Raw genomic sequence first — 114047 nt, 5'->3', positions numbered from 1 at the left:
GGCTAAATTTGTAGGATTTGAGTAGGACGCTTCTTGAAGTGTGTAGCTGATTTCCCAAATTGATTTCCCCGTATTGTTCCTCCTTGAAACTCCCTTCACTCTTGCGTCGCATTCTTGTTTATGGAAGACCGGGAGAATAAAAACGTGTTGCAAACCGTATCTGAAGCACAAGGGATTCTCGGAAGGCTCAAGTACCAGGCGGACCAGTTTCTGACCGACGCTGCACAATGCAGACCAGCCGCCCGACTCGGGCTCATGACCACGTTGTATTTCAAGCAAGGCCACACGCCGAAGACCCGGCAACGGGTCGAAGAATGTTTCACGCATTTTTACGATACGTTTCGGTCCGTACTTGATTGGCAGTCCTACCAGCGGCTTCGAAAACTGTCGCCCAGCAGTTTCTCCATTTGTCGGAGGCAGGTGCTCGATAGCTCGCCGGACGAGCCGCTGCTGTGGTCGATTTCCAGCGCCAGACCGGTGGAGGCTGCAACTCACTGCATGTCGGTGATGGCGCCGCCCGAGAGTCAGGCGGCGACCGATCATTCTTGCCTGAAAATGCTGCTGCCGTGGTCCTTATTGATGGACCGGGACGGTGCCAGGGTTTATGAGGGCTGGGTCAAATACCTGTGCAATCAGATCGAGGCCGAGCATGGTTACGGCGGGCTGGTGTGTGTTCTGCCCGGTGATGGTCTCAGGTACCTGCCATTGGAATACCGGTTGGCGCAGGACTACATCGGCCTGATGGTCGACGCCGGGCCGCACATGGAAAGCCTGCGCTTGCTGGATCGTATCAAGGGCGTCAGTTGGTACAGCATTCTGGGAAACCGTTTTGTTAGTCAGTTGGGAGGTAGCGACCGGTTGCGCAGGGTACTCAGTGCTCACAGTGATGTCGTTTTTCAAACCTATGAAAGCGGCCTGATGATTCGCGCCGGTGTTCTACCGGCGTTGGGTGGCAAGGGCGAGGGCCCTTCGAATGCCTACATGGTGGTCAATAAAGTGCTCAAGCCAATCCGGGTGCAGGACACAGGTTGCCTTCATCCATGCCCGGGTCGCGGCATCGGTTTTACCGAGCAATCTACCGCGCAGTGGTATGCACGCTTCGACGAAAAACCCATGGCCTCGGTGCGCGCAGGTCAGCCTTGCCCGCAGACTGGGCACTGGTTCAGCAGCGCCATGGCGCGCTCCCGGCGTTTTTTCAACAAAGGTGACGTCATGCCTGCTTTCGAGCACCTTAAAGCCGAACGGACGCAGTGGTTCTGGACTGATGTCAGCGGCTAGCGAGATGGCGCTGACGACCCCTTTCTCATGAATGATTCTGCATTAGCAGGCGCTTGACTAAGCTTTGCGCAGACCTATAAAAAGAAGGGGCCAGTCATGCAGTTTTCGCCACGCGGTATCGGTGTTGTCCTGGGGTTTCTATGTTCTGCCTGGCTTGGTCAGGCAGGGGCTGGCGTCGAAAGCCCTGAGCAGGGGCCAGCTGCCAGAGCGCTGCTGGAGAAGGCTGTGACCCGCTATCAGGAGGCCGGTGACAAGGCATTTGCCGAATTCAGTCGGCAGGGCGAGTTTGTTGATGGCGAGCGCTATGTGTTCGTCGTCGACACCCACGGCGTCATGCTTGCCAGCGGTGGGCCTTCAGTGGTTCTGATTGGCCGTGATGTCTCCCAGGTGCTTGAGCCCGATCTGCAAAAAGCATTCAAGGATGTGTTGCACACCCCTGAGAGCAAAGGTATCCAGCAAGCCGAGTATCGTTGGCAAAACTGGGCTGACGGCAAGGTTGAGCGCAAGAGGGTTTACTTCCAGCGGATTGGCGAGCGCATCCTTGCGGTGGGTTATTACGTGCCTCGAGCATCGCCTGAACAAGCCAGAGCGTTGCTGGATAAGGCGGTGAGCGAACTCGGTCGTGACCAGAAGGGCACTCTCACCGCAATCAACAGCCTGCGAGGAGGATTTCTGCAGGATGACCTGTACGTGTTTGTCGTCGATCTGCACAGCAAGCGTTATGTGGCGCATGGCACCAATCTGCGGCTGATCAATACCGACTTTCGCAAGGTAAAAGACCCTGAGGGCAAACCCGTTGGCGAACCGATGCTCGCGCTGATTGAAAAGCAGGACGCCGCCGAATACGAATACCGCTGGCGAAACCCGGTAACCGGCAAGGTGGAAAACAAGCATGCGTATGCGCGCAGGGTTGGGGATTACCTGGTGGCGGTGGGGTATTACAGCCAATAAGCGCCTGAGCTCTCGTGTGTGCAAGCCTGAATGCTCGCGGCTAAAGCCGCTCCTGCGATGACCGTAGGACCGGCTTTAGCCGGGAGAGCTCCAGCTCAGTCGCTGCATCATCTTGAAGTAAGAGCCTGTCTCAGAACCAAGCTATTACTCCCTCCCTCGCAGCAGGTTATCCGGCATCGCCAGCGCGGCAGCCAGGCCCAGCAGTGAGATTGCAGCGCTGACGGTCATCAGGTGGCGGAATGTTATCGACAGTTGATCGCGCAGGATTTGCAGAGCCGGGCCGCTGGCGGCGTTGAGACTGTCCATCAGCACATTGCCGGATGCGCCTTCACCACCAATTGAACCCGTACCTGCCAGCCCCACACCACCGAATTCGTTGCCTTGCAGCATCGCCAACAACAGTGCCGACATCAGTGCTACGCCTACCGCGCCACCCAGGGAGCGGAACAGGTTAGTGGTGCTGGTCGCCACGCCCATGTCGTGCTTGGCCACCGAGTTTTGCGTCCCCACCAGTGATGTCGGGAACTGCATGCCGCTGGCGATTCCCGTCAACACCATGAACAGGCTGGTCAGCAGCAACGATTGCGGGTCGGTAAACGCCATGCCGAGAATCGCCATCGGCATCAACATCGCGCCGGTGAGGATCATGGGCTTGTAGCGCCCGGTCAACGAAGTCCGACGGCCTGCAAAGAAAGCGCCCATGGGCATGCCAATCGCCAGTGGTAAAAGGTGCAGCGCGGCGCTGTCGGCACCGCCGCCGGTGACCGTCTGATAACGCAGCGGCACCAGCACGATCAGTGAAATCGCCTGGAAGCTGGTGAAGAAAATCGTGCACCAGCAGAGCACTGCGCTGCGGTTGGCGAACAGATGCATCGGCAGCAACGGTTCGACTGCACGGCGCTCGTACCAGGCGAAACAGATCAGCGCCAGCAATGCGACACCCAGCAGTGTCAGCACCTGCTGATCCCGCCAGCTGTGACCCTGGCCTATTTCAGTGATACCCAGCAACAGCGCAGTCAGGCCGACAATCATCAGCACCGTGCCCAGGTAATCGATGATGGGTTTGCGTTGCGGGACAGGCAGGCCGAGCAAGGTGCGTTTGGCAAACCACCACGCGATCAACCCCATTGGCAGATTGATCAGGAACACCCAGCGCCAGGACAGATACTGGGTCATGACCCCACCCAGTACCGGTCCGGCCACACTGGCCAGCGCATACATGCCGCTGAAATAGCCCTGATAGCGGCCTCGCTCCCGGGGCGGTACCAGGTCACCAATGATTGCCTGACTGACTGAAACCATGCCGCCTGCGCCAATCCCTTGGATGACCCGCGCAAGCACCAATTGCTCCATGCTTTGCGCCATGCCGCAGAACAACGACGCCAGAGTAAAAAGGCCCAGCCCGAAGAGCATCAGTTTGCGTCGGCCATACAAATCGCCCAGCTTGCCGTAGATAGGCACGGCCACGGTCAGGGCCACCATGTAGGCGGAAATCACCCAGGCCAACAGGTCGAAATCATTGAATTGGGTTGAAATGGCAGGGATCGAGACGGCAACAATCGTCTGATCCAGCGCGCTGAGGAATACGGCCATCATCAATGCGTATAGGACGCTACGGATTGAAGGCGTGGTGTGGGGAAGACTGGTCAAGGCAGAACCTGATCGACAGTGATGTCCGCCGAATGCCGACGGGGAGTGCAATCAGTCTAAGCCGATAGCTCCCTAATCGATAGCTGCCTTATGCATTTCTGGTGACTTAAACGCTTCAGCGTTACCTCATCGCAATGCGCTGAATGTCGCATTGCTGGGGACGCAATGACCGAAGCTGCAAGTCGCGACTTGTGGCGTTTGACGAGCCAGTTCGTTGCGATAGACACCCGCTGCATACACCGCGATGACGGCACTGATACTCAAGACTGTGACGCATTTTTTTATTTTTATGTTCATGTCGCTTTCCTCGTTCCAACTACTTGGCAGTTCAGGAAGGATTAAAGCGAGTGTAGGGCAGGGGCGCTGGAGTCGTAGGACAGAATTGATCTATTGGATATGGCGTATTGCCTTAAAAGTTATAGCGTCTTTAACCATCAACCACTTTCCCCTGTAGAAGTCGTTCCGGTGTCTCTTACCCCTCGCTGTCGCTAAGCAAATGGATGACCCGGTAGGAGCCAACTTGTTGGCGAGACGTCGGGCCTGCATCGTGAGAAATGCCGTTTCGCCAACAAGTTGGCTCCTACAGGGTCTGCGTTTCAAATCCATTATTGAAGTGATGTTTGATGGGCGCGGACGAGTGTGTAGCGAGCAGCACTAAACAGTTGCCCGCAACCTCGCCAGATCCCGAAGCGGCGGGGCGCCGAACAGGCGGCTGTATTCACGGCTGAATTGCGATGGGCTTTCGTAGCCTACCTTGTAGCCCGCCGCCGACGCGTCGAGCCCATCTGCCAGCATCAAGCGTCGTGCCTCCTGAAGCCGCAACTGCTTCTGGTACTGCAACGGACTCATTGCCGTTACGGCCTTGAAGCGATGGTGCAGGGTTGAAACGCTGAGGTTCACCTCCCTGGCCAGTTCTTCAATGCGCAAGGGCTCGGTGAAATTCTGGTTGAGCCACCGAATCGCCTGGGTCACGCGATGAGTCTGGCAACTGGTGATGGCGATTTCGTAAAGACGGTGACCCTGGGGGCTGCGCAAAAGGCGATAAAGGATTTCGCGTTTGATCAGCGGCGCAAGCATCGCGATGTCTTTCGGGCTGTCGAGCAAACGTGACAGACGTAGCACTGCATCCAGCAGTTGGGTGTCGATTCTTTCTATATAAAGGCCGCGTCCGCTAGGTCGGGTCGGAACACTCATCGGCCCGGCTTCTGCGATCAGCGCATTGATATCCGCGGGGTCGATGTCCAGTCGCAAGGCCAGATTCGGATTTTCTGGCGTCGCGTGAAGGATTCTGCCGCTCAGTGGCAACGCCACGGACAGCACCAGATAATTCAGGGGATCGTACGTGTAGGTCTCATCGCCGAGGCGCACTTCCTTGCTGCCGTGGGCGAACAGGCACAGTGCGGGCTGGACCAGGCTGGGCAGCGATTGCGCCGGGCTTTCATAGCGCACCATGTGCAGCGGCGAAATAGCCGTCTGGAACGAGCCTTCGGTAGGGGCGAACCGGCGAACCAGATCAGCCAGCTCGATTCGCTGCTTCTCCAGGTCCTCGCTGAGCGGTTCTTTGAGTGGCTGGAGTGGCTGCATGGGCGAGTCCTTTAATCCTTTATTGATGTGCTCAGCTTATTTTTGTGCAAGCCAAAGCACTACCCGATTCCTGCGAGATGATTGCCTGATCCTGCCAAGGTGCGTATTCCGGGCTGCTAAAGCGGATCCAGGATTGCCTGGTGCTGCGTGGGAATTCTCTTTGCTGATCATCTTGCTTCTGAGGGGTTTTTCACAGCGCTGCAGGATCAGGCAAGAAGCCAACAGTAACTGACTAACGACCATTGCGCTAAGCCTCTAATCTCGGTTCCTGTCGCCGCACCCCTGATAATCATCCTGCAGACAAAGGAGCCATGACCATGCCTCAGTCATCACCCGTGAGCCATCTGGTTTTCGCCCGCGCCAGGACTGGTCAGAGCGAACAACTGGGCGAGCGCCTGCGCTGCCTGATCGAGCCTTCACGCACGGCCGACGGTTGCTTGAGCTTCGCGTTAAAGAACTCGCAGAAGGACCCTGATCTGTGGCTGATTTCCGGCTACTGGACCAGTGAGGATGCAATGAACCGCTGGCTGACCACCCCCGAGTTGCAAGTGTTCTCCGATGTCATGCAGACCTATATGGTCAGCAGCCTGGATTTCCATACTTTCGCTACGCAGGCTGAAGCCGAGCAGCTGATGCAAGCGGTTTAAGCGCTGTCGGTTTAGAATCCCCTGCTTTAAGTCACAGGCAGGATCTGCAACCATGGCACGTAAAGAACTCAATGGCTTCGAAGCCGTTTCTGCAGTTGTTCCGGGCGAGGGTGGCTACAGCGCCGCCATTGCAGTAAAAGGCCTGGGGGCCGGTGGTGCGCCGGTATTCAACCGGGTGCTGCCAGAGCAGAAATTCAAGACCGCCCATGAAGCCGACGTTGCAGCCAGTGCCGAGCTGAACCGCTTGATCGACATCGATGCTGAGGGCGGCCTTTCATTTCAGGCTCATTGATCAGGCTTTGGGACGGTGCATCTTGAACAGCGCTTCAGGGCCTAGCTGGAAGTAATCCGCCGGGCCGCCGCCACGCAGAATCGGTTCGCCCGCTGCGGTGTCGTAAATCCCGTCCTTCAGCAGCGATTTAGCGATATGCACCGCTACTACCTCGCCAAGAATCAACCAGCTGGGCACGACTTCCTTGTCGGCACGCTGTAACTGGATGATCTGGGTCACCTTGCATTCGAACGAAACTGGCGTCTCCTTCACGCGCGGCACCGCCACGATTTGCGAGGCCAGTGGCGTCAGGTTCGCCAGTTCGAATTCGCTGACATCCGCAGCAACCGGCGCGCAGCTCTGATTCATGGCTTCGGCCAGCGAGCGCGTGGCCAGATTCCAGACAAACTCGCCGGTCTGCTCGATGTTATTAAGGCTGTCTTTGCGGCCAACGCTGCAAAAGCCAATGATCGGCGGGATGTAGTTGAAGGCGTTGAAAAAGCTGTACGGCGCCAGGTTCAGCTTGCCGTCAGCATCCTGGGAAGAAATCCAGCCGATAGGGCGGGGGCCCACGATGGCGTTGAACGGGTCATGAGGCAGGCCGTGGCCGAGAGAAGGTTCGTAAGAGTAGATATCGTCTGACATGGGCTAATCCTGTTGGCCTGCGCGGCGCATGAAAAGATGCGTCTATAGTGCCTGACAATTTATAGCGCCTGACAGTTTCGCGTGGTTCAAAAACGATTAAGCCCGGCACTGGGCCGGGCTAAAGGGAACACGTCGAGCTGTTATACCCGACGGTTTGCACCTACGCGGTCTGCGCCATCAGCGGCCAGACGATTAGCACCCACATGGTCAGCGCCGTCGGAGGTCAGACGATTTGCACCAACACGGTCAGCACCGTCTTCAGCCAGACGATTAGCACCTACATGGTCTGCGCCATCAGCGGCTTGGCGATTAGGACCTACGCGATCAGCACCGTCTTCAGCCAAACGATCTGCGCCGATCTGGTCAGTGTTGACGGCGGCCTGACGGATGCTGCCAACGTTAGTGTGTACGGAACCGCCTTCAGCAACTGTCAGCGTCGAAGACTGCTCGATTGCATTAGTGTGATCGTTGCCTGGCAGGCTAGGCATTTGTGGTGAAGCGAAAGCGCTCGAAGCCAGAACAGAGAAGGCAAGACCAAAAATCAGTGTGTTGGTTTTCATGATTGTTACTCCAGTAATCGAATGGGTTGTCAGTTCGGTATGGAGTGAATGCTACGCGCCTCAAATTTATTCAGAAGTGAATAGCAGTGCTAACGACCATCGCTATAAATGATAGTAGGCGGGAGAGCGCGATTTTCGGGCTTTGCAGGTCTGCTTGCCTCGGAGTGGTGCAATTCTCTGAAAAACTTTGTAATAAACCCACTTGACAAAATTATATCGTCATTATTATTGCCATTTTCGCGGGGTTTTTAATCAGGAATTGCACTGATATCGCCAGTGTTAGTTGCGAGTCGCTCTCATTAAAAAGGGCAGACACACTGAATGTGGCTGCCCTTCATCATTACCGCTGATATGAATCTCAGTCAGTTTCAATCCGCGAGTGCTTGCGGGTGTCCTTCATGAACACATAAACCAGCAGCGAACAGGCGATACAGGCGGTGACGTACCAGTAGTAACCGGTTTCCATGCCAATACTCTTGAACCACAGCGCGATGTATTCAGCGGTGCCGCCAAAGATCGAGACGGTCAGTGCGTAGGGCAAACCTACACCCAGGGCGCGAATCTCGGTCGGGAACAGCTCGGCTTTTACCACTGCGTTAATCGAGGTGTAGCCACTGACGATGATCAGCGCCGCCATGATCAGGAAGAACGCACCCCACCAGGACTGGATCGTGTGCAAGGTGGTCAGGATCGGCACCGTGCACAACGTACCCATCACACCGAAGGCGATCAGGATTGGCCGACGACCGATCTTATCGGATAGAGCCCCCACCAGCGGTTGAATCACCATGAACAGAAACAACGTGGCAGCCGAGATAGTGGTCGAGTCGCTGATGCTCATGCCGACCGTGTTCACCAGATACTTCTGCATGTACGTGGTGTAGGTGTAGAAAGCCAGTGTACCGCCCATGGTCAGGCCGACCACGGTCATCAGCTCCTTGGGGTGGCGCATCAAGGTGCGCATCAGGCTTTCTTTTGGCTTTTCCTTCTTGGCGCGGGTGAACGATTCAGTCTCTTCCATGCCACGACGCAGGAACAGCGCAACCACCGCACAGAGTGCGCCGATCACGAACGGCACGCGCCAGCCCCACGAGTACAGTTGCTCGGTGGTCAGCGTCTGTTGCAGCACGATCAGCACGGCCAGTGCGATGAGCTGGCCGGAAATCAGCGTCACATACTGAAAGCTGGAGAAGAAGCCCCGGCGTTCCTTGGTTGCCATTTCACTGAGGTAGGTCGCCGAAGTGCCGTACTCACCACCGACTGAAAGACCCTGCAGCAAGCGGGCAAATACCAGAAGGATTGGAGCCCCGACGCCGATGACTTCATAGCCCGGGGTCAATGCGATGATCAGGGAGCCAAAACACATCAGCAGCACCGAAGCCATCAGCGCTGCCTTACGGCCCTTACGGTCGGCGTACAGACCCATCAGCCAGCCGCCAATCGGTCGCATCAGGAAGCCTACGGCGAAGATGGCAGCGGTGTTGAGCAGTTGTGCGGTGGTGTCGCCCTTGGGGAAAAAGGACTTGGCAAAGTACAGGGAGAAAGCAGCGTAGACGTACCAGTCATACCACTCGACCATGTTGCCGACCGAGCCGCTGAAAATGGATTTGAGACGGGTGGAGGTGGTTTTTTCGGCCGCTGGAGCGTTGGCCGACCCTTTGGAAGCAGAGTTGGGAATGTCCATCATATTCCTTGTTATTCATTGTTTTTGGAATGGCACGTCAATGCGCGCCTTGATATGGCTATAGCAGGAGCTGTGCCATATGAGGAAAGGCCGGTCTAGAGGGGGTCAGAGACGAGCTATGAGCGGAAATCCGCTTATTGATGGTGTTGGCGTAGGCGGAAAATTGCCGATGATTTCATCGCTAGCGCAAATCTCTGTAGGAGCTGCCGAAGGCTGCGATGGCGGTGTGTCAGGAAAAATGCTTCGCAGCCTTCGGCAGCTCCTACAGGGACGGTGTTTTCAGATCGATCAGGAATGCCCTGGCGGTGGATCTACTCGACAAACATCTCGCGCAATAACCCATGCCGTTGCATCTTCTCATTCAAGGTCCGGCGTGGCAGTTGCAGTTCTTCGAGCACGGCTTTGATATCCCCTTTGTGACGGGCCAGAGCGGCACGCAGGCATTGCGCTTCAAAGGCTTCCTGTTGAGCTGCGAGGGATTGTCCCGGATCGGTCTGCACTGTTGGCGACGACGTCAGGCCGAGAATCTGCCGTTCGGCTGCGTTGGCCAGCTCGCGAACGTTGCCGGGCCAGTCATGACTCAGCAACTGGCCCAACTGTGCGCCACTGAGCTCAGGGGCACTTCGGCCCAGACGTTGCGCGGCTGCACTGGCGAAATGCGCGAACAGCAGGGGAATGTCTTCACGACGCTCGCGCAGTGGCGGCAGGCGCAACTCAGCCACCGTCAGCCGATAAGCCAGGTCTTCGCGAAAGCGTCCGGCACGGGCTTCTTCCAGCAAGTCGGGTTTAGTGGCCGCGACGATACGCAGGTCGACGTCAATGGCCTTGTTCGAACCCAACCGCTCGAGCTTCTTGTCCTGCAGTACGCGCAGTAATTTGACCTGTTGAGCCAGCGGCATGCTTTCGATTTCGTCCAGAAACAGCGTGCCGCCATCCGCGTACTCAAGCTTGCCGATGCGTTTGCCCTGGGCTCCGGTAAACGCGCCGCTCTCGTGGCCGAACAGTTCGGCCTCAAATAACTGCTCCGGAATTGCCGCACAGTTGAGCGCCACAAAAGGCTTGTTTGCCCGAGGGCCAAAGTCATGCAGGCACCGGGCAACCATTTCCTTGCCGCTGCCGGTTTCACCGCGAATGACCACGTTGACGGGCAGTTGTGACAAGTCCAGCACCTGACGCCGCAAGGTTTGCAGGCCGGGGGAAACGCCCAGCAGCGTGGCCTCCAGTTGAGTCCGGGTATCGGCCTGTTCGTGCAGGCGGCGGTTTTCCAGGATCAGTTCGCGTTTCTCCAGCGCGCGGCGCAGATTGCGCAGCAGTACTTCGGGGCTGAAGGGCTTTTCGAGAAAGTCATAGGCACCTTCGCGCATGGCATCCACTGCCATAGGTACATCGCCGTGGCCGGTCAGCAGAATCACCGGCAGGTCGGCATCGATTGCCTGCAAGCGGCTCAACAGCTCCATACCGTTCATGCCCGGCATGCGTACATCGCTGAGGATCACGCCGGGGAAATGCTCGGGCAAATTCGCCAGGCAGTCTTCGGCGCGGCTATAGACCTGAACCTTGAAACTGGACAGGCTCAGCCATTGCTCCACGGCTTCACGAATCGGGGCTTCGTCGTCGACCACAATTACTGAGTTCAACATGCGGGATCAGGCTCCAGATAGTCATTGGGCAGGCTGAACCAGAACCGCGCGCCATCGTTCTGATTTTCGGCGCTCAACCGTCCACCCAATTCGTGGACGATGGCATAGGACACGGCAAGCCCCAATCCCAAACCATCGCCAACAGGTTTGGTGGTGAAAAATGGATCGAAAATGTTTGCCAGATGCTCCTCGGCAATGCCGCCGCCGCTGTCCGTCACGCTGATTAGCCAACGTGTCTGCTCTGAATGAATACGGACTTCGAGGCGTTTGACGGGCTTGTCGCGGATGGCGTCCAACGCGTTGCGCAGTAGATTGATCAGCACCTGCTCAAGCCGAATGGCATCGCCGCGCACCCAGGCCGGTCTGGTCAGGTTCAGGACGCACTCAACATGCTCGTCGCGCAGTCGCGAGTCCAGCAGCAACAAGGCTTGATCAACCACCGCCGCCAGATCCAGTCTTTCGCGCAAGCCTCCCGGGCTTTTGCGGGCGAAGGTTTTCAGGTGGCCGGTCAGCGCCTTCATCCGTATCAACTGTTGATCCAGCGGCTCCAGCGCTTTGTAGGCATCGTCAATTCGCCCGTGATCCAGCAGCAGGCGCAGCGTAGCCAATTGCATGCTTTGTGCGGTGAGGGGCTGATTGATTTCGTGGGCCAGTGCCGCAGACATCTGCCCCAGCGCGGCAAGCTTGGTCGATTGCACCAGACCTTCCTGCGCAGTGCGCAGATCCCGGGTGCGCTCCTGCACCTGACGTTCCAGTTCGTCACGGCTGTTTTCACGCAGGCGTGCCAGACGCCAGCGTTGATAGAGAAACAATCCGAGAAACACCAGCGTTAGCCAGGTGCCCGCGGCGGCCAGCGCTGCGTTTCGGGCGTCCTCACTGGCCAGTTGCGGTTTGCGCAACAGGTGCAGGGTCCAGTCTTCGGCGGGTAACGGCATGGACTGCCACAGATAATCGGCCTCGCCCTCCGGACCTTGCACGCGAGTCAGGTGGCTTTGCTTGTTGAATTCGCGCAGCTCAGTGCGTTGTAACGGGGAAAGTGGTTGCTTGTCGTATTGGCGCGTCGCGGACAGTTCTGCGCGATCTTGCGCGGCGATGGGCAACAGTTCGCGATAACGCCAGTGCGGCTGGCTGGCGATAAAGACGATGCCCTTGGCGTCGCTGACCAGCAGCAGATCGTCGCCCTTGGCCCATTCGTGCTCAAGGTCGGGAAACTCCAGCTTCACCACCATCGCGCCCATGAATTCTCCCGTATCGCCTGTCACCGCGTGGGACAGGAAATAACCGGGGATGCCGCTGGTCACGCCCACCGCGTAAAAGCGTCCAACGCCTGTGGCTTTGGTTTGCTGGAAATACGGGCGAAAGGCGTAGTTGTGGCCGACGTAACTGGTGGGCAGCCGCCAGTTGCTGGCGCCGATGGCCAGGCCATTGCGGTCCATCAATTCCAGGGTCGAAGATTGTGCCGCGCCGTTGATCTTCTCCAGTTTGCGGTTCAGGGCATCCTGGGCAACGGCAGTGATCGGGCCATTCAAGGCGGCGCGCAGTTCCGGGTCGAGAGCGAGAACCGCAGGCAATGCCCGGTAGCGCTCAATCAGGGTATGCAGGGTGTTGGCGTAAAGTGAAAGCTGATCCTGTGCCCGCGCAGCGTCTTGCTCTACGCCGTGACGCTGCGCCTGACGCATGGCCAAACCCGCCGACACAGCAGCGCCCGCCAGGATCAGCAGGACATACAGGGTTATGCGCAGCGAGCGAGAGGTGGAGGGCATGAGCGGGGCAGCCAGGATTGCGCATTAGCTGGTTTGGAATGCTAACTCCTGTGGGAGCGAGGCTTGCCCGCGATGAGGCTGGACGCGATATACCTGATATCTGCGGCGTCTTTATCGCGGGCAAGCCTCGCTCCCACAAGGGGAAGGCCGCGGTGATTACAACAAATTAAAGCTCGTCTCTTTAACCGTCGCAGAATCCAGGCCAATCATGAGCTTGAACTCACCCGCTTCGGCAGCGTATTTCAACTGCGGGTTAAAGAACTTCAGGTCTTCTTCTGTGAGGGTGAAGGTCACGACTTTCTCTTCGCCCGCGTTCAGCATGATTTTCTCGAAGCCTTTGAGCTCTTTGACCGGGCGGCTGATAGACGCTGCAACATCACGCAGGTACAGCTGAACCACGGTTTCGCCCGCGACCTTGCCTGTATTCTTCACGGTCACGCTGGCGGTCAGCTTGCCTTTGCGTGGCAGGTCTTTGGCAGACAGGGTGATATCGGACACATCGAACTGTGTGTAGCTCAGGCCAAAACCAAACGGGAACAGCGGGCCGTTGGTTTCTTCGAAGTAATGCGACGTGTAGTTGCCAGGTTTTTCCGTCGAGTACGGACGACCGGTGTTCAGGTGCGCGTAGTAGACCGGCAGTTGACCTATCGAGCGCGGGAACGACATCGCCAGCTTGCCGGACGGGTTGTAGTCGCCAAACAGCACGTCAGCCACGGCGTTGCCGCCTTCCGTGCCCGGGAACCAGGTTTCCAGGATCGCGTCGGCTTGCTCGACTTCGTCGACCAGTACCAGCGGACGGCCATTCATCAACACCAGTACCAGCGGTTTTCCGGTGGCTTTCAGTGCCTTGATCAATGCCTGCTGTGTGGCAGGGATATTCAGGCTGCTGCGACTGGCGGATTCGTGTGACATTCCGCGAGATTCGCCCACGACTGCGACGATGACGTCGGCCTGTTCAGCCGTCTTCACCGCTTCGTCGAGCATTTCCTGCGCCGGACGTGGATCTACTTCAACTTCGTGCTCAATGAAGTTCAGGTAGTTGAGGATGTGTTCGTTATCGCTGATGTTGGAACCACGGGCGTAAAGCAGTTTTGCCTTGTCGCCGACAGCATTGGCCAGACCGTCGTACACGGTGACCGACTGATTTGGGCGACCCGCGGCAGACCAGCTGCCGAGCATGTCCAGCTGACTCTTGGCCAGGCTGCCTATTACGGCGATGGTGCCTTGTTTCTTCAGTGGCAACGTTTCGTTCTGGTTTTTCAGCAATACCAGCGTCTTGCGGGCAACGTCACGCGCTTCTGTGCGGTGCAGGCGGTCTTCAGAGTAGGTGTCAGCCGGGTCTTGAGCGGCATCGCCGATACGCAGGTACGGGTTGGCGAACAGGCCCATGTCGTATTTGGCACCCAGCACTTCGCGGACCGCGCTGTCGATTTCCTTCACGGACACTTCGCCGCTCTTGACCAGACCTGGCAGCTCTTCGCCGTAAGCCTTGTCGTTCATGCTCAGATCAACGCCGGCCTTGATAGCCAGCTTCGCGGCTTCGCGGTAGTCTTTGGCGACGCCATGATCGATCAGTTCCTTGATCGCCCCGTGGTCGCTGATAGTCACGCCCTTGAAGCCCCAATCCTTGCGCAACAGGTCTTGCAGCAGCCACTTGTTGGAAGTGGCCGGTACGCCATTGATCGAGTTGAGTGCGATCATCACCCCACCAGCCCCTGCATCAATACCGGCGCGATACGGCGGCAGGTAATCCTGATACATGCGGGTCGGACTCATGTCCACGGTGTTGTAGTCCCGGCCGCCTTCCACTGCGCCATACAGGGCGAAGTGTTTGACGGCGGCCATGATGCTGTCGGCAGACGCGACATTTGCGCCCTGGAACGACTTGACCATTTCTTTCGAGATGCGCGAAACCAGATACGTATCTTCGCCGAAACCTTCGGAGCTACGACCCCAGCGTGGGTCGCGGGAGATATCCACCATCGGGGCGAACGTCATGTCCAGACCGTCGGCGCTGGCTTCGATAGCCGAAATGCGGCCGGTCTCGGCTATGGCGGCCATGTCCCAACTGGCGGCCATGCCAAGGCTGATCGGGAAAATAGTCCGATGGCCGTGGATGACGTCATAAGCAAAGAACATTGGAATCTTCAGACGGCTTTTGGCGACAGCAGCTTCCTGAAGCGGGCGGTTTTCCGAGCGGGTAATGGAGTTGAACGTTCCGCCAATGCGGCCCGCAGCAATTTCCTTGAGAATCATCGGCTGCGGCATGTCCTGGGCGATGCTGATCAAGCGCAACTGACCGATCTTTTCGTCGAGGGTCATTTGCTTCATCAAGTTTGCGATGAAGGCGTTTTTTGCTTGCAGCGTGGCCTGGCTATTGGCAGCCGGGGCGTTGACATTGTTCGCAGCCAACGCTGGCTGACTGGCCAGACCGACCAGAAGACCGAGTAAACACAGCTTATTCATGAATGATTTCTCAAGGCTTGCCCGCAACTCGCATTAAATAACAGGCAGCCATATTTTATGGGTTTAGACCTTTGGTAGTTCTTATCGGCCAGGACTGCAGATTGTCACAGTAATTATCAGCGCACTTATGTATCTGTGAGCGCATGTTTCGATAGCCCGACGCAGGCCACGGATTATGCAGGGGAACTTCCGTTTTGGCTAAAGCCACGTCATCGATTCGGAATCAAAAAGTAACAAACAGTCTGTGGCTCGACAATCCGGGCTCACTCTTGCAAAGCGGCGTTTCATCAATTAATCCAACCTCCGACGCCTTAACCACCTAAAATAGCCGCCTTTGCTATCAGTTCGTCCCGAGGCGTTTTTAGATGTCAGTCACCGCTACTTCCACCCAGCCCGCGCAGGATCATCGTGCGCAGTTTTTGAGTCTGCTGGAAAACAGTCTTTCCCAGAACTCGTTCATCAAGCTGGTGCTGGCCAAATACGTAGGCGACGAAGCCGAGTTGCAGCGGGTGATCATCAAGGCGTTGACGGTCAAGGATCAGCCTTGCCTGTCTTTCGTTTATCGCTACAAGACCCGGGACATCACCAAGAACTTCCCGTTGGTTGAGGCGGTGCAGGTCATCGCGCAACTGTTGCCCGAGTCTTTCAAGAACGCGCACTTGCTGTCGTTGAGCGATGAGGTCCAGCTGGAGTTCGGCAAAAAAGGCAAGAGCACGCTGTTCAAGAGCAAGGCCCAGCAGGAGCGCGAAGCACCGGCTGCGGGCCATGACCGTGAGAAGAAACGTTACCTGGAGTTGTCCCGCCCGTTTTTGACTGATTTGGGCGTGACCAACAAGCAGCATGAACTGATCCCGTCCATGTCCCGCAAGTGGAAACAGATCAACAAGTTTATCGAGGTGTTTTCCCACGCCCTGACGTCCTCACCGCTCAAGCTGGATCAGCCGATCAACGTAGCGGATTTCGGCTCAGGCAAGGGGTATCTGACGTTCGCGATTCACGATTACCTGCGCAACACCTTGCAGGCGGAAGGGCAGGTGACAGGTGTCGAGCTGCGCGAGGACATGGTGACGCTGTGCAACAACGCTGCGGCACGTCTTGAGCATCCCGGCCTGAAGTTCGAATGTGGAGACGTGCGCAGTGTCGCGCCCAGCGCACTGGACGTGATGATCGCCCTGCATGCCTGCGACATTGCCACGGATTACGCGATTCACATGGGCATCCGTTCCGGTGCGTCAATCATCATGTGCTCACCGTGCTGCCATAAGCAGATTCGCCTGCAGATCCAGAGCCCGACATTGCTGCGGCCGATGCTGCAATACGGCCTGCACATGGGGCAACAAGCTGAAATGGTCACCGACAGCCTGCGTGCGCTGCTGCTGGAAGCCTGTGGTTACGAAACCAAAGTGTTCGAATTCATCTCGTTGGAGCACACCAACAAGAACAAGATGATCCTGGCCGTCAAACGCGCCGAGCCGCTCAAGTCCACCGAGATACTGGCGAAAATCCAGGAACTGAAAGAGTTCTACGGTATCCAGGAGCAGTGCCTGGAAACGTTGCTGCAGGCGGATGGGTTTATCAGCTAAGACTCAGTATTTGTAGGAGCTGACGAGCAGCGCGAGGCTGCGATAGCGGTGTATCAGACAGATCGCTATCGCAGCCTCGCGCTGCTCGTCAGCTCCTACAGAGGTCGTGCTGCTTTTCAATTCATTGAGCCAGATCAATTCCCCCTTCCTCGGCGCGCGCATGCTGTAAGCATTCCCCACGCGCAGGCGATCACGCCGAGGTTCCATCATGAGCAGCACCTTTTTCATTCCCGCCGTGAACATCATGGGCCTTGGCTGTCTCGACGAAGCCATGCAGGCGATCCGTAAATACGGTTTTCTCAAAGCACTGATTGTCACCGACGCAGGTCTGGCCAAGGCAGGCCTGGCGACTCAGATCGCCGGGCTGCTGGTCGAGCAGGGCATTGACTCAGTGGTGTTCGATGGTGCCAAACCTAACCCGACCGTAAGCAACGTCGAAAGCGGTCTGGCCATGCTGCGTGAGCGCCAATGCGATTTCGTGATCTCACTGGGTGGCGGCTCGCCCCACGACTGCGCCAAAGGCATTGCCTTATGCGCCACCAACGGTGGGCATATCAGTGATTACGAAGGCGTGGACCGTTCGAAGAACCCGCAATTGCCGCTTATCGCCATCAATACCACTGCGGGCACGGCCAGTGAGATGACCCGTTTTTGCATCATCACTGATGAAGTGCGCCACGTAAAAATGGCCATCGTTGATCGCAACGTCACACCGCTATTGTCCGTCAATGACCCGGCAATGATGGCGAAGATGCCCAAGTCGCTGACCGCTGCTACCGGTATGGATGCGCTGACTCATGCCATCGAGGCGTATGTGTCGACCGCCGCCACGCCGATCACCGATGCCTGCGCCCTGAAGGCTATGTCACTGATCGCCGGTTATCTGCGCCGTGCAGTGGACGATGGCTCAGACATGGAGGCGAGAGAAAACATGGCGTATGCGCAGTTCCTTGCAGGCATGGCTTTCAACAATGCGTCCCTGGGCTTTGTGCATGCCATGGCCCACCAGCTCGGCAGTTTCTATGACTTGCCCCATGGCGTTTGCAATGCCGTATTGCTGCCCCATGTGCAGAGTTTCAATGCCGCGGTCTGCCCAGCGCGCCTGACGGATGTGGCGCATGCCATGGGGGCCGACATTCGCGGTCTGGCGCCGGAGGAGGGCGCCCGTGCGGCGATTGCTGCGATTCGCACGTTGGCGGGTTCCATCGACATTCCGCCGGGGCTGACTGCCTTGGGCGTCAAGGAAGAAGACTTCCCGGTCCTGGCAGCCAACGCACTGAAAGACGCTTGTGGTCTGACCAATCCGCGTCCTGCTGATCAGGCGCAAATAGAAGATATCTTCCGCCGCGCACTGTGATTTTCGTCTGCGCATTGGCGAGCCGTTGCAGGTTTACATGCGACGGCTGGATTTACCGGAGATAGTGGTGGAGCAGTAGGGAAGGTGGGGGGGCACAGAGGCTTGATTTGAAATGCTGTTTTTGTGGGAGCAGGGCTTGCCCGCGATAAGGCTGGACACGGTTCACTTTGGATCGCAGTGTCCTTATCGCGGGCAAGCCCTGCTCCCACAGGGGAATGCATTCCTGCTACTGGAACAGGCATGCTTGCTACAGAAAATCACCCTCACATCTTGAAGCGTAGCGCCAACTGATTCAGCCCCACCGCCAGTTGCGACAGCTCGCTGCTGGCCGCCGAGGTCTGGTTGGCTCCGGCCGAGGTCTGCAGGGACAGGTCGCGGATGCTGGTCAGGTTGCGGTCAACTTCCCGGGCGACTTGCGCCTGCTCTTCGGTGGCCGAGGCAATGCTCATATTGCGTTCGTTGATCTGCACAATAGCGGCAGTGATTTCCTTCAGCGCCAGGCCAGCCGCTTCGGCAACATCAAGGCTGGCGCGTGCGCGCTCACTGCTATGGCCCATGGCGCTGACCGCTTTACCGGCACCGTCCTGAATCGAGGCGATCATTTTTTCGATTTCGGCAGTGGACTGCTGAGTACGGTGGGCCAGTGCCCGAACCTCGTCGGCCACCACCGCAAAGCCACGACCGGCTTCGCCCGCTCGTGCCGCTTCGATAGCTGCGTTAAGAGCGAGTAGATTGGTCTGGTCGGCGATGCCACGAATCACATCCAGCACGCCGCTGATGCCCTGCACTTGTACCGCCAGCCCGTCGATTTCAACCGCGGTGACGCCGACTGCCTGATGCAGCTCATTGATCACGCTCACGGTTTCGCCAACTCGCTTGCTGCCATTTTCTGCAGACTGACTCGAATCGCGTGCGGCTGTGGAGGCCAGCGATGCATTGCGTGCGACTTCTTCAACGGCCGCGCTCATCTGGTTGATGGCCGTGGCAGCCTGATTGATTTCATCGTTCTGACGCTGTACGCCGCGCAATGAATCTTCAGTGACAGCGGTCATTTCTTCGGAAGTCGACGCCAGTTGCGATGATGAATCGCTCAGTTCACCCAGTGTGCGACGCAGGTTTTGTTGCATCACCGACAGCGCTTGCAGCAATCGGCCCGGTTCATCCTTGCCGTCTACATCGATTGGCTTGCTAAGGTCGTTGGCAGCAATTTGCTGAGCAACGGCCAATGCCTTGGCAATGGGGGCAACCAGACTGCGGGTGAACAGTGCAGCCAGGCCGAGGGTTGCAATAAGTGCCACGATGATAGCGATGATGGTGACGTTGCGAGATTGAGAATAGGTCTGGTCGGCAATGGCATCGGACTCGGCCATCTTGAGGTCGGCCAGGCGCGAAACTTCGGTGATGTCCTTGCTCAACTGTTCCGCAGCCTGAGTCATCTCACCCGTGGCGTTGGTCATTGCGTTGATGAGGTCTTCACGCTTCTGGGCGACCGCGTCCAGAAAGCGCGCATGCACGGCAAGGTATGCCATCAGGTTGCGCTCCATGCTGCTGAACGCTTTCTGGCCAGCCTCCGTGATCAACAGAGGTTTCAGCTTGCGCACGTCTGTTTCCAGGCCGGTACGTGCCTGGCTGATGCGATCAAGCTGGCGCTTGGCTCCTTCTGCATCTGATGCTGCTCGCAAGCCGGTGTTGCCCAAACGGATGGTCACCAGATCGGTCTTGATCTGCTCAATGGTCTGAACGGTCGGCAATACGTTGTCCTGCAGTGCCTCTCGTGATTCTTTCAGGCCAACTGACTGCTGTAATGAGAACAGGCCCAGAGCGGTGATCAGTAAGGCAAAAAAGCCAAAACAGAGCAGCGATCGGGGGGCAATGTTGAGATTTCTCAGATTCATGCGAATAGCCTGTCGAGAGAGGAAACGTTAGTAACCTATCGACGTTTAACGTTTCAGCTTTAGGCTTCTTAGCTGATTATTTTGAAATATCCAGTAATGAGCAGAAAAAAGTCTTAAATATCAGCAGTATTGGTTAAGAGTATTGATTTAGACATGTCGTGATAGCTGATCGCCTGCATCACTTTTGCTGGAAACGCAGATGTGGGTCTCCAGTCTTTGCTCTGCAAGAATGAAATCAATGCCGCTGTCGGACAGCGGCATTCGCAAGGGTCATGCAGCCTGTAATTGATCTTGAGCATCCAGATAGTCCGCGAGATTGTGCAGGTACACCACTGGCTGTCCTTTGCTGGAACCGCCCAGCCGTGTGACTTTCAGGGCAATTGCGCCACTGCTGATCTTGCGCATCAGATACCGGTCGCTCGATATGTGGGAGAAATATCGCTCTCGAACGGCGCTCAGAGTCGGGCAGGGCGTGGCAAATTCGGACCGCAGTTGATTGAGTGTCTGGCTCATGCCGCGTCGCCTCCCCAAGGGGTGAATTCATATGCACTTGCTGGTTTGCACGACTCACGTCGTTTTTTTGGGGTGATGATCAGAAGCAGGCCGACTTGCCGTTGGATAGCCCGAACCGCCTCCGGACTCGAAGCTGCTGCCGGATGCAGGTACACCTGGCAGCGAGGGTGGTGTTTTGAAATTTTCATGACTCGTACTCGGTAATGAATGGGTACGAGATTAAATTAGCAATGGCTAAATATTTATACAATAGCATTTGCTAAATATTTCTATTCCTCTGAAGGGATTGCTCAATCTTGAGCCGGTACGTCCCAGAACACGCGGACGGATCCGTCTTCCTGAACGTTTGCATAGACACCGTCGGTCTCGGTGATGGCATCAATGATCTGATCCCAGTCTTGCTGGGACTCATCCGGGGCCTTGTAGACCAGCGCTGCGTGCTCCTTGCGAGCGGCGGGGGAGGTGATGACTTTCTGAAGGCGTGCCCCAAGCAGTTCAAGCGACGTAGGGGGGGCAAGGGCTCTGGTTTGGGTCTTGGACATGTGATCCTCCTTGGTGTTATGTATATACATACAGTAAATATCGATGAGCTGAACGGCAAGAGAAAAAGAGTACGCGTGTACTCTTTTTTGGCTCGCCCATAAAAAAACCCGCATCGGCGGGCGCATTCATCGGCCTGGTTCAAAGGCTCAGAGGCTCAAAGCTTCCTGGCATTCCACACGAGCAACACTCGCGCCTGAATATGGATTTTCTCCAGATCAGCGCCGTCGATCATGATCGGGGGGTAAACAGGATTGTCCGAGATCATCCGCAGCGCGCCTCCGGTCATTCGCTGCAGGCGCTTGATGAATAAATCACCGTCCAGAGTAAACACGTACACCGCATCAGTGCGGATTTCGGTAATTCCCCGGTCTACCAGCAACGAGTCGCCATCGCGAAAGGTGCCCTCCATGCTGTCGCCATCACCGGTGATGATCGCCAGATTTTCAAGGCTGGAATACGGCACTCCCTGGGTTTTCAGCCAGTCGAGGTGGACCGTCATCTCGCGAATGACTTCGACCTGATTTTCCGGCACCAGACCGTGGCCCATCGAAGCGGCGACGTTGAGGTGCGGGATGGTGATGAACCCCAAGGACTCCATGACTCTTTTGGTGTCCACGGGAGCCACTGTTTTAGGTGCTGCCCCCTCGAGCAGATCATTGGTATCTGGAGAAACCAGCGTGCCTGCGGGCAGATCAATCTTGCCCTCTAGGGTGGCGGCAGCCTTTTCCCCCAGCTTTCGATGGCCGTTCAGCAATTGCGATAAATAAGACGCGTCCAGACCGAACTGGTTGGCGAAGTCTTTTTGAGTGAGGCCAGCCATAGCATGGCGAAGGGCTCTAAGGCGTTGTTCGTAAATATCCATGGCTTAATCATCGCTATGCGTTAGCAGACAGTAAATTACATTTTGCTATTGATGTAAATATTAGCGATTGCTAATCTTTTTGCTCATCCCACAGGTTGCGACGGTTTGCCTGACTTCGGTCAGGTCGGCGGGTTGCGCTTCGGGTTTTTTCACAATGCCTGCTGTGGCGGACATTGAGTTGAATGGCGAGGGAACAAAATGATCAAGGAAATCGAAAAGTTGATGGTGCATTGGGGTGAGCAAACCCGCGAGCGAGGTCTGGGTGGCGGTTTAGGCAGCCAGTTGGGCGCATTGATTGAATGGGGCGGGGCACCACCGCGCAGCACGCCGGGGTCTCGCATCCTGGATAGCGGCGGCACGGGCATGGACACCATCGCCACCGCAATAGATCGCGCCGTCGCGCAATTGCAGCGCACACCGGGTCAGGCGGCTTTGGCCAGACTGGCAACGCAACGTTACTGCGAACTTGTTCCGGTCCGCGAACAGATGCGCACCGCAGGGATTGCCGAGGGGGCAGATCGAACTTACCGCAACTGGGTGCAGCGGTTGCATGAGCAGGTGATGTCGATTGTGATGGCGAGTACGAGTAAGCGCGATGTTCTTTCCGGCAGATGAAGGCACTCCATGCAATCCCTGCTTTGAAATGCATTTTCTGTAGGAGGCCCCGCCCCGTCTTTGGCGCCGCGCTGTCGCAAAGCAAATACCAGATCTGTTGGAGCGAGGCTTGCCCGCGAACCATTCGATTCGGTAGGCCAGACCCACCGCGTTATCGTTCTTCGCGGGCAAGCCTCGCTCCAACAGATCTGGTATTTGCTTCGGCGTAACCGTTTTTTCAGGAAAGGACGCTTCTTCAGATATTCAGAAAAACGAGCTCTTCAAACGACGACCTGGCAACCATTCGTCGAGCGACTTTGTCGTGTTGTGGTCACATCCCTGTCGCGTTCCAGTCGCATCTGAACCACCCCAAAATCGCCTCTTCCCATGCTTTCCGGCGGCAGGTACAAAGGCGGCACGATCTGAGATTTACGCCTGAGGCAGCAGCGGCAGGCAGGTTTTTCAGCCACGTCATCAGGCCTTTTACAGGCAGTCACCCACCCCGCTTCGGCGGGGTTTCTTTTTCCCTTCGGGAATAGCAATGGAGTATGAGCATGGCCGAGCCAGCGAGCACGGCCGCATCTGTCGTGGTCGCTGGTGCGGCCGGTGCGGGTTTCGCAGGATTGTTGACAGGCATCGATACGCTCGCCGCCATCGGCGCATTTGCGGGGGCATTGGTGTTCTTTACCACCACAGAAGAAATGCCGGTCTGGAAGCGGATGGTTTTTCTGATGGTGTCATTTGTAATGGGTTATTTGTTCGCCCCCGCTTTAGTGGACTTCGAATTCTGGGGGATTCGCCCTTTCAAGTATTCAGGGCCCGCCGCATTCGGGGCCTCCGTGCTGGTGGTCACTGTGGCGCTGGCAGCCATCAAACGGCGCGGCAGATTAGAGACCGGGCAGCCTGGAGGTCATGATGGATAAGCCTCTGATTAGCGCACTACTCACCCAGGTGACGTTCTGGTTATGCATGGGCCTGTTCGTACGGCTCTTCACATTTCGCCGCAAGGGCGCACGGTTTCGCCGCAACATGAGCTGTCTGGCCTGGCTGGTGATGGTCAGCGCTGGCACGGTGATGGTTTACATCTGCAAAGGCATGCTGGTCATGCCGGTTCAGGCCTGGCCGCTGGTCATGATCCTGGCGGTATTTGTCGGCTCTGTTTACCAGAGCAACGGCAATCTGGCGCAAGTCTGGAAGATCGGAGAGTGAGCTTGATGCCTGCACGCCAATAGCTTCTGAGAGCCCGCATTCGGCGGGTTTTTGAGCCACTTTTTATCAGCACTGCAAAGCCCCGTTCCCGGGGCTTTGTCGTGTCTGGAGTTCTGAAACAGGAGTTCTGAAATGAACGTAACAACTTTGATTGCACAGATAAGCGAGCGCTGCCCCGGTTTTCAGGGCCGGGTCGCCGGTGGTCTGCAGTGGGACAGCGCCCGCACCGACGACCAGCTTGCGATGCCCGCGGCTTATGTCCTGACGGCGGGCGATACCGCACAGGAATCCACCACCAACGTGGTCCGGCACATCGTTCGTGAGCAATACCTGATCAACGTTGCGCTGGCTAACCGTGATCAATACGGCCAGGCCGCGACTCAGGAACTTCACAGCATTCGCGTTCAGCTATGGGCTGCTCTGGTGGGTTTTCAGCCTGAGGATGAAGACGATCCGTTGCAGTACAGCGGTAGCTCGATGTTGCTGATCGACGATAACCGTGTGGTTTACCAGTTCCGCTTTTTCACCGAGTTCATGCTGGGTCGCAGTGACCCGGCCGGGGCTGCAGAAACGTGGCAGGAGCAGGTCAACGATGGCCTGCCACTGCTTGAGGGAGTCGATATGGACATCGACTTCATTGACCCGATGGTCGACCGAAACCTGACAGAGCGCGGCCCGGATGGCCGCTTCGAATTTCAAACCCGTGAGGATATACCCCAGTGAAACGAGTGCATGTGAAACCTGCCGAAGGCCGGGCTGTTCCGGATCCGGCCCGGGGCGGCGAACTGCTGTCCGTCGAGGGCTACGAAGTACCGCTGACTGCCTACTGGCAGCGACGGATCAATGATGCTGACGTAATTGTGGGTACGGCTTCAGCCCTGCCCAAAGCAAAGGGGAGTGCCGCCAAATGACTGTAGGTTTCAGCCAGATTCCATCCGATCTTCGTGTACCTCTGTTCTACGCCGAGCTTGATAACTCAATGGCCAACAGCGGTGCTTCCAGTCTGCGACGCCTGATCATCGGTCAGGTCAACGACGATGCAACCAGTGGAGACATCGGCCGCCTGGTGCTGATCTCGCGCAGCACCGAAGCGCGTGCCATTGGCGGCGCTGGTTCGATGTTGTGGGCCATGCATGCAGCGCATCGCAAGATCGATGTTGCGGGCGAGGTCTGGTGCCTGCCACTCAAGATCGAGTCCGGCACCAATGCGCAAGGCAAGGTCACGCTGACCGGTACCGCCACCGCGGCCGGCCTGCTGAGCCTTTATGTGGGCGGCGTTCGGGTGCGAGCCATCGTGCCTGAACTGGCCACGGCCGCTGAAGCAGCTGCTGCGTTGCTGAGCGCTATCAATGCGGCCACCGATCTGCCGGTGACGGCTACCGCCGAAGCGGGCGTCGTCACGCTGGTCAGCAAGTTCAAAGGCGAGCTGGGCAACGATATCCAGTTGAGCTTCAACCGACTGGGTGCTGCCAATGGTGAGCAACTGCCAGCCGGTCTGGAAGTCGTTGTGGCCGCGATGGCCGGTGGTGTCGGTACGCCGGAAATGGCCGCCACACTGGCTGCTCTGGGCGACGAACCGTTCGAGTTCATCAGCCAGCCATGGACTGACGCCGCAACGCTGGATTACTGGAAATCCACCATGGACTTCACCTCGGGTCGCTGGTCCTGGGCGAAGCAGATCTACGGTCGGGTCTACAGTGCCAAACGCGGTACGTTGGGTGCCCTGGTGGCTGCGGGCAAGTTGCGCAATGACCCTTCGGTGTCTATCGGCGCCGTGGAAAAAAGCATTCCGCAACCAGTATGGGAAGTCGCCGCACAGTTCAGCGCACGCACTGCGGTGTTCATCAGCGCCGACCCTGCATGCCCGACGCAATCGGGTGAGTTGGGGGCCATCGAGCCAGCGGCAGTCAGCGACCGTTTCATGCTGGATGAATACCAGTCGTTGCTGGGCAGCGGCATCGCCACGTTCGAATATTCGGGCAGCGCAATGCGTATCCAGCGCGCGATCACTACGTATCAGCGTAACGCGTACAACCAGCCGGATGACTCGTACCTGGACAGCGAGCCGCTGCACCAGTCGGCGTATGTACTGCGTTTCCTGCGTACCCGCATCACCAGCAAATACGGTCGCCATAAACTGGCGAACGACGGCACCAAGTTCGGCCCCGGCCAGCGCATGGTGACCCCGAAGGTGATCCGCGGTGAGCTGATCGCAGCTTATGGTGAATTGGTGCGCCTGGGGATCGTCGAGAACATCGACGCCTTCAAGGACAACCTGATCGTTGAGCGCGACGCGACCAATCCGAATCGCCTGAACGTGCTGTATCCACCGGATCTGGTCAATCAACTGCGCGTGTTCGCGCTGTTGTATCAGTTCCGTCTGCAGTATTCCGATGCGGCCTGAGCCGCTTAATCAAACGTCATTCCAAGCCCGCCCTGTGCGGGCTTTTTCGTGGAGATTCACATGGGTCAGAAAGTTGCGGGTACTTGCTACATCAAGGTCGACGGCGAACAGCTGGTTATCACGGGCGCGGTAGAAGTACCGATGTCCCGGGTCAAGCGCGAAACCGTCGTGGTCGGCTACTTCAAGGAAAACGAAGTGACGCCGTTCATCAAAGTTGACGCGATTCGTACCGTCGATTTCCCTCGGGCAAAAATCGAAACCGGCACCAACATGACGATCACCGCCGAGTTCAACGACGGCACCACTTACGTGCTCAGCGGCGCGTACGCGGTAGATGACATGACCAGTACCAGTGAGGACGGCAAGGTCAGCCTCAAATTCGAAGGCATCTCGGGGGACTGGCAGTGATGAGCAAAGAGACCTTTACCCTGGCCGTCGCCATCAAGGCGCACGGTCAGGAACTCACGGAGCTGCACCTGCGTCGCCCGACGGCTGAGGAGTGTCGGGCGATCAAAGTGCTGCCTTACACCCTTTCCGACTCGTCGATGCCGGTTGCGGATATCGAAGCAGCCTGCAAATACATCGCGGTGTGCGCAGCCATTCCGGCGGGATCAGTCAACCAACTGGACCTGGCGGACCTGAACAGCCTGGTGTGGAAAATCATCGGTTTTTTCCTGCAGAGCGCTTCGGTGGCGTCGCCGACCTGATCGGCATGGTGTACGACCTCGCTTACTTCTGGAGGTCGGACCCTGAGGTGCTCATGGGAAGACCTTTGGATGTAATTCTGGAAAGCGAGTGGCATGCCTTTCGAATACTCGAAGAGCAACGGGGGAATAATGGCTAATAACATTCAAGTCATGGTGGTCATGACCGGCGTCGACAAGCTGTCGCCCCAGCTCAAAAACGCGCAGAAAGAAATCTCGACCTTGAGTAAATCCTTGAGCGCCTTGGGCAATATTCCCTTCATGGATACTTTGACCGGCAAGGAGGGGCTGATGAAGCCCTTCGTTGATGGCGCGAAAGCCGCTATTGCCTTTGAAAGCTCTATGGCCAGGGTCAGGCGGGTGGTTGATTTTCAGACGCCTGAGCAATTCAAGGCGATGAGCAAGGATGTGCTCGACCTGTCGGAAAAGCTGCCGGTGTCCGCTGCGGGCATCGCGCAAGTGTTTGCGCTGGGCGGACAATCGGGCGTTGCCCGTGAAGAACTGAAAACGTTTGCCGAAGATGCTTTGAAGATGGGCATTGCTTTCGATCAGACCGGGGAACAGTCCGGCGCGATGATGGCGCGGTGGCGGACAGACTTCAAACTGAACCAGACTGAAGTGGTGGCGCTGGCAGATCAGATCACTCAACTGGGCCGGGCCGGTGGTGTAGACACGGGGAAAGTTTCCCGCATCGTCACTGCCGCAGGCACGTCCGGGTTAAGTGCGGGGCAGACCGCCGCGATGGGCGCTGTTTTCGCTCGAAGCGGCATGTCTGAAGAGGCTGCGGCGACCAGCATGCGCAACTTCACGCAAACGCTTACAGCGGGCGTCCTCGCTACCGAGGGCCAGCAGCAAGCGTTCAAGGCTTTGGGACTGGATGCGCAGGCGGTATCCCAAGGCATGTCCGCAGACGCGGAGGGTACGATCAGTAATGTGCTGACCAAGCTGAATGCGCTGGAGAAGGGCAAGCAGGGCGCGATGCTGTCGCAGTTGTTCGGTGACTCATCCGCTGCTCCGCTGGTGACCGGTCTCGATGCGCTGTCCCGTAACTTTCAACTGGTTGGCAACAGCCAGAAATATGCCGGCTCCATGCAGGAGGTTTATGCAGCACGCGCGTCGACAACCGAGAGTGCGCTGCAGTTGATGAATAACCAGACGACGCGATTGGGCGTAGCGATTGGCACGGCACTGCTGCCGCCGGTCAATGATTTCCTCGGTACGATCGGGCCTTTGATCAGCAAGGTCTCGGCGTTTACCGAGGCCAATCCCGGCTTGGTCAGAAGCATCGCCGGAGCAGCGGCGGGGTTTACGTTCTTGCGTTTGGCGGTGGTGGCGGCGACGGTCGCCAGTGCTGTCATGAACACGGTTATCGGCGCCAATCCTGTGGGGCTCGTCGTGCGTGGGATTGCCCTCGCAGCAGGCTTGTTGATTGCCAACTGGTCATCTGTGTCGGGCTTCTTTCAGGAGGTCTGGACGACGATTCAAACGTCAGTAATGGCGGCTTGGGAGGGAATCACCGAGGTTCTTTCCTGGTCCCCGCTGACGAGCGTCAAAGCTAACTGGGAGCCGATCATTGGTTTGTTCAAATCGATCTGGACGACAATTGAACCCATTATTTCTTCGATCATGGCGTTCTTCGGTGGCAGTGACGCAGTCAAGGTCAGCACGAACATCGGCGGGGGCACAGGTCAGTTCGTCATGGCCAATGCCGCCCAGCTCGTCCGCGACGAACAGGCACAGCGCAACCTCACTCAAGGCGGCGCATCAGTCGATTCACTTTTGCGCTCAACTGAAGCCGGTGCGCCCGGCAGCCTGATCATGGCCGGCTCGCTCAATCAGCAGGCGGCGGCCAACAACCGCATGAACCTGCAAGGCGCGTTGACCGTGCACTTCCAGAACGCGCCACCGGGCACCACCGTTGGCGAGGCTCAAACCAATCAGCCGGGCTTCTCGATATCGCAAAGGGGCGTTCGCAGCCTCTCGCAGCAGTAGCCTCTCGAAATAAAGGACAGCGACATGAGCAAGACTTGGCGGGATGACCTGCAGTCGGCCTCGTTCCGTGGTGTAGGCTTTTGGGTCGACAGTGACACTACGGTAGTGGGGCGGCGTACGCAGTTGCATGAATATCCCCAGCGTGATCGGCCTTTGGTCGAAGACATGGGGCGCAAAACCCGGGCGATAACCTTCGAGGCGTTTGTCATTGGAGACGATTGCTTCGTACAGCGCGACAACCTGTTGCACGCACTCGATCAACCCGGCTCAGGGGAGTTGGTTCACCCCTGGTTCGGGCGCATGACCGTGACTGCAACTGAGGGTTGTCAGGTCAAGCAGGCGCGGGCCGATGGGGGAATCGCGAGATTTTCCCTGTCGTTCGTGGAAGCGGGTGAAAAAGGTTACCCCGTCGGGGTGGCCAACACCGCCAGGCTGCTCGAAATGGAAAACCGGAGTTTTCTGGATTCGGCATTGACCCGATACAAGAACGCGATGGCTTTGGTCAACAAAGCGCGGATCAGCATGACCGCCCTGCAGAACGGCATTGCCGGAGTGCAGTTGGCGATTCAGCACGAGTTCAGTCAGTTGACCGGCTTTGTCAGTTCGGCGGCTTCGCTGGCGGACACACTGGCCAATTTTCCGGAGAACCTGTCAACGATGCTGGGCGCGCAATTCTCCAGCATGACCGGCGAGTTTGATCGCTTCAAAACCTCGCAACGCCAGGCCATGACCAAGGTGGAAACGGTGCTCGGGCTGGTGAGTCCGGCAACTGCTGCGGGAGGCGCGGCCACGGTCGCAGCCGTTACTGCTACACGTGAGTTGGTTCGCGATGTGGTGCTGGCCGATGCTCTCCGTCTGGCCTCGGCCATGCCAGTGGTTGCGGCGTCTTCGGCATTGCCGGGAGTGCCCAGCCTTGAGCAGCAGGTTGCCACCCCGGTGGCACGGCCCGAAGTACCGGTTGCAGCCGACATCACGCAATTGCGTGACGCTCTCAGTGATGTGCTTTGGCAAGCGGCGCTGCTGGCTGATCACGAGCACTTCGAGCGCATCGAAGCGGTTCGCAAACGTATGAGGGAACACCTGACCGCTGTTGCGCGTTCAGGAGTCAATCTTGTCGACGTGTCGCCCAAAGAATCAGTGCCTGCTGTGGTGCTGGCGTTCCGGCAGTTTGCGGACGCCACACGCGGTGATGAAATCGTCGCGCGCAACAGCATTCCTCATCCAGGCTTTTTGCCGGCAGCGATCCTTCAAGTCGCTCAGGAGTAACCCATGGACTTGCAAAACGTCGTCACGCTCAGCGTCGACGGCAGGGATTACCGTGGCTGGAAAACAGTCAGTATCACCGCCGGTATCGAGCAACAGGCGCGGACTTTTACTTTGGGCGTCTCTTGGCGCTGGCCGGGCGAGGACATGGAAGTTCCGGTCAAGCAAGGCGCTCCCTGCGAAATTCGGATTGGTGCGGACCTTGTGCTGACGGGGCACGTTTATTCGACCCCGATCAGCTATGACGCCAACAGCGTGACGCGTTCCGTAGCCGGGCGTTCGCTTACTGCGGATCTGGTCGACTGCGCCGCAACGGGCTCCTCCAGTCAATGGAAAAAACAGAGTGTGCAGGTCATCGTTCAGGCGTTGGCCGCGCCCTATGGCGTCGAGGTTCTCAGCGAGGTCGCCAAGACGTTCCCGGTAAAGGAACACGTTATTACGCCGGGCGAAACCGTGTTCGAGTCCATCGACAAGTTACTCACGCTTTCCCGTTTGTTTTCCACAGATGACGGTAAGGGGCATTTAGTGATTGTTGCTCCCGGTAGCAGCGGTCGGGCTGTTGACCGTCTGGAACTCGGAAAGAATATTCTCAGCGGCTCTGCGCAAAAGGACTATTCCGCCGTGTTCTCTGAATACCTGGTGACCGGACAGCGCAAGCGCGAGGATGGAGAACCGGCCGACAAAGCGGCGCAGGTCAAGGCCACGGCCTTGGACGACATTCGACCTCGCAAGCGGCTCAAGCACATTCATGAGCAGAACCAGCTGACCCAGGAACTCGCTCAATCTCGTGCCGACTGGGAACGCGCCAGCCGCAAGGGCAAGGCGCTGACCCGCACCTACAAGATTCAGGGCTGGCGGCAATCGAATGGCGATCTTTGGCGGGAAAACATGATCGTGCGCATCGTCGATCGGTTGCTGGGCGATGACCGGGACATGCTGATCAGCCAGATCCAGTACAACCTGGGGGAAAGCGGCACCACCGCAGACCTCACGGTCGCGCCCATCGAAGCGTTTCTACCTGAGCCCAAAAAGCTTGAGTAACGCCACGTAAACCATCGCTCACCCACTTTTATTACCTACTGGAAGCCTTCGACATGAGAGAGCTGCTGAACACGCTCGTCCGCGGAGTCGTCAATCTGGTCAACCCTGCCGGGGCGATTCAGTCCCTGCAAATGACTTTGACCGCCGACGAGGTAAAGGACGGTCTCGAACACTTCGAGCCGTATGGCTACACCTCCAACCCCCATCCTGGCGCTGAGGGCCTGACCGCTTTTATCGGCGGTGATCGGTCACACGGCGTGGTGATCTGTGTTTCAGATCGCCGCTTTCGTTTGACCGGTCTGAAGAACGGCGAAGTGGCGCTGCACACCGATGAGGGGGATTTCATCCACTTCAAACGCAATCGCGTCATCGAATTGCAGACCCTGACCTTACAGATCAATGCCACTGATTCTGTGGATCTGAACACCACAAACTTCAGCGTCAAGGCAAGCGGCGGAGTGACGTTCGACACACCGCTGATCAGCACCACCGGGCGCATCGAGTCGTCGGGCGATCAGGTCGCTGATGGCGTCAGCCTGGTCACGCACGTGCATGAAGGCTCGGACAAAAAACCAGTGCCGGGAGGCTAGCCATGAGCTTGATCAATGAAGCAACCACCGAGCTGGCCTGGCGTCGCGCGGCAATCATCAGCCTGCTGACATGGCGGCGGGCCGGGGTGGACGACAAGCTGGACGACCCGGAGCGCTACGGCTGGTGGGGCGACAGTTTTCCCACGGTCACCGATGACCAGATCGGCTCGCGGCTGTACCTGCTGCGCCGCCGCACGCTCACCGCTCAGACCGAACGCGATGCCCAGGATTACGCCCGTGAAGCACTGCAATGGATGCTCGATGACGGCCGGGTTTCGGCCGTCCTGATCGACATCACACGCGGTGCCGAACGGCTCGACATGCGGGTGAGGCTGGCCTTGACGGGCGGCGCCACAGTGGAAATTTATCTCGATAATTTATGGCTGGTGATCAATGCCGTTTAAAACTCCCTCTCTACCCGAACTGATCAGTCGCGCCCGGAGCGATCTGGCCGGTTCGAGCGCACTGCTGCGCTCTGACGCCGAGGTGCTGGCGCGCATCAATGGTGCCGCTTCCTATGGTCGCTACGGGCATCAACACTACATCGCCGCGCAAATCCTGCCCGACACCGCCGATGAAGAAAACCTGCTGCGCATGGCCCGGCTGCGGCTCAGGCGCAGCTATCTGCCCGCAGTGAGTTCAGCGGGCACTGCCAGTTTCACCGGTGTGGCGGGCGCGGTGCTGGATGCCGGGACATTGCTGCAACGCGAAGGCGATGGTGCGCTGTTCAAAGTTTCGCTGTCGGTCACGCTCACGGCGTTGAGCGGTTCGGTAAAACTGGAAGCCGTGGTGCCAGGCATTCTGGGCAATACGTCGGCGGCGACTCGCTTGACCACCGTTTCGCCGGTGGCCGGTGTCGCCGATACCTTCGTGGTACTTGAGCCCGGTCTGACCGGCGGCACCGAGCAGGAAAGCCTCGAGGCATTACGGGCCAAGGTCATGCGTTCCTACGCGGTAGTGCCCCATGGCGGCAATCAAAGTGACTACGTGACCTGGGCGCTGGAAGTGCCCGGCGTGACGCGGGCCTGGGTGCGCAGGCACTGGATGGGACCGGGCACGGTTGGCGTGTTCGTTGTGCGCGACGGCGATATCGATCCGATCCCCAACGCCGAGCAACTGCAACGCGTTTACGACTACATCGAATCGATGCGCCCGGTGACTGCGGAAGTACGAGTGTTCGCGCCGGTCGAGCTGCCGATCCAGTACGAAATCAAATTGACTCCGGACAGCGGCGCCATTCGTGCTGCCGTGGAAGACGCACTGATTGACCTGCACAGCCGCGAAGCCGACCTCGGCGTTGTCCTGCTCGCCAGCCACATCGCCGAAGCCATCAGCGGCGCGGCAGGCGAAAAGGATCACACCCTGTTCGCCCCACTCGGCAACGTACAGCCAGGTGCCAATGAGCTGCCCACCTTTGGAGGCATCTTATGGCGATAAGAACCGCCGCTGCGTACTACGCGCAGCTCAAGGCACTGCTGCCTCCCGGTCCCGCATGGGATGCAGAGCGGGTGCCGGAAATTCATCAACTGCTCGAAGCCGGATCACTCGAACTGGCCCGCGAAGACTTGCGTCTTTCTGACTTGCTGGGTGAAAGCGATCCAGACCGGGTACGCGAACTGGTCCCTGACTGGGAGCACGTCATGGGGCTGCCCGATCCATGCCTGGGCGTGAACCCCACCTTCGAAGACCGGCAACTGGCCGTCCGCCGTCGCCTGACAGAAGTGGGCGGGCAGTCACCCGCGTTCTTCGTACAACTGGCGATTTCGGTGGGGTATCTGCAAGCGACCGTCACCGAATATCGCACGCCGCGCTTCGGTAATGCTCGCTTCGGTAAAGCTCGTTTTGGCACTTGGTCAGCACAGTACATGTGGACCCTCAACACCGGCCCGCGCCTGAGGTTGGGCCGTCGTTTCAACACCAGTCATTGGGGCGAGCGTTTCGGCGTTAACCCCAGCAGCGCTTTCGAATGCGTCATCCGCCGCGCAGTGCCTGCACACGCGCACGAGTTCATAAATTACGGGGTAAATGAATAATGGATTTTCCAAAAAGCGTGCCCAATGTCGGGCTGGTAGATGGCCGTTTTGTCGATGAAAGCAATGTCACCGGCCAGGTTGGATCATTGATCACGGCGGACTGGGGCAACGCCATGACGTCGGAGATTATCAACGTTATTGAGGCGGCGGAGTTGGTGCCTGAGGAGGGTAACGACGCGCAGTTACTGGACGCTCTTAACAGAATAGTCATTCGCACCATACCGGACGCAATGCCCATCGCAACTGAGACGGACTTAGGCGCCGTCAAGCTTGCCAGTGTGGAAGAGACCAAGACCGGAACCAACAAACAAAAGGCCGTCACCCCGCTTGGAGTGCATCAAGCCATTGATAAAAAGGCGGTCACGGGGTCGGTATTTCGCAAAGTCATCTCCTCCAAAACGTTGCTGTCTTCCGACCTTGGGTTGGTGGTAGTTGATGCGACCGAAGGGGTTACAAGTGTCACGCTACCGGCTGCTACGCCCGTGCTGGGTGTTCGGGATGTCATCGTGCGCCGTATGGATAACACTGATAATCGTCTCATTGTGGTCGCTGGTGGCGATGACAGAATCAAGATGCATACTCACCTCAATGCAGCTGGTTATCCATTTTTGGTATTGATGGGGGCTGGCGACTGGTGGCATCTGCGCAGTGATGGTGCCGGTAGTTGGTGGCCAGTGGGGCGTAGCGACTCCACTCCATTAGGCAGAATTGCGTTCGACAGCACTACCGTGATCCCCTCGGGCGGTTATGGCCCTGTCTCCGGCTCCGTATTCATCCGCGCGGAATGGCCTTGGTTGTGGGATCACGCTCAGCAGTCTGGAATGCTGACTACTGAGGCCGGCCGTGTTGGCATGGAGGGTGGCTGGACTAGTGGAGATGGTGTCGCAACTTTCCGTGGTCCTGAGGCGAGAGGAGAGTTCTTTAGGGTTCTCGACGATACTCGTGCTGTCGATATTTCCCGTGTAGCTGGGTCGTCCCAAGCTGCGAGTGAAATCCTTAGTGGCGGAGCCGAAGGACGTTCTGCCGATGTCAGGAACTACGATAAACGTACTGCCGTCTCGGACTCTCGCTTAACTGGAAGTAGCACCTCTGCCGCACACCATTGGGATGCAATCAGGCCGCGAAATATTGCTTATCCTGGGCGCATAAAACTAATCTAAGTATTTTACGCGTGATTAATTTTGGTATTCGCGTCGCTAATATTATTTAAGTCTTATAGCTCTTCTAGTTGTCAGGCTTTCGTTTAGTGTTCCTGTAGTAATTATTGGGTAAAGAATAATGGATTTTCCAAAAAGTATGCCAGATATTGGGCTGATCAATGGTCGGTTTGTGGATGAGGATGTTACGAATGGGCAAGTGGGAAGTTATATTCCTAGCTCTTGGGGGAATGCGGTAACTCACGAAGTTCTCAATGTTATTGAGGCGGCTGGGTTGAAGCCTGATGAAGGCGACAATACGCAGTTGATGGTAGCTGTAAACAAAATTTCGTCCCGTTATGCGCCTGTACTGCGTTATGTGTCTGAGTCAAAAACTTTATTGTCTTCTGATTTGGGGCTGGTGTTGATAGACGCAAGTTTGGAGACTTTAACCCTTACTCTACCCAGTTCGCTTCCAGAGCTAGGTGTTAGAGATGTGATCGTGCACCGTGTAGACAGCGCCGGAAATAGGCTAAAGGTACTTGCTGCTGGTAGTGACAAAATCAAACTGCATACGCACCTGAATGCGGCGGGCTATCCATTTTTGATTCTTATGGGGGCGGGCGACTGGTGGCACCTGCGTAGCGACGGCGCCGGTAATTGGTGGCCCGTAGGACGCAGCGACGCTACTCCTCTAGGCCGGGTCGTGTTTGACACGTCTAAGGGCTTTCCTCCTGGCGGGTACGGAGCTGTTTCCGGTTCGATATTCGTCCGTTCCGAATGGCCTTGGCTTTGGGATTATGCCCAGCAGTCGGGAATGCTGACGACGGATGCCCAACGCTCTGCGCTTTATGGCTGCTGGACTACGGGAGATGGGACGTTGACTTTTCGTGGGCCTGAAATGCGCGGCGAATTCTTGCGTGTATTTGACGAGTCGCGCGGTCTTGACGCATCCCGTATCGCTGGCAGTCATCAAGACGACGCTTTCCGAAGTCACACCCACGTCAACTTCATTGCGGGGCAGAAAAGCGGAGCGAGTTCTCCTGGCGCTGACAGTGCCGTCTATGGTGGCGGATATGTAACCGGAGCTACAGGGGGAACTGAAACTCGCCCACATAACATCGCCTATCCCGGCCGCATCAAACTCATCTGAGGTTTATATGACTGCAATTTATCTGATTGATCCCACCGGAGTTCTGGCGGGTCCTGTAGTTCTGCCTATTGTTCCTGGCATCGGAGTACAGCTTCCGAGTAATGCAATTGAGCTAGCAGATGAACTGGTCGTTCCTGATGTCGGTCATGTTTTGGCAATGGTAGACGGTAAAGTGGAAACCGTGGTTGATCACCGTGGCATGATTTTTCTTACTGTCAATGGTGCGCAAACGGAATGGACAGCACTCGGTGAGTTGCCGGAAGGTTATACAACTGAACCAAGACCCGATTCCTTTCATGTTTGGCGTGACGGTGGATGGCATTTGGATGAGGAGGCACTAACAGCGTCTAAAGTGGCTGAAATGCTTACCTCGCGCGATGATAAGTTGAGGCTATCTACCTTGCGTATTGCACCTCTTCAGGATGCTCATGATCTGGGTGAGTCAACCGAAACCGAGGAGTCTTTGCTCATTAGCTGGAAGCGCTATCGCATTGCTCTGAATCGCATTGAGCAACAACCGGGTTACCCGGCTGATGTTGATTGGCCGATGCCACCCGATGCCCTCGATTCTGAATAAGCCCCGCATTGCCGGGGCTTTTTTGTGTGCACTTAAAGCTTCAAACAGATACCCGCTCCGGCGGGTTTTTTTCGCCCGGAGAAAACCATGGCAACAACAGGAACAGATCACGACACCCTCGCCCGCACACTCTGGGGCGAGGCGCGTGGTGAAGGCCAGGCGGGAATGATTGCCGTCGGCTGGGCCATCCGTAATCGGGTGGAAATGGATTTGCACAATGACGGTAAACCGGACTGGTGGGGGGAGGGCTATGAGGGGGTATGCCGGGCGCCTTATCAGTTCAGTTGCTGGAACCGTAATGATCCGAACTATCCCTTTTTGAGCGGCAGGAAACCTATTCCTGTCGCGCAGTTCGCGCTGGCTTCGCAGGCTGCTTCGGCGGTCATCGCAGGCGAGCACTCTGATCCCACTGGCGGCGCGACTCATTACTACGCCACTACCCTGCTCAAGGCTCCGGCGTGGGCGTCGATGGCCAGGCGGACACTCAAACTGGGGCGTCATATTTTCTTCAGGGATGTGCCATGAGTGCGCTCTTCAAATGGATCCCCTTATGGGGCTGGATAGCCCTCGCGCTGCTGATATCCAGTACTTATCTGGCTTTTAGGTTGGCCACTGTAACGGCCGACCGCGACGTCGTTTCACTGGAACGTGATGCCGAGCGAGAGAAGGTTCGCCAGCTCACCGCCGCCAATGAATCACGCAAGAAAACCCAGAAGCTGCTGCTTGATCTGGATACCCGACATACTCAGGAGCAGGTCCTCGCCGATGAAAAAAATGATGCCATGCTTGCTGCTGTTGCTACTGGTGCTCGGCGGGTGTACGTCAACGCCCGCTGCCCCGCAGTGCGAACCGCCACCCGCGCCACCAGCCAGCCTGATGAAGAAAATCGAGCCCAACTTGACCCGGCGGTTGCAGAAAGAATTCTCCATACCGGCGTCGACGGGGATGACGCCATCCGTCAATTGAGTGCGTTGCAGGAGTATGTTGAGACGGTGTGTTTGGGGCGTGCCGGTTAATTGATCCTTGTGTTTTTTGTGCGTGCTTCACAGAGCCCGATTCGCGCTTAACGCCGGCTCAGTGTTCGCAACGCAATTCTTTAAGTGCCGCAGCCGCCAGAAACCCAGAGCGTGATGCATAGCGGTGATCGTTTTTCACGCGATCATCAATGCGCATCAACAAGTTCTCTGGGAGTGTTGCGTTGAATCGCACGGCTTTGCCGAAATAGGGCGTCACGTCAAACTCAACCACTGCCCAGATCCCGCCTGCGTAATCCGGATTTGCGATATGAACATCGATGGCCTTAGGCGACGGCAATGGATGGCCATCTTCGACGAGACCTTCGAAGTGAAGTGAAAGCGCCTCCTGGACGTTATCCAGTGCCTCGATCACGGAGCTTCCGGCTGAGAAGCAACCAGGCACATCCGGGACTGTCACTCCGTAGTCAGAATCGGCATCTTTATGCAGGACGACTGTGAATTTCATATGTTCGTACCTATCTCGCGAATCATTTCAGGCCCGACTGTTTCAGGATGCTATTGATCGTTTTGATCGGGATATCTGAATCGGGATGCTTAATGGTGACCCTGCCGGGTTTGGTTGCATGTTTGTACTGCCTATGGCTTCCCTTCGTAGCGACCAGATACCACCCGTCATCCTCGATTGCTTTGATCATCTCTCTGCTGCGCATCGGCTCATCCCTTAGCTTAGTCGCGGTGTGTATTGTACACACTATTTTTTTTGAGTCCGTGAAGTATGCTGATAGCGCGGTTTATCCAATTAAATGATGGGCAAAGAACCTACCGGAAAAGATGCTCATCTTTCGTTTATGGCTGAGGAATTTCGCTGTTTTTGTGCGTCTGAATATGAGCGCGTTCCGCCTCACATGGCAGCAGGATCTGGACGATGAGTGAGCTTGCTGCGCTGAAAAAGCAGGCTTGAATTCGGGAGGCGAGGGAGCCAGAAAGAGCGCATGACGCTGGATAGGGTAGGAGCGAACTTGTTCGCGAGGGGGCGGTACATCCGCACACTGTGTATCACCTGACATACAGCCCTCCCGAATGAATTCGGTCCTACCGAGGCTGGTCAGAAAGAGCGCATGACGCTGGACGGGGTAGGAGCGAACTTGTTCGCGAGGGGGCGGTACATCCGCAAGCTGAGTATCGCCAGACATAATGCCTTCCCGAATGAATTCGGTCCTACCGAGGCCGGTCAGAAAGAGCGCATGACCTGGATGGGGTAGGAGCGAACTTGTTCGCGAAGGGCATACATCCGCACCCTGTGTATAGCCTGAAATACAGCCAGGCATTTCACCCTGTAGGTGCTCACCTCGTAACCTCGGTGAGCTCCTACAGGATTGGGTTTAACTCAAGAACCATCAGCCCTTGATAAACGCCAACAGATCTTCGTTGATGACTTCCGGGTGGGTCGTGCACATACCGTGCGGGTAGCCTTTGTAGACTTTCAGCGTGCCGTTTTTCACCAGCTTGATGGCTAACTCCGCCGAGTCGGCAATCGGCACGATCTGGTCATCATCGCCGTGCATGATCAGCACCGGTACGGTGATTTTTTTCAGGTCTTCGGTGAAGTCGGTTTCCGAGAAGGCCTTGATGCAGTCGTAATGGGCTTTGGCGCCGCCCATCATGCCCTGGCGCCACCAGTTGTCTTTGGCGCCTTCGGATACCTTGGCTCCGTCGCGGTTGTAGCCGTAGAACGGGATCGGCACTTCTTTGTAGAACTGGGCACGATTGGCTGCCAGCGCTGCGCGGAAGCCGTCGAATACGTCAATCGGCAGACCGCCCGGATTCTTTTCGGACTTGACCATGATCGGTGGCACTGCGCCGATCAATACCGCTTTGGCCACGCGGCCAGCGCCGTGTTGCGCAACATAGCGAGCGACTTCACCGCCGCCTGTGGAGTGGCCGATATGCACGGCATCTTTGAGTTTCAGGTGAGTCACCAGCGCTGATACGTCGGCAGCGTAGGTGTCCATTTCGTTGCCGTGAGCTGTCTGGGTCGAGCGACCATGACCACGGCGGTCGTGAGCGATCACGCGATAGCCCTTGGACAGGAAGAACAGCATCTGCGCATCCCAGTCATCGGAACTGAGCGGCCAGCCGTGGTGGAAAACGATGGGCTGACCGGTGCCCCAGTCCTTGTAGAAAATTTCAGTGCCGTCGCTGGTCGTGAAACTTGTCATGTCGTTATGTCCTTTTCCAGTGGGGGCTGAAGTGGCCGCTTGAGCGGCGCTGTTGCTGCCCAGCGCCATTGCCGAGAGTGAGCCTACGGCCAGCGCTGTGGCGCTAACTTTGAGCACTTGCCTGCGTGAACTCGTTGGAGAATCGGTTTGGGTGTTGTGAGTATCTGACACAGAACCTCCAGCTCTCGGCATTGCACGAGAGTCAGCTAAAGACGTTAGCTCAACTTATGAGCGTTAATAGAGTCAGTTACGAATGCCTGGAAGATCCCATGGCTCACATGGCATTCGCAGTTGCCTCATTGATGTGTACCGCTGGTTTCGGATGGGGCCCATGCCCTCCATATGAAGCCTCTTTATGGAGGCTGGGCTCATTCCGTCGCCATGATCGGGTAGTAGTGGAGTTGAGCGCGTATTGCGAAATACCGATGTAACGTATGTGCTGTTGTCTACTGCAGCGGTAAGCCTGCAACGTAGCGTTACCTTGCGGAACGGGAGTAAAGCTTTACCGCCCAGGTTTCCTCCGCAGTTGACCCCGCAACCTTCTTTTGTTTGCGCGTTCCAAGCGTTTCAGGGGCACTGAGTGGATTTTGTGCTTCGCCTCACTGGTCCCGGACCAAATAGCGATCCCCATCCAAAGGAGTGCACATGAATTTCTTCAAGAAACTGTTCGGCTCAATGAAAAAGTCAGAGCCAGAAAGCACTCAGCCCGCCAGGCAGCCCGTAAAGCCAACTGAACCTGAGATTTTCGACGAGCCCATTCAAACCGAGGCCGACCAGACTGAAGCCGACGCTGCGAATATGGCTGCTCGTTCAGCGAGCGAAGAGTGCCTTGATCGTCACTGGGCATCGGTCGGTATCGTCGAAAAAGATGTCATTGCCCACATCATCAGCCCCAGTTTCACAGGCGGACCGTATTGGCCTTCAACTCGTCAGGCTTATCGAATAGTCCGACGTGGCAATTCCATCATTCTTGCCACGGAAGGTCTGTCAGATCCGTTTGATGACCCTGAAGGAATGGGCAATGGGTTCGAGATGGAGCTGTTTCTGGAGACATCTGATATTCCCGAGCATGCATATGGCGCGCCGGGAGACGTTGACCCTTTCACACGCAGTTGGGTCTTTGAAGTGATCCAGACTGTTGCGGCAACAGTCGCCAATGCCGGCGGCGTTACTCATCAGTTGGACCAGTACGGTGTGCTCTCGCTGGAGTTGCCCGGGGTCAGCCTTTCGCATCACATCGGTGATCAGGTGCCCAAGCATTTTGTGACCGAAGACGATGCGGTCGGTGTTCTGCTGGGCGCCCCAGAACCGGATTTCAATACTCGTCTTGAAGACATGCCACTGTCCCCGGTGCGTTTGGTGCCGGTGGTTTTAATCACGGCTTCGGAGCTTGCCTACGTGCGTTCAGGCGGCGGCGGAGCACGTCTGGATCTTGTCGGCCGGTTGAATGCGGCAGGTATCGGGCATAAGAGCAGTCTTAATCGGGAAAGCGTGGTGTGAAGCTGCGTGACGATGCTGATCGCGTCTGTCAAAAACACACAACTAACTGATTTGTAGTGTTTTTCCTGTAGGGGGCGCACTGTCTACGACACCGCTCTGTCTCGCGGCAAACATGTACCCTGTAGGAGTGAGCTTGCTCGCGACAATGGTAGGCCTGTTGAAAAATTATCGTCTGGTCCGACGCTATCGCGAGCAAGCTCACTCCTACAGAAAAAGGATTCCAAATCAGATGAGTGCATTTATTGATAAGCGCCGTGCTTCTGTTTACGGGCTCTAACCGAGCCGTGCTCGGCATCACTGCGGCCACTGCTCCAGCAGCATGGCGACGAATTTTTCTGCTGCTGGAGACAGCGAGGCACCGCGCCGCGATACCAGGCCCAGTGTTCTGTCGACCACTGGATCAACCAGAGGCACGCTGACCAACGTCGGGTGACCTTCGGCCGGCATCGCCAGACTTGGCATGGCTGAAATGCCCAAACCAGCTTCGACCATCCCCAGTGAGGTCGACAAATGCTGCACCTCATAAAACCATTTGGGCCGCCAGCTCAAACCCGCCAGCGCATGGTCAAGAATCATCCGGTTGCCGCTCAGTCTTCCCACACCAATAAGGCGATATTCGCTGAGTTCGATCCAGGACACAGACTCGCGTTTTGCCAGTTCATGGTCGCGTCGGCAAGCGAGAACGAAGGGCTCTTTGACTAGCGGTACGAACTCGATATCCGGATGCTGTCCGCTCATCATGTTGATGCCGAAATCTGCTTCCCCACGCAGCACTGCTTCCAGGCCTTCATTGGCGCTGAGGTCCAGTAAGCGGATGCGGATTTTTGGATAGCGTTCGTTGTACAGGCGAATCACCGAAGGCAAAAAGTAGAACGCAGCGGTAGGAATGCAGGCGAGGGTTACCTGGCCGATTTGTCGTTCTGCCAGCTCGCGGATGTTCAGAATCGAATCTTCAAAATCATCCAGTAGACGTCGCGCCTTGGGGAAAAAATCGCGACCCACACTGGTCAGGCTGACCCGCCTGGTGGTGCGATCCAGCAACGACGTCCCCAATCCCTGTTCGAGCTTCTTTATGCGCCGGGTCAACGCCGGTTGAGAAATGTGCAGCACTTCGGCAGCTTCATGGAAACTACCCAGTTCGGCGATTTTCACGAACGATCGGATATCTTGCAGCTCATATTCCACTTTTATTCTCCTGTCAGTGGTTAGCGATGGGCAGTTTGATAGGTTAGGTTATTATTTACCAAAGTGGAATAATCGCTACGATCTTTGCATTGGATAAGGCAAAACATCCGTGGGACTCTTGCTTTCAACACATCAATTACCCCAATTGATCAACAAGAGTCTGCAAATATGCAACCGATTCCCTGCGTCCTGATGCGCGGCGGCACCTCCAAGGGGCCGGTTTTTCTTGCCAGTGATTTGCCTGTTTCGACTGCTGAGCGTGATGAGCTTCTGTTGGCACTGATGGGCTCCGGCCATGAGCTGGAGATCGACGGTATTGGCGGCGGCAGCCCACAAACCAGCAAGGTGGCGATTGTCAGCCCTTCGCCCCACGAAGACGCGGATGTCGATTACCTGTTCGTGCAAGTCATGGTTTCGCAGCGTCGCGTTGATACCGCGCCCAACTGCGGCAACATGCTCTGTGCTGTCGGCCCGTTCGCGGTTGAGCAGGGGTTGGTCAACGCGAGCGGTGACGTGACTCAGGTGCGGATTCGTAACCTCAATACCGGCACGTTCGTTTGCGCTGACGTCAACACCCCAGGCGGTCAGGTCAGCTACGAAGGCCAGACCAGTATCGATGGCGTGCCAGGTTCGGCAGCCCCCGTACAACTGACGTTCCTTGATGCAGCGGGTAGCAAGACCGGCAAACTGTTCCCAACGGGTCAACAGACTGACATCCTTGATGGCGTGCCGGTGACCTGCATCGACATGGCAATGCCGATGGTCATCATCGAAGCCTCGCTGCTGGGTAAACGTGGTGACGAAACGCCAGCGGAGCTGGACGCTGACAAGGAGTTCCTGCGCAAACTCGAAGCCCTGCGTCTGCGCGCAGGTATGGCGATGGGGTTGGGCGATGTCAGCGATAAAGTGATTCCCAAGCCAGTACTGGTTTCGAAGCCCGATGCGGGCGGGACCCTCAAGGTTCGTTACTTCATGCCGCATAACTGCCATAAGGCTTTGGCCATTACCGGTTCGATCGGCTTGGCCACTGCTTGCGTCAGTGACGGCACCGTGGTCGCGAAGTTGATCGGAATTGGCAGCGAGTCACCGCGCTTGCAGCAGGTCCGGATCGAACACCCGAGCGGCTCGATTCAGGTCGCGCTGGCTTACGTAGGGGAAAACGGGCAAACGATTCGTGCCTCGGTTGTGCGCACCGCACGTCGTCTGTTTTCCGGTGAGGTTTATGCGCCTGCCGCGCAACGCCTGGCGGGTTGAAGTTTAGTTTCAGTAACACCGTGCTCTGCCTGATATGACATGAAATTCAGTACCGCATCAGAACAACACCAATAATGGGTGATGCATCATGAAAATCGCAAAATCGCTCTACTTTCAGATTATCTGCGCCGTGGTTCTCGGTGTCCTGGTTGGACATTTCTGGGGTCAACAAGCCGTAGCGCTCAAGCCTCTGGGTGACGCGTTCATCAAACTGATCAAGATGATGATCGCGCCGGTGGTGTTCTGCACCATCGTCACCGGTATTGCCGGGATGAGTGACAAGCGGTCGCTCGGGCGATTGATGAGCAAGACCATGCTGTTGTTTCTGGTCCTTACCGTGATCAGCCTGTTCATCGGCCTGGTCGCGGTCTACGTGCTCAAGCCGGGCGTAGGCATGAACATCGATCCAAGCAAGCTGAGTACGGCAGGATTGAGCCAGTACACCGAGTCCGCCGCGAAACTGGGCGTCGTCGATTTTTTCATGCACATCATTCCTGACACTTTCATCGGTGCGTTCAACAAGGGTGAAGTGTTACCGGTGTTGTTCATCGCGGTGCTGTCCGGATTCGCCTTGTCGTCACTGGGCGAGCGCGGCAAGCCGGTACTCAACGTGCTTGAGTCGGCTTCGCACATGGTGTTCAAGATTTTCTCGTACCTGATGCGCTTTGCCCCGATCGGTGCTTTTGGTGCACTGGCCTTCACCGTTGGCCAGTACGGCATTACGTCGCTGGGCTCGCTGGCCAAGCTGATCATGACGCTGTACATCGCCTGCGGGTTCTTTGTCTTTATCGTGCTGGGCGGTATCTGCCGCGCCAACGGCTTCAGCCTGTGGAAGCTGCTGCGTTATTTCCGCGAAGAGTTTCTGGTGGTACTGGGCACCTCGTCCACTGAGCCGGTCATGCCGCGCATGCTCGAAAAACTTCAGGCACTGGGCTGCAAGAAAGGCGTGGTGGGTCTGGTACTTCCAACCGGGTACTCGTTCAACCTGGACGGCACGGCGATTTACCTGTCACTGGCTGCCGTTTTCATCGCTCAGGCCTGCAACATCGAGCTGAGCATGACCCAGACCCTGACCATGCTGGCGATCATGTTGCTGTCATCCAAAGGTGCGGCGGGCGTGACCGGCAGTGGTTTTGTCGCACTGGCCTCGACCCTGACCGTTATTCACGACATTCCCCTGGCGGGCCTGGCGCTGCTGATCGGCATCGACCGCTTCATGTCCGAAGCGCGTGCACTGACCAGCCTGGCCAGCAACGCGGTCGCCACCGTGGTGATTTCCCTCTCGGAGAACGCCTGTGACCGTCAGGTCCTGATGCAAAGGCTCAATGGAAAAGCCGCGATGCCCAGCCCCGATGTTGCTCCATGGGAGAGCGCTGCGCCGGTGGCTGAACGCACCTGATCACCCCTTAATTCAATCGATAGTTATACGAGCGGGTCGAGTACCGTTTACACGGTGCCCGGCCAGCCCGGCGGCGTTCGTTTGTCCATAAATAACAACAAGAGAATAACCCTATGCTTGCCTTCCTTGGCCTCGCCATGGTCGTGGTGTTCACCTACCTGATCATGTCCAAACGTTTGTCGCCCATCGTGGCGTTGACGATCGTTCCGATCGTGTTTGCAGTCATTGGCGGCTTTGGCGGCACCACCGGCAAGATGATGCTCGATGGCCTGAAAATGGTCGCGCCGTCCGCAGCATTGCTGCTGTTTGCGATCCTGTTTTTTGGCTTGATGATCGATTCCGGACTGTTCGATCCACTGATTCGCAAGATCCTCAAACGCGTGAACGGCGACCCGATGAAGATCGCGGTGGGCACTGCGTTGTTGTCGCTGACCGTGGCCCTCGATGGCGATGGCACCACTACTTACATGATCACCTGCGCCGCGATGCTGCCACTGTACAAACGTATTGGTATGAACCCCATGATCCTGGGCATCGTGGCGATGCTGTCGTTGAGCATCATGAGCGGCATGACCCCTTGGGGCGGCCCAGCAACGCGAGCCATTGCTGCGCTGGGGCTGGATGCCGGTGAGTACTTCATCCCGTTGCTGCCGACCATGATCGGCGGCGCGGCATGGGTCGTTTTTACAGCCTTTTGGCTGGGGCGCGCCGAGCGTAAACGTATCGGCAACGTCGACCTGCAAAGTGGCGGCGGAAACTGCTACATCGAAGCAATTCTCGGTGATACCCCGCACAAGCGTCCCAAGCTGGCCTACGTCAATCTGGCGCTGGTTGTTGCCGTGATGATCGCCTTGGTCATGGGCCTGATGCACTCGGCGGTTCTGTTCCTGATCGGTTTTGTGCTGGCGCTGATGATCAATTATCCGCAACTGGATATTCAGAAAGAACGCATCCTGGCTCACTCCGGCAATGCCATGACCGTGGTGCTGCTGGTTTTCGCGGCCGGTATTTTCGCCGGGATTTTCTCGGGCACCAAAATGGTCGACGCGCTGGCGCAAACCCTGGTGGCGTGGATTCCGCCGGAGTGGGGCCATCTGTTCCCGCTGGTGGTCGCACTGACCAGCATGCCGATGACCTTTGTCCTGTCCAACGATGCTTACTACTTCGGCGTGGTGCCGATCCTCGCCAATGCTGCAGCGGCGTATGGCATCAGCCCGCTGGAGATCGCCAGGGCGTCGATTCTGGGGCAGCCGGTGCATCTGATGAGTCCGCTGGTGGCTTCGACGCTGCTGCTGATGGGCATGATCGACCGCGATATCGGCGACTTTCAGAAAGCCACGGTGAAGTGGGCGGTGCTGACCTCTTTGGTGGTCACGGCCTTGGCGCTGTTGACCGGTGCGCTGACCTTGTTTGTTTGATAGTCAGACGGCGCTTGACCCTGACACTGCGCCGTCGCCAAGCAAACGGAGCTCCGTAGGACCGGCTTCAGCCGGGAGGACATTATTTGTAGCGAAGGATATGTAACAAATGTACGGGCCTCCTCCCGGCTAAAGCCGGTCCTACATGCACAGTGCCGTGCCATGCCATGGATAACTGAGCACCGTGGTTTTTAGTCACCTGTTACTGAACCAACCACACGCCCCTGACAGGGCGTGCGGATCACTGCATCTCCAATAACAACAATGAGTATTAAGCATGAGTATGTTTTCCAAGCGTGGAACTACAACTTTTATAAAGAGCGCGCCGCTGTTGACCCTGTTGCCGTGGGCGGGTGTGGAAGCCGCAGGGTTTATCGAAGACAGCAAGCTGAAACTGCAACTGCGCAATGTCTACTTCAACGAGAACTTCCGTGATGAAAACGGCCTTAGTGCTCGTGCTGCCAGAACTGCCAAAAGTGAACGCACCGAGTGGGCGCAGGGTTTTCTGCTCGACTACCAGTCCGGTTTTACTCAAGGCACATTGGGCTTTGGCATCGACGCGCTGGGCCTGTGGGGCGTCAAGCTCGATTCAGGCAAGGGCCGCAGCGGCACTGGGTTGCTGCCCGTGCATGACGACGGCCGTGCGGCCGATGAGTTCGCCAGCCTCGGCGCTGCGGCCAAAGTGCGTCTGGCCAAGACCACACTGAAATACGGCACGCTGTTGCCCAAGACGCCGGTGCTTATTTACAACGATGCGCGGCTGCTACCTCAGACGTATCAGGGCACTCAATTCACCAGCACCGACATCGACAACCTGACGCTTACGGGCGGGCACCTGGATCAATTCAAACTGCGCGATTCGTCAGACAGCCGCTCCATCATTCCCGACGGATTCACCGGCCGAGGCTCAGACTTCTCGTATGTGGGCGGCGATTACAAACTCGGAAAAAACATCAGACTCAGCTACTTCTACGGCGAACTGGAAAACTTCTACCGGCAGCAATTTGCATCGATCCAGCATGATTTGCCTTTGGGATCCGGGGTGCTGACCAGCGACCTGCGTTACTTCAACAGCGTCGATGCCGGAACGGGGCGCGGCGGCAAAATCGATAACGATATGCTCAGCGGGCAATTGACTTATGCATTGGCCGGGCACAGTTTTGGCGGCGGTTATCAGACCTTGAGCGGCGACGCGGGCTTGCCCTATATCAGTGGCGCTACTGTGTATTCGTTCAGCAACGTCGGGATCGGCAAGTTCATCGAGGAAGATGAAAAGACCTGGATGCTCAGCTATGGCTATGACTTCGCACGAGTCGGTGTGCCGGGTCTGACATTCTCGACGCGCTACCTGAGTGGCGACAACGGCAAGTCGGGCGCTGCGCAATTGAAAGAGTGGGAACGCGATGCAGAGCTGGCTTACGTGCTGCAAGGTGGGACGTTGAAAGGACTTGGTGTGAAACTGCGTAACTACGTGTACCGCTCGGACTTTGCCCGAGGCCGTGATAGCAACCGGATCTACATCACCTATGACATAGCGCTTTGGTGAACGGCCCCATTTATCGAAACAAAATTCGAATCATGGTATGGAGACGGTTTTAGGTGGGGGATTCTATGTTGGTCTGCAAGCGCTAATACCTGTGGGAGCGAATTCATTCGCGAAGGGGCCGGTACATTCGCAGCTTATGTATCGCTTTAACACCGCCTTCCCGAATGAATTCGGTCCCACCTGGAATCGTATTTGCCGCGAGACAGCGCCGTGTCAGAGGCACGGGGTGATCTTCAATCGAACACAATGCAATCCCCGTAGGAGCAACCGGGGTGGCGCTCCTACAGGTTTCCGGTTTACCGGGTTGTCACCGGCTTCAAACCGCTGTCTTCAATGGCTTTAGCGCCTTCCTTGGAGGCCATGTATTTCAGCAGTGCCTGAGCTTCTTTTGCGTGTTCAGTGGACCGAGTAACGGCACCCGAATAAAGCGTCATCTGCTGCGCTTGATCCGGGATCAGGCCAACAATGTCTATGCCTTCAACAGGCTTGAGTTCACTGAGCTGCTGAAAGCCAAGTTGCGCTTCCTTGCGGGCGACAACGGCACCCACGGGTTCGGCAGGAATCATCCGCGCCTTGGCAGTGAAGTCAGCGCCAAGGGTCATTTTCGGGAACAGAATGCGCGAGAGGTAAACGCCGCTGGCGCTATCGGAGTAAGCGATGGACTTGCTGTCGAGCAGCGCCTTGCGAAACGCGTCCATGGTGGAAATGTCAGGCTTGGTCTCGCCCTTGCGCACGGCCATGGCGATGTAGGATTTGCCCAGATCGACGCGGCTGGCTTTATCGACCTGGTCCTGCGCGACAAGTTTATCCAGAGCAGAACCGACCATCAGCACAACGTCTGCCGGTTCCTTTCGATCCAGCCGGTTAGGGATGGCCTGAGGTGTTTTCCCCATGGAAGGCGACGCTTCAATGTTCAGCTTCACGCCCGTGGCTTTCTCGTAGTCCGGCGCGATCCCCTGAACGGCACCCATGATGCCGCCGGAGCTCAGAACAGTCAGAGTGGTCGGCGTGGGCACTGGCGCTGCATGGGCCGCGAAGGCTGTAAGCAGTGCACATGAAAGGGCGAGGGGCGTGAGCAAGCGTGGCATGGCAGGGGACTCGTTGAAGAAAAACGCGACACTAAACCCCACACCCACGCTGAAAAAGTTACCCTGCGTTAATAAATATTTAGTTTACCCACCGTGACCAACTCCCTAGGCTCGCGGTTCTTTAACGCCGCATGCGCGGACTGTCAGCGGGGAAAATCATGAATCAGGCGCTGGTCATCGAAGATGATGAGGTGACCGCACAATCCATCGCCACCGAGCTGCAGGCTCATGGTTTTGACGTGCAACGAGCCAGCACCGGGCGTGACGGGCTGGCCATGGCAATCGCGGGCAGCTATGACGCGATTACTCTGGACCGAATGCTGCCGGACTTCGATGGTCTGACTATCGTCACCACATTGCGCAGCCTCGGCATTCGCACACCGGTATTGATGATCAGCGCGTTATCCGACGTTGACGAGCGCGTCAGAGGGTTACGCTGCGGTGGGGATGACTACCTGACCAAACCGTTCTCGATGGTCGAAATGGTTGCGCGCCTGGAAGTGTTGTTGCGACGCCCGACAGCCGACTCGCAGATCCATCAGCTTACCGTCGGCAACCTGACCCTCGACCTGATCGAGAACAGCGTGTCGCGCTCCGGCGAGCGCATCACCTTGCTCCCCACCGAATTCAAATTGCTCACCTACCTGATGCGCCATGCCGGGCAACAAGTGACGCGCACCATGCTGTTTGAAGAGGTCTGGGGTTATCACTTCGACCCCGGCACCAACATCATTGATGTGCACATGGGCCGCTTGCGCAAAAAGATCGAAGGGCCGGGCTCGCCGTTGATCCACACCATTCGCGGGTCGGGGTACGTGCTTGGCACCCAGGACTGAGCGCTGGCGCTCAAGCAACAGTCGTCTGATCGGCCTCTACGCACTGTTCTTTGTGGCGTGGGGCGCGGTGTTCACCGGCGTTCTGTACTGGAAGATCTCCGATTACCTCGGCACTGTGGCCGAGCGCACGTTGATGCAGCGTGCGCACTATTACCAGAAAATCGATGACGCCAGCCTGCTTGATGAATTGCAGGGCAGTGAGGCGTATTCCATTCCCGGCATTGATGCCTATGGGTTGTTTGAAGGCAACGGGCAGTACATCGCCGGCAACCTGTTGAAGCTGCGGTCCAGCTTGCCGGACGATGGTCGTGTGCATTACCTGAAACGCGGTTTGCGAATCGCGGACACGGTGAGCGAAACGCGCAGCAGTCACGCCTTTCTGCAGCGTCGCAATGACGGCCGGATACTGGTGCTGGCCCGTGACGGCGGTTCCATCTCGGCGGTCGCAGGGATCATTGGTCAGGCACTTTTTTGGGGACTGTCTCTGACGTTGATACCCGGTTTGATCGGTTGGCAATTACTCAGACGCAGGCCATTGCGCCGGGTCGAAAGGCTGCAGCGCAGTACCGAGCGGATCGTCTCCGGCAACCTGTCAGAGCGGCTGCCTCTGTCGCACGCACGGGATGAACTGGATATGCTGGCCAGCGCCGTCAACACCATGCTCGAACATATCGAGCGGTTGCTGCACGAGGTCAAAAGCGTCTGCGATGGCATCGCCCATGACCTGCGCACACCGTTGACGCGTCTGCGTGCGCGGCTTTATCAATTGCAGCAATTGCCCATGACGGATGCTCATGCATCAAGCCTCAGCCTGGCCCTGGAAGAGAGCGAAGCGATCATGTTCCGTTTTCAGGGGTTGCTGAGGATTTCCGAGCTGGAAGACACCCGACGGCGATTGGCCTTTGCGTCATTCCAGCCCGACGCATTGTTGCGCCAGGCCCACGAGTTTTACGAACCCATGGCGCAGGAAAAAGGTCAGGTGCTTGCGCTTGAACTAGGCGCTGATTTACCCCTCATGAAAGGTGATCAGGCGCTGCTGTTTGAGGCGCTGACGAATCTGCTGGATAACGCGATCAAGTTCACCGCGCCGGGCGGGCGCCTTTGTCTGCGGGCCAATATGGTGGGCGACATTCTGCGCATCGAAGTCATTGACGACGGTCCGGGGATCCCCGAAGCCGAACGGGAAAGTGTGTTGCGCCGGTTGTATCGCGGCGATGCCAGCCGTCAGCAACCGGGTTACGGGCTCGGTCTTTCGCTAGTGGCTGCGGTCGTGCGCCTGCACGCGTCTACCCTGCAGATTCAAGCTTCTGAATCGGGTGGTACACGGGTCCTGATCGACTGCCCGCTAACCTGACTAACGTATTGGTGCGCTTAAACTTTTCTTAACTTTGCTTAATTTGAGACAGGGCAGGTCATCACCTACTTTGGCGGACCTTCTGCCAATCTGGACCCGCTTCCTGTGAAACCACTGTTATTGCGGATCAGCCTGATCTCCGTTTGTGCCCTGTGGGCGAACGTCGGCATGGCCGCTCCCACGCCGGGCGCCATGATTCCTTCCCCGCCCCAGTTGTCAGCGAGCGCCTGGGTGTTGATGGACGCCAGTACTGGCCATGTCATCGTTGAACATGACGCAGACGAGCGTCTTCCTCCCGCCAGCCTGACGAAGCTGATGACGGTTTACGTGGCCACCCGGGATATTCAGGCCGGGCAATTGAAACCGGACGAACTGGTCACTGTCAGCGAAAACGCCTGGCGCACCGAAGGCTCCAGAATGTTCCTGGATCCGGGCAGCACTGTCAGTGTCCATGACTTGCTGCAAGGCATCGTCATCGACTCTGGCAACGACGCCAGCGTCGCGCTGGCTGAACACATCGCTGGCAGCACCGACAGCTTCGCTAGTTTGATGAACAAAACAGCGCAAAGCCTCGGATTGAGCAACACGCACTTCGACAACCCGACAGGTTTGCCAGAGCCTGATCATTACTCGTCTGCCCACGACATGGCGATGCTGGCCCAGTCCATCATCAACGACGAGTCGGCGTACTACCCGCTGTACAAGAAAAAGCACTTCACCTGGAACGGCATTCGGCAACCCAATCGCAACTTGCTGCTCTGGCGTGACAAAACCGTTGACGGCCTCAAGACCGGGCACACCGAGGCAGCGGGTTACTGCATGGTCACATCTGCCGTGCGGGATGGTCGGCGCCTGATCACCGCGGTGTTTGGCTCAAGTTCAACGCTGGCCCGTGCGACGGATACCGAGAAACTCCTGACCTATGGTTTCCGCTTTTACGAGAACCAGACCTTCGAGAAAGCGCTTCAGCCGTTGAGCCATCCGAGAGTCTGGAAGGGCACAGAAAACACCCTTGCCGTGGGCGTTCTAGACGACATTACGCTGACGACCCCCAGGGGCTCGCACAAACCTGAAACCCGCGTCCACATTGATGCCCCGCTGATTGCCCCTGTGGATAAAGGTGCAGTGGTCGGCAGCATTGACGTATTTGATGGCGAGCAGAAACTGGCAACCCGGCCGTTGATCGCTTTGGAAGGTGTTGAGGCAGGAAGCTGGTGGACCCGCTGGACGGATGCGGTGCGTTTGCTGTTTCACGGGTGGTTTGCGGGGTTCGCAGAGGATTGAAGTCTATTTTTGTAGGAGGCAATTTGTTGGCGAGGCGGCATACCTGACGATCCGCCTCGCTAGCAACATGCAAACTACTGGGTTGAAATGCATTTTCTGTAGGAGCTGCCGAAGGCTGCGAAACATTTATCCTGACACACCGCGATCGCAGCCTTCGGCAGCTCCTACAGAAAACGGTGCAGTCAGGTGTTTACGATGCGCCTAACGGTTCGCTGGTGTAACGTTTAGCGTCTTAACCTCGCACCTCATGCAAAACCCTGAGCGCTGCCGAAGCCAAAAAGCCCGAGCGGCTTTTCTCTTCCGGATGATGCTTCACGTATTCATCAATCCGGGTCAGCAAGTGTGCTGGAAGGGTGATGTTGAGCTTCTCGGACTTGCCCATGTATTTGGTGATATCAATGTCCACCAACGCCCATGTGCAGCCTTTGTATTCCGGATTTTGCGCGTGTACGGTTACTTTCTGAGCGGTCGGAATGGCCGAACCATGCTCAGCCAGAATCTCCAGATGACCCTCAATGGCTTCGCGAGCCATCGCCATGGCGTCGTCCAGGTCGTCACCGGCAGAGAAGCAGCCGGGAATATCCGGAACCTCAACACCCCACGCATGCAGCTCATCACCGGGAAGAATTGCGATGGGATAAAGCACTGTTTAGTCCTCCCTGGGACTGGATGGAACCTCGCTCACCAAAGCGAGGCTTGCTTCAATATGCTGCTTGCTGTCTTGGTCAATCCAGGCATTGGTTGAATGCTTGAAATGGTGGTGACTATAACCACTAAATCGAATTTAGGGATGCGCGTTGCTCATTGGCATCGAGTTCTGCTACTTGTCCCCAATGGACACTGCTGGTTCGATCGCCAGGTTTTTACATTTCTTGTCTTGCCTGACCAAACGCCGCGCCGTACCCTCCGCCGCTGCTGAATAACTCAGCACTGGATTTGGCGATCCGGCTAGCAATGATGTATAGCGTGTACCATTCGGAAGCGGGCAGATATTGTCCGCGATCCGCTATGGCGGTTGTACGTGGGAGACTTTCGGGTCTGCCGGTTCTTTGCTCCGGTTCGCCAACCTGCGTACAACTGCCACCCTATTCGTTTGGCGACGGTAGCTGGCAGTCTAACCAGCAAAGAGAAATAGACTGATGCCGACAACTGAAATGACGCCTTTCATCCCAACCCTATTCACCCGCCAAACCCTTCCGCTCCACGCGCTCATGCTGGAAAACCAGGCCTGGTTCTGTGCCCGCGATCTGGGCCGTTTGATGGGCCTGTTCATCGACGAACGCAAAACCCGCAAGCTCGGACGTGATGAGTGTCGCACTTTGCCGCTGCACTGCTATGGCTCGACTCAGGACACCTTGATGGTCAACGAGTCCGGCGCATACGCATTACTGATTTATCACCCCTCCGCGCAAAATCGTGAACTGCGCGAATGGCTGACGCTGCAGGTCGTGCCTGTGCTGCGTGACGTGCAGAATCCCGGCCGCACCGAACGTCCGATCCTCGGTGTGCTGGATTGGGACGGTGCCTCGATGAACCTGCTGCACTGGCAGGACGAGTCGTGGATTCGCCTGCGAGACATGCCCAACATCCTGCTCCACGAAACCCGCGAGAAACGCCCGTGGTGGAGAAGGGCGACTCGGTTTTTGTCGATGTAAGCGGCCGAAACCAATCGGAACCCCTGTCCCCGACAACGCACAGTTTCAGACTTGCCGCTTTCAAGGTAGGAGGCAACTTGTTGGCGAGAAGGGCTGACGCGGTGATTCAGGTAAACCGCCTCGCGAACAAGTTCGCTCCTACCGGGCAGTGCCGTGTCAGGCTGTTCAGGTAGGAGGCAACTTGTTGGCGAGAAGGGCTGACGCGGTGATTCAGGTAAACCGCCTCGCGAACAAGTTCGCTCCTACCGGGCAGTGCCGTGTCAGGCTGTTCAGGTAGGAGGCAACTTGTTGGCGAGAAGGGCTGACGCGGTGATTCAGGTAAACCGCCTCGCGAACAAGTTCGCTCCTACCGGGCTGCGCCGTGTCAGGCTGTTCGGGTAGGAGGCAACTTGTTGGCGAGAAGGGCTGACGCGGTGATTCAGGCACACCGCCTCGCGAACAAGTTCGCTCCTACCGGGCAGCGCTGTGTCAGGCTGTTCAGGCAGGAGGCAACTTGTTGGCGAGAGGGCCTGGCGCGGATATAACTGGCGCATGACTGACGTGGAAATTCACCGAGCGCGCGATGAAGCATTTCTCATGAGCTGTCTGGTGCAGGGCGTGAGCGCCTTCGATATCGGAGCCCGGAGCAAGAGTGACCTTCGGCTTCAATACAACCGAGGTGAACTGACCCGCGCCGTTACTTTCCTCGACCATTGTGCCTTCTGCTTTGTCCTCATACTCAAGCACCACAATCCCGGCCCCGGCACAAAGCCCGAGGTACCAGAGTTTATGGCAGGCCGATAAAGAGGCGAGAAGCAATTCCTCCGGATTCCAGCGTTTTGGGTCGCCCCGAAAGCTCGGATCGGAAGAGCCTTCAATAGATGGCTTCCCTTCAGCCTGAATGACATGTGACCGGCTGTAACCGCGATAGGACGATGTTCCTGTGCCTTCGTTGCCAGTCCAGGTTATCTGGACTTCGTAGCGGTGTGTCTTGTCTGCCATTGAATACTCCCTGGGATGAGGCGTGCGGGAGAGATGTTAACTCGAAGGCTCATCGTTGCTGCACACTTTGAATCTGAACGCATTCATTGTAGGAGCTGCCGAAGGCTGCGAAGCATTTAACCTGACACACCGCTATCGCAGCCTTCGGCAGCTCCTACAGGGAACAGCGCAGTAAGGTATTTACGCGATTTTTGGGCGAGCGCAGCCGAAGCGATAACAATCAGGAAGGTATGGAGGTGACGCAAGAAAGGCCCAAAAGCCTTGAAAGATATGGAGCGGGTGGAGGGAATCGAACCCTCAACTAAAGCTTGGGAAGCTTTCGTTTTACCACTAAACTACACCCGCTCTGAAGCGGCTGACTTTGTACCAGAACGGCACGCTGAATTGAAGCGCTAATTTCTCTCCCCCCTGTTTTAATCCCTTGAAAACCAATCCTGAACGGAGCCCATCCGCGCTTGTCTGTGCGTGCTGCACGGGCGGATGGGGTCCCTTGTTCGGTCGTGCGTCAGGTTCAGAGGGCGAAGGCATGTACGGTTTGGGCCTGTCGGTAGTGGTAGGTTGATCGGCTACTGGACTCGGGTTTTGGTGTAAGGAAGTCCATCAGGGCGTCACGCGAATCCCGGCATGCGGATTTGTGTTCCATGTCCAGAAAGTGCCCGGTGCTCTGAATGGTGCTGAAGGTGCTGTGCTGGACTGCCTGGGCGAACAAGCGGGCGTCGGTGGCGGCGGTGTACTCGTCCCACTCGCCGTTAAGAAACAACACGGGCACGTTGATGTTCTGCGCGACTGTCAGGTAGTTCGCGGTATCCAGGGCCAGTACGTCGTTGATGTGAAAGTGCATCTGGTCGTATTCGTGGGTGTCCAGGTTACTCACGTGCCGATGATTAAAGCGCTTGAACAGCGGCGGCAGGTGTTTGCCGATGGTGCTGTTGACCAGGTTGCCGACTTCGTAGCGGTCATGGACGCTGAGGTGCGTGATGCCGCGCTCCAGGTAATCACGCATGTGGACGTTGATCACGGGGGAGAATGAGCTGATGACGGCCTTTTCGATGCGCTTGGGGCGGTGGGACAGAGCAACCAGCGTGGCCGCGCCACCCCACGAGAACGACATGACGTGTTCAGCGTTGAAATGGTCAATCAGCTCCAGCAGGATTTGACCTTCCAGCTCTTTGCTCAACGGCCTTTCATTCAGGTTGTGGGGTTTGGATTTGCCGGCGTAGGGCTGATCGTAGAGCACCACGTTGAATTGTGGGTGCAGGTTGCGCACGGTCTGGGCGAACGATGCCGTTGTGGCCAGTGAGCCGTTGACCATGATGATGGTCTTTTCGGCAGCTTCTGCCCGATAGAACTCCGTGTAAACCCGAAACTGTCCCTGTATATCAAGCACAGCGATTTCTGGCCTCATAGGTGTGTCTCCTGACGTAAACAAGATGTGCGCGCAAACAACGTTGCACGAATTTCGTGACAGGTAGGCATTGCCTTGCAAAGGGGCCCTTGTCGATCCGAAACGATCTTGCCGACAGGTTTTATTATTGGCGGGCGATTTGCCGTGAGCGTTGGCTCGGGGCGGCAAAAGGTTTCTTGGAATGCGTAGATGACTCGCCAGTCACATGTGGACTGACGATTGGATTCAAGCAGTGGATCCGCTAACCCGCAAGTGCCGTTCGTAGTTTGTTTCGCCGGACTGCCCAGCGGTAGGGAAAGACTTATACGCCCTGAATTTCCGAAGGCTCTAGCACACGGTATTGGCCTGGCTTCAGTTCCGGGTCGAGGCTCAGGTGGGCCATGCTTTCGCGATGCAGGCGCAGGACTTTGTTGTCGAAATGGCCGAACATGCGTTTGATCTGATGATAGCGGCCCTCAACGATGCTCAATCTTGCGCAACGCGGGCCGAGTACCGTCAGCTGTGCGGGTTGGGTGGTGAGGTCTTCGAAGGCGAAGTACAGGCCTTGGGCAAAAGTCTGTACATAGCGCTCGTCGATGACTTGTTCGGTTTCGACGTAGTAAACCTTCGGCAGCTTGGTCTGGGGTTGGGTTAGACGTCGTGACCACTGGCCGTCGTTGGTGAGCAGCATCAGCCCGGTGGTATTGAAATCCAGTCGTCCGGCGATGTGCAGTTGGTGCTTGTCGGGCTCGTGCAGCAAGTCCAGCACGGTGGGGTGTTGCGGATCGGTGGTGGCGCTGACGCGGCCCTGAGGTTTGTGCAACATGAAGTAGCGCGCAGGCTTGCCGACTTGCAGGACCTCATCGTCGAACTCCACCCGGCTGAACTCGCGCACCGCGTGATGCGGATCGCTGACCCGTTGCCCGTCCACTTTGACCCGTCCGCCGATCAACGCCAGACGTACGTCCTTGCGATTGAAGCGCGGCAGGTTGCTGAGGAAGCGGTCGAGGCGCATGGCGATTTTGGTGTGATGGCGAGGAGGGCAGGTATGTTACCTGTTCCCGCGCAAGATCCATTAGCTCAAGCGAATACTGGCGCTGATTTGGGACAATTTTTGTAGGAGCTGCCGAAGGCTGCGAAGGCGTTTTTTCTGACACTCCGCAATTCGCAGCCTTCGTCAGCTCCTACAGATTTAGCACCAGCCATCGCGAATGAAATTTCCCACAGTTCTGCGAGATTCGTAGGACCGGCTTTAGCCGGGAGGAGGGCAGGACATTCGCCAAATTTTCTTTGTAAGAAATGCCGTCCTCCCGGCTAAAGCCAGTCCTACAACGTCAAAGCATCTTCCAAAGGCTTCAGTCGGGGCTCGGATCAGTCTTGTCCGAAAGCGCATCACTGATCCCCGCACAACGCGGGCACAGGCAGGCTTTGTTGCGCAGTTCTTCCGGCAGGGCCCGGATCACCGAGGGGTCAATGCTCACCGAAAAACACCAGCACGCCTGATCCGCCGTGCGCGGGTCGGCCAGGGTGCAAGCGTTGCTTGCGCCGCAGGCCGGGCAGATTTGTGGAGTACTGGCTGAGGTGTTCATGGTGCGCTTGGCGCCTCCGTGCAGATCTGGTTGCGACCGTTCTGCTTGGCGCGATACAGCGCGCTGTCTGCGCGGGCGATCAGGCTTTGCAGCGTATCGTCGGGCTGCAACCGGCTCAAGCCGATGCTGACCGTCACATACAGCACTTCGCCGGAGAACGTGTAACGGTGCTGTTCGGCCAGCAGCCGAATTTTTTCCGCGACATCATGGGCATCAACGGTATCGGTGCCCTTGAGCAGGATGATGAACTCTTCGCCGCCCCAACGACAAATGATGTCTGACTGACGCAAGCAGCTTTTCAGGTCGTCAGCAAAACCAGCCAGCACTTCGTCTCCGGCCAGATGCCCGTGGGTGTCGTTAAGTCGCTTGAAGTGGTCCAGGTCCAGCAGCATGGCTGTGAGTGGGCGAGCATCGCGCTGAGCATCCTTGAGGGTCTTGACCGCCCACAGATTGAAACCGCGACGGTTCGGCAGGCCGGTCAGGCTATCGAGGGTCGCCTGGGCTTCAATTCGGTACTGGAAGCGGTTGACCACCAGATTCAGCAGGTAAACCACTATGAGCGTGATCACCAGACAGATAAGCAGGTTCAGGTACAGCGAGTGGCGTATGTCACTCAGTGCAGATTCCTCTTCCTTGTCGACGAACAGGTACCAATTCAGTTCCGGTATGTAACGTACGTTGAGGAAGTGTTCCTTGCCGTTGACCCTGTGCTCGTAAGTGCCGCTGAGCGGTTTGGGCATTTTGCTCAGCAAGTCGGCCATGCTCGGCAACTGACTGAGTGACTCGCCAATTGCTGCGCCCTGTGGGCCTCCGCTTTCGCCGGTCAATACGATGCGGCCGAAGGCATCGACAAAGTAAACGCTGCGCTCATAGCGCTGTTGGTAGCGGTCGATCAGTTTGATGACGGCATCCACGGTCAGCCCGACGCCGGTGGCACCAATGAATTTGTTGTTGTAGTCGAAGACTTTGTAGTTGATGAAAAACGTCAGGTTGTCCTTGTTGGCCATGTCCGGATCGACGTTGATCTCGTACGGAGCTTCCATGTCCCGGACGCGGTAATACCAGACGTCTCGCGGCTCCCGGGCGTCGATTTTCTTCAGGATGCCTTTGGCCTGGTAATACGTCAGGCTGCTGTCGGACACGAAAAACGTGGTGAACGCCCCGTAGTGGTCCATCACTTCTTTGAGATAACGGGTGATCTGCTGAGTATTGCGCTCGCCTTCCACAACCCAGTCACGCATGAACGTGTCGCGGGCCATCATCGAAGAGATCAATACGGGGCGAACCAGATCTTTCTGGATTTCCGAATACACGGTATCGGACGTCAGCGGCAGCTCGGTATTGATGATGTTGTCGCGAATGGACTCGCGCGACGAGTAATAGCTGAGCAGCGAGGTTGCCAGGAAACCACAGCCCAGCACGATCACCAGCGTAAACAGAAGTGAGCGTTGTGAAGGGCGAGCAGTGCGAAAAGCCATAACGTGTCCGATTGTTTTGCCTGTCCGTTGACGCAGGCATGCTAGCCCGCCGGTATTCTTTACGCTATGGCGAAGTTGAATGTTTTTCGGCGATGTTGAACTCATGCTTACCGAACATCTGTCATTCCCTACTCAGGGGACTCTGTACACAGGTGCGATGCCAAGCAGTGACTTGAACGCTGAGCAGCGACAATGCAGCAGCAGAATCCTGTCGTAATGAATACCGGCTTCAGACAATGCGTTGAACATTTGCTCCAGAGCAGGGGGCGTCATGCCGAAGCGGTTTCTGACCGTCAGTACGTCCATGGGAGTGGGTGATGGCAGCGTATTTCTGAACGGCGACTGATTGGAGTTGCGCACGACATGGCTAATGTCCTGATAACTTTCGCCGTAAGGGCTCTGGAATTTTGAAAGGGTGTAGTTCTTTATCATTCCCGGCCGGGCAGTGCCTGCCAGCAGTTTGTCGGTCAGCTCATAGGCCTGACTCAGGGAACTTGCGGGAGCTGTTTGCTGCGTATCGAGGAGAGCGAAAGGGCTCGCTTGCTTGCTGACTACCCGATGGAGTCTGGGGTCGACCAACTCGTATCCATGCGGCGCGTAGACTTGCAGCTCCGTGCCGTTGGGGATGGCTGCATTTTTGCTCCAGGGCAGGTAATAACCGTGGCTGCTGACCACCAGAGTTCGCGCTTGTCGGGTTTCGGCAGTCCACAACAGAAACTGGCGTTTCAGCTTCCAGGCTTTGACCGCCAGCGTGGAAAACGCAGGGTGACCAGGAATGTTCCAGGCTTTTAGTACTGCATCCGTATGGAAGAACTGCTCAAAGCGGGTTTTCCGGTCAGGCATCGAACGGTTGAGCCAGATACCGAAGCTTTTAGTACTGGATGCCGATGCAAGCGCAGGACGTAAAACGGGCTTGACCGGCGTCGCCAGCTTGCGCAGAGCATGGGTCAGTCGAGGCATGGAGGGCGGCAGTTGCAGTAGTCCCAGTGACAGAGCACTGAGCAACGCCTGTTGTTTCTCGGCATAACGTGCACCTGGCAAGTTCGCCGAGCCGATATTCAAAGCTGCGATACCGAGTTCGGTTGCCAGAGAAGCAATCAACGCGGGCGTCAGCAGTACCGACATAGGCGCTATCAGAAACTGCAACTGTTGAAGCAGGCGTGTCCAGTAGCGAAGTGATACTTCCCGGGAGGTGACAACGGTGTCATCCGCGTTCCAGAGCGCGTTCTGCCTGAGCATATGCGCGATATGGGCAAACGGTGACCCCGTGATGCGCTGCTCCTTCAGTTCCTGCGCCAGCGCTTTGCGTGTGTCGTGATTGAGCAAGACGTCAGTCCAGGGACGCAACAAGGACACCGGCTCGCTGGGTGCCTGCTCTCCTGCCCAGACTTTCAGGATGTACGTGAGCCGCTCATGGTGGCGCACGGGGACGTAATGACGAACGCTATCTCGCCACGTCTGGCTATGTGCTGCATGGCGTAAATAGCGGTTAAGTTCGTCCTCGCTAGCGAATTCGATAAACGCTTTGAGCATGCCCGCCTGATAAAGCACCCGTTGCGCTCTGCCGGGAAGGCTTAGTACCAGAAGGCTCGGGCAGTATTGTTCGGTCGGCCCGTCAAACAGGGAGTGCTGTAGATAGACACCGGGTATGGCCCATTCGACCCGCGCGCCCCGGGTTCTGATGTTCAGTTGCTCAAGCGCTTTGACGATCAGATCGAACCCCTCACGCTGCAAGGTGCCGTGCTTGAGGCACCGCAATGCCTGGTTCACGAACTGACTTTGCAAGGTCGCTTCAATGGCTGCCTTGTGCTGCGCCTGGAACTCATCGATTTCCTGGTGCATCACGTTCAGAAAATTGATCTCGCGAATCACCATTTCAATGGCCTGAACGTCCATGGGCAGCTCCTGGCGGGCGTCCCATTTGCCTGTGCCTGTGACGTCGAGATAGACCGCGTTACGGCCTCCGTTATCGATATAACCGGCTGGCGATGCGACGCGGTAATTGCTCACCAGTGCTTCGCTCAGGCTGATGGGCTTTTCATCCGGGACCTGAATGTCGATGGGAGGATGCCGGGCGTCGCCAAGCGGGGTGGTGGAGTGGCCCCGCAGGTAACGAATGAACACCTGATCGGGGTTGACTACCCACTGATGTTTTTCCCGGAGCGCCTTGGCCATGATTCTGGCGGCAGTGGTCAAGGGAACCGGAATCTGTTGCAGAACATCGGGGTGCGACTGCCATATATCCACCGCGCCGAGCAGGCTCAGGCTACGCTCTATGCTTTTGAAGGGATGAGGTTGAGCGCTGATGCCGACCTGCGTCTCGATATACTCCAGAGAGCGTGTTTCCTGAGCCGCGGTAATGGCTGAAAAAATATCTCCGTCGATTTCCGAAAGGCTGGCTGGCCCGGAGTAGTCATGCAAGCCGGGGAGGGTCTTCAGGGCTTCAACGAACTTTCTACCCATGTGCGTTGGCTTATTGCTGATGTACTCCACTGGCGCATTTCGACCTCCCGGCATGTGGATAAAGCAATGCGATGTGTTGTTGGACCGTATCTGAAAAGCGTCGGGTAGATCCTGTTCGTTGATCGACAGCAGGTGCGCAGTAGCGCGCGACCCTCGGGCGGGGATTTCCAGGCAAGCTGCCGAGTCCGGAAACGCCTCTAGACCCAAGGCCTCCAGGGCGAGTTCATAGCCTTCGCGAGTAATCTGCTTACGAGCGTATTGCCGAGCCAGTTTGTCCAGAAAAGACAGCTTGGCCAGTGCCCGGTAAGTATCCCGGTGCCTGGCCCAGAAACTTTCCATCAGTGCGGAGTAGTCGAAGAACCAGCGGCTATTGATGATCAGGTTGAGCGCAGCCTGTGCGGTAAGGGCAGGGGTTGATTCATCCAGCGGCTTGTCTGTGAAGGTGTGCTGCAGAAGTACGCGCATCATCTCGCCATTAAAGGACAGCACGCCGATGTCGGTGAGCGTCATGCGCCGCGAGTATCGCTCGCGGCCCTGGTTGTCGACCTCGGGATTGGTTTCAGTGCGAAAGTTGATGCTGAGCTTGTCGGGGGACAGGGCTTTGCCGGTGGTCTGTTGCAGCAGGTGCCGCAACTGCTCGCGTATGTAAGCGCGGAGGGTAGGAGGGTAATCCATGTCCAGCTGGGTGGCTTTGAGCAGCAGCGTCGAGTGGGCGATGAGTTTGAAGCCGGGACTTTGCCTCAGGTTTTCCAGACGCTGGCGATGAGGGTCTGTGTGGGGTGTTTGATCGTTCATAAAAAAGCCGACTTGATGAGTTGAAGGCTCACTATGTCGGCTGGTTTTTTGTGATTGGGCTAATTATGTATGGGACTAATCACAAGACTTGTAATTCATTCGCGAATGCGTTTTTCCTGCAAATATATCTGTGTCTGACACACTGCCTTCGCGAATAAATTCGCTCCTACCGGGATGTGCGTTCAATGCGTAAATACCTGTTTTTCGTGGGAGCGAATTCATTCGCGAATGCGTTTTTCCTGTAAAAAAATCTGCGTCTAACACACCGCTTTCGCGAATAAATTCGCTCCCACCGGGGTTGTGTTCCAAACCTGTTTAGCTCTATTTATCAGCCTGCAGATAAGCCCTCCAGCCGCCAAGATGGCTGATGTTTTTTGCGCCCTCCAGCCCATAAGCTTCGCAGATAAACCCGCACTCCCAGCGGCCATCAGCCAATTGCACTTTGCCTAAACCCAGTGGCGCCGGAATACCGGTGAGGAATGAGCCCAGTTCGCGGCTTGGCAGTTCCCAGACTTCCACTTCGATGGCGACTCCACCTTGACCGACCCGACCCATGCCCGGCCGGAACGGCGGGCCGCCTGCGAGTGCATACAGCTGGTAGTCCGGCGAACTGTGTGTGGTTTCAACCAGGCAAGCACCGCGCTGTTTGAGTTGCCAGTTCAACGCCAGGCCATCCAGATGCGCGCCGCATACCACTACGCGGGCCATGTCGTTGCGTGCGATGGCGGCGGGCTTGTTCAACTGCGTGTTCAGGTTGGCAATCAATGGCAGTTCGGTGTGACGTTGCAGAGCGTCGGCTACACTCAGCAAATACTGATCAGTAAACACCCGGCCGAACAGCGTCACGCCCCAAGGCAGTCCGTTGTTCATGAACGCGCTCGGTACGGCAATGGCGGCGTAGTCCAGCAGGTTGACGAAGTTGGTGTAGTAGCCCAGGTCCGAATTGCGCAATACGGGTTCGGCTTGCAGCTCGGCGTTGGTCACCGGACGGGGAATGCTTGGCGTTACGACGAAGTCCAGATCTTCCATGGCCTTGTCGCAGATCGCCTTGAGCGCTTGCAGACGGTACTGGGCGCGGAATGTTTCCACACCACTGACCGCAGGGGCCTTGGCCAGCACTGCTTTTATCACTGGCAACACTGCGTCGGGGTTGGTCTCCATCAGTTCGCCCGCAACGCTGTAGCGCTCGGCGACCCACGGCCCTTCGTACAGCAGACGCGCGGCCTCAAGGAACGGTGACAGGTCCAGAGTGACGGCTTGGCCACCCAGCGCCGTCAGGTGGTCAACGGCGTCGCTAAACAGCTGCGGACCCTCCGTGCAGCCGAAGAACTCCAGGTCCTCTTCGCGTGGAACGCCGAACCGGAAGGGACGTGGCGCACCGAATGCCGAAGCGTCGTTCCACAGCGGATTGCTGCGGCTGTATTCGTCATGCGCATCGAGCCTGGCGGTCAGGCTCAGCAACAGACTGGCTTCGCGAGCGGTGGCGGTGAAAGTCGTCACGCAATCCAGCGTGCGGCAGGCCGGTACGACGCCTGCGGTGGAGATCAGGCCTTTACTGGCCTTCATGCCCACCAGATTGTTTAGCGCAGCGGGTACCCGGCCCGAGCCTGCTGTGTCGGTGCCCAGCGAGAAACTACTGACGCCCAGCGCGACGGCGAGTGACGAACCCGAGCTGGAGCCGCCCGAGGGATATTCTTTGAGCACGCTGTTCGGGCAGGCGCCAAAGGGCGAGCGGCTGCCGTTCAAACCCGTGGCGAACTGATCCAGATTGGTTTTGCCCATGGGGATCGCCCCCAGCGCTAAAAGCTGTTCGACGATCGTCGCCGAACGTTCCGGCGTGTATGTATACGCCACGCAAGCCGCTGTGGTGGGAATGCCCGCCAGATCAATGTTGTCCTTAATCGCGAAAGGGATGCCGTAAAGCGGAAGGTCCTTGATATCACGACCCTCCAGTGCGGCGAGGTAGGGCTCCAGTTCGTTCGGAGTCAGCAGGTGAATGAACAGGTGATATTCAGGGTTCAACGCAGCGGCTTTTTCCCGCAGGGCAAGGATCAATTGACGGGGTGTCAGGTTGCCGGATTCATAGGCCGCACGGACTGAATCAAGGCGCAGGTCGTGCAACGTTACTTCAAGGCTCATAGAAGAATTCCATCAAAAAGTAAAAGGATCAGTCGGCTTGCAGCACGACGACACGCTGACCTGCACGCACTGCCGAACCGGGCTGGACGCGCACCTCGCGGACCACGCCGGAGGTCGGTGCCAGCAGCGGAATTTCCATCTTCATCGACTCCAGAATCACCAAGGTCTCACCTGCCTCGACACGCTGGCCGACCTCGACCTGCACCTGCCAGAGGTTACCGGCGATATGGCTGTCGACGCTGTGCTCTCCAGCCTCGAGTGGCGCTTCTTCGGTCAACGGCGCGACGGCTTCTTCGCTTTCGAAGTTGGCCTGACCGCTGGCGATCCAGCGTTCACGTTCAGCGTTGAATGCCGCTTGTTGCTGGCTGCGGAAGGTGGCGATGCCCTCGGCTTCGCGATTCAGGAACGCCTGGTAATCGGCCAGGTTCAGAGTGCTGTGTTCAATCTCCAGGTCGTAACGGCCCAGTGGGAAATCACGACGGATGCGCAGCAGTTCTTCAGCGCTGACCGGGTAGAAGCGGATCTGATCGAAGAAGCGCAGCAGCCATGGTTTGCCGTCGAACGCGGCGACTTCGCGGTAGCGATTCCACATCTGCAGGGTGCGCCCCACAAACTGATAACCGCCGGGGCCTTCCATGCCGTACACGCACATGTACGCACCGCCGATGCCTACCGAGTTTTCGGCGGTCCAGGTGCGAGCCGGGTTGTATTTGGTGGTGACCAGTCGATGGCGCGGATCCAGTGGCGTGGCGACCGGTGCGCCGAGGTACACATCGCCCAGGCCCATGACCAGATAGCTGGCATCGAACACGGTGCGCTGTACTTCATCGAGGTTGGGCAGGTCGTTTATGCGCCTGATGAACTCCAGATTGCTCGGGCACCAAGGGGCGTCTTTGCGCACGGTAGTCATGTATTTTTCGATGGCGAGCTGACAGGCCGGATCATCCCAGGACAACGGCAGATGGACGATGCGCGAAGGGACTTGCAGGTCTTTGGCCGCGCAGACGGCGTCCCATTCGCCAGCGACGATATCGAGCAGGTGCGCCAGCGGTAGTCGTTCCGGCTGGTAATGCACTTGCAGTGAGCGAATGCCCGGCGTCAGGTCGATCACGCCTTGCAGATGCTTGGCTTCCAGCGCCTGCATCAAGGCATGGCCGCGGAAGCGCAAGACCAGATCCAGCTCAGGCGCGCCGATTTCCAGCAGCAGGTGCGTGTCGCCGGAGAGGCGGGCGACCAGGCGCGTGTCGTCTGCGCCAATATCCAGAACGATGGGTGACGTCAATTCTGCTGGAGCGAGGCTCGCTTCCAAAGGTGTCAGATCAGGCACCGCGTCGCCTGCTTCGCGAATGAATTCGCTCCCACCGGACTGTGCTGCGCCGCCGTCCCCCTGTAGGAGCGCGCTTGCCCGCGATGAAGGCATTCCAGACGCAGAAGATGCATCGGATGCAACGGCCTCATCGCGAATGAATTCGCTCCCACCGGACTGCGCTGCGCCGCCGTCCCCCGGTAGGAGCGAACTTGTTCGCGAGGAGGTCGGTACATTCGATGCGTCATTTGCGTGTGGGAAACTGGTCTCGCGAACAAGTTCGCTCCTACCGATAAATCTGCGTGCCTGTTCAAGGCTCACCGCATGAAACATCACCTTGTCCCCAGCCTTGAGCTGGCCCAGTTGCCAAAGGTCGGCTTCAATGATCGTCACCGGGCAAACAAAGCCGCCCAGGCTTGGGCCATCAGGACCTAGAATCACCGGCATATCACCGGTGAAATCCACTGCGCCAATCGCATACGGGTTGTCATGAATGTTCGACGGATGCAGTCCCGCCTCTCCGCCATCGGCCCGGACCCATTCCGGCTTCGGCCCGATCAGGCGCACGCCGGTTCGGCTGGAGTTGAAGTGCACTTCCCACTGCGTGGCGAAGAACGTCTGCATGTAATTTTCAGTGAAATATTCCGGTGCCCCATGCGGGCCATAGATCACACGGATATGGCGTACGCTCGGCAAGTCTTCCAGTTGTTCTGAAGGGACTTTCTGCCCGGCGCTGCGATCAATCAGCGGCGAAACATGCAGCACGTCGCCCGCCCGCAAAGCGCGCCCGCCGTGCCCACCAAACTGGCCCAGGGTGAACGTGCTTTTACTGCCCAGGTAATCCGGCACATCCAGCCCGCCACGTACACACAGATAACTGCGCGCACCGGCCCCGGCAATCGTGCCCAGCGCCAGTTGTGAACCGGCGGGCACGAACACTGCTGTGTTCATTGGCTGCGGCTGACCGTCCAGCGTCAGTGGAATAACGGCGCCAGTCACCGCGATCACCGCGTCGGTATTGAAGCGCAGCAACGGGCCGCTCATGGTGATTTCCAGCGCAGCGCAACCTTCGGCATTGCCCAATAAACTGTTGCCCAAACGCAAAGCACGGCTGTCCATCGGACCGGAAGGCGGCACGCCTACCGCCCAGTAACCCAGGCGCCCCGGATAATCCTGGACGCTGGTTTGGGTACCGCCACTGAGCACTTCAAAGGTATCGGCCTGATAGACCAGACCTTCCAGGCAGCGAGTCCATGGCTGGCCACTGGCGAACGGTACGTCGGCGATAATCTGCCGCAGGTAATCGCGATTGGTCTCCACGCCATACAGGCGGGTTTCGCTCAAGGCTTTGGCCAGTCCATCGCTGGCCAACTGGCGATTGGGGGCCCAACTGATCACCTTGGCGATCATCGGGTCGAAGAACGGCGGAATCTCGCAGCCGGCTTCTACCCAGGTATCGATGCGCAAGCTTTTGCCATCCACAGCCGGGAAGTTCACCGCCGTCAGTAAGCCAGGGCAGGGCTGAAAATCCCGCCCCGGATCTTCCGCATACAGACGCGCCTGGGTGGCGTGGCCGCTGGGCTTGAGTGCGGCTTGCAGTTCCGACAACGGCGGTAGGTCACCGGCCGCCAGTTGCACCATCCAGCTGACCAGATCGACACCCCAGACTTGCTCGGTGACGCCGTGCTCGACCTGAAGGCGGGTGTTCACTTCGAGGAAGTAAAAACGCTGGTCGTCGCTGTCGAAAACAAACTCCACAGTTCCTGCGCTGCGATAGTTAACGGCTTTGGCAAGTTTGATCGCCGCCATGCACAGCGCTTCACCCATGCCGTCGGGCAAGTTTGGCGCAGGGGTTTCTTCGAGGACTTTCTGGTTACGCCGCTGTACGGAACAGTCGCGTACGCCAAGGGCCAGCACTTCGCCGCAACCGTCGCCGAAGACCTGCACTTCAAGGTGCCGGGCGCGCTGGATGTACTTCTCGATGAATACGCCGGAGTCGCTGAAATTGTTCTGCCCGAGGCGTTTAACGGCTTCGAAGGATTCGCTCAGTTCTGCGGCACTGCGGCAGACGCGCATGCCAATCCCGCCACCGCCTGCGGTGCTTTTCAGCATCACCGGGTAGCCGATGACTTCAGCCGCGCTCAGGGCAGCTTCGACGCTGTCGAGTAGCTCGGTGCCTTCGAGCATTGGTACGCCGTGCTTCTTCGCCAGCGCGCGGGCGGTGTGCTTGAGGCCGAAGACGCGCAGTTGCTCGGGCGTTGGCCCTACGAAGGCGATCCCTGCGTCTTCACAGGCCTGAGCAAAGGCCGCGTTTTCCGAAAGAAAACCGTAACCGGGATGGATGGCTTTAGCGCCACTGGTTTTGGCAATGGCGAGGATTTTGTCCACCGCCAGATAGGTTCCGGCTGAGCCGCCTTCACCCAGGCTGTGGGCTTCGTCGGCTTCCAGCAGGTGCAGGCTGGCAGCGTCCGCTTCGGAATACACTGCGACGCCTTTGACGTGCAGTGCACGCAAGGTTCGCAGGATGCGGCAGGCAATGGCGCCGCGGTTGGCAATCAGCAGTTTGTCGAACATGGCTTGAACCCCGGAAGTCGATCAGCTCGACCTCAAACTGGGAAGCGGGCCGTCCCGCTATTGATGTGTCTGCACGAGGGTCGTCCGTCGTGGTGTGTTCAGATTTTTCGCTGGCTCGCGGCTAAAGCCGCTCCTACGACGTGCGCATAACCGTAGGAGCGGCTTTAGCCGCGAGGGCTCAATTCCAGACGTGCAGTTCAGCGGGTGTCGGGTTGTAGCCGTTGCACGGGTTATTCAACTGCGGGCAGTTGGAGATCAGCACGATCACGTCCATTTCAGCGCGCAGTTCCACGTACTTGCCGGGGGCGGAAATACCGTCCTCAAAGGTCAGCCCGCCATCAGCGGTGACCGGCACGTTCATGAAGAAGTTGATGTTTGGCCCGATGTCGCCTTTGCCCAGGCGACCATCGTGGGCACAGGCGCGCAGGTAGTTATCGCGGCAGCTGTGCATGTGGCGTTTTTCCAGGGCGTAACGCACGGTGTTGCTCTCTTGCGCGCAGGCACCGCCGAGGGTGTCGTGGCGACCACAGGTGTCATCGACGATGGTCAGCATCGGCTTGCCGAGATTGGAATACAGCACGCTGCCCGTGGTCAGATAAACGCTGCCTTGACGGCGCAATGTGCGCTGTACGTCATAGCGCTCACGAGGGTTGGCAAGGCTGAAGAACAGCGTATCGATTGCCTGGTTGCCCTCCAGATCGAGGATGCGCAGGGTTTGCCCGGCCTTGAGTTCGGTCAGCGACGGCTCGCCTGCCGGGATGTGAGTAGTGGTGGTCGGGATGTTGGAATGCAGACTCATGACAATGCTCCTCAGGCGAACAGGCGGTCGGTGTTGATGAAACCGCGCTCGTTTTCCGGGCGGGACGTACGGCAGTGTTCGGCGACGCTGGCGTCGGCTTTCATCCAGCTCAACTGGACCGGTTGTGGCGCGTATTCCGGGTTCGGGTCCATGGGGTGTTGCAGCGCGGTGAGCACCACCAGCGTGTCCATCGGTGCGTACAGCTCGATGTAGTCACCCGCTTTGGAGTTGTTCGGCACGAAGTGCAGTTTGCCTGCGTCGTCAACGCTGACGCGGCTGAACAGGTTCAGTGTCATCAGCAGATCGGACAGCCCCAGGCCCCACTTGCCCAGCTCGACCAGCAGGTTATCGACGCCGTTGCGGAAGAAGCCATTGCGCAGTTCCTGATAGCGGCCCTGGCCGTACTTTTCCGCAACTTCATCGGCGCAGAGCACGCCGCCGATGCTGTCGCTCCAGCCGCAGGTGTCAGCCGTAATCGCTGTCAATACGCGGCCCATGTCCGAATACAGGCAGTGGCCGCTGGTGAGTTTGGCGGTGTGTTGGCACTTGAGGCTGTCGGGCAGATTCAACCGCTCGGTTTTTTCGTTTGCGTTTAGCATCGTCAGGCTGACGTTTGCATTGCCATTCAAATCGGTCAGGCGCAGCAGCTCACCGCGCTTGAGGATGAAGGAACGATGGCCGCCACCGGGCAGCAGTTCTTCGGTAAAGACCGGGAATAACGTGTTTGTGGTCATGAGCAATGTCCTTTAAGCCTGTTGCAGCGAATCAAGCGCGGCGCGTGCGGCGCGGCGGTCGCTGTTCAGGGGGATGTCGTAAGTGATGCGCGCGCCATAAGCGCCGGGTGCGTGAGGGTCGATGCGCACTTTGTCGAAAACCAACAGACGAGTGCCGAGGTTGAAGCCTTCGGACAGGTCGTGAGTGACCATGAACACGGTCAGTTGGGTCTCGCGCCACAGCTCCAGCAACAAGGCGTGCATGTCTTTGCGAATGCCAGGGTCGAGCGCGCCGAACGGTTCGTCGAGCAGCAGCACCCTGGGTTTCATGATCAGCGCTTGAGCAATGGCCAGCCGTTGTTGCATGCCGCCGGAAAGCTGCGCGGGGTATTTATCCAGCGCGTGACCAAGGCCGACTTTGTGCAGCAGTTGCGCGGCCTGTTCCCGTGCTTCGCGCTTGGCCGTGCCAAACAACCGGCCAAGGAATGCCGAACGAGGGAGCTCAAGACCCAGCGCGACGTTGTCCAGCACCGAAAGATGCGGGAACACCGAATAGCGCTGGAACACCACGCCGCGACTGGCATCAGGTTCGCTCGCCAGTGCCTTGCCGTCCAGGGTGATGCTGCCTTTGCTGGCGACTTCCTGGCCCAGCAACAGGCGCAGAAAGGTCGACTTGCCGCAGCCCGAAGCGCCCACCAGTGTGCAGAACTCGCCTTCGGCGACGCTCAGATTCAGGCCTTCCAGCACCACCAGGTCGTCGTATTGCTGCCAGACGTTATTGACTGAAATGAAGCTCATCCGCGTACCCCCTCATACCAGGGAAAGGCTTTACGGGTCAGCGCCTTGAGACCCCAATCCATGAGCCAGGCCAGCAGGGTTATCCAGACCACATAGGGAAGAATCACGTCCATGGCCAGATAACGCCTAACCAGAAAGATCCGATACCCAAGGCCATCGGTGGACGCGATGGCTTCAGCGGCGATCAGGAACAACCAGGCCGAGCCCAGCACCAGTCGCAGAGCGATCAGCAAGCGTGGCAGCAATTGCGGCAGGATCACCCGCAGGATCAACGTCCAGGTTGATGCGCCCAATGTCTGCGCCTTGATCAGCAACTCGACGGGAATTTCCCGGGCGCGCTGCTCAAGGTCGCGGGCCAGAATCGGCGTGATACCAATCACGATCAGCATCACTTTCGACAGCTCGCCCAACCCGAAGACAATGAACAGGATCGGCAGAATCGCCAGCGGTGGCACCATCGACAGCACCGTCAGTAAGGGCGACAACGGTGCGCCGAACAACGGCAGAATCCCCGAGGCAATGCCCAGGCACAGGCCCAGCAACGCGCTGATACCCAAGCCGATCCCCAAACGTTGCAGACTGGAACCGGTGTCCTGCCACAGCAGATAGCCGCCGCTGCGTTGGTCTTCGGTGAAGGCCATGCGTTTTACCGCGTCGGCCATCTGAACCGCGCTGGGCAACAGCTTGTCGTTGGGATTTTCCGTCAGCCGTGTTGCCGAGCCCATGAAATAGGCGAACAGCAGCAAAGCGAACGGCAGGAGCACCAGGATCAGGCGACTGGCGCGATCCGGGCGGCGATTTATCAAGCGCATGGCAATGACCTTTCAGCGGGACCCGGATTACAACTTGCCGTCGGCAGCCATCTGCACGTAACTCGGATCGAAGTGCAGCTTCTGGTTGGCCTTGTCACCAGAGGTCACGCCATTGGCGAAGGTCATGCCCACCGCGCTGGAGTCTTTGGCACCTTCACCGAGCAGGCCATGCTCGAAGGAGAAGTTGGCGACTTTGCGCATGGTGTCCGGCAGTTGTTTGCTGGTGGCGAACTCAAGCGCTTCCTTGGGAGTGGCGAACAGTTTGGTGGTGTCCAGTTGCGCCTGGAAACCGGCCAGATCGGTGCCGGAAGCTTTGGCCATGTGCTCAAGAGCGGCTTTGCTCTGGGCGTTTTTCGCGTTCATCAGTGCGACCACTTCAAACCATGCGCCGGTAAGGGCTTTGCCCAGTGCCGGGTTGTCTTTCAGGGTCTGGGTGTTGACAACCATCATGTCCATGATCTCGCCAGGAATCTGGCTGGAGTTGAACACTTCAGTCACGCCGGGCTTGGCTTTTATGTCGGCCAGCATCGGGTTCCAGGTGGTGACGGCTTGCACGTCGTCAGTGTTGAAAGCCGCAGAGATATCCGCATCGGACGTGTTGACCACTTTCAGGTCTTTTTCTGCAAGATCCACGCTGTCCAGCGCGCGGGCCAGCAGGTAGTGGGAAACGGAAAGCTCTACCAGGTTGACGTCCATGCCTTTGAGGTCGGCAACTTTCTTGCCGGTGCCCTTGATCACAATGCCATCGTTGCCGTTGGAGAAGTCGCTGACTACCAGCGCGGTGCTTTCTACGCCGCCCGCAGCCGGGATGGTCAGCGCGTCCATGTTGGTCATGGTGCAGCCATCGAACTGGCCAGCGGTGTATTGGTTGATGGATTCGACGTAGTCGTTGAGCTGGGTGACATCGATTTTGATGTCGTACTTTTTCGCCCATTTATCGACGATGCCTTGGGTGCCTGCGTATTCCCATGGCATCCAGCCGGCATAAATCGTCCAGCAAACATTGAATTCTTTTTTAACGGCGGCGTGTGCCTGGGAGAGGATCGATGCAGCGATGAGGCCTGCGGTGAGCAGACCTAATAGACGGGACTTTTGCATGTGTACCTCCAGTAGCGAAAGAAAGGCGATCAGGAGCAACGCGACACCACTGGTGTCCTGTCTCCCGGGCTTTTATCCCGCCGTGTAACCTCTACTGGAGGTCGCCAACTCTCGGACCAGCCACTCGCCAAAGGCGAGCCGGAACCCTAGTCAGCTATTGCAAATTGTGGTGCCGCGAACCTGAGTTGACTCCTGCACACGGTTTGTTAAGCGAGAGTTGTGCCAAGTCATGGAAAGGCCCGCACGCCGTGGCTGACAGCGATTCTGATGATGACTACGCTGATGCGTTTTGCTGTGACATGGTGCGCGAGCGCACTGCGATGGGGCGGCAGCTCGTCAGGTCACAGGCGGATCAGGGCACTGGAGGGTCTTTTTAATGTCTTATTTTCGTCTGTTGCAGTTTGATAGACGCCGACCAGCGTCGCTGGTGCGTGCACTACCGCGGTCCAGGAGGCCGCCATGTATCGACGAACCTTGCTCATCGTTTTGCTGGCCCTGAGTCTCGCAGGTTGTTACACCGACTCAGGCTACTATTCCTCCCGGGTGACGGAGTTGCCGACCACTTACGGAACCAGTGTTTACTCTTACGACAATGGCTACAGCTCTAATTACTATCAGGAGCAGCGCATCTATGTAGCGCCTCAGCCTCGCTACTATTCAGTGCCACAGGTGCGTTATTACTCACCTCCGCCTGTGCGCTACTACGCACCGCCTCCGGTGCCGCGTTATTACCAGCCAGGCCGTCCACCCGGTTACGGTTGGGGCGACAACCGTTATCGCGGCAACCCCGGTTATCGCCATCCGCGTAATGACTATCGCGGCAATTCAGGACGGCCGGGCCCTTCGTGGGGCGATGGTCATGGTGATGGAAGAGGCCACGGCGGTCCCGGCAGGGGCGGTGGACGAGGTGACGGTCGAGGCGGTCGCGGTGGCGATGGTCGAGGCGGGCATCGGTAGGTGAATCAAAAACGGCGCTCCATTGGGGCGCCGTTTTTCTGTCTGATATGTACCTTCGGACTATCGGCTCATCACGTTTATCAACCTGCAGCTTTATAGTCACGCATGGTGACTCAGATATTCTCGAAGCGCTTTACGTGTCAGGTCATTAAGTGAAATTTTATCGCGGGACGCGGCAACGCTGGCTGCCAAATGCAGGTCATGCCCGACCCTGACATTGAACGAGCCTTTGCAGGGCAATTCCGGGTCTTGCCCGAGAGTTGAGCAAGTATCCAGATAGTCATCTACCGCGTTACGAAAGGATTGAGATAGCTCCGCCACGGTTTCGCCTTCATAGTTCACCAGTGCGCGTATGAACTGAAGTTTTCCGAACAGGCAGTTATCTTCAGGGCTGGCTTCAATTGAACCGTAATAGCCCCGGTGCTGTAACAGCGTACTCATGAAATCAGACCTCCCGCTTTCAGATGCTCGATAACCTGTCGTTTAACGTATGCCTTTATCTCATTGCCTGGATGGGGGCGATGCAGGTTTATCATCGCTTGAGCATTGCCGTTATCAAATTTGACGCGGCTGCCATCACCCTCGATTTGCTTGTAGCCGAAACCTTTCAACAGCGCGACCAGTTCTGGCCAGCTAAATCCCGATTGCCTGTTCAGTAGCTTGGCGAGCAGCTTTTCTTGCTTGGACATCCAGCCTCCATTCCGTGCGACTGATTCTAGTTGCGCGCGGAAAAGAGGTCAAACGGAGCTTGGCCCGGTGATGTCGAGCAAAAAATTCAATACCCCGACAAATCCGCCAACGGATGACGTCCTTCCCACGCCTTGCTGAAGTGCGCATCGATTACCGCCAGCGGAATCGTCGCGACGTCCTGCCAATGCCAGTGGGGTGTGTTGTCCTTGTCGATGAGCCGCGCACGCACGCCCTCGCTGAACTCCGGATGGAGGCAGCAATTGAGGCTGATGGCGTATTCCATTTGCAGCACTTCAGCCAGCGACATGTGGCGGGCGCGCTGGATTTGTTCCCAGACGAGGTGTGCAGTGAGCGGGCAGCCGTGGGTCAGGTTTTTTGCGGCGCGGGCCAGTAGTGCGTCATCGCTGTGCTGCAAGTGGCTGATCGCATTCCACGCGCAGGGCAGGTTGCCGACGTCGAGCAATTCGTCGATCTGCCCTCGGCGTGGCAACCATTGCGCCTCTGGCAATTGACCAAGGGCTTCGTGTTGCAGGGCCTTGAGCAGGCTATTGAGCTGGATCGAGGTTTGCTCCTGCCAGTTCAATTGCTGCAAGCCTTCGATCAAATCCTCCTGTTGCTCATCAAGCATGAAGCGATCAGCCAGATCCAGATCCAGAGCGTCATGCGCATTGATGTGAGCGCCAGTCAGTCCCAGGAACAGGCCGAGCTTGCCGGGTAGACGTGACAGGAACCAACTGGCGCCAACGTCCGGAAACAGCCCTATGCTGATTTCCGGCATGGCCAGCCGACTGCTCGGCGTCACAATCCGCGTGCTTGCGCCTTGCAACAGACCCATGCCGCCACCGAGCACGTAGCCGTGGCCCCAGCAGATCAGCGGTTTGGGATAAGTGTGCAGGCTGTAGTCGAGTCGATACTCGGCGGCGAAGAAGCTGGCGGCCAAGGGCGGTACTTCGCCGGGATGTTCACGACACTGATCAACCAGCGAGCGGACGTCGCCACCGGCACAGAACGCCTTCGCGCCATTGCCGCGCAGCAGGACACAGACGATTTTCTCATCGCTGGCCCAGGCATCGAGCCGTTCTTGAAGGGCGAGGATCATGGGCAATGACAACGCGTTCAACGATTGTTCGGCGTCCAGAGTGGCAATGCCGATGCGTGCGCCATCCTGAGCCGGGAATTCTTCAAATTGCAGATTCATCGTGACCTCTCGGGGGCAATGCATGTATCCAACACAGGTGTGATAGTCCTGCGTCGGGTTAAGTTGCATGAGGTTCAGTGTAGGAAAAGGTTGGGTGCGACGAGCTGATTTGACATTGGCGGCCAGCTTTCCTAGTGTCCGCGCATTGATTTCAGGGTGTGACCATGACAAGCGACGACCGCATCAAACTTGACCCCAGCTGGAAGCAGGCACTGCGTGAGGAGTTCGAAAAGCCTTACATGGGCCAGTTGCGTGAGTTCCTGCGCCAGGAACATGCAGCAGGCAAGGAAATCTACCCGCCGGGCCCGCTGATTTTCAGCGCGCTGAATTCGACCCCGCTGGATAAGGTCAAGGTGGTGATTCTTGGGCAGGACCCGTACCACGGTCCGGGGCAGGCACACGGATTGTGTTTTTCGGTTCAACCGGGGGTGCCTGCGCCACCCTCGCTGGTGAACATTTATAAAGAGCTGAAGCGCGATCTGAATATTGATATCCCTCGCCACGGTCACTTGCAGTCCTGGGCCGATCAAGGCGTCTTGATGCTCAATACCACGCTGACCGTAGAGCGCGCCAACGCTGCGTCCCACGCCGGCAAAGGCTGGCAGCATTTCACCGATAAGGTCATCGAGACGGTCAGCGCCCAGCAGCCGCATCTGGTGTTCATGTTGTGGGGCGCCCATGCGCAGAGCAAACAGAAACTGGTCGATGCCACCAAACACCTTGTGCTGACGTCGGTGCATCCTTCGCCGCTGTCGGCCTATAAAGGCTTTCTGGGGTGTGGGCATTTCAGCAGGGCGAACAAGTATCTTGAGCAGAACGGTATGACGCCGATTGAGTGGCGATTGCCGCAGGATTGAGGTGCTGCTGCGTTACTCTGGAAATCGCGTTGTCTCGCGGCAAACACGATCCCTGTAGGAGTGAGCTTGCTCGCGATTCGGTTTCTTGGTCGGCGAATTTATCGACTGAACTCATGCTATCGCGAGCAAGGTGGAGCGCCACCCCGGTCATTCCTACGGAAAATCTCATGCGCCGGGTCGTTTGTTCCAATACCGAAAAATCGGCTCGGCCAAAAACAGTACAAACAACAATCTCATTACCTGCATCGCAGTCACCAAGGGTACTGATAGCTGCAGGACTTCGGCTGTCAGGCTCATTTCCGCAATGCCGCCAGGCATCATTCCCAGGGTCAACGAGCGCAAGTCGAGATGAGTCGCGGTGCTCAGGGCGAAAGCGGCGAGGGCTGCGATAAACATGGTCAGGGCAGTGCCGAGCAGTGTCCGGGCTATAAATGACGGTGCGCGGCGAAAGAACTGACGATTGAAGTGGCAACCCAGTCCGCTGCCGATCAACCACTGACCGGTCTGGCTGCTGCCGTCCGGCAGGCCAATATGCAGATCGAAGCTGACGCTGATGGCCGCACTGACCAGTAATGGCCCGAACAACCAGGGATTGGGCTGCTTCAACCGTTGCCAGAGCCAGGCCACCGCCGCACCCAGCGGGAACAATACCGCCAGCCACAGCCAGTTGACGCTTCCAGCGTGAACAATCGGCGTGCCTTCACCCATCAGGTATTTGAAGATGGCCGGGACGCAAAGCACCACCATCAATACCCGCAGGCTTTGCCCGGCGGCGACGCTACTGAGGATGGCGCCATTGCGTGAACCGAGGTTGACCATTTCCCCCGAGCCACCGGGCATGCTTGAAAAGAACGCCGTTGCGCGGTCCTCTCCGGTACGAAGCATGAGCCACACGCCCACCACACTGGAAATACTGGTGATCAGTGCCGCGAGAAAAATAAGACCGAAGTGCGCCAGGACTTGCTCGATCACGATAGGGGTGAAGTGCAAGCCAATACCAATGCCGACAATCCATTGGCCGCATTTGCGGCCGCCGGGAATTTCGGCCAGTTGCCAGGGCGTCAGGCACCGAACGAGGATGATCGCCAACAGCGAGCCGACCATCCAGGGAAGAGGCCAGCCGACCAGGCTGGCGAGGTAACCGCCAGCCAGGCCGACCAGCGGTGTTGCCCACCAGCTTTTGAAAGGTCGATCAGACACTGGTCGCTGCACTGCGTTGGGCATTGCGCTTGCGCCAGATACGGATAACCGGGAACAGCAGCATGACGATGGTCAGCGCCCAGACGCCCATGGTGATCGGGCTGGACCACAGAATCTCCATTGCACCGTTGGAAATGGACAGTGCGCGACGCAGGTTCTGCTCCATCAAACCGCCCAGGATGAAGCCCAGCAGGATTGGCGACAGCGGGAAATCCAGCTTGCGCAGGATGTAACCGAAGATGCCGATGCCGACCATCAGGAACAGGTCGAAGGTGGTGGCATGCACAGCATAGACGCCGATCCCGGTGATGATTGCAATCACAGGCACCAGTGCCCAGTTCGGCACATTGAGGATGCGCGTGAAGATGCGGATCATCGGAATGTTGAGGATCACCAGCATGATGTTGGCGATGAACAACGAAGCGATAAGGCCCCAGACGATGTCCGGTTGCTGTTGGAACAGCATGGGCCCCGGTGTGATGTTGTACAGCGACAATGCGCCGATCATCACCGCTGTGGTGCCCGAACCTGGAACCCCCAGTGTCAGCATGGGCACCAGAGCGCCGCACGCTGAAGCACCAATAGCCGTTTCAGGGGCGGCCAGACCGCGCATGTCGCCTTGGCCGAACTTGCCACTGGCACCAGCAATACGCTTCTCGGTCATGTACGCCACTGCGCTGGCCAGTGTTGCACCGGCACCCGGCAGTACGCCCATGATGAAACCCAGCAAGCCGCAGCGAATGTTCACCACGAACACCGAGCCCGCTTCCTTGAGGTTGAACATCATGCGGCCGGTGGCTTTTACCGCTTCCTGACCACGGTGGGTTTTTTCCAGCAGCAAGAGAATTTCGCTGATGGAAAACAGACCCAGTACCAACACCACAAACTGGATACCGTCAGTCAGGTGGATGTTGTCACCGGTGAAGCGGTATACGCCGCTGTTGGCATCGATCCCGACGGCCGACAGGAACAGACCGATCAAGGCGGCAATAAAGGTTTTGACGGGCCGGTCACCCGCCATGCCTCCAAGGCAGACAATGGCAAACACCATCAGCACAAAGTATTCCGCGGGTCCAAAGGCTATCGCCCATTTCGCCAGTAGCGGGGCGAACAGCACCATCCCGCAGGTGGCGATAAAGGCACCAATGAATGAGCTCCATGCCGACAGTGACAGGGCGACACCTGCCAGGCCTTGACGGGCCATTGGGTAGCCGTCGAGGGTGGTCATGACGGTCGATGCTTCGCCCGGAATGTTCAGCAGGATCGAACTGATCCGGCCGCCGTATTCACAGCCCAGATACACCGCTGCCAACAGGATCAGCGCCGATTCCGGCGGCAGGCCCAGAGCAAAGGCAATCGGGATCAACAACGCAACACCGTTGATCGGGCCCAGGCCCGGGAGCAGCCCGACCACCGTGCCGATCAGGGTTCCGGACAGTGCGGTAATGAGGTTGTAAGGAGTCAGTGCAACGCCGAAGCCCTGGCCCAGATAGCTGAAAGTATCCATTTATTAGTTCTCCAGAACGTCGAGCAGGCCCAGGGGCAACGGTACGTCCATGGCTTTATCGAAAAGCAGGTAAAGACCGACGCTCATCAGAATCACCACGATCACGCTGGGTACCCAGCGGCCGCCATACAGGCGTGCCATGGGGATGCCGATCAGAATGCTGCTGAGGATGAAGCCCAGTGGTTCGAAGGTGCCGGCAAAAATCAGCAGCAAGGCCACGCATGCGACGATCTTGACGATGGTGTCGCGATCCAGCGCGGGCTCTTCTTCGGTGTGCACAATGGCGGCCGGGCGGAACAGCATGTAAAGCAAGGCCAGGCTCATCAACCCCAGCATCAGCAGGGGAAAAGCCCGGGGACCAACCGGCTCGTAGGAGAACGGCGCCTGATAGGGCCAGGCCATGACTGCCAGACCGGCGCAAACCAGCAGCAGTACAGCGGCAAAAATACGTTGGATCACCATGGTGAAAGCTCCCGGGTTGCGCTGCCGCGCAGGCAGCTGCAACCACTAGTCAGTCAATCGATCACTGAATCAGGCCGAATTCCTTGGCCAGGGTCTTGTAGTCAGCAACCTGCTTCTTCACGTAGGTGTCCAGCTCGGCACCGGTCATGGCGAAGGGGAACAGTTCACGCTGGTCACGCAGCTTGGCGAACTCTTCCGAAGCCAGCAGTTTGTCGAACGCTGCTTTCCACCAGTCGTACTCTGCGTCGGTGACTTTTGGCCCCAGGTAGAAGCCGCGAACCACGGGCCAGACGATGTCGTAGCCTTGCTCTTTGGCGGTCGGAATGTTCTTCATTTCCGGCTCATCCAGGCGCTTCTCGGAGAACACGGCCAGCAGGCGCATGTCGCCACTGAGGATATGCGGCATGGAGTCGGAAATGTCAGTACTGCCCACCTGGATGTGGCCGCCGAGCAGTGCGGTAGCGATTTCACCGCCGCCTTCGAGGGCGACATAACGCAAGTCGCGCGGGTTGATCCCGGCAGCCTTGGCGATCAGTGCGGTTTGCATCCAGTCCTGGCTACCGACTGTGCCGCCGGAGCCGATCACGACTTTGCTTGGGTCAGCCTTGAGCGCCTTGACCAGATCGTCGAGGGTTTTGTAAGGCGAATCGCTCTTCACTGCGATGGCCCCGTAGCTGGTTCCCACTGCGGCCAGCCAGCGCACAGCGCCCTCGTCAAAACGGCCGAACTTGCCTTGCGCCAGATTCAACAGCGAACCGCTTGACCACGCCACCAACGTGCCCGCGTCAGCAGGACGCTGTGCTACGACCGCGTTATAAGCCACAGCGCCAACCCCACCGGGCATGTAGGTCACACGCATCGGTTTGGTAAGGATTTTCTCGTTGATCAGTGCGCTCTGGACCAGTTTGCAGGTCAGGTCGAAGCCGCCACCGGGCGAGGCTGGGGCGATACATTCAGGGCGCTTGGGTTCGTCGGCCGCGAACAACTGCGTGGCGAGCATCATGCAGCCAGCAGCCAGTGCGAAGCGACGCAAGGATAAAGTCATGGTCAGTCTCCAGATTTTTGTTTTTGGGGGTGGAACGGTGTTCGGTCCGGTTTTACAGGCGGCCACAAGGGGGGCACGCCAGTAAGCGGCTTCATCGCAGTGAATGAATATCGAAAGGCAACGAGAATGCGCCCGCAATTAAATGCGTGCAGCGGCCGGTCAAGGCGAAAGCGTCAGGATGGGAATTGCAGACGGGCGAGATGGCCCTGGACATTGGCTGTGTCATGATCGACTCCATTCTTGTTCTTATTGTGAAAGCACATCATGGTGCTTTTCTTTACGGCCGCTGAAACGGCACGTTTTGTCGCTAAACAGCCCGATGCTAACCATCGAAACTTTCATAAACCTTTCAGCTACCTTTCAATGACCCTATAAATTGCGCTTAGAACTGTTTCAGTACTTCACAGCCCGTGGCGCGCCTGTAAACTCCGGGCTCCACAAAAGCCACGCACTCAGGAGAAGTCGATGCGTGTTCTTCTCGTCGAAGATCATCTGCAATTAGCCGAAAGCGTTGCCCAGGCCCTTAAAGGGGCCGGGTTGACCGTCGATGTATTGCACGATGGTGTGGCGGCTGATCTGGCGTTGAGCAGCGAAGAATATGCTGCGGTGATTCTCGATGTCGGCCTGCCGCGCATGGATGGCTTTGAAGTACTGGCGCGGCTGCGCGGGAGGGGCAAGAATCTGCCTGTCCTGATGCTGACTGCGCGCAGTGACGTGAAGGATCGCGTTCATGGCCTCAATCTCGGGGCTGACGATTATCTGGCCAAACCGTTTGAGCTTTCCGAGCTGGAAGCCCGGGTCAAAGCCTTGCTGCGCCGCAGCGTGCTGGGTGGCGAACGGCAGCAGCGTTGCGGTGTGCTGGCTTACGATCTGGATACCCGACGATTCACTCTGGGCGATGAGTTGCTGACCCTGACCTCTCGGGAGCAGGCAGTGCTTGAAGCGCTTATTGCCCGGCCGGGCAGGGTGATGAGCAAGGAGCAGGTGGCCTCTCAGGTGTTTGGCCTGGATGAGGAAGCCAGTGCCGACGCGATCGAAATCTATGTGCATCGACTGCGTAAAAAACTCGACGGCCATCCAGTGGCGATCGTGACCTTTCGCGGCCTTGGCTATTTGCTGGAAAGCCGCGATGAGCAGCCATAACAGCCTGCGCTGGCGGTTACTGTGGAATCTGGGCGTATTGCTCACCGTCCTGATGCTGGCCAGCGGGCTCAGCGCTTACTGGAATGGCCGGGAAGCAGCTGACATTGCCTATGACCGAACCTTGCTGGCATCGGCGCGAACGATTGCTGCGGGTGTTTCCCAGCGTGATGGAACCCTGAGTGCCGATGTGCCTTATATCGCTCTGGACACCTTCGCTTACGACAGCGCGGGTCGCATCTATTACCAGGTCAATGACATCAACCGAAAGCTGATTTCCGGCTATGAAAATCTGCCGCCTCCGCCTCCCGGTACGTTGCGCACCGATGATTACCCGGCGCTGGCGAGCTTCTATACCGCTCGCTATCAAGGACAATCGGTACGAGTGGTCAGTCTGCTCAAGCCGGTCAGCGAGCCAAACATGAACGGCATGGCCGAGATTCGCGTTGCCGAGACCGAAGAAGCCCGTGTCAGCATGGCGCGCAGTTTGATGGCCGATACGCTGTTGCGTCTGGGCATGCTGGGTGCCGGTGCGTTACTGCTCGTATGGTTCACGGTCAGTGCTGCGCTGCGGCCTCTGGAGCGCTTGCGTACTGAAGTTGAATCACGTCAGCCCGATGATTTGCGTGCCTTGCCGTTGGTCGAGGTCCAGCACGAGCTGCATCCACTGGTTAACGCGCTTAATCACTTTACCGAGCGTCTGCGTCAGCAATTCGAGCGACAGGCACAATTTATCGCTGATGCCGCCCATGAGTTGCGTACCCCTTTGGCAGCGCTTAAAGCACGGGTCGAGCTTGGGCTGCGTGATCCAGAACCCGCACATTGGCGTACGACGCTTGAAGCGGCGGCACAGGGCACTGATCGCCTGACTCATCTGGCCAATCAGTTGTTGTCGCTGGCACGCATTGAGAATGGCGCGCGCGCCATTGCGGAAGGTGGGGCGCAGACGCTGGATCTGAGCCAGTTGGCTCGCGAACTGGGCATGGCGATGGCGCCGCTGGCCCACGCTCACGGAGTCTCCCTCGCTCTTGAAGCGGATGAACCGGTCTGGCTGCGGGGGGAGCCGACACTGCTTAACGAGCTGCTGAGCAATCTTATCGATAACGCGCTGGCGCACACGCCTTCGGGCGGTAACGTGATCCTGCGGGTCAGTGCGCCGGGCGTACTTGAAGTTGAGGATGATGGTCCGGGCATTCCCGAGGCTGAGCGCAGTCGCGTCTTCGAGCGCTTCTACCGCAGCCGTCAGCAAGGGAAAGGATCGGGTCTTGGATTGGCGATTGTCGGCGAGATATGCCGTGCGCATCTGGCGCAGATCAGCCTTCATGACGGCGTTGCTGGTGGGTTGAAGGTGCGGGTGAGTTTTATAGCGGCGCAGTAGGCTTTGAGCCATTGGCAAATCTGTTGGAGTGGGCGGCATTGCGACCTGCTCGCGATAAATGATAACGCGGTATGTCTCCAGGCTGCGTCTCATGCATCGCGGGCAAGCCACGCTCCCACATAGACCGCGCTATTCCGTAGGACCGGCCGGGCGGCGTTCCGCTTTAGCCGGGAGGAAGTCCGAATGTTCGCTAAATTTTCTTTGGCGACATACCGCTCTCCCGGCTAAAGCGGAACGCCGCCCGGCCGGTCCTACAAGATCAAGAACTCGCTTGCAGGCAAACATAGAATCTCCCACAGGTTTGATGTGATCCCGCGATCGGATGAGCGTGAGGTCCGGCACCTGTTACCTGTCAGACATGCCGGTATCGCGTTCCTAGTAAAGCATCATCTTCGCTTCATCCATTTCGGCACCCAAAGTTCCGCCGCTCGTGTCCAGCCCCAGTTGATGAAACGCCGGAAGGCTGCTCAACTCGATCTGGCTGTAAGGGTGGCTGGTGCCCTGATAGATGTGTACGGTCGCGATTTGCACCAGATCGATGTAATCCGCTGATTGCGATACGCGGGTGAAGTCCTGGAAGCTTCCGGGGACGGAGGCCAGCATGTCGGGAAAATCCCACGAGCGCAGCAGCCGTTCGCCAATGACCGGGTGGATGGACTCGATGACATGGTTGAGGCTGACCGGATCAGCCAGCAGTTCGAAGTGATCTTCGGCGTAGGTCAGGATCGGCAGTACGCCGATCAGATGGATCAACCCGGCGAGCGTTGCCTTGTCTGGCTTGAGTGACGGGCGACGATAGCTCAGTGCATAGCTGATGCCTGCGACTTGCAGGCTTTGTTTCCATATCTCGCGCAACTTGCGTTCAACCACTTCAGACTTGGCGTGGAACATTTGTTCCACCACCAGCCCAATGGCCAGGTTGCAGGTGTAGTTCACACCCAGGCGGGTAATCGCCGTATTAACGTCGCTGACTTCAAAGTTCGGGCGCAGCAGGGGGCTGTTCACCACCTTGATCAAGCGTGCTGAAAGCGCGGTATCGCTGCCAATTACCCGGCTCAGCTCGGCAACGCTGATTTCGGTATTTTCGGCAGCCAGGCGAATCTTTAATGCTACTTCCGGAAGGGTAGGCAAGAACAAGGCGTCTCTATCGATCGCCTTGATCAAGTTCCTTTGCACCTCTTCAGCCATCTCGCTCATGTCGCATCTCGTAGACGTTTGGGTAGTCCCGTGCCTCTTCTTACCTGGGGTGCGAGGAGGCGGGACAGATATGCAGACATTTCCAGCGTGAAGGTGTTCGTCAGGTTCAGCGCTGTGTCTCGAGTTTGCTGTCCAGCGTGTACGGCAATTCAGCCAGTTGCAGGGCTGGACCTTCCGGTGAGCCGAGCTGGATCTGGGCATTTTCCACGGCATCGGCTTGAAGCACCGCCAGCAGTTCTATGCCAGTTTCAGCTCTGGCCGCCATGACGACATTACCGACGGCGCTGGCATGTACCGGGGAAAACAGCGCCGCGCCTGGCTCTGGAAGTTCCTGGCCATCAAACGTCAGCCGATAAAGGCGGCGTTTGAGTTTGCCGAGATACTGCATGCGCGCGACGATTTCCTGACCTGTGTAGCAGCCTTTTTTGAAGCTCACGCCGCCAACCGCCTGCAGGTTGAGCATTTGCGGAATGAACTCTTCGCGGGTAGCGCCGAACACCTGGCCGATACCGGCGCGGATTTGACCCAACTGCCAATCGTTAAGCGAGCCTTCGTCCAGCTGCGCGGCCAGACGTGACTGAACGTCGCTGGCGTGATCGGCCCGCACCCATAGCTCCGCTCGGGCAGGGGAGACTCGAATCGCAATCAGGTCATTGGCACGGACTACCGAATCAGTCTCTTGCGCGAGATCAAGGCCAAGATTGACCAGAGCACCGTCACCGTTATGCAGGCCGAATCGCACCCAGGAGGCGCTTTCATCGGTGAGCTTCGATTTGGAGAAGACGGCGTATTTTTTCAGATCAGCCAGTTGTGGCTCGATCAGCTCGCTGGCCATCGCCAGCAGGCAGCCATCGCCTTCGAGCAGAATGCGAAAGCTCGATTGCATGCGGCCCTTTTGCGTGCAGCGTGCACCCAGAGTGGCTTTGGTATCACTCAGGTAATCGAGGTTGCAGGTCAATTGGCCCTGCAGGAATTTGCTGGCATCGACGCCGCGGACGGCGAGAACACCTTCATGGGAAAGCGGGCAGTAGAAAGCTGTATCGGCCATGAGTCATCGCAACGGAAAAAAGTCTGGGGCACATGATAGTGCCGAGTCCGGAGAATAGGTACATGAAAACTACTGCGACCATTGCGAGGTTCGCTCATGTGGCCTGCGGTTGTATACTCGCCGCCTATTTTGAGGAGCGCTCCATGGTCGAAGACGTCGAACTCAACCGCCTTTACTGGCACAGCCGCCGCGGCATGCTTGAACTGGATGTGCTGCTGGTACCGTTTGTCCGGGAAGTTTACCCGACGCTCAATGATGTCGACCGCGATCTGTATCGCCGCCTGCTGACTTGCGAAGACCAGGACATGTTTGGCTGGTTCATGCAGCGTGGCGAATCCGAAGATGCAGAGTTGCAGCGCATGGTTCGCATGATTCTGGATCGTGTCCAGCCAAAGTGACCGTTTTGAATGCCACTGGCGTGCCTCGCGTGCACTGTTGGTGGCGTATGGCATTGCTCAACTACTGGCGCTGATCGCTCTTTATATGCTCGCCGTGCCAGGCTGGGCGTTGGCGCTAGGCCTGATGCTGTGTGTAGCCCATGGCATTTATGTGTTATCCGGCTCAATTCTGCTGAGTAGCGCCACTGCCTTTACCGGGCTGCGGCGCAATGCTGAAGGCTGGCAGTTGTGGAATCAGCGCAATGGCTGGCAATCCGTGCAGTTGTGCCGCGACAGCATGGCGCTGCCTCTGATCGTCGTGCTGCGCTTTCGCCTTGCGGATGAAAGTCGCAGCAGATGGCGGATGACGCGCGGTCTGTGCATACCTCGTGACGCAATGGAGCCGGATATTCACCGGCGCCTGCGGCTACGACTGAAATTCAGTCGACGTAGGTGGGCGGCACCAGAATAGTGTCAAGCGCCTCGGGCAGCATGTCCGGGTAATCCAGCGTGTAGTGCAAGCCGCGAGACTCCTTGCGCGCCATGGCTGACCTGATCATCAGCTCGGCGACCTGCGCTAGGTTGCGCAACTCAATGAGGTCTCTTTTGACAGAAGAACTCACCATGGCTACGGACTACACCCCGCGCAGATCCTACCTTTTGACCAGGGAGCACCGAGAGCCAAGAGCGACTTGATCGTCAGCTCTCAATTTTCCCTGGTAAAGTAGACCTTACGTCTGGCTCCATTAGAAAGAAGAGAACATTTGATCCTGTTCCCCTGTAACCTATGCCTTTCACTGGGAACCGCTGAGGCAACCTTACACGGGCCTGAGGTCCACCGTGTATGACTCGATGCTCGTGGGGGCTTAACTCAAAGACTCTTAATGAATATCTTTTATCACTGCTATGTATCAGTCGTTGATCTCGTCATCAGAAATGATCTTTAAGCTACTTCGAAGTAGGCGTGAGTCTTGTGATCATTTCCGCTTTCATGCTCGCGTTTTCTCTCAGTCACCCTCAAGGGCGATCTCGAATGAGTTTTTTGTCCGTCATTGAAGGTCTGGATGCTCAGGGATATATAACGGCCGTCGAGAAATCCGTGAAAGATACCCCGAGATCTGCCTGTGATGTCTTTGACTCAATCTCTTTTTTCTCCTATTTTTTGTGGTTGTGAAGATGCTGCATAGTTTGTGAATGCTCATGTTTTACGCTTTAAAGTTGACTTTTGGAAGAGCTCCTGAGTTCACTTGGTTTGATTTAAATAAGCTTTTCAATTTATTAGGTTTCGCGTGGGGTGAATACTTATGTGAATGCATGGATCGATTTTGTCACGTTCTTCTTGCCGTCGCTCACGATAATGGCGCTGCCCTAGAGTACCTTTCAGTCTAGGTTCGTTATTGGTTGGGCCTCCAAGCTTGGCGGTACCGTTCAGGTCAATCGTTGGTCCTCTGCCCTTAACTGCGTGCCACGGTCGTGCTCACTGATCGTGTCCGCTTGAGATTGCTGAGATATCCGATCGACAGCATTCGCTGGGCATTGTAATATCAGTCACTAATGACATTCTCGAAAGTAAAAAATATGGCTCGGAAAATAGCTCCTTCTATCACTAACTTAGATAAATCAAATATCGGTATTGATGAACTGCCAAAGGCTGGGGAGGAGGTTAGGTACTCCATAGGTTTAGTCAGGCAGGGGGAACATCGATTCTATACGCTATCTATGCCTTCTAATGTGCTTGCTGCGTGTGCGTTCGCAACAACAAAAGATGAAAGCTCCCAGTCAGGATTTCAGCGCGTGCTGGATTTAAAAAGAGCGCAAGATATTGCAGAGTATGTCGATAAAGGTGGGAGTATACCAAGTTCGGTGGTTCTTTCGGCGCAGAGAGACTCAAACTTCAGAAGCGTGGATCGTTCAAAAACCGCCGCATTTAATTTTGGGCCTCACTCTTTTCTCATAATCGACGGGCAGCATCGCGTATTTGGGTTTTCTATGGCGAAAACAGCAATTCGAGTGCCAGTCGTGATTTATGATAATTTAAGCAAAGAGGAAGAGGCAAAGCTTTTTATTGATATAAATACAAAGCAAAGACCTGTACCTAAAGAGTTGCTTCTTGCTATCAAAAGCCTCGCGCGCGACGAGACAGATATCGAGGCGATTCTTGGGAGGGTCTTCGATCTTTTTCACGAGGACTCAAAAAGCGCACTGCTCGGTCTGACAAGTAGTACAAAGAAATCAGCTCAAAAAATAGACCGCGTTACATTCAATGCTGGGCTCAGGCAACACCTTGGATATTTCTCTGGGAAGGATGCTGGTTATATGTATTCTATTTGGAATCCTTATTTCCATGCGGTAATGAGTGGTCTAATTAACAAGGGCGCTGAAAAAGCCATTGCGAAAAAAACTACTTTTCGGGCGTTTTGTGAAATATTTCCAGATGTGGTGCAGCGAGTACAGGATAGACATCGGGCGAAATATACGGCTGATAATTTTTATGATGTGATTTCTCCTATTTTCACAATGGCCTCAACCAACTTTACTTCTCCGAGATCATCTTTGACAGAGTTTGCTATTGATCTTAAGAAAAAGATGCGAGCAGGGCTGTCACTATAAATGACCTTGACGATAAGATCTAGAGAGACGTGGCTGAAAGGTATTTTGGCGCCTAAGCTTAAAATAGATGAGCCTATAAGGAATTGGCTTGCTCATGGGAGTTGGATACCGCAAGCTGGAATGACGAACAAAAAGCTTGTCGGAGAAATATATAGCACGGAACATCTGTCTGATTATTTTGCTAGTGAAGTGATCAAGCTCTCCATAGCTGCGATGAGTAGTGCGATCCATATAGAAAATAATACTGCAGATAAGAGATCCAGTGCATGGCAGTTGGTACGATATTATTATTCAGCTTACTACGCGGCGAATGCGCTTATGCGTCTGAGTGGACATGCATGCACCAATCTCGGCGCAATAGATTGCACTTCGATTAATACACTTGCGGGGCTTTACAGTGTTGGCGGGAATACTACGAAAGATAAGTTGAGTGGTGGGGTGTTTCATTTGAAAATTAATGCAGGTCCGCCAAGTAGTTTTAGGCTGAGTATTGCTCCTGGCAAAGGAGTTCATGTGCAGCTTTGGCTTGTTTTTCTGGAGTACTTGAAGGATCTCAAGGCGCAGATCAAGCTAAGTCCTGCTCCAAAGGTGGATATCGCTAAAGCTATACGAGAAGTTGAATCTCTTGAAAGAGAGTTTCTTCGTGAAGGTGGAGGATGGCTTTCTGATGTGAGAAACGCGGTCAACTATAGATTTGAGCACGGCGCTTGGTATCCCTTTGACCCTTCGAGTGTCGACAGGGCTGAGCTTCGAAGCAGCTTTAAGGTCAATGCCCTTGGTGGAACAATATTCTCTCCATCGGCGGGAGCTGATCATGAGTTAACGCGGGCTGTTCGGGTGTGTGGATTTCTGGTTGGCTGGCTGACTGACTCCCTTGTGATAATGGGATCCACTGCACGAGATGGAAAAAAGACGTTGATTACGCAGGGTGTATTAGAGCTTTCGTCCAAAATATAGTGCCCCTGCTGAAGGCTGCCGTTATCGCATTCTATAAGTACAAGCTTAGGATTCAATTATATGCTGCATATGAACTCTGGCTGTTGAAATGAGTGCCCCAAGGGGGGGCTGCGGATATCTGACGGAAAAATCTAAGCGACTACCTCATCGACTTTACTCACCTAGTTTCCCCTGTATGCCCTTGCAGAGGTCCGCTCAGGAGCGATCGCGATAAGGGGCATCGCAGGCGTACTATAAGGACTCTAGAGGCTGAGAAAACTGAGCGCCGAACTTTTTAAAGGCGATCGAGCGGTGTACGGCAGGAGCTTCTGCGTGCCTCATTTTTTTGGTGTAAGGATCGTATCCTTCGCCTTTGGCAGCATGTCTGGATAGTCCAGCGTGTAATGGAGGCCGCGAGACTCTTTGCGCTCCATGGCTGACCTGATCATCAGTTCGGCGACCTGTGCAAGATTCCTCAGTTCGATAAGGTCTCTGCTGACTTTGTAGTTGCTGTAGAACTCATCGATTTCATCAAGCAGCAGGCGCACTCGGTGTTGAGCGCGCTGCAAACGCTTGTTGGTTCTTACGATCCCCACGTAGTCCCACATGAAGCGCCGCAGCTCATCCCAGTTGTGAGCGATGATCACGTCTTCGTCGGAGTCGGTCACCTGGCTGGCATCCCACATCGGCAAAGGCGCAACGTCCGGGATCTGCGGCAGTTGTTCGAGAATGTCTGCCGCCGCCGAGCGGGCGTAGACGAAGCACTCAAGCAGCGAGTTACTTGCCATGCGATTGGCACCGTGCAAACCCGTGCAACTGGTTTCGCCAATCGCGTACAGGTTGGGTACGTCGGTACGACCGCGATAATCCACAATCACGCCGCCACAGGTGTAATGCGCGGCGGGTACCACCGGGATCGGCTGGCGGGTGATGTCGATGGCGAACTCCAGGCAACGTTCATAGACCGTCGGGAAATGACCCTTGATGAAGGCTTCAGGCTTATGGCTGATGTCCAGATAGACGCAATCGATGCCAAGGCGCTTCATCTCGTGGTCGATGGCGCGGGCGACGATGTCTCGAGGGGCCAGTTCGGCACGGGGATCGAAGCGTTGCATGAAGCGTTCGCCGTTGGGCAGTTTGAGGTGGGCGCCTTCACCACGTAGCGCTTCAGTTACCAGGAAGCTTTTGGCCTGCGGGTGATAGAGGCAGGTAGGGTGAAACTGGTTGAATTCCAGATTGGCTACCCGGCAACCAGACCGCCAGGCCATGGCGATACCATCACCGCACGCGCCATCCGGGTTACTGGTGTAGAGGTAGACTTTGGCTGCGCCGCCGGAGGCCAGGACAGTGAAGCGTGCACCATAAGTGTCGACTTCGCCGCTGCTGCGATTGAGTACATAGGCGCCGAGGCAGCGTTGTCCGTCCAGGCCAAGGCGGCGTTCAGTGATCAGGTCGATGGCGACCCTTTGTTCGAGTAATTCGATATTGGGTCGTGATCTGGCCTGCTCCAGCAATGTCGTGAAAATTGCTGCGCCAGTGGCATCTGCCGCGTGAATGATGCGCCGATGACTGTGACCACCCTCACGGGTCAGATGGAATTCGAAGCCGGTGTCTTCAGGGCTCGAATGGTCTTCGCGAGTGAAGGGGACGCCTTGATCGATAAGCCACTGAATCGCTTCGCGACTGTGTTCGACGGTAAAACGCACCGCGTCTTCATTGCACAGTCCGCCGCCTGCATCGAGCGTGTCCTCTACATGGGATTGCACCGTGTCGCTTTGATCGAGAACTGCCGCAACGCCGCCCTGAGCCCAGAACGTAGAGCCATTGGCCAGCTCACCCTTGCTCAGAACCGCGATGCGTAAATGAGCAGGTAATGTCAGTGCGAGGCTCAAGCCTGCTGCGCCGCTGCCGATCACTAGTACGTCGTGTTGAAAATGTTTGCTCATCTATGAATTCCGCACGCTGCGGCCACTAGTATAAGTAAGGGTGTAGCGGCACAATAGCCGCGCCTTTATGGCAATGTGGAACTATGAAGGGCCCGGATTGTGCTCCAGTCCGTGTCTGAATGCATACCGTTTAGCGTCAGTTGGGTCGTAGATTGCTGAATGCTGCGGCTATCTTCCTACGTACGGAGTGTTATTGGTCTCACAACTGCTATCGAACTTCGGGAACTTTTTATGATCACTCGGGTTCAATAGCTGGTTGCCTGTAGAGGGACGGCGTCGGCTTTGAGTGGGCTGATCAAGCTATCACCAGCGAATTCGACGACTAGATTATTCGCGCAGCCGACATGGTTCGAGCTGCGTTTTTCCGTGCGGACCATTGAGCGTCCACAGGAAACTTGCCTGGAGGGGAGAACTTTTGCGAGATGCCCGAGTCTATGTATGCAAGCCGACAGACTGGCTGGTACAGCGCTCCTTCAAGCTTCATGAGGAGTGTTCATGCTAACCCAGGAAGAAGATCAGCAGCTGGTCGAGCGCGTTCAGCGTGGCGACAAGCGAGCTTTTGATCTGTTGGTGCTGAAGTATCAGCACAAGATTCTCGGGTTGATCGTGCGTTTCGTGCACGACACCCATGAAGCTCAAGACGTAGCGCAAGAGGCTTTTATCAAGGCTTATCGTGCGCTCGGAAACTTTCGCGGTGACAGCGCCTTTTATACGTGGCTGTACCGCATCGCCATTAACACGGCGAAGAACTATCTGGTGTCGCGCGGTCGGCGACCACCTGATAGCGATGTAAGGTCTGAAGACGCGGAGTTCTACGATGGCGATCACGGCCTCAAGGACATCGAGTCGCCGGAGCGTGCATTGTTAAGGGATGAGATCGAGGGAACTGTCCATCGAACTATCCAGCTTCTCCCGGAAGATTTACGTACTGCCCTAACTTTACGTGAGTTCGACGGTCTGAGTTACGAAGACATTGCCAGCGTCATGCAATGTCCGGTGGGTACCGTACGTTCTCGGATTTTCCGGGCTCGGGAAGCCATCGATAAAGCCCTGCAGCCGTTGTTGCAGGAATCCTGAGACAGCGGCGATAGCCAAGAGAGGAACCGCCATGAGTCGTGAAGCCCTGCAGGAATCGCTGTCCGCAGTGATGGATAACGAAGCGGACGAACTGGAATTACGTCGGGTACTGAATGCCATTGACGATGCGGATACACGCGCCACATGGTCGCGTTATCAAATTGCTCGTGCAGCGATGCACAAAGAGCTGTTGATCCCTCACTTGGATATCACGGCTGCAGTTTCTGCCGCGATCGCCGATGAAGTCAGCCCGTTGAAAGCTGCTCGTGGTCCATGGCGTAGCCTGGGTCGTCTGGCAGTTGCAGCGTCGGTTACCGTAGCGGTATTGGCTGGTGTACGTTTGTACAATCAGGACGACATCGCCGGTGCACAGCTTGCACAACAGGCTCCACAGCCTGCCAGCATGTCTGTACCGCAAGTGAAAGGTCCGGCCGTACTGGCTGGCTACACTGAGAGCAGCGAGCCTGCGCAAGGCCCGATGGTCAATGGTGTTTTGCAAGGTCAGTCCGGGCAGGACCAGCGTCTGCCAGGTTACTTGCGTCAACATGCTCAGCAAGCTGCGTTGAAAGGCACTGAAAGCGCTCTGCCTTACGCACGTGCTGCAAGCCTGGAAAACCGTTAAGGAGGATCATGCGCGCCATCCCTCTATTGCCTTTGTTGCTTGGTGGATGGCTTGTCCTCCCCGCTCACGCCGATGAAGCGCAAGATTCGCTAAAGCGTCTTGCGCAGGCTGAGCAGCAGCAAAGCTTTCAAGGTACCTTCGTTTACGAACGAAACGGTAGTTTCTCCACTCACCGAATCTGGCATCGGGTCACCGATGGCAAGGTTCGTGAGCGTCTGCTTCAACTGGACGGTTCTGCTCAGGAAGTGTTGCGCGTTGATGGGATAACCCAATGCGTCAGCGGCACTCTCGAGGCTGGAGTGTCTAATGTCCCCGATTCTGCAGTTCATGCATACGATGCTAAAAAGCTCTCTGCCTGGTACGACATGAAAGTTGTCGGTACCTCTCGTGTGGCGGGCCGTGCGGCAAAAATCATTGCCTTGAGCCCTAAAGATCAGCATCGCTACGGCATCGAACTACACCTCGATGATGAAACCGGTTTGCCTCTCAAATCGTTGTTGTTGAGCGAAAAAGGGCAACTACTGGAGCGTTTTCAATTCACCGAATTCGATACTGCCAGCGTCCCTGATGATCATGCGTTGCAAGCCAGTGCTGATTGCAAAGCAGTGGACGTCGCCAAGTCCAGGCCTGAAGCTTCGAAAAATCCGGCACCTTGGCATCTGGAGTGGATGCCGCCTGGTTTTGAACTCAGCAGCAGTGCAGTCCGTAAAGACCCGGCTACCAGCGTCCAGGTCAGTAACCTGATGTATGACGACGGTATTGCCCGGTTTTCGGTTTTCGTAGAGCCAATCAGTGGCGCTGCGGTGACTGATACGCGTACCCAGCTTGGTCCTACGGTGGCCGTGTCTCGTCGATTGACGACACCTAAAGGCGATGTGTTGGTGACGGTGGTCGGTGAAGTGCCCATCGGTACCGCTGAGCGAGTGGCGCTTTCGCTACGCAGCACCGATCTGCAAGCCAGCAAGAAGTAGGTCGTAAAAGTGCTGGTTCGAGCCCAAGATGTAGAAGGTTTCATCTTGGGCTCGGCAAGCCGCACAGCAAGCCTTTGCAGGATTTCTGGTCAGTTCGCCGAAATGTTTGGTGAGGTTTCCAGGTTGCAAAAACTCTCGTTTTTTTCTATAGGTCACAGCCTTGCAGCTCTGGCCTTTGTTGTTTCCGGGTCAGGGAAATGGCTGCTGGAAATATGCACTCGGTCGAGTGCCATGGACGCAGGCTCATTGGGCCTTTCGGTCTGTACTGCTTAACTCTGCTCGTTGTGAACGGGAGCCGTATGTCTATACCAAGCTTGAAATCCTATCTTTCACTATTTGCTGCCGTGCTGATGCTCGGGCAAGTCGTCTCCGCTCAGGCCGAGTCGCTGCCGGACTTCACCACGCTCGTAGAGCAAGCCTCGCCGGCCGTCGTGAATATCAGTACCCGGCAGAAAATGCCCGAGCGTTCGGTCGCCCAGAATCAAATGCCTGACCTTGAAGGCCTGCCGCCGATGTTGCGCGAGTTTCTTGAGCGCAGCGTTCCGCCTGGCTCCCGTCCGCCTGGTTCGGGTCGTGGAGATCGTCAGCGTGAAGCGCAATCTCTAGGCTCCGGGTTCATTATCTCGGCTGATGGTTATGTGTTGACCAATAACCACGTGATCGACGGCGCTGACGAGATTCTGGTTCGTCTGTCCGATCGCAGCGAACTCAAAGCCAAGCTGGTTGGCACTGATCCACGTACTGACGTGGCGGTATTGAAGATCGAAGGCAAAGACCTGCCAACCGTCAAACTCGGCAACTCCGAGAAACTGAAGGTCGGCGAGTGGGTGCTGGCGATCGGTTCGCCGTTCGGTTTTGACCATTCCGTGACCAAAGGTATCGTCAGCGCCAAGGGCCGTAGTCTGCCTAACGACACATACGTGCCGTTCATCCAGACCGACGTGGCGATCAACCCGGGTAACTCCGGTGGTCCGCTGTTCAACATGGCGGGCGAGGTGGTCGGCATCAACTCGCAGATTTTCACTCGCTCCGGTGGCTTCATGGGGCTGTCGTTCGCGATTCCTATCGACGTAGCGCTGGATGTTGCCAATCAGATCAAGGCCAGCGGCAAGGTAAACCGTGGCTGGCTGGGGGTTGTGATTCAAGAGGTCAACAAAGACCTGGCTGAATCCTTCGGTCTGGACAAGCCTGCCGGTGCACTGGTTGCGCAAGTCCTCGACAATGGTCCGGCTGCGAAGGGTGGCCTGCAGGTGGGCGACGTGATCCTGAGTGCCAATGGCACGCCTATCGTGATGTCGGCTGATTTGCCGCACCTGATTGGCAATCTCAAAGATGGCAGCAAGGCTGAGTTGGGTATTATTCGCGACGGTAAACGCCAGACCCTGAACGTCACCGTAGGTGCGTTGCCTGACGAAGGTCAGGAAATGGGCGCCGGGGATGCTGCTGGCGCCGAGCGCAGCAGCAATCGTCTGGGTGTATCGGTTGTGGACTTGACCGCTGAGCAGCAGAAGACGCTTGAACTCAAGGGTGGTGTCGTCATCAAGGAAGTGACCGACGGTCCGGCGGCTCTCATCGGCTTGCAGGCTGGCGATGTGATTACCCACTTGAACAATCAGGCCATCAGCTCGGCGAAGAACTTCACCGAAATTGCCAAAGGCTTGCCGAAGAATCGCTCGGTTTCCATGCGCGTACTGCGTCAGGGGCGTGCGAGCTTCATCACCTTCAAGCTGGCTGAATAGTCGGGTCGATCAGCGAAAAGGGCGGTGCTTACCGCCCTTTTTTGTGCGCGGTGTGCGCTCTAATGTTGATCCTGTCGCCGCTGAACGTGACGCCCAAGCGTTAGTTCAGGTACAATTCCCGGCTATTTTTCGGCGGGCAATCTGCCTGCAACCTTTTTGAGTGTTGATCCGTGAGTGATTTGAGTCATATCCGTAATTTCTCCATCATCGCCCACATTGACCATGGCAAGTCGACGCTGGCCGACCGCTTCATTCAAATGTGCGGCGGCTTGTCCGAGCGTGAAATGGAAGCTCAGGTACTTGACTCCATGGATCTCGAGCGTGAGCGCGGGATCACCATCAAGGCCCACAGCGTTACGCTGCACTACAAGGCCAATGACGGTAAAACCTACCAGCTGAACTTCATCGACACCCCGGGTCACGTCGACTTCACCTATGAAGTCAGCCGTTCCCTGGCCGCGTGCGAAGGTGCGTTGCTGGTTGTGGATGCCGGTCAAGGCGTTGAGGCACAGTCTGTTGCCAACTGCTACACCGCCATCGAGCAGGGCCTTGAGGTCATGCCGGTCCTGAACAAGATGGACTTGCCGCAGGCCGATCCGGACCGCGTCAAGGACGAAATCGAGAAGATCATCGGCATTGACGCCACCGATGCCGTGGCGTGCAGCGCCAAGAGCGGCATGGGCGTTGCTGAGGTACTGGAGCGTCTGGTTCACACCATTCCTGCACCTACCGGCAACATCGAAGATCCGCTGCAAGCGTTGATCATCGACTCGTGGTTCGACAACTACCTGGGCGTTGTCTCCCTGGTGCGTGTCCGTCACGGCCGGGTGAGAAAGGGCGACAAGATCCTCGTGAAGTCCACCGGCAAGATGCACCTGGTCGACAGCGTGGGCGTTTTCAGCCCCAAGCACACCGCCACCGTTGACCTGAAAGCCGGCGAAGTAGGTTTCATCATCGCCGGCATCAAAGACATTCACGGCGCGCCGGTCGGTGACACGCTGACGTTGAGCACCACGCCGGATGTTGAAGTCCTGCCCGGTTTCAAACGCATTCAGCCGCAGGTTTACGCTGGTCTGTTCCCGGTCAGCTCCGATGACTTTGAAGACTTCCGCGAAGCGCTGCAAAAGCTGACGCTGAATGACTCGTCCTTGCAGTATTCGCCAGAAAGCTCTGACGCACTGGGCTTCGGCTTCCGTTGCGGCTTCCTCGGCATGCTGCACATGGAGATCATCCAGGAGCGTCTGGAGCGCGAGTACGATCTGGACCTGATCACCACAGCGCCGACGGTTATCTTCGAGCTGTTGCTCAAGACCGGTGAAACGATTTATGTCGATAACCCGTCCAAGCTTCCAGACCTTTCCGCTGTAGAAGACATGCGCGAACCTATCGTTCGGGCAAATATTCTTGTGCCGCAGGAACACCTTGGTAACGTCATTACTCTGTGTATCGAGAAGCGTGGTGTTCAGCACGACATGCTGTTCCTTGGTACTCAGGTGCAAGTGACCTACGATTTGCCGATGAACGAAGTGGTTCTGGACTTCTTCGACCGTCTCAAATCGGTAAGCCGTGGTTATGCATCGCTGGACTATCATTTCGACCGTTATCAGTCCGCGAATCTGGTGAAGCTGGACGTCCTGATCAACGCCGAGAAGGTCGATGCACTGGCGCTGATCGTGCACCGTGACAACGCGGCTTACAAAGGCCGTGCGTTGACCGAGAAAATGAAAGAGCTGATTCCTCGGCAGATGTTCGACGTAGCGATTCAGGCTGCCATTGGTGGTCAGATCATTGCGCGTACGACCGTCAAGGCACTCAGAAAGAACGTATTGGCCAAATGTTACGGCGGCGACGTCAGCCGGAAACGTAAATTGCTTGAGAAGCAAAAGGCCGGTAAGAAACGCATGAAGCAGGTCGGCAACGTGGAAATTCCACAAGAAGCTTTCCTTGCAGTGCTCAGGTTGGAATAGTCAGGTCCTATGTCACTAAATTTCCCGCTGTTGCTGGTCATCGCTGTATTCGTCTGCGGTTTGCTGGCGTTGCTTGATCTGGTCATCCTGGCTCCTCGTCGCCGGACTGCCATCACAACGTATCAAGGCAGTGTCAGCCAGCCGGATGTTGCGGTGGTAGAGCGCCTGAACAAGGAACCTTTGCTGGTTGAATACGGCAAATCGTTCTTCCCGGTACTGTTCATCGTCCTGGTGCTGCGTTCGTTTCTGGTCGAGCCGTTTCAGATACCCTCCGGGTCGATGATTCCGACGCTGCGGGTAGGTGACTTCATCCTGGTGAACAAGTTCTCTTACGGGATTCGCTTGCCGGTCATCGATGAGAAAGTGATCTCGATCGGCGAACCGAAACACGGTGACGTTATGGTGTTCCGCTACCCGAGCGACCCGAGCGTCAACTACATCAAGCGTGTAATCGGTTTACCGGGTGACCGGATCCGCTACACCGGTGACAAGAAGCTTTTCATCAACGGTGAGCTGGTTGCCAAGCAACTGATCGGTACTGAGCCCGGAACTCTGGGCAGTGCAGAGCTGTACAGCGAGAAGCTGGGTGAAGTCGAGCATCAGATCCGTCAGGAAATGACTCGTTACCGTGCGCAGCCTGACCACGAGTGGACAGTGCCGGCCGGCCATTACTTCATGATGGGCGACAACCGCGACAACTCCAACGACAGCCGCTACTGGGATGATCCCAATATTCCCAAGGATGAGCTGGGTATGGTTCCGGACAAGAACATCGTCGGCAAAGCCTTTGCCGTATGGATGAGCTGGCCTGAGCCAAAACTGAGTCACTTCCCTAACTTCTCGCGGGTTGGGTTGATAAAGTAATCAATACGGCGCTGTTTTCTACAGCGCCGTATGTCATTTGGGTTGCTCGAAAAATGTGCTGCGACTGGTGGGAACATCTGCGAGTGCAGTGACGAGCTATCCTTGGAGTCGTACATGACGTTCGCCGGTTCGCAAAAGGGATGGTCGTTTACAGGAGTATTGCTGGCGGCAGCGCTGGGGATTTTCGCACTGAGTGTGGCTTTCAAGCTGGTCCCGCATTACCTGGATAACAGGGAGATGAAGAAAATCATTAATGCGGTCGACAGCAACCCTGCTCTGGAAATCACTACGATCAGCGATTTTTACAGCTATGTCGGGAAGAATATGCAGGTCAACAGTATTCGGGATGTGGATTTGAACAAGGCGTTAAGCGTGACGGTAGTGAACAACAGGTTCGTTGCCCATTTGAAATATGAACAACGTGAACCATTGATCCGCAACATTGATCTGGTGGTCATGTTCGACGACACCATCAGCGTGGGTAAACCGTGAGCGTTTCCTTGAGTCGCCTGGAGCGTCAGCTCGGCTATACCTTCAAGGATCAGGAACTGATGGTCCTGGCCCTGACTCACCGTAGCTTCGCCGGTCGCAATAATGAGCGTCTGGAGTTCCTCGGTGATGCCATTCTGAACTTCGTTGCGGGTGAAGCGCTGTTTGACCGCTTCCCGCAGGCACGTGAAGGCCAGTTGTCGCGTCTGCGAGCGCGTCTGGTGAAAGGCGAAACCCTGGCCTTGCTGGCCCGCGGTTTTGATCTGGGTGAGTACCTGCGCCTCGGGTCTGGCGAATTGAAGAGCGGCGGCTTCCGTCGTGAGTCGATTCTGGCCGACGCCCTTGAGGCGCTGATTGGTGCGATTTATCTGGATGCAGGCATGGAGATGGCTCGCGAACGCGTGCTGGCCTGGCTGACCACGGAGTTCGACAGCCTGACGCTGGTCGACACCAACAAAGATCCAAAAACCCGATTGCAGGAGTTTCTGCAGTCGCGTGCCTGTGAGCTGCCGCGTTACGAAGTGGTGGATATCCAGGGCGAACCGCATTGCCGGACATTTTTTGTCGAATGCGAGATCACCTTATTGAATGAAAAAAGCCGGGGTCAGGGTGTCAGCCGTCGTATTGCCGAACAGGTAGCAGCGGCCGCAGCACTCATTGCCCTTGGCGTGGAGAACGGCCATGACTGATTCAACCGCAACACGCTGTGGCTACGTTGCCATCGTCGGCCGCCCGAACGTGGGCAAATCTACGCTGCTCAACCACATTCTTGGTCAGAAGCTGGCGATTACCTCGCGCAAGCCGCAGACCACTCGCCACAACATGCTGGGCATCAAGACCGAAGGCGCTGTGCAGGCTATCTACGTCGATACACCGGGCATGCACAAGAATGGCGAGAAGGCGCTCAATCGCTACATGAACAAGACGGCCTCGGCTGCGTTGAAAGACGTTGATGTTGTCATCTTCGTGGTTGACCGTACCCGCTGGACCGACGAAGACCAGATGGTTCTCGAACGCGTGCAGTATGTTCAGGGCCCACTGATCCTGGCGATCAACAAGACCGACCGGATCGAAGACAAGGCTGAGCTGATGCCGCATCTGGAGTGGCTGCAAGGCCAGCTGCCGAATGCGTCCATCGTGCCGATTTCCGCGCAACACGGGCACAATCTTGACGCGCTGGAAAGTTTGATTGCTTCGCACCTGCCGGAAAACGATCACTTCTTCCCGGAAGACCAGATCACCGACCGCAGCAGCCGCTTCCTCGCCGCCGAGCTGGTCCGTGAGAAGATCATGCGCCAGTTGGGTGCCGAGCTGCCTTACCAGATCACCGTGGAAATCGAAGAATTCAAGCAGCAGGGCAAAACCCTGCATATCCATGCCTTGATTCTTGTTGAGCGTGACGGCCAGAAGAAAATCATCATTGGCGACAAGGGCGATCGCATCAAGCGTATCGGCACTGAAGCGCGCCGCGACATGGAGTTGCTGTTCGACTCCAAGGTCATGCTCAATCTTTGGGTCAAAGTCAAAGGCGGCTGGTCCGATGACGAACGCGCCCTGCGTTCGCTTGGCTACGGCGACCTGTAAATCCTGATCTGTCCGGTACTGCCCGTGCGGCGGTACCGGATTGCCTGAACGCCTTCGCTTCTCTCGAGCCGCCCTGAAATGATCAGCGTGCCAGTCGGCCAACCTGCTTACGTGTTGCACAGCCGGGCGTACCGTGAAAACAGCGCGCTGGTGGACTTCCTCACGCCTCAAGGTCGCTTGCGTGCAGTGCTGCGCAGTGCGCGCGGCAAGGCGGGGACATTGGCGCGGCCGTTTGTCCCGCTGGAAGTGGAATTCCGTGGCCGTGGCGAGCTGAAAAATGTCGGGCGTATGGAAAGCTCCGGCGTCGCCAGCTGGATGGTGGGTGATGCATTGTTCAGCGGGCTTTACCTCAACGAACTGCTGATCCGCCTGTTGCCTGCCGAAGACCCCCATCCCGCCGTGTTCGATCACTACGCCGCAACGTTGCAAGCCCTGGCAGAGGGGCGACCGCTGGAGCCATTGCTGCGCTCCTTCGAATGGCGTCTGCTGGATGATCTGGGCTACGGCTTCGCGCTGGATGTCGACATCAATGGCGAACCACTGGATGCCATGGGCATGTATCGGCTGCAAGTGGATGCGGGGCTTGAACAGGTGTATCTGTTACAGCCAGGATTGTTCAATGGCACCGAGTTGCTGGCTATGGCGCAAGCCGACTGGAGTGCTCCGGGTGCTTTGTCCGCTGCCAAGCGACTGATGCGTCAGGCGCTGGCTGTACATCTGGGCGGCCGCCCATTGGTCAGTCGCGAACTGTTTCGCAAGCCGTAACCAGGCTTTATGCTCACCGACCTGTTTCGATCATATTTCAGGAGACACCCGTGACTCACAGCACTCGCATCCTTCTTGGCGTAAACATCGACCATGTTGCCACCTTGCGTCAGGCCCGCGGTACGCGTTACCCGGATCCGGTCAAGGCCGCGCTGGACGCTGAAGAGGCGGGTGCAGATGGCATCACCGTGCATTTGCGTGAAGACCGTCGTCACATTCAGGAGCGCGACGTTCTGCTGCTCAAGGATGTGTTGCAGACCCGCATGAACTTCGAAATGGGCGTTACCGATGAGATGCTCGCATTTGCCGAGCGTATCCGTCCGGCTCACGTTTGCCTTGTACCGGAAACACGTCAGGAGCTTACCACTGAGGGCGGTCTGGACGTTGCAGGGCAAGAAGCCCGGATCAAGGCGGCGGTTGAGCGTTTGAGCAGGATTGGCTGTGAAGTGTCGCTGTTTATCGATGCCGATGAGCAACAGATTGCCGCTTCCAGGCGTGTAGGCGCTCCGGCTATCGAGTTACATACTGGCCGCTATGCAGATGCTCAAACGCCTACTGAAGTCGCTGAAGAGCTGCAGCGGATTGCTGATGGCGTGGCTTTTGGCTGGAGCGAAGGCTTGATCGTCAATGCCGGTCACGGCCTGCATTACCACAACGTTGAAGCCGTGGCGGCGATCAAGGGCATCAACGAACTTAACATCGGCCACGCATTGGTGGCCCATGCGCTGTTCGTGGGTTTCAAGGCTGCTGTGGCAGAGATGAAAGCGTTGATTGTTACGGCGGCTTATAAAGGTTAACCCTATCTGTAGGAGTGAGCTTGCTCGCGATCCGGTATCAGCCGAAATGTGATTTGACTAATCTGAAGCTATCGCGAGCAAGCTCACTCCTACAGGTTTAGTGATGTAGAGATCTAAGGCTTACGCCCCACAATCACCGCGCGCATCGGCGCTGGCAGGCCTTCCACGGTTTTGCTGTGATCGTCCGGGTCAAGGAAGTCGCTCAGCGACTGGTAGCGCATCCACTCCGTACCGCGTTGTTCCTCAACAGTGGTCACGCTGACATCCACGCAACGCACATCCACGAAGCCTGCGCGGCGTAGCCACAATTCGAGGGCGGGCACAGAAGGCAGGAACCACACGTTTCGCATCTGTGAGTAGCGATCTTCCGGGACAAGCACCTGATGCACGTCGCCTTCCACCACCATGGTTTCGAGCACCAGTTCGCCACCTTTGACCAGACAATCCTTGAGCGCCAGCAAGTGATCAATGGGCGACTTGCGGTGATACAACACGCCCATGGAAAACACTGTGTCGAAGCCTTCCAGACGCGGGGGCAGGTCCTCCAGGGCAAACGGCAGATGCCACGCCGGTAAGTCGGGCAGGTATTTCTGCATGGCCTGGAACTGACAGAAAAACAGCCAGTTCGGATCGACACCGATCACGCTGTCAGCCCCGGCACCCAGCATGCGCCATTGGTAGTAGCCGTTGCCACAACCCACATCCAGCACGCGCTTGCCCTTGAGGTTCAGGTGCGGCGAGACACGCGACCACTTCCAGTCTGAACGCCACTCGGTATCAATGTGCACGCCGAATACATCGAACGGGCCTTTGCGCCAGGGAGATAGCCCCATCAAAGCTGTACGGGTTTGTGTCCGGGTCTCATCGTCACAATCGACGTCGAGGGTAAAGCTGTCCTTGAGTTCGACACGCGACGGTACTAAGTCCGGCAGCGCATTGAGGGCACCTTGCCAGCGCTCCAGGTCGCCATGACCCTTGGCCATTTTCGTGTCGAGTTGAGCCTGCAGGCCGTTGGCCCATTCAGCCAGAGGAGTGCCCGCCAGACGGCGGACCAGTGGGGCAAGATCAATCATGGCAGGGCAATCAACGAGGCAAAGTTAAGGCACTGGAACCACGGCACCACCTTGGAAAAGCCCGCGTCGAGCAGGCGTTGGCGGTGTTCTTCGAGGCTGTCGGGTTTCATCACGTTTTCGATCGCGCTGCGCTTCTGGGCGATTTCCAGCTCGCTGTAGCCGTTGGCACGCTTGAACGCGATGTGCAGGTCGGTGAGCAACGCATGTTCCTGCTCATCATTGAAACGCAGCTTTTCGGACAGAATCAGCGCGCCGCCGGGGATAAGTGCCTGACGAATACGGCTCAGCAAAGCCAGGCGCTGCTCGGGGGCGATGAATTGCAGAGTGAAATTGAGTGCGACCACTGAAGCAGGCTGAAACTCAAGGGCCAGAATGTCGCCATCAATCACTTGTACCGGCAGCAACTCCTGAAACATCGAGTCCTGCGCATTCAGGTATTCCCGGCAGCGCTCGACCATGGCGGCCGAGTTATCCACTGCGATCACTTTGCACCCTTCGACCCGCACATGGCGGCGCAAGGCTTGCGTGACAGCGCCGAGTGAACTGCCCAGGTCATACAGCACGCTGTTGGGTTGGGCGAATTGCGCGGAGAGCACGCCAAGGTTTTCGACAATCGTCGGATAGCCGGGCACCGAACGCTTGATCATGTCCGGGAAGACCCGCACCACGTCTTCGTTGAAGGCGAAGTCCGGCACCTGGGCAAGGGGCTGGGCGAAAATGCGGTCGGGTTCTTTGCTCACGGTGGTTCCGGCGGGGGCTGAAAAGTGCGGCATTTTAGCCAAATCCGCGCCTCGGCTGAAACCTCATCTCATCGAACGACAGCAAAACCTCTTCAGTTGACGGTAATGGTGCAGTCGAAGGTCTGTTCCGGTGGTATTTCCGGGGCCCAGGGCTGTTGATAAATCATCAGCAGGCGACCGGTTCCGGCAGTCGACGCCTGATAGCGCCACACCGATTGGCCAGCGCTACCGACCATGTTCTTGTCACCTGAGTTGTTATAAACCTCAGGGCCGAGACTGCGCAGAATTGACGACGCAGCGTCCTGGATCTGCCAGCGATAACCGGTGGTGGGCGAGCTGGGCAAACTCAGTATCAACGTCTGGCCCGTTTTGAGGGGCAGTGGGCAGTCGCTTTGATCTTCGAGGGTGACGATATGTTTGGGTTGCTGCGCACAGGCAGTGAGCAGCGACAGGCTTAGCAGGGCTAGCAGACGGGCAGTGGGCATGGTGGCTCCGGTCTTCAAACGAGACCGGAGCATAACCGATGAATTATGGGTGTGGGAGAGAGTTAGCTTGTTGGCGAGAGGGTTTGACGCGGTGGGACAGGTCTGACGCCTCGCGAACAAGTTCGCTCCTACCGGGTAGTGACGTGTCCGGTAGGAGGTAACTTGTTGCCGAGAGTTGACGCGGTGGTTCAGGTCTGACGCCTCGCGAACAAGTTCGCTCCTACCGGTTAGTGACGTGTCCGGTAGGAGGTAACTTGTTGCCGAGAGGTTTGACGCGGTGGTTCAGTTCTGACGCCTCGCGAACAAGTTCGCTCCTACCGGTTAGTGACGTGTCCGGTAGGAGGTAACTTGTTGCCGAGAGTTGACGCGGTGGTTCAGGTCTGACGCCTCGCGAACAAGTTCGCTCCTACCGGGTAGTGACGTGTCCGGTAGGAGGTAACTTGTTGCCGAGAGTTGACGCGGTGGGACAGGTCTGACGCCTCGCGAACAAGTTCGCTCCTACCGGTTAGTGACGTGTCCGGTAGGAGGTAACTTGTTGCCGAGAGGGTTTGACGCGGTGGGACAGGTCTGACGCCTCGCGAACAAGTTCGCTCCTACCGGGTAGTGACGTGTCCGGTAGAAGGTAACTTGTTGCCGAGAGGTTTGACGCGGTGTGACAGGTTTGACGCCTCGCGAACAAGTTCGCTCCTACCGGTTAGTGACGTGTCCGGTAGGAGGTAACTCGTTGCCGAGAGGTTTGACGCGGTGGGACAGGTCTGACGCCTCGCGAACAAGTTCGCTCCTACCGGGTAGTGACGTGTCCGGTAGGAGGTAACTTGTTGCCGAGAGGTTTGACGCGCTGTTTCAGGTCTGACGCCTCGCGAACAAGTTCGCTTCTACCGGGTATTGACGTGTCCGGTAGGAGGTAACTTGTTGCCGAGAGGTTTGACGCGGTGGGACAGGTTTGACGCCTCGCGAACAAGTTGGGTCCTACCGGGTAGCGCGGTGTCAGGGTCAGAACAACACCTTTGCCACATCCGCAAAGCGCTTGGCGAAGTGCACGGTAATCCCTTCCTTCAGATAGTCCGGCAGCTCCTCGAAGTTGCCGCGGTTAGGCTCGGGCAGGATCAGTTCGTTGATCTTCTGTCGGCGGGCCGCGATGACTTTCTCTCGCACGCCGCCAATCGGTAGTACATGCCCGGTCAGCGTCAGTTCGCCCGTCATTGCCACGCCTTTCTTCGGCGCCTGGTTGCGAGCCAGAGACAGCAAGGCACTGGCCATGGTCACCCCGGCGCTCGGGCCGTCTTTTGGCGTCGCACCTTCGGGAACGTGCAGATGCACGAACGCTTCGTCAAAGAAAGTCGGATCGCCGCCAAATTGCTTGAGGTTCGAACTGACGTAGCTGTAAGCGATTTCTGCCGACTCTTTCATCACCTCACCCAATTGCCCCGTGAGTTTGAAACCACGATTGAGGGTGTGAATCCGCGTTGCTTCGATCGGCAGGGTCGCGCCGCCCATGCTGGTCCAGGCCAGACCGGTGATAACGCCGGTACCCGCCAGTACTTGCTCGTTACGAAAGACCGGCATGCCCAGCGAGGCTTCCAGATCTTTTGGGCCAACCTTGATCGTCGACTTGGGCGCGTCGATCAATTTCACCACTGCCTTGCGCACGACTTTGCTCAGTTGTTTTTCCAACTGCCGCACACCCGCTTCCCGCGCATAACCTTCAATGATCGAACGCAGAGCCGTGTCGCTGATGCTCAGGCTGCCCTTGGACACCCCAGCCTTTTCCAGTTGCTTGGGCCACAGGTGACGCTTGGCAATCGCCATCTTTTCTTCGGTGATGTAACCCGACAGGCGAATCACTTCCATCCGGTCCAGCAGAGGGCCGGGGATCGAGTCCAGGGTGTTGGCAGTGCAGACGAACAGCACTTTCGACAGGTCCAGACGCAGATCCAGGTAGTGATCGAGGAATTCAACGTTCTGTTCGGGATCGAGGGTTTCCAGCAACGCTGACGCCGGGTCGCCCTGGAAGCTCTGGCCCATCTTGTCGATTTCATCGAGCATGATGACCGGGTTCATCACCTCCATATCCTTGAGCGCCTGCACCAGCTTGCCGGGTTGAGCGCCAATGTAGGTGCGGCGATGGCCCTTGATCTCGGCCTCGTCGCGCATGCCGCCGACACTGAAGCGATAGAAAGGTCGGCCTAGCGATTCAGCAATCGAACGTCCGACACTGGTCTTGCCGACGCCCGGCGGGCCCACCAGCAACACGATCGAACCACTGATCTCGCCTTTGTAGGCACCGACCGCAAGGAATTCGAGGATCCGGGTCTTGATGTCGTCCAGACCCGCGTGGTGTTGGTCCAGCACTTTGCGGGCGTGCTTGAGGTCCAGTTTGTCTTTACCGAAGACACCCCACGGCACCGAGCTGGCCCAGTCCAGATAGTTACGGGTGACCGCATATTCCGGAGAGCCGGTTTCCAGCACTTTGAGTTTGTTGATTTCTTCATCGATGCGTTTGCGGGCCTGCGCGGGCAAGGTTTTGCCTTCCAGACGGGCCTCGAACTGCTCGATGTCCGCACTACGGTCGTCTTTGCTCAGGCCCAGCTCCTGCTGGATGACCTTGAGCTGCTCCTTGAGGAAGAACTCGCGCTGGTGTTCACCGATCTTGCGGTTCACCTCCGCGGAGATTTCCTTTTGCAGACGTGCGACTTCGACTTCCTTGCGCAGCATGGGCAAGACTTTTTCCATGCGTTTGAGCATCGGAACGCAGTCGAGGACCTGCTGCAACTCGACACCGGTCGCTGAAGTCAGCGCAGCGGCGAAGTCAGTCAGCGGCGACGGATCGTTGGGGCTGAAGCGGTTGAGGTAGTTTTTCAGCTCTTCGCTGTAAAGCGGATTGAGCGGCAGCAGCTCCTTGATGGCGTTGATCAAGGCCATGCCATAGGCCTTGACCTCGTCGGTTGGCTCATTGGGCTGATGCGGATATTCGACCTCCACCAGATACGGCGGACGATGATGCTTTAACCAGGTCTTGATCCGAACCCGGCTCAGGCCCTGGGCGACAAATTGCAGTTTGCCGTTTTCACGGCTGGCGTGATGCACCTTGACCAGCGTGCCGTACTCCGGCAAAGCCCCGGTATTGAAGTGCCGTGGATCTTCCGGCGGTGTGTCCATGAAGAAAAGCGCCAGCGAGTGGTGATCAGACTTGCTGACCAGCTCCAGGGTCTCAGCCCAGGGCTCTTCGTTGACTATCACCGGCAATACTTGAGCCGGGAAGAAGGGGCGGTTGTGAATCGGGATGATATAGACCTTGTCCGGCAGGTTCTGCCCTGGCAATGCGAGCGAGGTGCTGGTGGAGCTCAGTGTCACTTCGGGCTCGGCTTCTACGTCGTCTGACAAATCTTGTGAGTCTGCTTGCTGGTCGCTCATGGGGCACCTGCACAATTGAACATGGTGCTTAGATGGGGCAGTCGCGCTCAGGTTTCAATGGCTTCTGTCGATAGCCTATTGAGAGGAAGGAAAAACAAGCCATTCAGGGCACAGTAACAACCTTTCGTCGATTACTGAGCGGTGATGGCTAAATGCCTCTTCTCGGCGCGTGATCTTCTGTCTGACCGCAGCTACGCTGCGAACAAGACCCTTCGTTGCCAAGGCTGGCGTGGTTTTATCCGGCTTTGCCGATGTGGATTGAGCTTATGAATAAATTTGCTTCGCTGTTCGTTTTGGTCGGCTGTTGGGCGTTCGCAGTGGCTGCTCCGGCGGCCACGCTGACTGCTCGCGTCGTCGATCAAGAGGGCAAGCCCCTGCCAAACGCTGTCCTGACCCTGCAAGGGCCGCCGGGCAAAACTGCCGTCGTACTCAAGGCGAACATGGACCAGCGTGATCAGGAGTTTGCGCCGCGGGTATTGGCCGTGCACAGCAACACTGAAGTCAAATTCCCCAACAGCGACAACATTCGCCATCAGGTTTATTCATTTTCTCCGGCCAAGCGCTTTGAACTGCGCCTTTACAGCGGCACGCCTTCCGATCCGCTGCTGTTCGACAAGCCGGGCGTAGTTGTGCTGGGCTGCAACATTCATGACTGGATGGTGGGCTACATCTATGTCACCGATGAGCCCTGGTTCGCGGTCAGTGATGCCAATGGTGTAGTGAAATTCGAGGATATGTCGGCCGGGCATTATTCGGCGACCTTGTGGCACCCCAAGACCATTGATATGCAGCCGACCAGTGGCGGCGACTTTGAGGTGCCTGCCGCGGGACTGAGCAAGGACTTCAGGCTGAAAGTGGAGCCAGGAGAAGACGAGAAATCCTCGGCACCTGCCGCTGACACGTTCGGCGATGCTTTTCATAAAGCTGCCCACCAATGAACCTGCGCACCAGCTTTCAGGCCCGAATAGCCTGCGTGCTTATTGCGTTACTGCTGGTTGTGGTGGTCGCAGTGTTTCTCGCCGTCAAGGCTGCAACCGGGGACGCGGTCAGATCCCAGGCGCAGACCCAGCTGGAGGTGGGTGCTCGTGTGTTCGCCGACGTCATGGACATGCGTGGCAAGCGGCTGCGTGACGGCGTGCAACTGGTTTCGGCCGACTTCGGCTTTCGTGATGCGGTCGCCAGTTCTGATGCATTGACTATTCGCTCCGTGTTGCTCAACCACGGCAGTCGGATCAATGCCAACGACATGTTTCTGCTGGGCATGGACGGCACCGTCATAGCCAGCACCATGCCGGGCATTGTTGAGGGCAGCAAATTCCCGTTTGACCAGACCTTGCGCGATGCGCGTCGTAAGGGTCAGTCGACGGTGATAGTCCCGGGTGGCGGCGTGCCGCATCTGCTGGTCGAAAGCACCGTCCTTGCACCACTGCCGATCGGCCGAGTGGTCATGGGTTTCAGCATGGACGCCGAGCTTGCCCAGTCTCTGCGCTCGCTCAGCGGCCTGGAAGTTTCGTTCCTTACTGTCGAGAACGGTAAGCCCGGACGCTTGATCAGCACGCAACCGGCAGAGCTGGATGATAGCCTGATAGCGCTGATGCTCAATCCTGCTGAAGATCATATGCACACCACCGAGCATGGTGGCCTGAGTTTCCTCAGTCAGACGATGGTGCTGGACAGTATCGACGGGAGTCAGGAGCAAGTGTTCGCGCTGCTGCAAAGCCCGATGGATAAAGCCATGTTGGCGTTCGCGCCTCTGGACGAAAAAATCTTCTGGATTTCGATCGTCGCGCTGCTGGCTTCGTTGATCGGCACGCTGGGCCTGGCGCGCAGTGTTTCACAACCGGTTCAGGTGTTGGCCGAGGCTGCCAGACGTATTGGCGAGGGCGATTACAAAACACCCGTCACACTGGCCCGCAGCGATGAGTTGGGTCAGTTGGCCTCTGCCATCAATACGATGCAGCAAGGCATTGCCGTTCGCGAAGATCAACTGGCACACAACGCACTGCATGATCCGCTGACCGGCTTACCCAATCGCGCACTTGCCATGGAGCGCCTGAGCAGTTCCATCACGGCTCAGCGCTCCATGACCTTGTTGTATTTGAGTATCGATAACTATCTGGCGATCAGCGATTCGTGTGGCTCAGCAGGTGTCGACCAATTGATGCAACAGATCGGCAAGCGCTTGCAGGATATCTTGCAGCCTGGTGACACGCTTGCGCGGCTGACGGCCAATGAGTTTCTGGTGTTGCTCGACCACACTGGTAGTGACGGTGCGGTGGGGCGGGCCGATCAACTGCAACGCATGTTGGGTCAACCTCAACAGGTGGACAGCAATGACGTGACGCTGGAATGCAGTATCGGCATTGCCAGCTATCCCGAGCAGGGCGATTCTTCTGAAGAACTGCTTAAACGCGCCGCGATCGCACGTCAGGATGCCGTGAATCTGCCAGGCCGTTTGCAGGTCTATCAGGACGGTCGCGATCTTGCTCACCAGCGTCAGATCAGCCTGATTCGTGACCTTCGGCATGCCGCGAAAAAAGGTGAGCTGCTGCTGCATTACCAGCCCAAGCTGGATATTCGGCAAGGGACGGTGCATCAGGCTGAAGCCCTGTTGCGCTGGACACATCCGCAGTTCGGTAATGTCTCACCTGCCGAGTTCATCGTGCTGGCCGAGCGCACGGGTAGCATTCAGTTGCTGACCAACTGGGTCATCGAAGAGTGCATGCGCCAGTTGGCAGAATGGAGCAGGCGAGGCCTGCACTTGCAGGTGTCGGTCAATATCTCTGCCGATGACCTGCACGGTGACCAACTCGTGGACCGAGTCGTGAAACTGCTCAAGTTATACGGCGTGCCAGCGGAACAACTCATTTTCGAAATCACCGAAAGCGCCATCATGCGCGAGCCTGCGCAGGCACTGATCGTACTTAACCGCTTGCGCGATCTTGGCATCAGCCTGTCGGTGGATGACTTCGGTACAGGCTATTCGTCACTGGCACATCTCAAGCGTATGCCGGTGCAGGAGTTGAAAATTGACCAATCGTTCATTCGCAACCTGGATGAAACCAGCGAGGACGCGGTGATCGTGCGTTCTACCATTGAGATGAGCCACAACCTGGGGCTAAAGGTGGTCGCGGAGGGCGTCGAGTACGAACACAGTCTCAAGTTACTGGAGCGTTGGCACTGCGACACGGCTCAGGGCTATCTAATCAGCCGTCCGTTGCCCGCCGTCGCCTTCGAAGCCTGGATGGCCAAGTCCCTGTTTTCACCCGGCCTGGTGGTTAATTGAGTTATGACCCACAAATTTTTGATCGTTCTGGGGTGCGCGTTGTGCGCTGTTACGCAATGTGTGGCTGCTGACAATGGTCGTTTAATCGCCACGGGTGGGGCGTCGAGCATTGAGGGCGCCGCTGGCGGCGGGATTATTCCGTGGGCCGTGCTGACCGGCTATGGCGAGCAGGGCGAGTGGGGTTCCAGCGTTTTTGCAACCCATGTCGACCTGCCGGACTACACCCTGGATGTAGCTGGCATGTCGGTCGCTTACGGCAATCGCGTCGAACTGTCCTACGCTCACCAGCGCTTTGACCTGGGCACGTTGCAGAAGGATCTGAGCTTGCCTGAAGATAACGTGACTCAGGACATCTTCGGCCTGAAAGTGCGCCTGTTCGGCGACCTGATCTACGACACCCTGCCGCAGGTCTCCCTCGGGATTGAATACAAACACCAGAATGATTTCCTGATCCCCAGCCTCATCGGCGCCAAACGCGATGCGGATGTCGAAGGCTACCTGACTGCCAGTCGCCTGTTCATGGGGGCTGCGTTCGGCTACAACCTGGTGGTCAACGGTGGCGTACGTTACAGCCGCGCCAATGAAACTGGTCTGCTGGGTTTCGGCGGTGATCGTCGCGATTCGCGTAGCGTGCTCAAGGAAGGTTCGGTCGCCGTGTTGCTCAACCCGCGCTGGGCTGTTGGTGTGGAATATCGTGAGAAACCGGACAACCTGTCGTTCGCCGGTGAGAGTGATTGGGCTGATCTGTTCGTGGGCTATTTCCCCAACAAACATCTCTCCGTGGTGCTTGCTTACGCGAAGCTGGGAGAAATCGCGACGCTGGAAAACCAGAACGGGGCTTATCTGTCCATTCAGGGGAGTTTCTGAATATGCGTCTGCTGAGTTTGTTTTTGGTTATTTTGCTGGTCGGTTGTGCCCAACAACCGCCTAAAGACGACAGCCTCTATCAAGGCCTTGGAAAGCGCGCCGGGATTCAGCGAATTGTTGAGGGCTTGCTCATCACGTCGGTAAAAGATGAGCGTATCGGCGAGCACTTCAAGAAAATCGATATCGTGCGTCTGCGCGACAAGCTGGTTGAGCAGTTGTGTGTCGAAGCGGGTGGCCCGTGTAAGTACACGGGTGACACCATGGCTGAAGCCCATAAGGGCCAGAAGCTGACGCGCAGTGATTTCAATGCCCTGGTTGAAAACCTGATCAAGGCCATGGATGCCGAAGGTATTTCGGTACCAAACCAGAATCGTTTGATCGCCCGGCTGGCACCGATGCGCGGGGAAGTGATCGAGAAGTAGTGGCCCCGCTTCGACCAGGGCTACACAACCCGTAGGACCGGCTTTAGCCGGGAGGGCGTCAGAACATTCGCAGGATATCTTTCGGCAGAAATACCGCTCTCCCGGCTAAAGCCGGTCCTATAAGCCGGTCCTATGTATGGACTCGCCCCTACTTTCAACCCGCTTTTTGAACACTGCTACCCGGTTGCATCTATGTATAAGGCCTATTCGAGGAAGCATCGTTAGCTTCTGGCCAACATTGGGTGAGCTCGCGGTATGCCAATTACGATAAGGCCTCAAAAGGGCCAGTAGGACCGTCGGTCTGACCAAGGGTCAATGTTCTTAAGCAGCGGTTGAGGTGACCCAGCACCCCGGTGGCAGAACTCTGTTTATCAATGATTCATCGTCGCCTCTTGGCAACCCGCTGGCTGGCGACGATAGGTCTGATCGTTTTGCAGCAGCACCCAGACGATTCGCAGGTTTCGGTTGGCCAATCTGACGGCGGCTCCCTTTTGACCATGCTGGCTTAACCAGCGTCTCAAACGGCGATCATCCGGATGTTCCGAGTCAGGCCGCACCTGCCTCAACACAGCGTGCGCTCCCTGAATTGAAAGGCTGCGGATGTAGCCATCACCGCGTTTGCAAATTTTGCCCAGACGAACTTTTTGTCCGCTGCTGTTTTGCTCAGGAACCGTACCGAAGTAGGCTGCGAACATTCGTGCATTGGCGAAGCGCTCAGGCTCAGTCTGTTTGGCCAGCAAGGCCGTTTTTTGTCCGCTGCTGTTTTGCTCAGGAACCGTACCGAAGTAGGCTGCGAACATTCGTGCATTGGCGAAGCGCTCAGGCTCAGTCTGTTTGGCCAGCAAGGCCGTGGCGATGACGGGGCCGATGCCGCGTACCGTCATTAGACGCTTTGCTGTCTCGTCTTCGCGCGCGGCAGCTTCCAGACGCCCCGTCAGCACGTCGATGCGTTCACCCAGCTGACTCCATTCGCCCAGCAGTTCGTCGACCAGCTCGCGCAACATATCTGGCAAGGGCTGGGTTGCGTCTTCGAGTATGCGTGGGACATTTCGGCTTAGGGCCACCGCCCCTTGCGCCATGGCAATGCCTTGTTCCAGCAGCAACC

At 57.0% G+C, this 114047-nt stretch carries 106 protein-coding genes, 1 tRNA gene, 3 pseudogenes and 1 riboswitch; of the genes and pseudogenes, 59 read left to right on the top strand and 51 right to left on the bottom strand.

From position 1 onward, the window contains the following. The first annotated feature begins 144 nt into the window (after nucleotides 1–144). Together AO242_RS10145 and AO242_RS10140 are read left to right on the top strand one after the other, a co-directional pair. Nucleotides 145–1278: a DUF3396 domain-containing protein gene (locus tag AO242_RS10145; RefSeq protein WP_257153407.1), complete on the top strand. Its 1134-nt coding sequence runs from the start codon at nucleotides 145–147 to the stop codon at nucleotides 1276–1278. A 96-nt stretch (nucleotides 1279–1374) separates the two neighbouring features. Then, on the top strand, nucleotides 1375–2229 hold the full coding sequence (locus AO242_RS10140) for a cache domain-containing protein (RefSeq protein ID WP_099268596.1): 855 nt from the start codon (nucleotides 1375–1377) through the stop codon (nucleotides 2227–2229). A 144-nt stretch (nucleotides 2230–2373) separates the two neighbouring features. Here AO242_RS10140 and AO242_RS10135 read toward each other — a convergent pair whose 3' ends face one another. The 3 genes from AO242_RS10135 to AO242_RS10130 all read right to left on the bottom strand — a co-directional run bounded on the left by AO242_RS10135 (nucleotide 2374) and on the right by AO242_RS10130 (nucleotide 5463). Next, nucleotides 2374–3879, bottom strand: coding sequence for an MDR family MFS transporter (locus tag AO242_RS10135; protein WP_099268595.1), 1506 nt, complete (start codon nucleotides 3877–3879; stop codon nucleotides 2374–2376). Nucleotides 3880–4005: 126 nt separating this feature from the next. Further along, a complete protein-coding gene (locus AO242_RS29395; RefSeq protein ID WP_164581647.1) occupies nucleotides 4006–4176 on the bottom strand; it encodes a hypothetical protein in 171 nt (56 codons plus the stop codon). Nucleotides 4177–4533: 357 nt separating this feature from the next. Then, on the bottom strand, nucleotides 4534–5463 hold the full coding sequence (locus AO242_RS10130; protein ID WP_027898071.1) for an AraC family transcriptional regulator: 930 nt from the start codon (nucleotides 5461–5463) through the stop codon (nucleotides 4534–4536). 317 nt (nucleotides 5464–5780) lie between these two features. On the opposite strand from AO242_RS10130, the gene AO242_RS10125 reads away from it, so the two are divergent. After that, the gene (locus AO242_RS10125) at nucleotides 5781–6110 is read left to right on the top strand and encodes an antibiotic biosynthesis monooxygenase family protein (RefSeq protein WP_027898070.1); all 330 of its coding nucleotides are present in this window, start codon (nucleotides 5781–5783) and stop codon (nucleotides 6108–6110) included. A 52-nt stretch (nucleotides 6111–6162) separates the two neighbouring features. After that, nucleotides 6163–6402, top strand: a complete 240-nt coding sequence (locus AO242_RS10120; protein WP_099268594.1) for a hypothetical protein — start codon at nucleotides 6163–6165, stop codon at nucleotides 6400–6402. Here AO242_RS10120 and AO242_RS10115 read toward each other — a convergent pair whose 3' ends face one another. From AO242_RS10115 to bglX, 6 genes are all read right to left on the bottom strand, one after another. Continuing rightward, on the bottom strand, nucleotides 6403–7026 hold the full coding sequence (locus tag AO242_RS10115; RefSeq protein ID WP_027898068.1) for a flavin reductase family protein: 624 nt from the start codon (nucleotides 7024–7026) through the stop codon (nucleotides 6403–6405). Nucleotides 7027–7166: 140 nt separating this feature from the next. Continuing rightward, nucleotides 7167–7586 (bottom strand): hypothetical protein, encoded by a 420-nt coding sequence (locus tag AO242_RS10110; RefSeq protein WP_099268593.1) that lies wholly within the window; start codon nucleotides 7584–7586, stop codon nucleotides 7167–7169. 358 nt (nucleotides 7587–7944) lie between these two features. Beyond that, nucleotides 7945–9270 carry an MFS transporter gene (locus AO242_RS10105; protein ID WP_027898066.1) on the bottom strand — a complete coding sequence of 442 codons (1326 nt, stop codon included), beginning with the start codon at nucleotides 9268–9270 and terminating at the stop codon, nucleotides 7945–7947. Between the two features lie 311 nt (nucleotides 9271–9581). Beyond that, a complete protein-coding gene (locus AO242_RS10100; protein ID WP_099268592.1) occupies nucleotides 9582–10910 on the bottom strand; it encodes a sigma-54-dependent transcriptional regulator in 1329 nt (442 codons plus the stop codon). Beyond that, a complete protein-coding gene (locus tag AO242_RS10095; protein WP_099268591.1) occupies nucleotides 10904–12673 on the bottom strand; it encodes an ATP-binding protein in 1770 nt (589 codons plus the stop codon). The genes AO242_RS10100 and AO242_RS10095 overlap by 7 nt, the downstream gene beginning before the upstream one ends. Before the next feature lie 156 nt (nucleotides 12674–12829). Continuing rightward, the gene (gene bglX, locus AO242_RS10090; protein ID WP_099268590.1) at nucleotides 12830–15139 is read right to left on the bottom strand and encodes a beta-glucosidase BglX; all 2310 of its coding nucleotides are present in this window, start codon (nucleotides 15137–15139) and stop codon (nucleotides 12830–12832) included. A 365-nt stretch (nucleotides 15140–15504) separates the two neighbouring features. Between bglX and AO242_RS10085 the strand changes: the two genes are divergently transcribed. Continuing rightward, nucleotides 15505–16722: a class I SAM-dependent methyltransferase gene (locus AO242_RS10085; protein WP_099268589.1), complete on the top strand. Its 1218-nt coding sequence runs from the start codon at nucleotides 15505–15507 to the stop codon at nucleotides 16720–16722. A 3-nt stretch (nucleotides 16723–16725) separates the two neighbouring features. Here AO242_RS10085 and AO242_RS10080 read toward each other — a convergent pair whose 3' ends face one another. Further along, nucleotides 16726–16932: a hypothetical protein gene (locus AO242_RS10080; protein ID WP_099268588.1), complete on the bottom strand. Its 207-nt coding sequence runs from the start codon at nucleotides 16930–16932 to the stop codon at nucleotides 16726–16728. On the opposite strand from AO242_RS10080, the gene yiaY reads away from it, so the two are divergent. Next, nucleotides 16931–18079, top strand: coding sequence for an L-threonine dehydrogenase (gene yiaY / locus AO242_RS10075; RefSeq protein WP_099268587.1), 1149 nt, complete (start codon nucleotides 16931–16933; stop codon nucleotides 18077–18079). The genes AO242_RS10080 and yiaY overlap by 2 nt on opposite strands. Before the next feature lie 25 nt (nucleotides 18080–18104). Next, nucleotides 18105–18158, top strand: coding sequence for a hypothetical protein (locus AO242_RS29660; RefSeq protein ID WP_257153409.1), 54 nt, complete (start codon nucleotides 18105–18107; stop codon nucleotides 18156–18158). 184 nt (nucleotides 18159–18342) lie between these two features. Here AO242_RS29660 and AO242_RS30120 read toward each other — a convergent pair. The 5 genes and pseudogenes from AO242_RS30120 to AO242_RS10045 form a co-directional block, all read right to left on the bottom strand. Continuing rightward, a pseudogene (locus AO242_RS30120) lies at nucleotides 18343–18939 on the bottom strand (methyl-accepting chemotaxis protein); the annotation flags it as partial. 306 nt (nucleotides 18940–19245) lie between these two features. After that, nucleotides 19246–19974: pseudogene (locus AO242_RS30115) on the bottom strand (MCP four helix bundle domain-containing protein); the annotation flags it as partial. A gap of 270 nt (nucleotides 19975–20244) precedes the next feature. Further along, a complete protein-coding gene (locus AO242_RS10060) occupies nucleotides 20245–20487 on the bottom strand; it encodes a pyocin activator PrtN family protein (RefSeq protein WP_099268585.1) in 243 nt (80 codons plus the stop codon). Nucleotides 20488–20777: 290 nt separating this feature from the next. After that, nucleotides 20778–21029: a DUF1654 domain-containing protein gene (locus AO242_RS10050; protein WP_164706238.1), complete on the bottom strand. Its 252-nt coding sequence runs from the start codon at nucleotides 21027–21029 to the stop codon at nucleotides 20778–20780. A gap of 155 nt (nucleotides 21030–21184) precedes the next feature. Then, nucleotides 21185–21892, bottom strand: coding sequence for an XRE family transcriptional regulator (locus AO242_RS10045; protein WP_027901684.1), 708 nt, complete (start codon nucleotides 21890–21892; stop codon nucleotides 21185–21187). Between the two features lie 198 nt (nucleotides 21893–22090). On the opposite strand from AO242_RS10045, the gene AO242_RS10040 reads away from it, so the two are divergent. From AO242_RS10040 to AO242_RS09940, 20 genes are all read left to right on the top strand, one after another. Continuing rightward, nucleotides 22091–22507 carry a hypothetical protein gene (locus tag AO242_RS10040; RefSeq protein WP_099268582.1) on the top strand — a complete coding sequence of 139 codons (417 nt, stop codon included), beginning with the start codon at nucleotides 22091–22093 and terminating at the stop codon, nucleotides 22505–22507. A gap of 533 nt (nucleotides 22508–23040) precedes the next feature. Continuing rightward, a complete protein-coding gene (locus AO242_RS10030) occupies nucleotides 23041–23409 on the top strand; it encodes a putative holin (RefSeq protein WP_099268581.1) in 369 nt (122 codons plus the stop codon). Further along, nucleotides 23402–23695, top strand: coding sequence for a phage holin family protein (locus AO242_RS10025; protein WP_049827083.1), 294 nt, complete (start codon nucleotides 23402–23404; stop codon nucleotides 23693–23695). The genes AO242_RS10030 and AO242_RS10025 overlap by 8 nt, the downstream gene beginning before the upstream one ends. A gap of 132 nt (nucleotides 23696–23827) precedes the next feature. After that, the gene (locus tag AO242_RS10020; protein ID WP_099268580.1) at nucleotides 23828–24418 is read left to right on the top strand and encodes a phage tail terminator protein; all 591 of its coding nucleotides are present in this window, start codon (nucleotides 23828–23830) and stop codon (nucleotides 24416–24418) included. Further along, nucleotides 24415–24606, top strand: coding sequence for a DUF2635 domain-containing protein (locus AO242_RS10015; RefSeq protein ID WP_099268579.1), 192 nt, complete (start codon nucleotides 24415–24417; stop codon nucleotides 24604–24606). Before AO242_RS10020 ends, AO242_RS10015 begins: the two co-directional genes overlap by 4 nt. Next, a complete protein-coding gene (locus AO242_RS10010) occupies nucleotides 24603–26099 on the top strand; it encodes a phage tail sheath C-terminal domain-containing protein (protein WP_099268578.1) in 1497 nt (498 codons plus the stop codon). Before AO242_RS10015 ends, AO242_RS10010 begins: the two co-directional genes overlap by 4 nt. Nucleotides 26100–26159: 60 nt before the next feature. Then, nucleotides 26160–26507, top strand: a complete 348-nt coding sequence (locus tag AO242_RS10005) for a phage tail tube protein (protein WP_027901678.1) — start codon at nucleotides 26160–26162, stop codon at nucleotides 26505–26507. Then, complete coding sequence (locus AO242_RS10000) at nucleotides 26507–26806, top strand: phage tail assembly protein (protein ID WP_087264742.1); 300 nt, start codon at nucleotides 26507–26509, stop codon at nucleotides 26804–26806. The genes AO242_RS10005 and AO242_RS10000 overlap by 1 nt, the downstream gene beginning before the upstream one ends. A 129-nt stretch (nucleotides 26807–26935) precedes the next feature. Then, nucleotides 26936–28795: a phage tail tape measure protein gene (locus AO242_RS09995; RefSeq protein ID WP_176560602.1), complete on the top strand. Its 1860-nt coding sequence runs from the start codon at nucleotides 26936–26938 to the stop codon at nucleotides 28793–28795. Nucleotides 28796–28819: 24 nt separating this feature from the next. After that, nucleotides 28820–30061 (top strand): DNA circularization protein, encoded by a 1242-nt coding sequence (locus AO242_RS09990; protein ID WP_099268576.1) that lies wholly within the window; start codon nucleotides 28820–28822, stop codon nucleotides 30059–30061. A gap of 3 nt (nucleotides 30062–30064) precedes the next feature. Continuing rightward, nucleotides 30065–31099 (top strand): phage baseplate assembly protein, encoded by a 1035-nt coding sequence (locus AO242_RS09985; protein WP_099268575.1) that lies wholly within the window; start codon nucleotides 30065–30067, stop codon nucleotides 31097–31099. 53 nt (nucleotides 31100–31152) lie between these two features. Next, a complete protein-coding gene (locus tag AO242_RS09980; protein WP_099268574.1) occupies nucleotides 31153–31689 on the top strand; it encodes a phage baseplate assembly protein V in 537 nt (178 codons plus the stop codon). Between the two features lie 8 nt (nucleotides 31690–31697). Further along, nucleotides 31698–32093, top strand: a complete 396-nt coding sequence (locus tag AO242_RS09975; RefSeq protein ID WP_373562210.1) for a phage GP46 family protein — start codon at nucleotides 31698–31700, stop codon at nucleotides 32091–32093. After that, nucleotides 32083–33126, top strand: coding sequence for a baseplate J/gp47 family protein (locus tag AO242_RS09970; RefSeq protein ID WP_099268572.1), 1044 nt, complete (start codon nucleotides 32083–32085; stop codon nucleotides 33124–33126). Before AO242_RS09975 ends, AO242_RS09970 begins: the two co-directional genes overlap by 11 nt. Then, the gene (locus tag AO242_RS09965) at nucleotides 33117–33722 is read left to right on the top strand and encodes a YmfQ family protein (protein WP_049827079.1); all 606 of its coding nucleotides are present in this window, start codon (nucleotides 33117–33119) and stop codon (nucleotides 33720–33722) included. The genes AO242_RS09970 and AO242_RS09965 overlap by 10 nt, the downstream gene beginning before the upstream one ends. After that, on the top strand, nucleotides 33722–34882 hold the full coding sequence (locus AO242_RS29390; RefSeq protein ID WP_176560601.1) for a phage tail protein: 1161 nt from the start codon (nucleotides 33722–33724) through the stop codon (nucleotides 34880–34882). The genes AO242_RS09965 and AO242_RS29390 overlap by 1 nt, the downstream gene beginning before the upstream one ends. A gap of 118 nt (nucleotides 34883–35000) precedes the next feature. Then, nucleotides 35001–36011, top strand: coding sequence for a phage tail protein (locus AO242_RS09955; RefSeq protein WP_099268571.1), 1011 nt, complete (start codon nucleotides 35001–35003; stop codon nucleotides 36009–36011). Between the two features lie 7 nt (nucleotides 36012–36018). Then, nucleotides 36019–36588: a tail fiber assembly protein gene (locus AO242_RS09950; protein WP_099268570.1), complete on the top strand. Its 570-nt coding sequence runs from the start codon at nucleotides 36019–36021 to the stop codon at nucleotides 36586–36588. Between the two features lie 87 nt (nucleotides 36589–36675). Then, complete coding sequence (locus AO242_RS09945) at nucleotides 36676–37113, top strand: cell wall hydrolase (protein ID WP_099268569.1); 438 nt, start codon at nucleotides 36676–36678, stop codon at nucleotides 37111–37113. Further along, the gene (locus tag AO242_RS09940; protein WP_099268568.1) at nucleotides 37110–37604 is read left to right on the top strand and encodes a lysis system i-spanin subunit Rz; all 495 of its coding nucleotides are present in this window, start codon (nucleotides 37110–37112) and stop codon (nucleotides 37602–37604) included. Before AO242_RS09945 ends, AO242_RS09940 begins: the two co-directional genes overlap by 4 nt. A 58-nt stretch (nucleotides 37605–37662) precedes the next feature. On the opposite strand, the gene AO242_RS09935 is transcribed toward AO242_RS09940, so the two are convergent. The 3 genes from AO242_RS09935 to AO242_RS09925 all read right to left on the bottom strand — a co-directional run bounded on the left by AO242_RS09935 (nucleotide 37663) and on the right by AO242_RS09925 (nucleotide 39784). Further along, nucleotides 37663–38070, bottom strand: a complete 408-nt coding sequence (locus AO242_RS09935; protein ID WP_099268567.1) for a type II toxin-antitoxin system HicB family antitoxin — start codon at nucleotides 38068–38070, stop codon at nucleotides 37663–37665. Between the two features lie 22 nt (nucleotides 38071–38092). Beyond that, nucleotides 38093–38275, bottom strand: coding sequence for a type II toxin-antitoxin system HicA family toxin (locus tag AO242_RS09930; protein WP_099268566.1), 183 nt, complete (start codon nucleotides 38273–38275; stop codon nucleotides 38093–38095). 687 nt (nucleotides 38276–38962) lie between these two features. After that, entirely contained in the window at nucleotides 38963–39784 is an 822-nt protein-coding gene (locus AO242_RS09925; RefSeq protein ID WP_176560600.1) for an alpha/beta fold hydrolase, read from the bottom strand. A 645-nt stretch (nucleotides 39785–40429) separates the two neighbouring features. On the opposite strand from AO242_RS09925, the gene AO242_RS09920 reads away from it, so the two are divergent. Continuing rightward, nucleotides 40430–41284, top strand: a complete 855-nt coding sequence (locus tag AO242_RS09920) for a suppressor of fused domain protein (protein ID WP_099268564.1) — start codon at nucleotides 40430–40432, stop codon at nucleotides 41282–41284. Between the two features lie 294 nt (nucleotides 41285–41578). Here AO242_RS09920 and AO242_RS09915 read toward each other — a convergent pair whose 3' ends face one another. Then, nucleotides 41579–42469, bottom strand: coding sequence for a LysR family transcriptional regulator (locus AO242_RS09915; protein WP_027901660.1), 891 nt, complete (start codon nucleotides 42467–42469; stop codon nucleotides 41579–41581). 168 nt (nucleotides 42470–42637) lie between these two features. Here AO242_RS09915 and AO242_RS09910 point away from each other — a divergent pair, with 168 nt between their 5' ends. From AO242_RS09910 to AO242_RS09895, 4 genes are all read left to right on the top strand, one after another. Beyond that, nucleotides 42638–43723: a 4-oxalomesaconate tautomerase gene (locus AO242_RS09910; RefSeq protein ID WP_099268563.1), complete on the top strand. Its 1086-nt coding sequence runs from the start codon at nucleotides 42638–42640 to the stop codon at nucleotides 43721–43723. An 88-nt stretch (nucleotides 43724–43811) separates the two neighbouring features. Next, nucleotides 43812–45122 (top strand): dicarboxylate/amino acid:cation symporter, encoded by a 1311-nt coding sequence (locus tag AO242_RS09905; protein ID WP_027901658.1) that lies wholly within the window; start codon nucleotides 43812–43814, stop codon nucleotides 45120–45122. A 113-nt stretch (nucleotides 45123–45235) separates the two neighbouring features. Then, nucleotides 45236–46540 (top strand): CitMHS family transporter, encoded by a 1305-nt coding sequence (locus AO242_RS09900; protein WP_099268562.1) that lies wholly within the window; start codon nucleotides 45236–45238, stop codon nucleotides 46538–46540. Nucleotides 46541–46817: 277 nt separating this feature from the next. Then, nucleotides 46818–48086: an OprD family porin gene (locus AO242_RS09895; RefSeq protein ID WP_373562207.1), complete on the top strand. Its 1269-nt coding sequence runs from the start codon at nucleotides 46818–46820 to the stop codon at nucleotides 48084–48086. 296 nt (nucleotides 48087–48382) lie between these two features. Here AO242_RS09895 and AO242_RS09890 read toward each other — a convergent pair whose 3' ends face one another. Beyond that, nucleotides 48383–49174: a substrate-binding domain-containing protein gene (locus AO242_RS09890; RefSeq protein ID WP_099268561.1), complete on the bottom strand. Its 792-nt coding sequence runs from the start codon at nucleotides 49172–49174 to the stop codon at nucleotides 48383–48385. A 158-nt stretch (nucleotides 49175–49332) separates the two neighbouring features. On the opposite strand from AO242_RS09890, the gene AO242_RS09885 reads away from it, so the two are divergent. From AO242_RS09885 to AO242_RS09875, 3 genes are all read left to right on the top strand, one after another. After that, nucleotides 49333–50010 (top strand): response regulator transcription factor, encoded by a 678-nt coding sequence (locus tag AO242_RS09885; RefSeq protein ID WP_099268560.1) that lies wholly within the window; start codon nucleotides 49333–49335, stop codon nucleotides 50008–50010. Continuing rightward, a complete protein-coding gene (locus tag AO242_RS09880) occupies nucleotides 49994–51364 on the top strand; it encodes a sensor histidine kinase (RefSeq protein WP_099268559.1) in 1371 nt (456 codons plus the stop codon). The genes AO242_RS09885 and AO242_RS09880 overlap by 17 nt, the downstream gene beginning before the upstream one ends. A gap of 168 nt (nucleotides 51365–51532) precedes the next feature. Beyond that, nucleotides 51533–52648: a D-alanyl-D-alanine carboxypeptidase family protein gene (locus AO242_RS09875; RefSeq protein WP_257153408.1), complete on the top strand. Its 1116-nt coding sequence runs from the start codon at nucleotides 51533–51535 to the stop codon at nucleotides 52646–52648. Nucleotides 52649–52880: 232 nt separating this feature from the next. Here AO242_RS09875 and AO242_RS09870 read toward each other — a convergent pair whose 3' ends face one another. Further along, a complete protein-coding gene (locus tag AO242_RS09870) occupies nucleotides 52881–53294 on the bottom strand; it encodes a type II toxin-antitoxin system HicB family antitoxin (protein WP_099268558.1) in 414 nt (137 codons plus the stop codon). Between the two features lie 493 nt (nucleotides 53295–53787). Here AO242_RS09870 and AO242_RS09865 point away from each other — a divergent pair, with 493 nt between their 5' ends. Further along, complete coding sequence (locus tag AO242_RS09865; protein WP_099268557.1) at nucleotides 53788–54303, top strand: BRO-N domain-containing protein; 516 nt, start codon at nucleotides 53788–53790, stop codon at nucleotides 54301–54303. A gap of 477 nt (nucleotides 54304–54780) precedes the next feature. On the opposite strand, the gene AO242_RS09860 is transcribed toward AO242_RS09865, so the two are convergent. From AO242_RS09860 to AO242_RS09795, 14 genes are all read right to left on the bottom strand, one after another. After that, on the bottom strand, nucleotides 54781–55284 hold the full coding sequence (locus AO242_RS09860; RefSeq protein ID WP_099268556.1) for an OsmC family protein: 504 nt from the start codon (nucleotides 55282–55284) through the stop codon (nucleotides 54781–54783). A 271-nt stretch (nucleotides 55285–55555) separates the two neighbouring features. Then, a tRNA-Gly gene (locus AO242_RS09855) sits at nucleotides 55556–55629 on the bottom strand. 166 nt (nucleotides 55630–55795) lie between these two features. Then, complete coding sequence (locus AO242_RS09850) at nucleotides 55796–56689, bottom strand: alpha/beta fold hydrolase (protein WP_099268555.1); 894 nt, start codon at nucleotides 56687–56689, stop codon at nucleotides 55796–55798. 301 nt (nucleotides 56690–56990) lie between these two features. Continuing rightward, complete coding sequence (locus AO242_RS09845) at nucleotides 56991–57683, bottom strand: pseudouridine synthase (protein WP_099268554.1); 693 nt, start codon at nucleotides 57681–57683, stop codon at nucleotides 56991–56993. 340 nt (nucleotides 57684–58023) lie between these two features. Continuing rightward, nucleotides 58024–58257, bottom strand: coding sequence for a cysteine-rich CWC family protein (locus AO242_RS09840; RefSeq protein ID WP_099268553.1), 234 nt, complete (start codon nucleotides 58255–58257; stop codon nucleotides 58024–58026). Next, nucleotides 58254–59735, bottom strand: a complete 1482-nt coding sequence (locus tag AO242_RS09835) for a sensor domain-containing diguanylate cyclase (protein WP_099268552.1) — start codon at nucleotides 59733–59735, stop codon at nucleotides 58254–58256. Before AO242_RS09835 ends, AO242_RS09840 begins: the two co-directional genes overlap by 4 nt. A gap of 132 nt (nucleotides 59736–59867) precedes the next feature. Next, nucleotides 59868–62993, bottom strand: coding sequence for a dermonecrotic toxin domain-containing protein (locus AO242_RS09830; RefSeq protein ID WP_099268551.1), 3126 nt, complete (start codon nucleotides 62991–62993; stop codon nucleotides 59868–59870). Nucleotides 62994–63314: 321 nt separating this feature from the next. Further along, a complete protein-coding gene (gene atzF, locus AO242_RS09825; protein WP_099268550.1) occupies nucleotides 63315–65132 on the bottom strand; it encodes an allophanate hydrolase in 1818 nt (605 codons plus the stop codon). 28 nt (nucleotides 65133–65160) lie between these two features. Continuing rightward, nucleotides 65161–69012 (bottom strand): urea carboxylase, encoded by a 3852-nt coding sequence (locus AO242_RS09820; RefSeq protein ID WP_099268549.1) that lies wholly within the window; start codon nucleotides 69010–69012, stop codon nucleotides 65161–65163. 178 nt (nucleotides 69013–69190) lie between these two features. Next, a complete protein-coding gene (locus AO242_RS09815; RefSeq protein WP_027899752.1) occupies nucleotides 69191–69811 on the bottom strand; it encodes an urea amidolyase associated protein UAAP2 in 621 nt (206 codons plus the stop codon). A gap of 11 nt (nucleotides 69812–69822) precedes the next feature. Next, nucleotides 69823–70545 carry an urea amidolyase associated protein UAAP1 gene (locus AO242_RS09810; protein WP_099268548.1) on the bottom strand — a complete coding sequence of 241 codons (723 nt, stop codon included), beginning with the start codon at nucleotides 70543–70545 and terminating at the stop codon, nucleotides 69823–69825. Between the two features lie 12 nt (nucleotides 70546–70557). Further along, a complete protein-coding gene (locus AO242_RS09805; protein ID WP_099268547.1) occupies nucleotides 70558–71322 on the bottom strand; it encodes an ABC transporter ATP-binding protein in 765 nt (254 codons plus the stop codon). Further along, nucleotides 71319–72134, bottom strand: coding sequence for an ABC transporter permease (locus AO242_RS09800; protein WP_099268546.1), 816 nt, complete (start codon nucleotides 72132–72134; stop codon nucleotides 71319–71321). Before AO242_RS09800 ends, AO242_RS09805 begins: the two co-directional genes overlap by 4 nt. Nucleotides 72135–72161: 27 nt before the next feature. Beyond that, complete coding sequence (locus tag AO242_RS09795) at nucleotides 72162–73232, bottom strand: putative urea ABC transporter substrate-binding protein (RefSeq protein WP_099268545.1); 1071 nt, start codon at nucleotides 73230–73232, stop codon at nucleotides 72162–72164. A 59-nt stretch (nucleotides 73233–73291) separates the two neighbouring features. Further along, nucleotides 73292–73393, bottom strand: a riboswitch (guanidine-I (ykkC/yxkD leader). A 298-nt stretch (nucleotides 73394–73691) separates the two neighbouring features. Between AO242_RS09795 and AO242_RS09790 the strand changes: the two genes are divergently transcribed. Beyond that, entirely contained in the window at nucleotides 73692–74189 is a 498-nt protein-coding gene (locus AO242_RS09790; RefSeq protein WP_099268544.1) for a hypothetical protein, read from the top strand. Nucleotides 74190–74288: 99 nt separating this feature from the next. Here the strand turns inward: AO242_RS09790 and AO242_RS09785 are convergent, their stop codons facing one another. From AO242_RS09785 to AO242_RS09775, 3 genes are all read right to left on the bottom strand, one after another. After that, nucleotides 74289–74630: a type II toxin-antitoxin system HicB family antitoxin gene (locus AO242_RS09785; protein WP_027899757.1), complete on the bottom strand. Its 342-nt coding sequence runs from the start codon at nucleotides 74628–74630 to the stop codon at nucleotides 74289–74291. After that, nucleotides 74627–74878, bottom strand: coding sequence for a type II toxin-antitoxin system HicA family toxin (locus AO242_RS09780; RefSeq protein WP_099268543.1), 252 nt, complete (start codon nucleotides 74876–74878; stop codon nucleotides 74627–74629). Before AO242_RS09780 ends, AO242_RS09785 begins: the two co-directional genes overlap by 4 nt. Before the next feature lie 86 nt (nucleotides 74879–74964). Further along, nucleotides 74965–76077 (bottom strand): enoyl-CoA hydratase/isomerase family protein, encoded by a 1113-nt coding sequence (locus tag AO242_RS09775; protein WP_099268542.1) that lies wholly within the window; start codon nucleotides 76075–76077, stop codon nucleotides 74965–74967. Nucleotides 76078–76241: 164 nt separating this feature from the next. On the opposite strand from AO242_RS09775, the gene ung reads away from it, so the two are divergent. Continuing rightward, nucleotides 76242–76934 carry a uracil-DNA glycosylase gene (gene ung, locus AO242_RS09770; RefSeq protein WP_099268541.1) on the top strand — a complete coding sequence of 231 codons (693 nt, stop codon included), beginning with the start codon at nucleotides 76242–76244 and terminating at the stop codon, nucleotides 76932–76934. A gap of 165 nt (nucleotides 76935–77099) precedes the next feature. Here ung and AO242_RS09765 read toward each other — a convergent pair whose 3' ends face one another. From AO242_RS09765 to AO242_RS09750, 4 genes are all read right to left on the bottom strand, one after another. Further along, entirely contained in the window at nucleotides 77100–78134 is a 1035-nt protein-coding gene (locus AO242_RS09765) for an AbrB family transcriptional regulator (RefSeq protein ID WP_099268607.1), read from the bottom strand. After that, entirely contained in the window at nucleotides 78127–79641 is a 1515-nt protein-coding gene (locus AO242_RS09760; RefSeq protein ID WP_027899762.1) for a tripartite tricarboxylate transporter permease, read from the bottom strand. The genes AO242_RS09765 and AO242_RS09760 overlap by 8 nt, the downstream gene beginning before the upstream one ends. 3 nt (nucleotides 79642–79644) lie before the next feature. Beyond that, nucleotides 79645–80103 carry a tripartite tricarboxylate transporter TctB family protein gene (locus AO242_RS09755; RefSeq protein WP_027899763.1) on the bottom strand — a complete coding sequence of 153 codons (459 nt, stop codon included), beginning with the start codon at nucleotides 80101–80103 and terminating at the stop codon, nucleotides 79645–79647. Between the two features lie 61 nt (nucleotides 80104–80164). After that, entirely contained in the window at nucleotides 80165–81154 is a 990-nt protein-coding gene (locus tag AO242_RS09750; protein WP_164581656.1) for a Bug family tripartite tricarboxylate transporter substrate binding protein, read from the bottom strand. Between the two features lie 459 nt (nucleotides 81155–81613). Here AO242_RS09750 and AO242_RS09745 point away from each other — a divergent pair, with 459 nt between their 5' ends. Both AO242_RS09745 and AO242_RS09740 read left to right on the top strand, forming a co-directional pair. Beyond that, on the top strand, nucleotides 81614–82291 hold the full coding sequence (locus AO242_RS09745) for a response regulator (RefSeq protein ID WP_027899765.1): 678 nt from the start codon (nucleotides 81614–81616) through the stop codon (nucleotides 82289–82291). Beyond that, nucleotides 82278–83666, top strand: a complete 1389-nt coding sequence (locus AO242_RS09740; RefSeq protein WP_027899766.1) for a sensor histidine kinase — start codon at nucleotides 82278–82280, stop codon at nucleotides 83664–83666. The genes AO242_RS09745 and AO242_RS09740 overlap by 14 nt, the downstream gene beginning before the upstream one ends. 375 nt (nucleotides 83667–84041) lie before the next feature. Here the strand turns inward: AO242_RS09740 and AO242_RS09735 are convergent, their stop codons facing one another. Next, complete coding sequence (locus AO242_RS09735) at nucleotides 84042–84863, bottom strand: HDOD domain-containing protein (protein WP_099268540.1); 822 nt, start codon at nucleotides 84861–84863, stop codon at nucleotides 84042–84044. A 106-nt stretch (nucleotides 84864–84969) separates the two neighbouring features. Next, on the bottom strand, nucleotides 84970–85911 hold the full coding sequence (ygfZ, locus tag AO242_RS09730) for a CAF17-like 4Fe-4S cluster assembly/insertion protein YgfZ (RefSeq protein WP_099268539.1): 942 nt from the start codon (nucleotides 85909–85911) through the stop codon (nucleotides 84970–84972). 143 nt (nucleotides 85912–86054) lie between these two features. Here ygfZ and AO242_RS09725 point away from each other — a divergent pair, with 143 nt between their 5' ends. Both AO242_RS09725 and AO242_RS09720 read left to right on the top strand, forming a co-directional pair. Next, the gene (locus AO242_RS09725; protein ID WP_027899769.1) at nucleotides 86055–86309 is read left to right on the top strand and encodes an FAD assembly factor SdhE; all 255 of its coding nucleotides are present in this window, start codon (nucleotides 86055–86057) and stop codon (nucleotides 86307–86309) included. Then, nucleotides 86293–86760 (top strand): protein YgfX, encoded by a 468-nt coding sequence (locus AO242_RS09720; RefSeq protein ID WP_099268538.1) that lies wholly within the window; start codon nucleotides 86293–86295, stop codon nucleotides 86758–86760. The genes AO242_RS09725 and AO242_RS09720 overlap by 17 nt, the downstream gene beginning before the upstream one ends. On the opposite strand, the pseudogene AO242_RS09715 reads toward AO242_RS09720, so the two are convergent. Further along, a pseudogene (locus tag AO242_RS09715) lies at nucleotides 86729–86899 on the bottom strand (L-aspartate oxidase); the annotation flags it as partial. The gene AO242_RS09720 and the pseudogene AO242_RS09715 sit on opposite strands and share 32 nt — an antisense overlap. Nucleotides 86900–87866: 967 nt before the next feature. Between AO242_RS09715 and AO242_RS09710 the strand changes: the two are divergent. Continuing rightward, the gene (locus AO242_RS09710; protein ID WP_176560599.1) at nucleotides 87867–88898 is read left to right on the top strand and encodes a DGQHR domain-containing protein; all 1032 of its coding nucleotides are present in this window, start codon (nucleotides 87867–87869) and stop codon (nucleotides 88896–88898) included. 120 nt (nucleotides 88899–89018) lie between these two features. Beyond that, a complete protein-coding gene (locus AO242_RS09705) occupies nucleotides 89019–89855 on the top strand; it encodes a hypothetical protein (protein ID WP_141562200.1) in 837 nt (278 codons plus the stop codon). A 317-nt stretch (nucleotides 89856–90172) separates the two neighbouring features. Here the strand turns inward: AO242_RS09705 and nadB are convergent, their stop codons facing one another. Next, nucleotides 90173–91780 carry an L-aspartate oxidase gene (gene nadB / locus AO242_RS09700; RefSeq protein ID WP_099268535.1) on the bottom strand — a complete coding sequence of 536 codons (1608 nt, stop codon included), beginning with the start codon at nucleotides 91778–91780 and terminating at the stop codon, nucleotides 90173–90175. Between the two features lie 495 nt (nucleotides 91781–92275). Between nadB and rpoE the strand changes: the two genes are divergently transcribed. The 11 genes from rpoE (at nucleotide 92276) to pdxJ (ending at nucleotide 102655) form a co-directional block, all read left to right on the top strand. Next, nucleotides 92276–92857 carry an RNA polymerase sigma factor RpoE gene (gene rpoE, locus AO242_RS09695; RefSeq protein WP_020288878.1) on the top strand — a complete coding sequence of 194 codons (582 nt, stop codon included), beginning with the start codon at nucleotides 92276–92278 and terminating at the stop codon, nucleotides 92855–92857. Nucleotides 92858–92888: 31 nt separating this feature from the next. After that, on the top strand, nucleotides 92889–93479 hold the full coding sequence (locus tag AO242_RS09690; protein ID WP_027899772.1) for a sigma-E factor negative regulatory protein: 591 nt from the start codon (nucleotides 92889–92891) through the stop codon (nucleotides 93477–93479). A gap of 8 nt (nucleotides 93480–93487) precedes the next feature. After that, the gene (locus tag AO242_RS09685) at nucleotides 93488–94450 is read left to right on the top strand and encodes a MucB/RseB C-terminal domain-containing protein (RefSeq protein WP_099268534.1); all 963 of its coding nucleotides are present in this window, start codon (nucleotides 93488–93490) and stop codon (nucleotides 94448–94450) included. Between the two features lie 350 nt (nucleotides 94451–94800). Beyond that, nucleotides 94801–96189: a DegQ family serine endoprotease gene (locus tag AO242_RS09680; protein WP_373562208.1), complete on the top strand. Its 1389-nt coding sequence runs from the start codon at nucleotides 94801–94803 to the stop codon at nucleotides 96187–96189. A gap of 170 nt (nucleotides 96190–96359) precedes the next feature. Continuing rightward, nucleotides 96360–98156 carry a translation elongation factor 4 gene (gene lepA, locus AO242_RS09675; protein ID WP_027899775.1) on the top strand — a complete coding sequence of 599 codons (1797 nt, stop codon included), beginning with the start codon at nucleotides 96360–96362 and terminating at the stop codon, nucleotides 98154–98156. A 9-nt stretch (nucleotides 98157–98165) separates the two neighbouring features. Then, nucleotides 98166–99020 (top strand): signal peptidase I, encoded by an 855-nt coding sequence (lepB, locus tag AO242_RS09670; protein ID WP_027899776.1) that lies wholly within the window; start codon nucleotides 98166–98168, stop codon nucleotides 99018–99020. Between the two features lie 114 nt (nucleotides 99021–99134). Beyond that, the gene (locus tag AO242_RS09665) at nucleotides 99135–99512 is read left to right on the top strand and encodes a DUF4845 domain-containing protein (protein WP_027899777.1); all 378 of its coding nucleotides are present in this window, start codon (nucleotides 99135–99137) and stop codon (nucleotides 99510–99512) included. Continuing rightward, nucleotides 99509–100198: a ribonuclease III gene (rnc, locus tag AO242_RS09660; RefSeq protein WP_027899778.1), complete on the top strand. Its 690-nt coding sequence runs from the start codon at nucleotides 99509–99511 to the stop codon at nucleotides 100196–100198. Before AO242_RS09665 ends, rnc begins: the two co-directional genes overlap by 4 nt. Then, the gene (gene era / locus AO242_RS09655) at nucleotides 100191–101093 is read left to right on the top strand and encodes a GTPase Era (protein ID WP_027899779.1); all 903 of its coding nucleotides are present in this window, start codon (nucleotides 100191–100193) and stop codon (nucleotides 101091–101093) included. The genes rnc and era overlap by 8 nt, the downstream gene beginning before the upstream one ends. A gap of 78 nt (nucleotides 101094–101171) precedes the next feature. Beyond that, the gene (recO, locus tag AO242_RS09650) at nucleotides 101172–101858 is read left to right on the top strand and encodes a DNA repair protein RecO (RefSeq protein ID WP_373562206.1); all 687 of its coding nucleotides are present in this window, start codon (nucleotides 101172–101174) and stop codon (nucleotides 101856–101858) included. 50 nt (nucleotides 101859–101908) lie between these two features. After that, nucleotides 101909–102655, top strand: a complete 747-nt coding sequence (gene pdxJ, locus AO242_RS09645; protein WP_099268532.1) for a pyridoxine 5'-phosphate synthase — start codon at nucleotides 101909–101911, stop codon at nucleotides 102653–102655. 113 nt (nucleotides 102656–102768) lie between these two features. On the opposite strand, the gene cmoB is transcribed toward pdxJ, so the two are convergent. The 4 genes from cmoB to lon form a co-directional block, all read right to left on the bottom strand. Next, a complete protein-coding gene (gene cmoB / locus AO242_RS09640; protein ID WP_099268531.1) occupies nucleotides 102769–103728 on the bottom strand; it encodes a tRNA 5-methoxyuridine(34)/uridine 5-oxyacetic acid(34) synthase CmoB in 960 nt (319 codons plus the stop codon). Further along, the gene (gene cmoA / locus AO242_RS09635) at nucleotides 103725–104501 is read right to left on the bottom strand and encodes a carboxy-S-adenosyl-L-methionine synthase CmoA (RefSeq protein WP_176560598.1); all 777 of its coding nucleotides are present in this window, start codon (nucleotides 104499–104501) and stop codon (nucleotides 103725–103727) included. Before cmoA ends, cmoB begins: the two co-directional genes overlap by 4 nt. A 59-nt stretch (nucleotides 104502–104560) precedes the next feature. Continuing rightward, a complete protein-coding gene (locus AO242_RS09630; protein ID WP_099268529.1) occupies nucleotides 104561–104953 on the bottom strand; it encodes a protease inhibitor I42 family protein in 393 nt (130 codons plus the stop codon). 993 nt (nucleotides 104954–105946) lie between these two features. Continuing rightward, the gene (gene lon, locus AO242_RS09625) at nucleotides 105947–108367 is read right to left on the bottom strand and encodes an endopeptidase La (RefSeq protein ID WP_099268528.1); all 2421 of its coding nucleotides are present in this window, start codon (nucleotides 108365–108367) and stop codon (nucleotides 105947–105949) included. A 266-nt stretch (nucleotides 108368–108633) separates the two neighbouring features. Between lon and AO242_RS09620 the strand changes: the two genes are divergently transcribed. The 4 genes from AO242_RS09620 to AO242_RS09605 are packed head-to-tail and all read left to right on the top strand — an operon-like array spanning nucleotide 108634 to nucleotide 112942. Beyond that, nucleotides 108634–109305, top strand: a complete 672-nt coding sequence (locus tag AO242_RS09620) for a hypothetical protein (RefSeq protein WP_099268527.1) — start codon at nucleotides 108634–108636, stop codon at nucleotides 109303–109305. Next, a complete protein-coding gene (locus AO242_RS09615; protein WP_099268526.1) occupies nucleotides 109302–111653 on the top strand; it encodes a bifunctional diguanylate cyclase/phosphodiesterase in 2352 nt (783 codons plus the stop codon). The genes AO242_RS09620 and AO242_RS09615 overlap by 4 nt, the downstream gene beginning before the upstream one ends. A 3-nt stretch (nucleotides 111654–111656) precedes the next feature. After that, nucleotides 111657–112520: a DUF3034 family protein gene (locus AO242_RS09610; RefSeq protein ID WP_099268525.1), complete on the top strand. Its 864-nt coding sequence runs from the start codon at nucleotides 111657–111659 to the stop codon at nucleotides 112518–112520. 2 nt (nucleotides 112521–112522) lie between these two features. Continuing rightward, on the top strand, nucleotides 112523–112942 hold the full coding sequence (locus AO242_RS09605) for a group I truncated hemoglobin (protein ID WP_099268524.1): 420 nt from the start codon (nucleotides 112523–112525) through the stop codon (nucleotides 112940–112942). 371 nt (nucleotides 112943–113313) lie between these two features. Here AO242_RS09605 and AO242_RS09600 read toward each other — a convergent pair. Beyond that, nucleotides 113314–114047, bottom strand: a 734-nt coding sequence (locus AO242_RS09600; protein ID WP_141562199.1) for a transposase, incomplete at its 5' end; no start/stop codon positions are given.

This window comes from Pseudomonas sp. ICMP 561, from assembly GCF_002699985.1.
Classification (GTDB): domain Bacteria; phylum Pseudomonadota; class Gammaproteobacteria; order Pseudomonadales; family Pseudomonadaceae; genus Aquipseudomonas; species Aquipseudomonas quasicaspiana.
The sequence above is the reverse complement of the archived record's forward strand: the minus strand, read 5'-3'. Positions and strand labels throughout refer to the sequence as shown.

Bases quoted from the DNA above. Each gene is read 5' to 3' on its own strand.
- AO242_RS10140 (WP_099268596.1), top strand. From the start codon at position 1,375: ATGCAGTTTTCGCCACGCGGTATCGGTGTTGTCCTGGGGTTTCTATGT.
- AO242_RS29395 (WP_164581647.1), bottom strand. From the start codon at position 4,176: ATGAACATAAAAATAAAAAAATGCGTCACAGTCTTGAGTATCAGTGCC.
- AO242_RS10130 (WP_027898071.1), bottom strand. From the start codon at position 5,463: ATGCAGCCACTCCAGCCACTCAAAGAACCGCTCAGCGAGGACCTGGAG.
- AO242_RS10125 (WP_027898070.1), top strand. From the start codon at position 5,781: ATGCCTCAGTCATCACCCGTGAGCCATCTGGTTTTCGCCCGCGCCAGG.
- AO242_RS10120 (WP_099268594.1), top strand. From the start codon at position 6,163: ATGGCACGTAAAGAACTCAATGGCTTCGAAGCCGTTTCTGCAGTTGTT.
- AO242_RS10115 (WP_027898068.1), bottom strand. From the start codon at position 7,026: ATGTCAGACGATATCTACTCTTACGAACCTTCTCTCGGCCACGGCCTG.
- AO242_RS10110 (WP_099268593.1), bottom strand. From the start codon at position 7,586: ATGAAAACCAACACACTGATTTTTGGTCTTGCCTTCTCTGTTCTGGCT.
- AO242_RS10105 (WP_027898066.1), bottom strand. From the start codon at position 9,270: ATGGACATTCCCAACTCTGCTTCCAAAGGGTCGGCCAACGCTCCAGCG.
- AO242_RS10100 (WP_099268592.1), bottom strand. From the start codon at position 10,910: ATGTTGAACTCAGTAATTGTGGTCGACGACGAAGCCCCGATTCGTGAA.
- AO242_RS10095 (WP_099268591.1), bottom strand. From the start codon at position 12,673: ATGCCCTCCACCTCTCGCTCGCTGCGCATAACCCTGTATGTCCTGCTG.
- bglX (WP_099268590.1), bottom strand. From the start codon at position 15,139: ATGAATAAGCTGTGTTTACTCGGTCTTCTGGTCGGTCTGGCCAGTCAG.
- AO242_RS10085 (WP_099268589.1), top strand. From the start codon at position 15,505: ATGTCAGTCACCGCTACTTCCACCCAGCCCGCGCAGGATCATCGTGCG.
- yiaY (WP_099268587.1), top strand. From the start codon at position 16,931: ATGAGCAGCACCTTTTTCATTCCCGCCGTGAACATCATGGGCCTTGGC.
- AO242_RS10080 (WP_099268588.1), bottom strand. From the start codon at position 16,932: ATGATGGAACCTCGGCGTGATCGCCTGCGCGTGGGGAATGCTTACAGC.
- AO242_RS10060 (WP_099268585.1), bottom strand. From the start codon at position 20,487: ATGAGCCAGACACTCAATCAACTGCGGTCCGAATTTGCCACGCCCTGC.
- AO242_RS10050 (WP_164706238.1), bottom strand. From the start codon at position 21,029: ATGTCCAAGACCCAAACCAGAGCCCTTGCCCCCCCTACGTCGCTTGAA.
- AO242_RS10045 (WP_027901684.1), bottom strand. From the start codon at position 21,892: ATGGATATTTACGAACAACGCCTTAGAGCCCTTCGCCATGCTATGGCT.
- AO242_RS10040 (WP_099268582.1), top strand. From the start codon at position 22,091: ATGATCAAGGAAATCGAAAAGTTGATGGTGCATTGGGGTGAGCAAACC.
- AO242_RS10030 (WP_099268581.1), top strand. From the start codon at position 23,041: ATGGCCGAGCCAGCGAGCACGGCCGCATCTGTCGTGGTCGCTGGTGCG.
- AO242_RS10025 (WP_049827083.1), top strand. From the start codon at position 23,402: ATGGATAAGCCTCTGATTAGCGCACTACTCACCCAGGTGACGTTCTGG.
- AO242_RS10020 (WP_099268580.1), top strand. From the start codon at position 23,828: ATGAACGTAACAACTTTGATTGCACAGATAAGCGAGCGCTGCCCCGGT.
- AO242_RS10010 (WP_099268578.1), top strand. From the start codon at position 24,603: ATGACTGTAGGTTTCAGCCAGATTCCATCCGATCTTCGTGTACCTCTG.
- AO242_RS10005 (WP_027901678.1), top strand. From the start codon at position 26,160: ATGGGTCAGAAAGTTGCGGGTACTTGCTACATCAAGGTCGACGGCGAA.
- AO242_RS10000 (WP_087264742.1), top strand. From the start codon at position 26,507: ATGAGCAAAGAGACCTTTACCCTGGCCGTCGCCATCAAGGCGCACGGT.
- AO242_RS09995 (WP_176560602.1), top strand. From the start codon at position 26,936: ATGGCTAATAACATTCAAGTCATGGTGGTCATGACCGGCGTCGACAAG.
- AO242_RS09990 (WP_099268576.1), top strand. From the start codon at position 28,820: ATGAGCAAGACTTGGCGGGATGACCTGCAGTCGGCCTCGTTCCGTGGT.
- AO242_RS09985 (WP_099268575.1), top strand. From the start codon at position 30,065: ATGGACTTGCAAAACGTCGTCACGCTCAGCGTCGACGGCAGGGATTAC.
- AO242_RS09980 (WP_099268574.1), top strand. From the start codon at position 31,153: ATGAGAGAGCTGCTGAACACGCTCGTCCGCGGAGTCGTCAATCTGGTC.
- AO242_RS09970 (WP_099268572.1), top strand. From the start codon at position 32,083: ATGCCGTTTAAAACTCCCTCTCTACCCGAACTGATCAGTCGCGCCCGG.
- AO242_RS09965 (WP_049827079.1), top strand. From the start codon at position 33,117: ATGGCGATAAGAACCGCCGCTGCGTACTACGCGCAGCTCAAGGCACTG.
- AO242_RS29390 (WP_176560601.1), top strand. From the start codon at position 33,722: ATGGATTTTCCAAAAAGCGTGCCCAATGTCGGGCTGGTAGATGGCCGT.
- AO242_RS09955 (WP_099268571.1), top strand. From the start codon at position 35,001: ATGGATTTTCCAAAAAGTATGCCAGATATTGGGCTGATCAATGGTCGG.
- AO242_RS09950 (WP_099268570.1), top strand. From the start codon at position 36,019: ATGACTGCAATTTATCTGATTGATCCCACCGGAGTTCTGGCGGGTCCT.
- AO242_RS09945 (WP_099268569.1), top strand. From the start codon at position 36,676: ATGGCAACAACAGGAACAGATCACGACACCCTCGCCCGCACACTCTGG.
- AO242_RS09940 (WP_099268568.1), top strand. From the start codon at position 37,110: ATGAGTGCGCTCTTCAAATGGATCCCCTTATGGGGCTGGATAGCCCTC.
- AO242_RS09935 (WP_099268567.1), bottom strand. From the start codon at position 38,070: ATGAAATTCACAGTCGTCCTGCATAAAGATGCCGATTCTGACTACGGA.
- AO242_RS09930 (WP_099268566.1), bottom strand. From the start codon at position 38,275: ATGCGCAGCAGAGAGATGATCAAAGCAATCGAGGATGACGGGTGGTAT.
- AO242_RS09925 (WP_176560600.1), bottom strand. From the start codon at position 39,784: ATGACAAGTTTCACGACCAGCGACGGCACTGAAATTTTCTACAAGGAC.
- AO242_RS09920 (WP_099268564.1), top strand. From the start codon at position 40,430: ATGAATTTCTTCAAGAAACTGTTCGGCTCAATGAAAAAGTCAGAGCCA.
- AO242_RS09910 (WP_099268563.1), top strand. From the start codon at position 42,638: ATGCAACCGATTCCCTGCGTCCTGATGCGCGGCGGCACCTCCAAGGGG.
- AO242_RS09905 (WP_027901658.1), top strand. From the start codon at position 43,812: ATGAAAATCGCAAAATCGCTCTACTTTCAGATTATCTGCGCCGTGGTT.
- AO242_RS09900 (WP_099268562.1), top strand. From the start codon at position 45,236: ATGCTTGCCTTCCTTGGCCTCGCCATGGTCGTGGTGTTCACCTACCTG.
- AO242_RS09895 (WP_373562207.1), top strand. From the start codon at position 46,818: ATGAGTATGTTTTCCAAGCGTGGAACTACAACTTTTATAAAGAGCGCG.
- AO242_RS09890 (WP_099268561.1), bottom strand. From the start codon at position 49,174: ATGCCACGCTTGCTCACGCCCCTCGCCCTTTCATGTGCACTGCTTACA.
- AO242_RS09885 (WP_099268560.1), top strand. From the start codon at position 49,333: ATGAATCAGGCGCTGGTCATCGAAGATGATGAGGTGACCGCACAATCC.
- AO242_RS09875 (WP_257153408.1), top strand. From the start codon at position 51,533: ATGGCCGCTCCCACGCCGGGCGCCATGATTCCTTCCCCGCCCCAGTTG.
- AO242_RS09865 (WP_099268557.1), top strand. From the start codon at position 53,788: ATGCCGACAACTGAAATGACGCCTTTCATCCCAACCCTATTCACCCGC.
- AO242_RS09860 (WP_099268556.1), bottom strand. From the start codon at position 55,284: ATGGCAGACAAGACACACCGCTACGAAGTCCAGATAACCTGGACTGGC.
- AO242_RS09850 (WP_099268555.1), bottom strand. From the start codon at position 56,689: ATGAGGCCAGAAATCGCTGTGCTTGATATACAGGGACAGTTTCGGGTT.
- AO242_RS09845 (WP_099268554.1), bottom strand. From the start codon at position 57,683: ATGCGCCTCGACCGCTTCCTCAGCAACCTGCCGCGCTTCAATCGCAAG.
- AO242_RS09840 (WP_099268553.1), bottom strand. From the start codon at position 58,257: ATGAACACCTCAGCCAGTACTCCACAAATCTGCCCGGCCTGCGGCGCA.
- AO242_RS09835 (WP_099268552.1), bottom strand. From the start codon at position 59,735: ATGGCTTTTCGCACTGCTCGCCCTTCACAACGCTCACTTCTGTTTACG.
- AO242_RS09830 (WP_099268551.1), bottom strand. From the start codon at position 62,993: ATGAACGATCAAACACCCCACACAGACCCTCATCGCCAGCGTCTGGAA.
- atzF (WP_099268550.1), bottom strand. From the start codon at position 65,132: ATGAGCCTTGAAGTAACGTTGCACGACCTGCGCCTTGATTCAGTCCGT.
- AO242_RS09820 (WP_099268549.1), bottom strand. From the start codon at position 69,012: ATGTTCGACAAACTGCTGATTGCCAACCGCGGCGCCATTGCCTGCCGC.
- AO242_RS09815 (WP_027899752.1), bottom strand. From the start codon at position 69,811: ATGAGTCTGCATTCCAACATCCCGACCACCACTACTCACATCCCGGCA.
- AO242_RS09810 (WP_099268548.1), bottom strand. From the start codon at position 70,545: ATGACCACAAACACGTTATTCCCGGTCTTTACCGAAGAACTGCTGCCC.
- AO242_RS09805 (WP_099268547.1), bottom strand. From the start codon at position 71,322: ATGAGCTTCATTTCAGTCAATAACGTCTGGCAGCAATACGACGACCTG.
- AO242_RS09800 (WP_099268546.1), bottom strand. From the start codon at position 72,134: ATGCGCTTGATAAATCGCCGCCCGGATCGCGCCAGTCGCCTGATCCTG.
- AO242_RS09795 (WP_099268545.1), bottom strand. From the start codon at position 73,232: ATGCAAAAGTCCCGTCTATTAGGTCTGCTCACCGCAGGCCTCATCGCT.
- AO242_RS09790 (WP_099268544.1), top strand. From the start codon at position 73,692: ATGTATCGACGAACCTTGCTCATCGTTTTGCTGGCCCTGAGTCTCGCA.
- AO242_RS09785 (WP_027899757.1), bottom strand. From the start codon at position 74,630: ATGAGTACGCTGTTACAGCACCGGGGCTATTACGGTTCAATTGAAGCC.
- AO242_RS09780 (WP_099268543.1), bottom strand. From the start codon at position 74,878: ATGTCCAAGCAAGAAAAGCTGCTCGCCAAGCTACTGAACAGGCAATCG.
- AO242_RS09775 (WP_099268542.1), bottom strand. From the start codon at position 76,077: ATGAATCTGCAATTTGAAGAATTCCCGGCTCAGGATGGCGCACGCATC.
- ung (WP_099268541.1), top strand. From the start codon at position 76,242: ATGACAAGCGACGACCGCATCAAACTTGACCCCAGCTGGAAGCAGGCA.
- AO242_RS09760 (WP_027899762.1), bottom strand. From the start codon at position 79,641: ATGGATACTTTCAGCTATCTGGGCCAGGGCTTCGGCGTTGCACTGACT.
- AO242_RS09755 (WP_027899763.1), bottom strand. From the start codon at position 80,103: ATGGTGATCCAACGTATTTTTGCCGCTGTACTGCTGCTGGTTTGCGCC.
- AO242_RS09745 (WP_027899765.1), top strand. From the start codon at position 81,614: ATGCGTGTTCTTCTCGTCGAAGATCATCTGCAATTAGCCGAAAGCGTT.
- AO242_RS09740 (WP_027899766.1), top strand. From the start codon at position 82,278: ATGAGCAGCCATAACAGCCTGCGCTGGCGGTTACTGTGGAATCTGGGC.
- AO242_RS09735 (WP_099268540.1), bottom strand. From the start codon at position 84,863: ATGAGCGAGATGGCTGAAGAGGTGCAAAGGAACTTGATCAAGGCGATC.
- ygfZ (WP_099268539.1), bottom strand. From the start codon at position 85,911: ATGGCCGATACAGCTTTCTACTGCCCGCTTTCCCATGAAGGTGTTCTC.
- AO242_RS09725 (WP_027899769.1), top strand. From the start codon at position 86,055: ATGGTCGAAGACGTCGAACTCAACCGCCTTTACTGGCACAGCCGCCGC.
- AO242_RS09710 (WP_176560599.1), top strand. From the start codon at position 87,867: ATGGCTCGGAAAATAGCTCCTTCTATCACTAACTTAGATAAATCAAAT.
- AO242_RS09705 (WP_141562200.1), top strand. From the start codon at position 89,019: ATGACGAACAAAAAGCTTGTCGGAGAAATATATAGCACGGAACATCTG.
- nadB (WP_099268535.1), bottom strand. From the start codon at position 91,780: ATGAGCAAACATTTTCAACACGACGTACTAGTGATCGGCAGCGGCGCA.
- rpoE (WP_020288878.1), top strand. From the start codon at position 92,276: ATGCTAACCCAGGAAGAAGATCAGCAGCTGGTCGAGCGCGTTCAGCGT.
- AO242_RS09690 (WP_027899772.1), top strand. From the start codon at position 92,889: ATGAGTCGTGAAGCCCTGCAGGAATCGCTGTCCGCAGTGATGGATAAC.
- AO242_RS09685 (WP_099268534.1), top strand. From the start codon at position 93,488: ATGCGCGCCATCCCTCTATTGCCTTTGTTGCTTGGTGGATGGCTTGTC.
- AO242_RS09680 (WP_373562208.1), top strand. From the start codon at position 94,801: ATGCTCGGGCAAGTCGTCTCCGCTCAGGCCGAGTCGCTGCCGGACTTC.
- lepB (WP_027899776.1), top strand. From the start codon at position 98,166: ATGTCACTAAATTTCCCGCTGTTGCTGGTCATCGCTGTATTCGTCTGC.
- AO242_RS09665 (WP_027899777.1), top strand. From the start codon at position 99,135: ATGACGTTCGCCGGTTCGCAAAAGGGATGGTCGTTTACAGGAGTATTG.
- era (WP_027899779.1), top strand. From the start codon at position 100,191: ATGACTGATTCAACCGCAACACGCTGTGGCTACGTTGCCATCGTCGGC.
- recO (WP_373562206.1), top strand. From the start codon at position 101,172: ATGATCAGCGTGCCAGTCGGCCAACCTGCTTACGTGTTGCACAGCCGG.
- cmoB (WP_099268531.1), bottom strand. From the start codon at position 103,728: ATGATTGATCTTGCCCCACTGGTCCGCCGTCTGGCGGGCACTCCTCTG.
- cmoA (WP_176560598.1), bottom strand. From the start codon at position 104,501: ATGCCGCACTTTTCAGCCCCCGCCGGAACCACCGTGAGCAAAGAACCC.
- AO242_RS09630 (WP_099268529.1), bottom strand. From the start codon at position 104,953: ATGCCCACTGCCCGTCTGCTAGCCCTGCTAAGCCTGTCGCTGCTCACT.
- lon (WP_099268528.1), bottom strand. From the start codon at position 108,367: ATGAGCGACCAGCAAGCAGACTCACAAGATTTGTCAGACGACGTAGAA.
- AO242_RS09620 (WP_099268527.1), top strand. From the start codon at position 108,634: ATGAATAAATTTGCTTCGCTGTTCGTTTTGGTCGGCTGTTGGGCGTTC.
- AO242_RS09615 (WP_099268526.1), top strand. From the start codon at position 109,302: ATGAACCTGCGCACCAGCTTTCAGGCCCGAATAGCCTGCGTGCTTATT.
- AO242_RS09610 (WP_099268525.1), top strand. From the start codon at position 111,657: ATGACCCACAAATTTTTGATCGTTCTGGGGTGCGCGTTGTGCGCTGTT.
- AO242_RS09605 (WP_099268524.1), top strand. From the start codon at position 112,523: ATGCGTCTGCTGAGTTTGTTTTTGGTTATTTTGCTGGTCGGTTGTGCC.